At 70.7% G+C, this 113,005-nt stretch carries 101 protein-coding genes (1 of these 101 cut by a window edge); 51 read left to right on the forward strand and 50 right to left on the reverse strand.

Translation table 11 applies throughout. From position 1 onward, the window contains the following. From LPC04_RS00005 to hemC, 3 genes are all read right to left on the reverse strand, one after another. A partial coding sequence (locus LPC04_RS00005) for a uroporphyrinogen-III C-methyltransferase (RefSeq protein ID WP_275680118.1) occupies window positions 1–759 on the reverse strand: 759 nt, incomplete at its 3' end. A gap of 92 nt (window positions 760–851) precedes the next feature. Continuing rightward, window positions 852–1,658 carry a uroporphyrinogen-III synthase gene (locus LPC04_RS00010; RefSeq protein WP_275680119.1) on the reverse strand — a complete coding sequence of 269 codons (807 nt, stop codon included), beginning with the start codon at window positions 1,656–1,658 and terminating at the stop codon, window positions 852–854. Further along, window positions 1,659–2,639, reverse strand: coding sequence for a hydroxymethylbilane synthase (gene hemC, locus LPC04_RS00015; RefSeq protein WP_275680120.1), 981 nt, complete (start codon window positions 2,637–2,639; stop codon window positions 1,659–1,661). It abuts the gene before it with no gap. A 117-nt stretch (window positions 2,640–2,756) separates the two neighbouring features. Between hemC and ppc the strand changes: the two genes are divergently transcribed. Both ppc and LPC04_RS00025 read left to right on the forward strand, forming a co-directional pair. After that, window positions 2,757–5,588 (forward strand): phosphoenolpyruvate carboxylase, encoded by a 2,832-nt coding sequence (gene ppc, locus LPC04_RS00020; RefSeq protein ID WP_275680121.1) that lies wholly within the window; start codon window positions 2,757–2,759, stop codon window positions 5,586–5,588. 90 nt (window positions 5,589–5,678) lie between these two features. Continuing rightward, entirely contained in the window at window positions 5,679–8,519 is a 2,841-nt protein-coding gene (locus LPC04_RS00025; RefSeq protein WP_275680122.1) for a bifunctional diguanylate cyclase/phosphodiesterase, read from the forward strand. 7 nt (window positions 8,520–8,526) lie between these two features. Here LPC04_RS00025 and LPC04_RS00030 read toward each other — a convergent pair whose 3' ends face one another. Together LPC04_RS00030 and LPC04_RS00035 are read right to left on the reverse strand one after the other, a co-directional pair. Beyond that, window positions 8,527–9,168 (reverse strand): glutathione S-transferase family protein, encoded by a 642-nt coding sequence (locus LPC04_RS00030; RefSeq protein WP_275680123.1) that lies wholly within the window; start codon window positions 9,166–9,168, stop codon window positions 8,527–8,529. Window positions 9,169–9,227: 59 nt separating this feature from the next. Next, window positions 9,228–10,088 (reverse strand): NmrA family NAD(P)-binding protein, encoded by an 861-nt coding sequence (locus LPC04_RS00035; RefSeq protein WP_275680124.1) that lies wholly within the window; start codon window positions 10,086–10,088, stop codon window positions 9,228–9,230. 96 nt (window positions 10,089–10,184) lie between these two features. Between LPC04_RS00035 and LPC04_RS00040 the strand changes: the two genes are divergently transcribed. Further along, a complete protein-coding gene (locus LPC04_RS00040) occupies window positions 10,185–11,096 on the forward strand; it encodes a LysR family transcriptional regulator (protein ID WP_275680125.1) in 912 nt (303 codons plus the stop codon). Here LPC04_RS00040 and LPC04_RS00045 read toward each other — a convergent pair. The 5 genes from LPC04_RS00045 to LPC04_RS00065 form a co-directional block, all read right to left on the reverse strand. Beyond that, window positions 11,088–11,549 carry a RidA family protein gene (locus LPC04_RS00045; RefSeq protein ID WP_275680126.1) on the reverse strand — a complete coding sequence of 154 codons (462 nt, stop codon included), beginning with the start codon at window positions 11,547–11,549 and terminating at the stop codon, window positions 11,088–11,090. The two genes, LPC04_RS00040 and LPC04_RS00045, sit on opposite strands and share 9 nt — an antisense overlap. 218 nt (window positions 11,550–11,767) lie before the next feature. Next, a complete protein-coding gene (locus LPC04_RS00050; protein WP_275680127.1) occupies window positions 11,768–12,292 on the reverse strand; it encodes a hypothetical protein in 525 nt (174 codons plus the stop codon). 355 nt (window positions 12,293–12,647) lie between these two features. After that, the gene (locus LPC04_RS00055) at window positions 12,648–13,133 is read right to left on the reverse strand and encodes a hypothetical protein (protein ID WP_275680128.1); all 486 of its coding nucleotides are present in this window, start codon (window positions 13,131–13,133) and stop codon (window positions 12,648–12,650) included. A 69-nt stretch (window positions 13,134–13,202) separates the two neighbouring features. Further along, on the reverse strand, window positions 13,203–13,979 hold the full coding sequence (locus LPC04_RS00060) for a LytR/AlgR family response regulator transcription factor (protein ID WP_275680129.1): 777 nt from the start codon (window positions 13,977–13,979) through the stop codon (window positions 13,203–13,205). Between the two features lie 22 nt (window positions 13,980–14,001). Then, window positions 14,002–15,036 (reverse strand): sensor histidine kinase, encoded by a 1,035-nt coding sequence (locus LPC04_RS00065; RefSeq protein WP_275680130.1) that lies wholly within the window; start codon window positions 15,034–15,036, stop codon window positions 14,002–14,004. Window positions 15,037–15,427: 391 nt separating this feature from the next. On the opposite strand from LPC04_RS00065, the gene argH reads away from it, so the two are divergent. After that, window positions 15,428–16,861: an argininosuccinate lyase gene (argH, locus tag LPC04_RS00070; RefSeq protein ID WP_275680131.1), complete on the forward strand. Its 1,434-nt coding sequence runs from the start codon at window positions 15,428–15,430 to the stop codon at window positions 16,859–16,861. Between the two features lie 34 nt (window positions 16,862–16,895). Here argH and LPC04_RS00075 read toward each other — a convergent pair whose 3' ends face one another. The 10 genes from LPC04_RS00075 to LPC04_RS00120 all read right to left on the reverse strand — a co-directional run bounded on the left by LPC04_RS00075 (window position 16,896) and on the right by LPC04_RS00120 (window position 27,188). Then, window positions 16,896–18,251, reverse strand: coding sequence for a sensor histidine kinase (locus LPC04_RS00075; protein ID WP_275680132.1), 1,356 nt, complete (start codon window positions 18,249–18,251; stop codon window positions 16,896–16,898). After that, window positions 18,251–19,597: a sigma-54-dependent transcriptional regulator gene (locus tag LPC04_RS00080; RefSeq protein ID WP_275680133.1), complete on the reverse strand. Its 1,347-nt coding sequence runs from the start codon at window positions 19,595–19,597 to the stop codon at window positions 18,251–18,253. The genes LPC04_RS00075 and LPC04_RS00080 overlap by 1 nt, the downstream gene beginning before the upstream one ends. A gap of 25 nt (window positions 19,598–19,622) precedes the next feature. Continuing rightward, window positions 19,623–20,036, reverse strand: a complete 414-nt coding sequence (locus tag LPC04_RS00085) for a hypothetical protein (RefSeq protein WP_275680134.1) — start codon at window positions 20,034–20,036, stop codon at window positions 19,623–19,625. Between the two features lie 72 nt (window positions 20,037–20,108). Further along, window positions 20,109–21,332 (reverse strand): ABC transporter permease, encoded by a 1,224-nt coding sequence (locus tag LPC04_RS00090; RefSeq protein ID WP_275680135.1) that lies wholly within the window; start codon window positions 21,330–21,332, stop codon window positions 20,109–20,111. A gap of 13 nt (window positions 21,333–21,345) precedes the next feature. Continuing rightward, window positions 21,346–22,659, reverse strand: a complete 1,314-nt coding sequence (locus LPC04_RS00095) for an ABC transporter permease (RefSeq protein WP_275680136.1) — start codon at window positions 22,657–22,659, stop codon at window positions 21,346–21,348. 16 nt (window positions 22,660–22,675) lie between these two features. Then, complete coding sequence (locus LPC04_RS00100) at window positions 22,676–23,983, reverse strand: TolC family outer membrane protein (RefSeq protein WP_275680137.1); 1,308 nt, start codon at window positions 23,981–23,983, stop codon at window positions 22,676–22,678. Beyond that, complete coding sequence (locus LPC04_RS00105) at window positions 23,976–24,701, reverse strand: ABC transporter ATP-binding protein (protein WP_275680138.1); 726 nt, start codon at window positions 24,699–24,701, stop codon at window positions 23,976–23,978. Before LPC04_RS00105 ends, LPC04_RS00100 begins: the two co-directional genes overlap by 8 nt. Window positions 24,702–24,724: 23 nt before the next feature. Next, the gene (locus LPC04_RS00110; protein WP_275680139.1) at window positions 24,725–25,993 is read right to left on the reverse strand and encodes an efflux RND transporter periplasmic adaptor subunit; all 1,269 of its coding nucleotides are present in this window, start codon (window positions 25,991–25,993) and stop codon (window positions 24,725–24,727) included. 190 nt (window positions 25,994–26,183) lie between these two features. Further along, window positions 26,184–26,396 carry a hypothetical protein gene (locus LPC04_RS00115; RefSeq protein ID WP_275680140.1) on the reverse strand — a complete coding sequence of 71 codons (213 nt, stop codon included), beginning with the start codon at window positions 26,394–26,396 and terminating at the stop codon, window positions 26,184–26,186. Window positions 26,397–26,516: 120 nt separating this feature from the next. Further along, a complete protein-coding gene (locus tag LPC04_RS00120) occupies window positions 26,517–27,188 on the reverse strand; it encodes a DUF1345 domain-containing protein (protein ID WP_275680141.1) in 672 nt (223 codons plus the stop codon). A 144-nt stretch (window positions 27,189–27,332) separates the two neighbouring features. Between LPC04_RS00120 and LPC04_RS00125 the strand changes: the two genes are divergently transcribed. The 3 genes from LPC04_RS00125 to LPC04_RS00135 all read left to right on the forward strand — a co-directional run bounded on the left by LPC04_RS00125 (window position 27,333) and on the right by LPC04_RS00135 (window position 30,072). After that, complete coding sequence (locus LPC04_RS00125) at window positions 27,333–27,728, forward strand: DUF2177 family protein (RefSeq protein ID WP_275680142.1); 396 nt, start codon at window positions 27,333–27,335, stop codon at window positions 27,726–27,728. A 55-nt stretch (window positions 27,729–27,783) separates the two neighbouring features. Further along, window positions 27,784–29,028: a DNA polymerase Y family protein gene (locus tag LPC04_RS00130; RefSeq protein ID WP_275680143.1), complete on the forward strand. Its 1,245-nt coding sequence runs from the start codon at window positions 27,784–27,786 to the stop codon at window positions 29,026–29,028. Between the two features lie 165 nt (window positions 29,029–29,193). After that, window positions 29,194–30,072: a hypothetical protein gene (locus tag LPC04_RS00135; protein ID WP_275680144.1), complete on the forward strand. Its 879-nt coding sequence runs from the start codon at window positions 29,194–29,196 to the stop codon at window positions 30,070–30,072. A 122-nt stretch (window positions 30,073–30,194) separates the two neighbouring features. On the opposite strand, the gene LPC04_RS00140 is transcribed toward LPC04_RS00135, so the two are convergent. After that, complete coding sequence (locus LPC04_RS00140) at window positions 30,195–30,752, reverse strand: cysteine hydrolase family protein (protein ID WP_275680145.1); 558 nt, start codon at window positions 30,750–30,752, stop codon at window positions 30,195–30,197. Window positions 30,753–30,784: 32 nt separating this feature from the next. Beyond that, window positions 30,785–31,087 carry a helix-turn-helix domain-containing protein gene (locus LPC04_RS00145; RefSeq protein WP_275680146.1) on the reverse strand — a complete coding sequence of 101 codons (303 nt, stop codon included), beginning with the start codon at window positions 31,085–31,087 and terminating at the stop codon, window positions 30,785–30,787. Between the two features lie 68 nt (window positions 31,088–31,155). On the opposite strand from LPC04_RS00145, the gene LPC04_RS00150 reads away from it, so the two are divergent. The 3 genes from LPC04_RS00150 (at window position 31,156) to LPC04_RS00160 (ending at window position 34,073) form a co-directional block, all read left to right on the forward strand. Next, window positions 31,156–31,521, forward strand: a complete 366-nt coding sequence (locus tag LPC04_RS00150) for a VOC family protein (RefSeq protein ID WP_275680147.1) — start codon at window positions 31,156–31,158, stop codon at window positions 31,519–31,521. Window positions 31,522–31,636: 115 nt separating this feature from the next. Further along, complete coding sequence (locus LPC04_RS00155) at window positions 31,637–32,788, forward strand: alpha-hydroxy acid oxidase (protein ID WP_275680148.1); 1,152 nt, start codon at window positions 31,637–31,639, stop codon at window positions 32,786–32,788. A 364-nt stretch (window positions 32,789–33,152) separates the two neighbouring features. Beyond that, window positions 33,153–34,073: a YihY/virulence factor BrkB family protein gene (locus LPC04_RS00160; protein ID WP_275680149.1), complete on the forward strand. Its 921-nt coding sequence runs from the start codon at window positions 33,153–33,155 to the stop codon at window positions 34,071–34,073. On the opposite strand, the gene LPC04_RS00165 is transcribed toward LPC04_RS00160, so the two are convergent. Next, window positions 34,028–35,029 carry a LysR family transcriptional regulator gene (locus LPC04_RS00165; RefSeq protein WP_275680150.1) on the reverse strand — a complete coding sequence of 334 codons (1,002 nt, stop codon included), beginning with the start codon at window positions 35,027–35,029 and terminating at the stop codon, window positions 34,028–34,030. The genes LPC04_RS00160 and LPC04_RS00165 overlap by 46 nt on opposite strands. Window positions 35,030–35,135: 106 nt before the next feature. Between LPC04_RS00165 and LPC04_RS00170 the strand changes: the two genes are divergently transcribed. Then, window positions 35,136–35,792 carry an NAD(P)-dependent oxidoreductase gene (locus LPC04_RS00170; RefSeq protein WP_275680151.1) on the forward strand — a complete coding sequence of 219 codons (657 nt, stop codon included), beginning with the start codon at window positions 35,136–35,138 and terminating at the stop codon, window positions 35,790–35,792. A gap of 60 nt (window positions 35,793–35,852) precedes the next feature. Here the strand turns inward: LPC04_RS00170 and LPC04_RS00175 are convergent, their stop codons facing one another. The 3 genes from LPC04_RS00175 to LPC04_RS00185 form a co-directional block, all read right to left on the reverse strand. Next, on the reverse strand, window positions 35,853–36,242 hold the full coding sequence (locus LPC04_RS00175) for a DUF1801 domain-containing protein (RefSeq protein ID WP_275680152.1): 390 nt from the start codon (window positions 36,240–36,242) through the stop codon (window positions 35,853–35,855). A 9-nt stretch (window positions 36,243–36,251) separates the two neighbouring features. Continuing rightward, window positions 36,252–36,605 carry a hypothetical protein gene (locus LPC04_RS00180; protein WP_275680153.1) on the reverse strand — a complete coding sequence of 118 codons (354 nt, stop codon included), beginning with the start codon at window positions 36,603–36,605 and terminating at the stop codon, window positions 36,252–36,254. 128 nt (window positions 36,606–36,733) lie between these two features. Beyond that, complete coding sequence (locus LPC04_RS00185; RefSeq protein WP_275680154.1) at window positions 36,734–37,288, reverse strand: deoxycytidylate deaminase; 555 nt, start codon at window positions 37,286–37,288, stop codon at window positions 36,734–36,736. A 220-nt stretch (window positions 37,289–37,508) separates the two neighbouring features. Here LPC04_RS00185 and LPC04_RS00190 point away from each other — a divergent pair, with 220 nt between their 5' ends. Beyond that, window positions 37,509–38,051 (forward strand): Mpo1 family 2-hydroxy fatty acid dioxygenase, encoded by a 543-nt coding sequence (locus LPC04_RS00190; RefSeq protein WP_275680155.1) that lies wholly within the window; start codon window positions 37,509–37,511, stop codon window positions 38,049–38,051. A 44-nt stretch (window positions 38,052–38,095) separates the two neighbouring features. Continuing rightward, on the forward strand, window positions 38,096–39,160 hold the full coding sequence (locus LPC04_RS00195) for a 2-dehydropantoate 2-reductase (RefSeq protein ID WP_275680156.1): 1,065 nt from the start codon (window positions 38,096–38,098) through the stop codon (window positions 39,158–39,160). Here LPC04_RS00195 and apbC read toward each other — a convergent pair. Then, window positions 39,157–40,251 (reverse strand): iron-sulfur cluster carrier protein ApbC, encoded by a 1,095-nt coding sequence (gene apbC, locus LPC04_RS00200; protein ID WP_275680157.1) that lies wholly within the window; start codon window positions 40,249–40,251, stop codon window positions 39,157–39,159. The two genes, LPC04_RS00195 and apbC, sit on opposite strands and share 4 nt — an antisense overlap. A 156-nt stretch (window positions 40,252–40,407) precedes the next feature. Between apbC and LPC04_RS00205 the strand changes: the two genes are divergently transcribed. Next, a complete protein-coding gene (locus LPC04_RS00205) occupies window positions 40,408–41,520 on the forward strand; it encodes an HD-GYP domain-containing protein (protein WP_275680158.1) in 1,113 nt (370 codons plus the stop codon). Between the two features lies 1 nt (window position 41,521). On the opposite strand, the gene LPC04_RS00210 is transcribed toward LPC04_RS00205, so the two are convergent. Further along, complete coding sequence (locus LPC04_RS00210) at window positions 41,522–42,934, reverse strand: MFS transporter (protein WP_275680159.1); 1,413 nt, start codon at window positions 42,932–42,934, stop codon at window positions 41,522–41,524. A gap of 248 nt (window positions 42,935–43,182) precedes the next feature. Between LPC04_RS00210 and LPC04_RS00215 the strand changes: the two genes are divergently transcribed. Next, entirely contained in the window at window positions 43,183–44,034 is an 852-nt protein-coding gene (locus LPC04_RS00215) for a PEP-CTERM sorting domain-containing protein (RefSeq protein WP_275680160.1), read from the forward strand. Window positions 44,035–44,047: 13 nt separating this feature from the next. On the opposite strand, the gene LPC04_RS00220 is transcribed toward LPC04_RS00215, so the two are convergent. Next, window positions 44,048–45,160 (reverse strand): hypothetical protein, encoded by a 1,113-nt coding sequence (locus LPC04_RS00220; protein ID WP_275680161.1) that lies wholly within the window; start codon window positions 45,158–45,160, stop codon window positions 44,048–44,050. A 222-nt stretch (window positions 45,161–45,382) separates the two neighbouring features. Here LPC04_RS00220 and metG point away from each other — a divergent pair, with 222 nt between their 5' ends. The 5 genes from metG (at window position 45,383) to LPC04_RS00245 (ending at window position 49,788) form a co-directional block, all read left to right on the forward strand. Beyond that, window positions 45,383–47,434 carry a methionine--tRNA ligase gene (gene metG, locus LPC04_RS00225; RefSeq protein WP_275680162.1) on the forward strand — a complete coding sequence of 684 codons (2,052 nt, stop codon included), beginning with the start codon at window positions 45,383–45,385 and terminating at the stop codon, window positions 47,432–47,434. A 131-nt stretch (window positions 47,435–47,565) separates the two neighbouring features. Further along, window positions 47,566–47,769 (forward strand): DUF3460 family protein, encoded by a 204-nt coding sequence (locus LPC04_RS00230; RefSeq protein ID WP_275680163.1) that lies wholly within the window; start codon window positions 47,566–47,568, stop codon window positions 47,767–47,769. Window positions 47,770–47,783: 14 nt separating this feature from the next. Next, on the forward strand, window positions 47,784–48,719 hold the full coding sequence (locus LPC04_RS00235) for a segregation and condensation protein A (protein ID WP_275680164.1): 936 nt from the start codon (window positions 47,784–47,786) through the stop codon (window positions 48,717–48,719). Continuing rightward, entirely contained in the window at window positions 48,716–49,243 is a 528-nt protein-coding gene (locus tag LPC04_RS00240) for a hypothetical protein (RefSeq protein ID WP_275680165.1), read from the forward strand. The genes LPC04_RS00235 and LPC04_RS00240 overlap by 4 nt, the downstream gene beginning before the upstream one ends. Before the next feature lie 29 nt (window positions 49,244–49,272). Next, window positions 49,273–49,788 (forward strand): hypothetical protein, encoded by a 516-nt coding sequence (locus LPC04_RS00245; RefSeq protein ID WP_275680166.1) that lies wholly within the window; start codon window positions 49,273–49,275, stop codon window positions 49,786–49,788. Here LPC04_RS00245 and bla read toward each other — a convergent pair. Beyond that, window positions 49,774–50,682, reverse strand: coding sequence for a class A beta-lactamase (gene bla, locus LPC04_RS00250; protein WP_275680167.1), 909 nt, complete (start codon window positions 50,680–50,682; stop codon window positions 49,774–49,776). The two genes, LPC04_RS00245 and bla, sit on opposite strands and share 15 nt — an antisense overlap. A gap of 103 nt (window positions 50,683–50,785) precedes the next feature. On the opposite strand from bla, the gene LPC04_RS00255 reads away from it, so the two are divergent. Beyond that, on the forward strand, window positions 50,786–51,682 hold the full coding sequence (locus tag LPC04_RS00255) for a LysR family transcriptional regulator (protein WP_275680168.1): 897 nt from the start codon (window positions 50,786–50,788) through the stop codon (window positions 51,680–51,682). Here the strand turns inward: LPC04_RS00255 and LPC04_RS00260 are convergent. The 7 genes from LPC04_RS00260 to LPC04_RS00290 form a co-directional block, all read right to left on the reverse strand. Continuing rightward, the gene (locus LPC04_RS00260) at window positions 51,657–52,121 is read right to left on the reverse strand and encodes a hypothetical protein (RefSeq protein WP_275680169.1); all 465 of its coding nucleotides are present in this window, start codon (window positions 52,119–52,121) and stop codon (window positions 51,657–51,659) included. The two genes, LPC04_RS00255 and LPC04_RS00260, sit on opposite strands and share 26 nt — an antisense overlap. Further along, complete coding sequence (locus LPC04_RS00265; protein ID WP_275680170.1) at window positions 52,118–54,139, reverse strand: hypothetical protein; 2,022 nt, start codon at window positions 54,137–54,139, stop codon at window positions 52,118–52,120. The genes LPC04_RS00260 and LPC04_RS00265 overlap by 4 nt, the downstream gene beginning before the upstream one ends. Before the next feature lie 9 nt (window positions 54,140–54,148). Then, complete coding sequence (locus LPC04_RS00270) at window positions 54,149–56,044, reverse strand: ATP-binding protein (RefSeq protein WP_275680171.1); 1,896 nt, start codon at window positions 56,042–56,044, stop codon at window positions 54,149–54,151. After that, the gene (locus LPC04_RS00275) at window positions 56,041–57,618 is read right to left on the reverse strand and encodes a B12-binding domain-containing radical SAM protein (RefSeq protein WP_275680172.1); all 1,578 of its coding nucleotides are present in this window, start codon (window positions 57,616–57,618) and stop codon (window positions 56,041–56,043) included. The genes LPC04_RS00270 and LPC04_RS00275 overlap by 4 nt, the downstream gene beginning before the upstream one ends. A 240-nt stretch (window positions 57,619–57,858) precedes the next feature. After that, the gene (locus LPC04_RS00280) at window positions 57,859–58,560 is read right to left on the reverse strand and encodes a response regulator (protein ID WP_275680173.1); all 702 of its coding nucleotides are present in this window, start codon (window positions 58,558–58,560) and stop codon (window positions 57,859–57,861) included. Between the two features lie 159 nt (window positions 58,561–58,719). Beyond that, window positions 58,720–59,169, reverse strand: a complete 450-nt coding sequence (locus tag LPC04_RS00285) for a MaoC family dehydratase (RefSeq protein WP_275680174.1) — start codon at window positions 59,167–59,169, stop codon at window positions 58,720–58,722. After that, a complete protein-coding gene (locus tag LPC04_RS00290) occupies window positions 59,166–59,807 on the reverse strand; it encodes a ParA family protein (protein WP_275680175.1) in 642 nt (213 codons plus the stop codon). Before LPC04_RS00290 ends, LPC04_RS00285 begins: the two co-directional genes overlap by 4 nt. 74 nt (window positions 59,808–59,881) lie before the next feature. Between LPC04_RS00290 and kefF the strand changes: the two genes are divergently transcribed. The 8 genes from kefF to LPC04_RS00330 all read left to right on the forward strand — a co-directional run bounded on the left by kefF (window position 59,882) and on the right by LPC04_RS00330 (window position 71,405). Further along, window positions 59,882–60,490, forward strand: coding sequence for a glutathione-regulated potassium-efflux system oxidoreductase KefF (gene kefF, locus LPC04_RS00295; RefSeq protein ID WP_275680176.1), 609 nt, complete (start codon window positions 59,882–59,884; stop codon window positions 60,488–60,490). Next, on the forward strand, window positions 60,491–62,380 hold the full coding sequence (gene kefC, locus LPC04_RS00300) for a glutathione-regulated potassium-efflux system protein KefC (RefSeq protein WP_275680177.1): 1,890 nt from the start codon (window positions 60,491–60,493) through the stop codon (window positions 62,378–62,380). 115 nt (window positions 62,381–62,495) lie between these two features. Beyond that, window positions 62,496–63,161, forward strand: coding sequence for a response regulator (locus tag LPC04_RS00305; RefSeq protein WP_275680178.1), 666 nt, complete (start codon window positions 62,496–62,498; stop codon window positions 63,159–63,161). Window positions 63,162–63,225: 64 nt separating this feature from the next. Beyond that, window positions 63,226–64,701 (forward strand): sensor histidine kinase, encoded by a 1,476-nt coding sequence (locus tag LPC04_RS00310; RefSeq protein ID WP_275680179.1) that lies wholly within the window; start codon window positions 63,226–63,228, stop codon window positions 64,699–64,701. A 45-nt stretch (window positions 64,702–64,746) separates the two neighbouring features. Beyond that, window positions 64,747–65,181: a DUF1841 family protein gene (locus LPC04_RS00315; protein WP_275680180.1), complete on the forward strand. Its 435-nt coding sequence runs from the start codon at window positions 64,747–64,749 to the stop codon at window positions 65,179–65,181. A 351-nt stretch (window positions 65,182–65,532) separates the two neighbouring features. Then, window positions 65,533–67,065 carry an efflux transporter outer membrane subunit gene (locus LPC04_RS00320; protein ID WP_275680181.1) on the forward strand — a complete coding sequence of 511 codons (1,533 nt, stop codon included), beginning with the start codon at window positions 65,533–65,535 and terminating at the stop codon, window positions 67,063–67,065. A 73-nt stretch (window positions 67,066–67,138) separates the two neighbouring features. Beyond that, window positions 67,139–68,296 carry an efflux RND transporter periplasmic adaptor subunit gene (locus LPC04_RS00325; RefSeq protein WP_275680182.1) on the forward strand — a complete coding sequence of 386 codons (1,158 nt, stop codon included), beginning with the start codon at window positions 67,139–67,141 and terminating at the stop codon, window positions 68,294–68,296. A gap of 10 nt (window positions 68,297–68,306) precedes the next feature. After that, window positions 68,307–71,405, forward strand: a complete 3,099-nt coding sequence (locus LPC04_RS00330; protein ID WP_275680183.1) for an efflux RND transporter permease subunit — start codon at window positions 68,307–68,309, stop codon at window positions 71,403–71,405. 75 nt (window positions 71,406–71,480) lie between these two features. On the opposite strand, the gene LPC04_RS00335 is transcribed toward LPC04_RS00330, so the two are convergent. Together LPC04_RS00335 and LPC04_RS00340 are read right to left on the reverse strand one after the other, a co-directional pair. Further along, window positions 71,481–72,773, reverse strand: a complete 1,293-nt coding sequence (locus LPC04_RS00335; RefSeq protein WP_275680184.1) for an HD-GYP domain-containing protein — start codon at window positions 72,771–72,773, stop codon at window positions 71,481–71,483. Window positions 72,774–72,939: 166 nt separating this feature from the next. Next, entirely contained in the window at window positions 72,940–73,584 is a 645-nt protein-coding gene (locus LPC04_RS00340) for a c-type cytochrome (RefSeq protein WP_275680185.1), read from the reverse strand. A gap of 135 nt (window positions 73,585–73,719) precedes the next feature. Here LPC04_RS00340 and LPC04_RS00345 point away from each other — a divergent pair, with 135 nt between their 5' ends. After that, window positions 73,720–74,562: an AAA family ATPase gene (locus LPC04_RS00345; RefSeq protein WP_275680186.1), complete on the forward strand. Its 843-nt coding sequence runs from the start codon at window positions 73,720–73,722 to the stop codon at window positions 74,560–74,562. Between the two features lie 2 nt (window positions 74,563–74,564). Then, window positions 74,565–75,164, forward strand: a complete 600-nt coding sequence (locus LPC04_RS00350; RefSeq protein WP_275680187.1) for a GNAT family N-acetyltransferase — start codon at window positions 74,565–74,567, stop codon at window positions 75,162–75,164. Between the two features lie 163 nt (window positions 75,165–75,327). Here LPC04_RS00350 and LPC04_RS00355 read toward each other — a convergent pair whose 3' ends face one another. The 4 genes from LPC04_RS00355 to LPC04_RS00370 form a co-directional block, all read right to left on the reverse strand. Next, window positions 75,328–76,017 (reverse strand): PEP-CTERM sorting domain-containing protein, encoded by a 690-nt coding sequence (locus LPC04_RS00355; RefSeq protein ID WP_275680188.1) that lies wholly within the window; start codon window positions 76,015–76,017, stop codon window positions 75,328–75,330. Between the two features lie 169 nt (window positions 76,018–76,186). Beyond that, window positions 76,187–77,650: a glycoside hydrolase family 28 protein gene (locus LPC04_RS00360; protein ID WP_275680189.1), complete on the reverse strand. Its 1,464-nt coding sequence runs from the start codon at window positions 77,648–77,650 to the stop codon at window positions 76,187–76,189. Between the two features lie 67 nt (window positions 77,651–77,717). Beyond that, window positions 77,718–78,071, reverse strand: a complete 354-nt coding sequence (locus tag LPC04_RS00365) for a hypothetical protein (RefSeq protein ID WP_275680190.1) — start codon at window positions 78,069–78,071, stop codon at window positions 77,718–77,720. A gap of 198 nt (window positions 78,072–78,269) precedes the next feature. Further along, window positions 78,270–79,826, reverse strand: coding sequence for a methyl-accepting chemotaxis protein (locus LPC04_RS00370; protein WP_275680191.1), 1,557 nt, complete (start codon window positions 79,824–79,826; stop codon window positions 78,270–78,272). A 246-nt stretch (window positions 79,827–80,072) separates the two neighbouring features. Between LPC04_RS00370 and LPC04_RS00375 the strand changes: the two genes are divergently transcribed. From LPC04_RS00375 to rpsT, 9 genes are all read left to right on the forward strand, one after another. Continuing rightward, window positions 80,073–81,239 carry a vWA domain-containing protein gene (locus tag LPC04_RS00375; RefSeq protein WP_275680192.1) on the forward strand — a complete coding sequence of 389 codons (1,167 nt, stop codon included), beginning with the start codon at window positions 80,073–80,075 and terminating at the stop codon, window positions 81,237–81,239. Continuing rightward, window positions 81,236–83,134 (forward strand): autotransporter assembly complex protein TamA, encoded by a 1,899-nt coding sequence (locus tag LPC04_RS00380; RefSeq protein ID WP_275680193.1) that lies wholly within the window; start codon window positions 81,236–81,238, stop codon window positions 83,132–83,134. Before LPC04_RS00375 ends, LPC04_RS00380 begins: the two co-directional genes overlap by 4 nt. A 7-nt stretch (window positions 83,135–83,141) precedes the next feature. Continuing rightward, a complete protein-coding gene (locus LPC04_RS00385; protein WP_275680194.1) occupies window positions 83,142–87,737 on the forward strand; it encodes a translocation/assembly module TamB domain-containing protein in 4,596 nt (1,531 codons plus the stop codon). Window positions 87,738–87,843: 106 nt separating this feature from the next. Continuing rightward, window positions 87,844–88,461, forward strand: a complete 618-nt coding sequence (locus LPC04_RS00390; protein ID WP_275680195.1) for an RNA polymerase sigma factor — start codon at window positions 87,844–87,846, stop codon at window positions 88,459–88,461. Window positions 88,462–88,588: 127 nt separating this feature from the next. Next, complete coding sequence (locus LPC04_RS00395; protein WP_275680196.1) at window positions 88,589–89,254, forward strand: zf-HC2 domain-containing protein; 666 nt, start codon at window positions 88,589–88,591, stop codon at window positions 89,252–89,254. Further along, entirely contained in the window at window positions 89,251–90,567 is a 1,317-nt protein-coding gene (locus LPC04_RS00400) for a S8 family peptidase (RefSeq protein ID WP_275680197.1), read from the forward strand. Before LPC04_RS00395 ends, LPC04_RS00400 begins: the two co-directional genes overlap by 4 nt. Window positions 90,568–90,591: 24 nt before the next feature. Then, window positions 90,592–91,356 carry a hypothetical protein gene (locus LPC04_RS00405; protein WP_275680198.1) on the forward strand — a complete coding sequence of 255 codons (765 nt, stop codon included), beginning with the start codon at window positions 90,592–90,594 and terminating at the stop codon, window positions 91,354–91,356. A 106-nt stretch (window positions 91,357–91,462) separates the two neighbouring features. After that, window positions 91,463–92,650 (forward strand): TIGR03118 family protein, encoded by a 1,188-nt coding sequence (locus LPC04_RS00410; RefSeq protein ID WP_275680199.1) that lies wholly within the window; start codon window positions 91,463–91,465, stop codon window positions 92,648–92,650. A gap of 217 nt (window positions 92,651–92,867) precedes the next feature. Beyond that, window positions 92,868–93,179 carry a 30S ribosomal protein S20 gene (gene rpsT, locus LPC04_RS00415; protein ID WP_275680200.1) on the forward strand — a complete coding sequence of 104 codons (312 nt, stop codon included), beginning with the start codon at window positions 92,868–92,870 and terminating at the stop codon, window positions 93,177–93,179. A gap of 102 nt (window positions 93,180–93,281) precedes the next feature. Here the strand turns inward: rpsT and LPC04_RS00420 are convergent, their stop codons facing one another. Continuing rightward, window positions 93,282–93,626, reverse strand: a complete 345-nt coding sequence (locus tag LPC04_RS00420) for a DUF3579 domain-containing protein (RefSeq protein WP_275680201.1) — start codon at window positions 93,624–93,626, stop codon at window positions 93,282–93,284. A 202-nt stretch (window positions 93,627–93,828) separates the two neighbouring features. Here LPC04_RS00420 and LPC04_RS00425 point away from each other — a divergent pair, with 202 nt between their 5' ends. Continuing rightward, window positions 93,829–95,025 (forward strand): aspartate aminotransferase family protein, encoded by a 1,197-nt coding sequence (locus LPC04_RS00425; protein WP_275680202.1) that lies wholly within the window; start codon window positions 93,829–93,831, stop codon window positions 95,023–95,025. Then, on the forward strand, window positions 95,022–95,954 hold the full coding sequence (gene argF / locus LPC04_RS00430) for an ornithine carbamoyltransferase (protein ID WP_275680203.1): 933 nt from the start codon (window positions 95,022–95,024) through the stop codon (window positions 95,952–95,954). The genes LPC04_RS00425 and argF overlap by 4 nt, the downstream gene beginning before the upstream one ends. 136 nt (window positions 95,955–96,090) lie before the next feature. On the opposite strand, the gene LPC04_RS00435 is transcribed toward argF, so the two are convergent. Beyond that, complete coding sequence (locus LPC04_RS00435; RefSeq protein WP_275680204.1) at window positions 96,091–96,348, reverse strand: hypothetical protein; 258 nt, start codon at window positions 96,346–96,348, stop codon at window positions 96,091–96,093. 101 nt (window positions 96,349–96,449) lie between these two features. Between LPC04_RS00435 and LPC04_RS00440 the strand changes: the two genes are divergently transcribed. Next, window positions 96,450–97,244: an AraC family transcriptional regulator gene (locus tag LPC04_RS00440; protein WP_275680205.1), complete on the forward strand. Its 795-nt coding sequence runs from the start codon at window positions 96,450–96,452 to the stop codon at window positions 97,242–97,244. Here the strand turns inward: LPC04_RS00440 and LPC04_RS00445 are convergent. After that, a complete protein-coding gene (locus LPC04_RS00445; RefSeq protein WP_275680206.1) occupies window positions 97,230–97,790 on the reverse strand; it encodes a 3'-5' exonuclease family protein in 561 nt (186 codons plus the stop codon). The genes LPC04_RS00440 and LPC04_RS00445 overlap by 15 nt on opposite strands. Before the next feature lie 120 nt (window positions 97,791–97,910). On the opposite strand from LPC04_RS00445, the gene LPC04_RS00450 reads away from it, so the two are divergent. Next, entirely contained in the window at window positions 97,911–99,239 is a 1,329-nt protein-coding gene (locus LPC04_RS00450; RefSeq protein ID WP_275680207.1) for a hypothetical protein, read from the forward strand. A gap of 12 nt (window positions 99,240–99,251) precedes the next feature. On the opposite strand, the gene LPC04_RS00455 is transcribed toward LPC04_RS00450, so the two are convergent. Together LPC04_RS00455 and acpA are read right to left on the reverse strand one after the other, a co-directional pair. Beyond that, window positions 99,252–100,538 (reverse strand): cytochrome-c peroxidase, encoded by a 1,287-nt coding sequence (locus LPC04_RS00455; RefSeq protein WP_275680208.1) that lies wholly within the window; start codon window positions 100,536–100,538, stop codon window positions 99,252–99,254. Between the two features lie 2 nt (window positions 100,539–100,540). After that, window positions 100,541–102,709: an acid phosphatase gene (gene acpA, locus LPC04_RS00460; protein WP_275680209.1), complete on the reverse strand. Its 2,169-nt coding sequence runs from the start codon at window positions 102,707–102,709 to the stop codon at window positions 100,541–100,543. Window positions 102,710–102,890: 181 nt separating this feature from the next. Here acpA and LPC04_RS00465 point away from each other — a divergent pair, with 181 nt between their 5' ends. From LPC04_RS00465 to LPC04_RS00495, 7 genes are all read left to right on the forward strand, one after another. Further along, window positions 102,891–103,637: a metallophosphoesterase family protein gene (locus tag LPC04_RS00465; RefSeq protein ID WP_275680210.1), complete on the forward strand. Its 747-nt coding sequence runs from the start codon at window positions 102,891–102,893 to the stop codon at window positions 103,635–103,637. 2 nt (window positions 103,638–103,639) lie between these two features. Further along, window positions 103,640–105,277, forward strand: coding sequence for a bifunctional serine/threonine-protein kinase/universal stress protein (locus LPC04_RS00470; RefSeq protein ID WP_338055421.1), 1,638 nt, complete (start codon window positions 103,640–103,642; stop codon window positions 105,275–105,277). A 98-nt stretch (window positions 105,278–105,375) separates the two neighbouring features. Beyond that, window positions 105,376–105,801: a lipocalin-like domain-containing protein gene (locus LPC04_RS00475; RefSeq protein ID WP_275680211.1), complete on the forward strand. Its 426-nt coding sequence runs from the start codon at window positions 105,376–105,378 to the stop codon at window positions 105,799–105,801. 33 nt (window positions 105,802–105,834) lie between these two features. Continuing rightward, entirely contained in the window at window positions 105,835–106,476 is a 642-nt protein-coding gene (gene kynB / locus LPC04_RS00480) for an arylformamidase (RefSeq protein WP_275680212.1), read from the forward strand. A gap of 160 nt (window positions 106,477–106,636) precedes the next feature. Further along, window positions 106,637–107,278 carry a hypothetical protein gene (locus tag LPC04_RS00485; protein WP_275680213.1) on the forward strand — a complete coding sequence of 214 codons (642 nt, stop codon included), beginning with the start codon at window positions 106,637–106,639 and terminating at the stop codon, window positions 107,276–107,278. A 131-nt stretch (window positions 107,279–107,409) separates the two neighbouring features. Beyond that, window positions 107,410–109,227, forward strand: a complete 1,818-nt coding sequence (locus LPC04_RS00490; protein WP_275680214.1) for an aminopeptidase P family protein — start codon at window positions 107,410–107,412, stop codon at window positions 109,225–109,227. Window positions 109,228–109,360: 133 nt separating this feature from the next. Continuing rightward, complete coding sequence (locus LPC04_RS00495; RefSeq protein ID WP_275680215.1) at window positions 109,361–110,071, forward strand: YebC/PmpR family DNA-binding transcriptional regulator; 711 nt, start codon at window positions 109,361–109,363, stop codon at window positions 110,069–110,071. Between the two features lie 86 nt (window positions 110,072–110,157). Here LPC04_RS00495 and LPC04_RS00500 read toward each other — a convergent pair whose 3' ends face one another. Beyond that, entirely contained in the window at window positions 110,158–112,224 is a 2,067-nt protein-coding gene (locus LPC04_RS00500; protein ID WP_275680216.1) for an alkaline phosphatase D family protein, read from the reverse strand. 173 nt (window positions 112,225–112,397) lie between these two features. Next, on the reverse strand, window positions 112,398–113,005 hold the 3' portion of the coding sequence (locus tag LPC04_RS00505) for a slipin family protein (protein WP_275680217.1). It continues 172 nt past the right edge of the window; 608 of the gene's 780 nt are visible here — the last part of the coding sequence; its start codon lies beyond the right edge, outside the window; its stop codon occupies window positions 112,398–112,400.

The raw sequence follows: 113,005 nt of genomic DNA on the forward strand, positions 1-113,005 counted from the left end.
CCACGCGGCGCCGCGCGCGCTGGCCGACGCGCCGTTGGCCGACGCCGCGGCCGCGCGGCCGGCGGCCGTCGCGCGCTCGGGCACCGAAACGAGCGGCAGCTCGTCGACCATGCGCACCGCCTCGTCGAGGCGGATCGTCAGCGAGGGCACGTCGACGGCGGACGCGGTGCGCACGCGGTCGAGGTCGCGCGCGACCGCACGGCGGATGCGGTCGAGCCGCGGATTGTTGTACCGCGCGAGCCGCTCGTCCGCCTGCTTCAGCGTGGCGACGATGGGATCGGTGCTGCCGGTGAGCGCGGCCTGCTGCATCGCGACGCGCAGCGCGGCCTCGACGTCGGCCAGCACGTTCTCGTCCCGCGATCGCGACAGCGACTGGATCAGGTCCTCGACCTGCGAGCGCTGCAGCTGCGATTCGGCCACGCGCTCGTCGAGCACGCCCAGCTTGCCATTGAGGTCGCGCACGCTGTCGAGCGCCTGCTGCGACGCGACCCGCGCGGCCGTGGCGTCGGTCTGGCTGGTCTGCTGGCGCCGCACGAGTTCCTGCTCGAGCGACTTGACGCGCTGCTGCGTGTGCCAGGCCGAGACGAAGGCGGCCACCGACATCACGCCGAAGGCCACCGCGGCGATCCAGGCCAGCAACTGCCAGTGGCGCGGCGCGTGCGGCGGCGCGTGCACGACGGCGGGAACGGCGGGAGTCGCGGGCGGCACGACCGCCATCGGCGGCGGCGTGTTCATCGGAGCGTTGGGGTCGTCAGTCACGCGATTCATTGTAGCGACGACACCACACCGGCGATGTCAGCGGACGCCGCGCAACAGGGGTGCCGATGCGCGCCCGCCACACCGGGCGGAGATCAGCCGACGCGCTGCTGCGAGAGCGCGTCCGCCACCGACAGCGCGGTCGGCGAGACCAGCGTCACCGCGCCGAAACCGAGCGCGCGCGCCCGCTCGGCGATGCGCGGATGCGAGGCCAGCGCGCGGCCGGCCTGCCACGACGCCTCCGGCGCGAGCGCCTGCAGATGGTCGATCGCCTCCGAGCTGCTGAACATCCAGATCCAGCGGACGGGCCGCGCCAGCGCGTCGGCGAGCAGCGCGCGCTCGACTTCCGACAACGTCGGCGCCGCGCGGCCGTACGACTGCACGACATGGACCTGGGCACCGGCGCCGCGCAACTGCTGGCCGAGCCAGTCGCGCCCGCCGTTGCCGCGCACGATCCAGACCGGACGCGCAACCCACGGCCAGCCGGCGATGGCCGACCACAAGGCCTCGGAATCGAACTGCGGCGCGTCGGCGGGGGGCGCGACGATGCGCTCGGGCGGCACGCCGCACTGGCGCAGCTCCGCGACCGTGCCGGGGCCGGTGGCGGCCGCCCAGGCGTGCGCGGGCCAGGCGAGCGCGTGCGCGCGCGTCCCGCGTGCGCGGGCGACAGCCTCGAAGAATCCGAGCACCGCGTTCGGGCTGACGAAGACCAGCACCGGCTCCGCGGCCGAGGCCTCGACGCGCGCGAACTGGGCCTCGACGCCCGTGGCATCGGGCACGGGCACGATCTCGATCAGCGGCAGCGCGCGCGCCGCGATGCCCAGCGCCGCGAGCTCGCCGACCCAGGCGTCGGCCTGCGCCCGCGGACGCACGACCAGCACGGTGGCAGCATCGTCGCTCATTCAGTTTGCCGTCGTCGGCAGGTAGGACTGGCCGCCCGCCGCCAGCAGCGCCGCGGCCACGCGCCGGCCCATGGCCTCGGCGGCCGCGACGTCGGCCAGCGCCCCCGTCTCGCTCGCCTTCAGCAACGGCCTCGCCGCGACGCGCGGACCCTCGTGCCCGATCGCCACTTCGAGGGCCGCGCCGACCGCGGCGTCGCCGAGCGCCGCCTGCAGCGTGAAGCGGCCGTCGCCGCCGCGCGTGGCGAACGCCGCCAGCGGCATGCTGCAGCTGCCGCCCAGCGCGCGCGCGACCGCGCGTTCCGCGTGCACGGCGAGCCAGGTGTCGGCGTCGATCAGCGAAGCGAGGCCGTCATGCAGCGCCGCATTCCCGCTGCGGATCTCCAGGCCCAGCGCGCCCTGCCCCGCCGCCGGGATCATCTCGTCGACCGCGAAGCGCGCGCGGATGCGCTCGCCCAGGCCCAGGCGCATCAGGCCGGCCGCGGCCAGCACGATGGCGTCGTAGCCGCCCTCGTCGAGCTTGCGCAGGCGGGTGTCGAGGTTGCCGCGCAGCGGCGCCACGCGCAGGTCGGGTCGCAGCGCGAGCAGCTGCGCGACGCGGCGCAGGCTGGACGTGCCCACCAGCGCGCCTTCGGGCAGCTCGGCGAGCGACGCGAACCTGTTGGACACGAAGGCGTCGCGCGCGTCCTCGCGATCGAGCACGGCCACCAGCTCGAAGCCGTCGGGCAGCTCCATCGGCACGTCCTTGAGCGAGTGCACGGCCAGGTGCGCGGCGCCGGACTCCAGCGCCGTCTCGAGCTCCTTGACGAACAGGCCCTTGCCGCCGACCTTGGACAGCGTGCGGTCGACGATCTGGTCGCCCCGGGTCGTCATGCCCAGCAGCGACGCGGCGACGCCGAGCCGCCGTCCCAGCAGCGCCTGCACATGCTCCGCCTGCCACAGCGCGAGGCGGCTTTCGCGGGTGGCGATCACGATGTTGTTCATTCGCGGATTATCCGGCAGCCAGTTCGTCGCGCGTCAAGAAGCCAGCCCTTCACTATTGAGGGCGGCACTGCTACATTTAGTCATTGGTAATTCGGTTACATGAAACGGACCACCTCGATGCCCCGCACCGCCGCCACCCGCCAGATCGTGAAGACGCCCAGGAAGAGTGCATCGGCGAAGCCGGCGCCCTCGGCAGCCGACAAGGATCGGCCGCTGGTCGAGGACATCCGGCTGCTCGGCCGGCTGCTCGGCGAGGTCATCCGGGAACAGGAAGGACTGGCCGCCTTCGAGCTGATAGAGCGCGTGCGGCAGCTCTCGGTGGCCTACCGCATCCACAAGGACGCGAGCGCCGGGCGGGTGCTGGATCGGCTGCTGAAGAACCTGTCGGCCGACCAGACGGTGAGCGTGATCCGCGCGTTCAGCTACTTCTCGCACCTGGCCAACATCGCCGAGGATCGCCAGCACGTGCGCCGGCGCGCGCACCACGAGCGCGAGGGCAACCTGCAGGACGGCTCGCTCGCGATGGCGTTCGAGCGCCTGCACAACGCCGACCACCGCGCCACCGACATCGCCGCGGCGCTGAATCGCGCCTTCATCTCGCCCGTGCTGACGGCCCACCCGACCGAGGTGCAACGCAAGAGCATCCTCGACGCCGAGCGCGCCATCGCGGAGCTGCTGGCCGAGCGCGCCGAGCTCTATTCGGAGCGCGCGCTCAACGACAACACCGAGCTGATGCGCGCCCGCATCACGCAGCTGTGGCAGACGCGCATGCTGCGCTACACCAAGCTGACGGTGGCCGACGAGATCGAGAACGCGATTTCGTACTACCACTCGACCTTCCTGCGCCAGATCCCGAAGATGTACCGCGCGATCGAGGAGGCGCTGCCGGGCCAGGACGTCGCGCCGTTCTTCCGCATGGGCAACTGGATCGGCGGCGATCGCGACGGCAACCCGAACGTCACCGCCGAGACGCTGCGCATCGCGCTGTCGCGCCAGAGCGAGACCGCGCTGCGCCACTACCTGTACGAGGTGCACGCGCTCGGCGCGGAGCTGTCGATCTCGCAGATGCTGGCGCCCGTCACGCCCGAGATGCAGGCGCTGGCGGATCGTTCGCCCGACCACAACGCGCACCGCGAGGACGAGCCGTATCGCCGCGCGCTGGTGGGCGTGTATGCGCGCCTGGCCGCGACGCTGGAGAAGCTGACCGGCACCGAGGCGCTGCGGCATGCCGTCGTGCCGCAGGATCCCTACGACGCCGCGGCCGAATTCGGCGCCGACCTGGCCGTCATCGAGCGCTCGCTGCGCTCGCACCACGCCGGCGCGCTGGTGGCGCCGCGGCTCGCGCCGCTGCAGCGCGCGGTGCAGGTGTTCGGCTTCCACCTGGCCACCGTCGACCTGCGCCAGAGCTCCGACCAGCACGAGGCCGTCATCGTCGAACTGCTGCGCGCGGCGCGGCTCGAGAACGACTACGGCGCGCTCGACGAGACGGCGCGCCGCGAGCTGCTGCTCGGGCTGCTGAACGACGCCCGCCCGCTGCGCGTGCACGGTGCCGAGTACTCGCCGCTGGCGCAGGGCGAACTGGCGATCTTCGAGGCCGCGCTGAAGATGCGCGCGCTGTTCGGGCCCGAGGCGATCCGCCACTACATCATCTCGCACACGGAGGACGTGAGCGACCTGCTCGAAGTGCTGCTGCTGCAGAAGGAATGCGGCCTGATGCGCGGCACGCTGGACGGCGCGGCCAAGGCCGACCTCATCGTCTCGCCGCTGTTCGAGACCATCGCCGACCTGCGCAACGGCGCACCGATCATGGCGCAGTTCTATGCCCTGCCGGGTATCACCGAGCTGATCAAGCGCAGCGGCGGCGAGCAGGACATCATGCTGGGCTACAGCGACAGCAACAAGGACGGCGGCTTCTTCACCAGCAACTGGGAGCTGTACCGCACCGAGGTCGCGCTGGTCACGCTGTTCTCGCAGCTCGAGCAGGAGCACGGCATCCGCCTGCGCCTGTTCCACGGCCGCGGCGGCACCGTGGGCCGCGGCGGCGGCCCGAGCTACCAGGCCATCGTCGCCCAGCCGCCGGGCACCGTGAACGGCCAGATCCGGCTGACCGAACAGGGCGAGGTGATCGCGTCCAAGTACGCCAACCCCGAGATCGGCCTGCGCAACCTCGAGACGCTCGTGGCCGCCACGCTGGAGGCCACGCTGCTGCACACCACCAAGGCGCCGCCCAAGGCCTTCCTCGAGGCGGCCGAGGCCTTGTCCGAGGCGAGCTTCAAGGCCTTCCGCGGGCTGGTCTACGAGACGCCGGGCTTCACCGACTACTTCTTCTCGGCCACGCCCATCCGCGAGATCGCCGAGCTGAACATCGGCTCGCGGCCGGCGTCGCGCAAGTCGACGCGCCGCATCGAGGACCTGCGCGCGATCCCCTGGGGCTTCTCGTGGGGCCAGTGCCGCGTGGCGCTGCCGGGCTGGGCCGGCTTCGGGTCGGCGGTGCAGTCGTTCCTGGGCGCGCCCGGCGACGAGCACGACCGGCGCCTGGAGCTGCTGCGCAAGATGTACAAGCAGTGGCCGTTCTTCCGCACGCTGCTGTCCAACCTCGACATGGTGCTGGCCAAGAGCGACCTGCGCATCGCCGCGCGCTACGTCGATCTCGTCGACGACAAGAAGCTGGGCAAGCGCATCTTCGGGGCCATCAAGGCCGAGTGGGAGCGCACGCAGGCGATGCTCGGCGAGATCACCGGCGAGACGGCGCGGCTGCAGTCCAACCCGTCGCTGGCGCGCTCGATCGAGCACCGCTTCCCCTACCTCGACCCGCTGAACCACCTGCAGGTCGAGCTGATGCGGCGCTACCGCATGCGCCGCGCGGACGACCCCGCCACCGAGCGCGTGCAGCGCGGCATCCACCTGTCGATCAATGGGATCGCCGCGGGCCTGCGCAACACGGGCTGACGACTCGTTCAGGCGCGAGCCGGACTTTTGTCACGGATGCGAGGGCACGGCCGAGCTTCAATCAGCCCGGCTTCGGGTCGATAAGACGATGTGGCCTCCTCGACAACCCCTCCGCCCGACTCGCCGCGCCGCCGCCGCGCCACGGTCGCGCGCCCGGCCGCCCGCGGCCGCTTGCATCTCGCCGCGTCGGCCTTCGTGCTGCTCGCGGCGCTGGCGTGGTGCCAGGGGGCGCATGCCGAGTCGATCATGCAGCAGGTGTTCGACATCGAGGCCCGCTACGGCAACGAACCGAACGACGTCATCGCCCATCTGCGCGCCCTCGAGGTGCCGGCGCGCGCCAGCGGCGGCGACGACCTGCGCGCCTTCCTGGCCGCCTGGGGCTACGCCCATGCCGCCACCGACAAGCCCGCCGTGGCCGACGCCGCGGTCGAGGAGCTCACCGACATCGGTCAGCGCACGCACGACCCGGCGGCGATCGCGTCCGCCTACACGCTGAAGTCCTCGCAGCTGGCGTTCGCCGGCCAGGAGCGCGCCGCGTTCGGCTGGATCGAGGAGGCGCTGCCCTACGCGCGCAAGACCGCCAGCCCCGACCTGCACTACTGGGTCGAGATGAGCGCCGCCGACCTGGCGATGAACAACGGCCAGATCGACGAGGGCATCCGCCTGTTCGAGGACGCGGCGAAATCGGGCCGCGCGCTGAACAACCCGCGCCGCGAGGCCCAGGCCTGGCAGTCGTTGGCGCCGATGCACATCGTCAAGGGCCAGTTCGCACAGGCGCTGCACGAGGCGCGGCTGGTGCGCGAGCTCGGCGCCCGGTCGACCGACGACGGGCTCGTGGTGGTCGGCTGGATGTGGGAGTCGCTGGCCGCGGCCGCCGACGGCCAGGCCCAGCGCGCGGCCATGGCCCGCGAACAGGCGGTCAAGGTCCAGCGCGAGATCGCGACGAAGCTCGGCACCACCGTGCCCGCGCCGGCCGACATCGTCGAGACGATGAATTCGCAGGCCGGCCAGGTCGCGTGGCTCAGCAGCGAACAGGACGGCCTGATGACCCTGTCCGGCGACTACCTGGCCGTGCGCAACTACGCCAAGGCGGCCGATGCCGCGGCGCGCGCGAAGCAGCAGTCCGAATCGCAGAAGGACGCCGACACCGCGGCGCATGCACTGATCGACCTCGGCATGGCCGACATCGGTCTCGGCAAGGTCGCGCTCGGCAAGGACGAGGCCGACGCGGGCCTGCGCGCGCTCGAGCGCGTCAAGCGCGATCCCGAGCTGCTGATCCAGCTGAACCGCTACATCGACATGCTGGAACGCAGCGGCGAGACGCGCGAGGCGCTGGTGCGGCTGCGCCAGTCGCTGGTGCTGGAGAACGAGCTGGCGCGCCGCGATCGCAGCAGCACCGTCGTCGCGCTGCAGCGGCAGTCGAGCCTCACCGAACACCAGCGCCAGGTCGAGCAGCTGGAGCACGAGAATGCGCTGCAGTCGATGGAGCTGTCGCGGCGCTCGAACGAACGCACGCTGATGCTGCTGCTGGCCGCGGTGCTCGCGATCGGCGTGGGCGTCGCCGCGCGCCTGTACCTGCGCGCGCGCCAGTCCAATCGCCAGCTGGCGGTCACCAACGAGAAGCTGGCGCATGCGAGCCTGCACGACAAGGTCACCGGGCTGCTGAACCGGCGCGCGATGGAGGCCGACACCCACGCCATCGAGCTGGCCGGCACCGAGAGCTATTGCTACGTCACGATCTCGGTCAAGCAGTTCGGCCTGATCGTGGGCAGCGTCGGCCACCAGCTGGGCGATGCGCTGCTGTGCCAGATCGCCGCGCGCCTCGACCAGGCGGTGCGCCGCTTCGAAGGCCGGCTGTACCGCGTCGACGGCGTCACCTTCGGCGCGCTGTTCCACTTCGGCCACGATCCGCGGCGGCTCGACGCGATCCTCGCGGCGTTGACCGCGACGATGGACGCGCCGTTCGAGATCGGCAACCAGGACCTGATCGTGTCGATCGGCGTGGGCGCGTCCGAATATCCGAAGGACGCCGGCTCGGCCGACGAGGTCGCGCGTCTCGCGGAGCTCGCCAAGCTGCAGCTGCATGCCGATCCGGGCAACAGCTTCCTGGTCTACGACACGCGCATCGGCGAGCACCAGCGCGACAAGCTCCGCATGGAAAGCCGCATGCTCAAGGCGCTGGAGCACGGCGACTTCGAGCTGTTCTACCAGGGCCAGCGCGGGCTGCCCGACGGCCGCATCTGCGGCTTCGAGGCGCTGCTGCGCTGGCGCGACGGCGACAAGATGATCTCGCCGGCGGAGTTCATCCCGCTGGCCGAGGAGACGGGCCTGATCGTCAGGATCGGCGCCTGGGTGTTGGAGCAGGCCTGCCGCCAGGCGAAGGCCTGGGCCGACTCCGGCGCCGGCAAGCCGCTGGTGGCCGTCAACATCGCGCCGCGCCAGTTCAACCACCCGGACTTCCTCGCCACCGTCCGCGATACCCTGGCCCGTACCGGCGTCGACCCGCGCCAGATCGAGCTCGAGATCACCGAGGGCTCGGTGATGAACGACGCCGAGACCTCGATCGCCCAGCTGCACGCGTTGCGCGAACTCGGCCTGCACCTGGCCATCGACGACTTCGGCACCGGCTATGCGAGCCTGTCCTACCTGCGCCGCTTCCCGCTGGACCGCCTGAAGATCGACCGCTCGTTCATCAAGCAGCTCACGACCAGCGAGCAGGACGACACCATCGTGCGCACCGTCATCGAACTGGCGCACACGCTGGGACTGTCGGTCACCGCCGAGGGCGTCGAGACCATCGAGCAGGAAACGGTGCTGCAGGGCTGGGGCTGCGACGTCATCCAGGGCTTCCTGCGCTTCCGCCCCGCGCCGGCGGCCGCGGCCACGGCGTCGCTGGAAAAGGACAAGCTGGAAGCGCTGCAGCCGGCCTGAGCGCGGCTCAGGGCGCGCGGTAGCCGGGCGTCGACACGGTGACGCGGTCGTCGGCCGGCGTCGCCAGGAACGACGGCAGCGCCTCGACGCGCGCCGCGAACGCCGACAGCGCCGGGCACGCCGCGTCGGCCACCGGCGTCGCCAGCTTGATCTGCATGAAGCGCCACGCGATCGCGGCGCACAGGCCGTCCTGCGTCAGCGATTTCTCGTCGGCCGACGGCGGATGCCGCGCGATCTCGGCATCGAGTCCCGCCAGCGCCGCGCGCAGCTGCTGGTGCACGCGCTCCAGCCATGGCGCGTGCGCGGCGGGACGCAGGTTGTGCTCGTAGTAGATCTGCATCACCTTCTCGCATGCCGCCAGCGCCAGCCCCGTCGCGCGCAGCGCGCGCGTGCGTGACGCGAGATCGGCCGGCCACAGGCTGCGGCCGGCCAGCGCCTCGGCGTAGTCGATGATCAGGCCCGAGTCCATCAGCACCGTGCCGTCGTCGCATACCAGCGTCGGCGCCTTGACCACCGGGTTGACGCGGCTGAACTGGTCGAAGGTGCTGAACACCGACAGCGGGTCGTGTTCGAACGGGATGTCCAGCAGCCGCAGCGCGATCGCCACGCGGCGGACGTACGGGGAGTCGAGCATGCCGATGAGCCGCATCTTGCTTCCTTGTCGTGAACCCGGCCCGGCGCCGGATCGCAACGATAACCCGCCGCGGGTCAAGGCGTGCCGCGTCGCACGAGTCCGTCGACCACGGCCTGCAGCGGGGTCGTGCCCTTGCGCGCGCCGGCGCCGAAGTCGATCCAGCCTTCGTTGAAGCCGTCGATCATGCGCATGCGCGGCACCGGGTTGCGCATGCCCTGTGCGCGCAACAGCGCCTCCCAGTCGGCGCGCGGCACGGTCTGCGCAACGACCTCGCGCCCGAGTGCCTGGCCCAGCGCGCTCGCGAGCGCGGCGGGCGAGACGCGCGCCGGCCCCTCGAGCTCGACGACGCGGTGACCCTCGGACGACTCCAGCAGCAGCGCGGCGGCCGCGCGGGCGACATCCGCCGTCGCGACCATCGCGATCGGACGATCGACCGGCTGCAGGAAGCTGGGCATCGTGCCGCTCTTTCGCGCGCCTTCGATGTCCCATGCGACGTTCTCGACGAACCAGGCCGCGCGCAGGAAGGTGACGGCCGCCGGCAGGTCGGCCAGCGCCTGTTCGAGCAGCTGCAGCTGCGTCAGCAGGTTCTCGGGCGCCGCCTCCGCGCCGATCGTCGACAGCACGACCACGCGCGGCACGCCCGACGCGCGCAGGGCGGCCGAGATCGCGCCGATGTTGCGCCGGCTCTCGGCGAAGCCCGACGCCGGGTCGAACACCGGCGGCAGCAGCACGAACGCTGCCTCGGCGCCGGTGAAGGCGGCCGTCAGCGCGGCGGCGTCGTCCATCGCCGCGATGGCGGCCTCGCAGCCGCGCTCGATCCAGCGCCAGGCCTTGGCCTTGTCGCGCAGCACCGCGCGTACCGGCCGCTTCGCTGCCAGCAGCGCCTCGGCGATCTGCCCGCCGACCTGGCCCGTGATTCCCGTGATTGCAAACATTCGATGACTCCTTGATGCGATGGAAGTCATTCTTCCGTCGGCGCGCGCGCATTGCGATAGCATCAAGCTCATTTGACTGATGCTTCGGAGTCATCAATGGCAGAGACCGGAACGCAACTGCTCGAGGGCGTCGCCGTGATGGCGGCGGTGGTCGATGCGCGCAGCTTCAACGGTGCCGGCGAGGCGCTGGACATGTCGCAATCGGGCGTCAGCCGCGCCGTCGCCCGGCTCGAGGCGCGGCTGGGCATCCGCCTGTTCGAGCGCACCACGCGCTCGGTGCGGCTCACCGACGAGGGGCGCCGCTTCCACGAGCAGGTGATGCCGCTGATCGCCGCGCTGCAGGAAGCGACCGCCGACGCGCAGGGTGGCGCGACGGCGATCCGCGGCCGGCTGCGCGTCAACGTCGACCCGTTCTTCTCGCGCCTGATCCTCGGCCCGGCGCTCGGCGACTTCCTCGAACGCCATCCCGCGCTCGAAGTGGAGCTGCGCACGCGCGACGACCTCGGCGACCTCGTCGGCGACGGCTTCGACCTCGCGCTGCGCTTCGGCCACCCGCAGCCGTCGTCGCTGGTCGCGCGCAAGCTGCTCGACGCCCGCGTGCTGACCGTCGCGTCGCCGCGCTACCTGAAGCGCTTCGGCAAGCCCGCGCATCCGCAGGAGCTCGAGGACGGCCGCCATCGCTGCATCCAGTTCCGCGACCCGGCCACCGGCCGCGCGTTCCCGTGGGAGTTCCACCAGAAGCGCAGGAAGCTCGTGATCCGGACGCCCGGCGCGCTGACCGTCAACGATGCCGGCACGCTGCAAAGCGTCTGCGAGGCCGGCTACGGCATCGCGCAGATGTTCGCGCTGCCGCAGGATCCGCTGCTGTCCGACAAGCGCCTCGTCAACCTGTTCCCCGACTGGTCCGACGAACGCTTCCCGCTCTACGCCTACCACCCGTCGCGCCACCACGTGCCGGCCAAGACGCGCGCGATGCTGGACTTCGTCGTCGCGCTGGTCTCAGGCTAGCGCGACGACGAGGTCGAGCTCGACGCAGCCGTCGCGCGGCAGCTGCGCGACGCCGACGCTGGTGCGCGCGTGCTTGCCGAACTCGGGACCGAGCAGCTCGTAGATCAGCGCGGAGGCGCCGTCGGCGACCGCGCTGTGCCCGGTGAAGTCCTCGGTGCTGTTGACGTAGACGGCGAGCTTGAGGATCTGCCTCACGCGCGTGAGATCGCCCAGTTCGTCGCGCAGCGCGGCGAGGCCGCGCAGCAGCGCGATGCGGGCGCCGTGCTGCGCGGCGGGAATGTCGATGTCGCGGCCGAGCTTGCCCATGGCGATGACGCGGTCGCCGTCGCGGGGAAGCTGGCCGCTGACCCATGCGAGGCCGTCGTGCACGACGACGGCGGCGTAGCGCGCGCCGGGGGCGGCGGTCTCGGGCAGGACGAGGCCGAGATCGAGAAGACGTTGAGCGAGCGTCATGGCAGGCAGCGAGCGGTTGCAGATCGGCCACAGCTTAGGCGACTGGCTCCGGGCAGGACAGGCACAGATCGCGGCGAGCCTGGCGATGCTGTTGCAGTCGAGGGACCGGGTCACTGTCCGGACGGCGGCGACCGGCTCGGCGCGGTCTTCAAGCTCGTCGAACCGCGCAATAGCCGTCGCTCAGCGATCAAGTCCAGGGCTCCCGTGGGGAATCGAGCCTACACGCGGTTGAGCGTGACGTGCCATGCAAAACAACGAGCGAGCTTGCGTGGGATGCCGTGCGCATTCTCCATGGCCCACATTTCAACGTCGGTTGTCTCGAAGATCGTTGCCGCCCCGCTCCAGGAGGCTACAGGCCTCGACGAGGAGGGATCGGCAGGATAAAAGAGATAGGGCTCATCAGAAACGTTGTTTTCTATCTCGATGATGTGCCAACCTCCAAACACAAACGAATTCAACACCTTGACCTGACCCAGGCTCTCGTGCCTTGCGATGTAGGGCGCCAGCGATTTCCTGATGTTTGCAGGGAGTGAGCGGTCGACGCCGCTGCACGGGCTTGAATTCAGCCATTCGATCGTCTGCTCGAATTGGCCTTCGGAGATGTCCTTCGAATCTCGTGCCTCAGCAGCGACCTGGGCGATGCGCGCCTTTTCATGAGTGGGGATTGGCGGCTCAGGTTCACCAAGAGAGGCAGCTGAGCACGAACTCAAGGTGAACATCCAGATGAACAGCAACTGCTTCATGTATTTCCAAATGCGGTCGCGTCTATCGCGAGAAGGCGCGAACTGGATGGCGATGGGTCGCCGAAAGTGGGATGAGGCCCGGGAGCGTCACGATGCCATCCTTTCACGATGCCCAAGCGCATGAAGGCCGAAACCGCACCCTCGCGACATGCCGGGAGCCACCTGAATTCGTTCTGGCGGAGTCACGAAAGAACGGGCAGTCTCCATGATGCCTGCGCCACGGTCTCGAACCTGTACTTGCGTGTTCCGTTACCGTCCCATGCTTGCTCTCCGCACCGCCCGACGATCGACCTCGGCGGCAGCCTGCCCGAAATCCGACATTCGCCGACGTCCGCATCCGGCCGCCAACGGGCGCTCAGGGGGCGACGACAACGAGCTTGAACGATGCGTGGCAACCGACGCATGTTGCCATCGCCGTGCTGAGATCGTGCAAGGTACGAGGCATCTCGGCTCTGCTGGCGATGTCCTGGGCAACCTGGTCGAAGCCTCGCATGCGCGCCTGCAACATCCCTTTCCAGGCCGCTGGCAGCTTTGGGCCGAGCGTGGTCGGGCGGTTCGGGTCGGCGTCGAGCGAGCGCGTGCCCGCGCTGCGCGCAGCACGCAAGGCGCCCTCGATGTCGTTGTTCGCAAGGCCGGCCAGCAGCGCCTGGATGTCGACCACGTGATCGCGCATGCCGGCACGAACGTAGTCGGCCTCGGTCGCCGTCAACGCCAGCTCCTGGCGTCCGTCGGGCTGCGCATTCGCCAACGCCATCGGGAACAGCATCACCAGCCAGCAGCGTCGAATGCCCTGCCTGCGAACGTGCTTGCTGTCATCGGAATGCGCTGCGAACAACGGCATGTCGGGCTCCTACTCGGCAGTGACGTTGCCAATCTATCAGACAGCGCTCGTGGCGTCGCGTCCTTCAGGTCACACACCATCCTCGGCCAGCAGCTCGCGCACCTGTGTCAGCTGCCTGCGCGACACCTGCAGCCACTCCTGCGTCGCCCCGACCTGCACCGCCCACCCTTCCCCGTCGCCGTCGCCGTCGGTCGGCGCGCGGCGCTCCAGCTTGGTGACCGCCGTGCGCGCCACGAGCGCGTTGCGGTGGATGCGCAGCATCACGTCGCCGAGGCGTTGTTCGAGGTCGGACAGCGAGTCGTCCAGCACGTACGCGTGCGCGGGCGTGCGCAGCGTCACGTACTTGAGCTCCGCCTTCAGGTACAGGATGTCGGCCACCGGCACGCGCTGCACCCGGCCGCGGTCGCTCACGACCAGCACCGGCTGCTCGGTGGGTGGCGCCTTCTTCGCGGGCACCGCCGGGGCCGCGCGATCGAGGCGCTGCTCGACGCGCACCAGCGCCTCCTGCAGGCGCGCGCGGCGCACGGGCTTGGTGAGGTAGTCGACGGCGTCGATCTCGAAGGCCTTCAGCGCGTGCGTGGCGTGGGCGGTGACGAAGACGATCCTCGGCGGACGCGGCGAGGCGCGCAGGCGTTCGGCCAGTTGCAGGCCGTCGAGGCCGGGCATGTTGATGTCCAGCAGCACCAGGTCGGCGTAGTTGCCGGCGAGCCAGTGCAGGGCCTCGGCGGCGCTGCCGGCCTCTCCGGCGACCTCCGCGGCCGGCGACGCGCAGTCCGCCAGCAGGCTGCGCAGGCGCAGGCGGGCCAGGTCCTCGTCGTCGACGATCAGCACCTTCAGGCGCGTCATGGTTGGAATCTCCGCGTCATCTTCAAATCGGCACGGCCAGGCGCACGCGGAAGCGTCCGCCGTCGATCGGGCCGGCCTGGAACTCGGATCGCAGGTCGTGCATCAGGCGCAGCCGCTCGCGCGAGCTCACCAGGCCGATGCCGTGGCCAGGCGTCGCGGGCGCGCCGACCGTGTTGACCACCTGCACCCACGCGCGCCCGTTGCGCGCCCGCGCGCGGATCTGCACGCGGCCGCCGTCGTCGTTGGGCTCGACGCCGTGGCGCACGGCGTTCTCCACCAGCGGCTGCAGCAGCAGCGACGGCACGCGGACGTCGGCGATCGTGTCGTCGATGTCCCACTCGACCGACAGGCGCTTGCCGAAGCGCATGCCCTCGATGTCGAGATAGAGGCGCGCGAGGCGGATCTCCTCGCCCAGCGTCGAGTCGCCCTCCAGCGCGCCGAGCGCCGCGCGGAACAGCTCGGACAGGTCCTCCAGCACTTCCTCGGCGCGCGCCGGATCGACGCGCACGAGCGCGATGGCGGTGTTGAGCGTGTTGAACAGGAAGTGCGGCTGCACGCGCGACTGCAGCTCGAGCAGCCCGGCCTCCGTGGCGGCCGGCACCGTGGCGCGCATGCGCAGCTCCAGCCAGTGGTAGACGACCGCGCCCAGCAGCGCACCGGTGCCGATGATCGCGGCCAGGTTGGCGCCGTCGCCCGAATCCAGCCCGAACATGCGCAGCGGCAGGCAGGATGCCCACGTCGTGGCGGCGCTGACCGCGGCGGCGAGCGCGAGCCGGCCCGCGACGGGCAGCCGCTCCAGCAGCCGCGTCGACCAGCAGCACAGCACGACCCAGGCCAGCGTCGCCGGCACCGACACCGTCGCCCCGACCACCCCGCGCGACAGCCAGGTCGACAGCGACGGGCTGTCGAACGCCGCGCCGGCCGTCACGATCGCCTGCACGCCCAGCAGCGCGCGCAGGATGGTGCCGGGTTCGCACAGCGCCGGCACCGCGTGGCGGCGCTGTCCCGCGACGGGCGCTTCGCCGAGCAGCGTGGTGGAGGCGGTGACGGTATCCATGAACCCGCATTGTGGGCGAGCGCGGGGAGATCGGACAAGGCACCGCCCCGCGCAAGCCGACGTGCGGTCTTGCGAAGGCTGCGAGCGGTGCGCCGCCTACAATCGGGCAACGCGGGGTCAGGTCTTGCCTTTTGCCTGCGGTGTGAGGTCAGGTCTTGCCTTTTGCCCGTGGCCGTACGAGTGCGGACCTCGCCGTGAGCGCGTCAAGGATTGGCAAGCGCACCCGGCTCGCTGCGGGGCACGGCGACCTTTGGGAACGCGTCGCGCGCCAGGTCTGACAGAGGCAGGACCGGCGTCCCGCAGCGGGCAAAAGGCAAGACCTGACCCCAGTGGCGAGGCAAAAGGCAAGACCTGACCCCGCATTTCCAGCCCCCCCAAGTGTGAGCGCGCGATGAGCGAAAACCAGTTCGACAAGAAGTCCCAGGCCTGGTCGGCCCTGTTCTCGGAGCCGATGAGCGAGCTCGTCAAGCGCTACACCGCGAGCGTCGATTTCGACAAGCGCCTGTGGCAGGCCGACATCGCCGGCAGCCTCGCGCACGCGGAGATGCTGGCGGCGCAGAAGGTGATCGCCGACCAGGACTACGCGGACATCCAGCGCGGCATGGCGCAGATCCGCGCCGACATCGAGTCGGGCAAGTTCGAGTGGAAGCTCGAGCTGGAGGACGTGCACCTCAACATCGAGGCGCGCCTGACGCAGCTCGTGGGCGACGCGGGCAAGCGCCTGCACACCGGCCGCTCGCGCAACGACCAGGTCGCCACCGACGTGCGACTGTGGCTGCGCGGCGAGATCGACGAGATCGCGGTGCTGCTGGTCGAGATGCAGAACGCCCTCCTCTCCGTCGCCGAGAGGCATACCGAGACGGTGATGCCCGGCTACACGCACCTGCAGGTCGCGCAGCCGATCAGCTTCGCGCACCACCTGCTCGCCTACGTCGAGATGTTCGCGCGCGATGCCGAGCGCCTCGCCGACGTGCGCAAGCGCGTCAACCGCCTGCCGCTTGGCGCCGCGGCGCTGGCGGGCACGAGCTATCCGCTGGATCGCGAGCGCGTCGCGAGGACGCTGGGCTTCGACGGCGTCTGCCAGAACTCGCTGGACGCGGTGAGCGACCGCGACTTCGCGATCGAGTTCTCGTCGTTCGCGTCCATCGTGATGATCCACGTCTCGCGCATGGCCGAGGAGATCGTGCTCTGGATGAACCAGAACTTCGGCTACGTCGACCTGTCCGACCGCTACTGCTCCGGCTCGTCGATCATGCCGCAGAAGCGCAACCCGGACGTCGCCGAGCTGGCGCGCGGCAAGAGCGGCCGCGTGGTGGGCCACCTGATGGCGCTGATCACGCTGATGAAGGGCCAGCCGCTCACGTACAACAAGGACAACCAGGAAGACAAGGAGCCGCTGTTCGACACGGTCGACACCGTCAAGGACACGCTGCGCATCATGGCGGAGATGGTCGGCGGCGAGGTCGACGCGGCCACCGGCGCGCGCTCGGGCGGCCTCACCGCCAAGCCCGACGCGATGGAGCGCGCCGCGAAGCGCGGCTATGCGACTGCCACCGACCTCGCCGACTACCTCGTTCGCAAGGGCGTGCCGTTCCGCGATGCGCACGAGGTCGTGGCGCACGCAGTCAAGGTCGGCATCGACTCGGGCAAGGACCTGTCCGAGCTGCCGCTGGACGTGCTGCAGGGCTTCCACGCGAGCATCGGGCAGGATGTCTACGACGTGCTGACGCTGCAGGGCTCGCTCAATGCGCGGCAGGTGATCGGGGGGACGGCGCCGGTGGAGGCGAGGCGGCAGATCGCGCGGCATCGCGGGCGCCTGGAATAAGCGTCGGGCGGCCGAAGGGCGCATTCGCCGACCGCTAGGGAGGCAACGTCAGCGTGACCCGCAACCCACCCCCGCTGCGATTGACCAGCGCGATGCGCCCGCCATGCGCCTCGACGATCTCGCGCGCGAGCGCCAGACCCAGGCCCGTGCCGGCGCGCTTGGTCGAATAGAACGGCAGCAGGGCCTGTCCGAGCACGGCCTCGCTCATGCCCGGCCCGCGGTCGGAGACGACCAGCAGCAGCTCGTTGCGCGAGGCCGCGCACGACAGCGTCACGTCCTCGGCGCGGCTGCCCGACTCGTGCGCGTTCTTCAGCAGGTTGATCAGCGCCTGCTCCATCTGCACCGGGTCGAAGCGCGCCTGGCCTTCGGGCGCGCCGCCTTCGAGCACGAAGGTGCAATGCGCGCGCAGGCCGGCGAGGAAGCCGGTCCAGTCGACGGCCTGCGGGCGCGGCGCGGGCAGCTTGGCGAACTGGGCATAGCCATCGAGGAAGCCGTGCAGGTGGCGCGTGCGTTCGCCGATCGATTCGAGGACGCCGATGGCGCGCACGTCGTCGCCACGCCGCACCAGCTCCGCACCGCTGTGCGCCAGCGACGAGATCGGCGCCAGCGAGTTGTTCAGCTCGTGGCTGATGACGCGGATCAGCCGCTTCCAGCTCGCCACCTCCTGGCGCGACAGCTCGCGCGTCATGCGCCGCAGCAGGTGCAGCCGGTGCGGCCGGCCCTGCAGGCGGAAGCCGCGCTGCGAGACGTGGAAGGTCTCGTCGGCGCCGTCGAGGTCGACGCTGAACAGCGTGTCCTCGCCCGCGGAAAGCGCGTCGCGCAGCGCCGCGGGCGCGGCGGCCAGCAGCGCGCCGAACTCCAGGCCCTGCAGGCTGCGGCCCTCGCCCAGCAACTGGCGCGCGGCGATGTTGGCGTAGGCGACGTGGCCGCCGGCATCGGTCAGCACGAGGGCGACGGGTGTGTTCTGGACGACGGTGTCGAGCAGCAGCTCGCGCTGCACGAGATGCTGGCGCTGCTCGCGCAAGGCCGCGCCCAGCGCGTTGTGCAGGCGCACGAGCTCGCCCAGCTCGCCATGGCCCGTGGGCGTCAGCGACAGACTGAAGTCGCCGTCGCGATAGCTCAGCACGCCGCCCTCGAGCGCGCGCAGCAGGCGCGCGAGCGGCGCCAGCACGGCGCGCGCGCTCCAGGCGCAGAACGGCAATACGACGGCGGCCGTCAGCGCGATGGCCCACGCGCCGCCCGGCGCCGACCACGCCGGCCCGAGCCCCAGCGACACGCGCAGCCACGCGAGCGCCTGCGGCAGCGGCCACTGCGTCAGCGCCGCATGCGCCACGACGCCGGACAACGCCGCCAGCGTCATCATCAGCACGAGGCGCAGGCGTAGCGTCATCAGGAATCGGGCGGAATGGCGTAGCGCTCCATGCGCCGATACAGCGCCTGGCGCGACATGCCGAGTGCCTGCGCCGCGCGGCTGACGACGCCGTGCGCGGCGGCCAGCGCGGCCTCGATCGCGGCGCGGCTGGGCTCGTCCAGGCTGCGCTGCGCCTGGGCGGACGGCGCGGCGTCGGGCAGGCCCAGCAGGTCGACGGAGATCGGCTGGCCACCTGACAACAACGCGGCGCGCTCGATCACGTTCTTGAGCTCGCGCACGTTGCCCGGCCACGCGTGCGCGCGCAGCGCGTCGCGCGCGGGGTCGGACAGCAGCGCGCGGCCGGCCAGGAAGTGCTCGGCCAGCGGGAGGATGTCGTCGACACGCTCGGCCAGCGGCGGCAGCCGCACCTCGATGACGTTGAGCCGGTAGTACAGATCCTCGCGGAACGTGCCGTCGCGCACCATCGCCTTCAGGTCGGCGTTGGTGGCGCTCAGCACGCGCACCTTGACCTGGCGCGTGTGGTTGGAGCCCAGGCGCTGGAACGTGCCGGTGTCGAGCACGCGCAGCAGCTTCATCTGGCCGCCGGGCGGCAGGTTGCCGATCTCGTCGAGGAACAGCGTGCCGCCGTCGGCGGCGTCGAAGCGGCCCTCGCGCGCCTTGTTGGCGCCGGTGTAGGCGCCGCTCTCCGCGCCGAACAGCTCGGCCTCGACGAGGTCGGCCGGCAGCGCGCCGCAGTTGAGCGCGACGAAGGGCCCGCGCGCGACCGACGAGTTCGCATGCACGATGGCCGCGATGCGCTCCTTGCCGCTGCCGTTGGGCCCGGTGATGAGCACGGGCACGTCGGAGCGCGCGACCTGGCAGGCGAGCTCCAGCGGGCGCAGCGTGGCGTCGGACTCGACGACGAGGTCGCCCAGCCTGTAGCGCGCGGCCAGCGCTTCCTTGCGCGCGCGGCGCTCGGTGCGGGCGCGCCGCACCTCGGCGCCGGCCTCGGCCAGCTCCAGCAGGTTCTCCACCGTGGCCAGCAACCGGGCATCGTCCCAGGGTTTGGCGAGATAGTCGGCGGCGCCGGCCTTGACCAGCTCGACGGCGTTCTCGAGACGCGTCCACGCGGTCAGCAGCACGACGGGCACGTCGACGTGGCGCGCGCGGATCGCGCGGAACAGCGCGACGCCCTCCTCGCCGGACGTGGTGTCGGCGCTGAAGTTCATGTCCTGGATCACGAGATCCACGCGCTCGCGATCGAGCAGCGCCAGGCCCTGTTCGGGGCCGGGCGCGAACAGCGGGCGGATGTCGCGCAAGGACAGCGCGAGCGCCAGCGCCTCGCCGACGCCGGGGTTGTCGTCGATGATCAGGACCGTTCGCACGGCAGCTCCTGATCGACCGTCGCGTTCAATTGGCGGCAGGCGGCGCCAGCGACTCCAGCATCAGCTGGCAATGGCGCGCGAGCAGCTCCGTGGAGGTCTTGCGCAGCCGCTCCACGTCCGCGTCGGCCAGCTTGGCCATGCCGGCATCGGCATCGACGCCGCCCTTCTTCGCCTGGTCGTGGATGAACCTGTCGCCCACCGCGATCTGCGCGGCGTTCTCCGTGCGCCAGGCATCGTAGAACTTCTGGAAGCGCGGCATGTAGTCGGCGATGCGCTCGGAGCAGGCCGCGGCCTGGCGCGGCAGCGACACCGACTGGCCGTACAGCGTGGCCGCGGTCTCGGGGCTGTCCGACACGGCAGCCGGCTCTTCGGCCGCCAGCGCCGCGCCGCCGCAAGTGGCGAACACGGCGAGCACGAGGAAATGGATTCGGGACGTCATGCCGCCATTGTGCCGGCCCCGCGGCGGCAAACTGTGACCGAATCTTTCGGGACTTTCCCACGGTCGGGCTCGTCAGATGCCGCGCATCGCATGGGCGGGCGGCAGCGCGGCCGCGCGTCGAGCGGGCGCCAGCACGGCGATCTGCCCCAGCGCCCACAACGCGAGCGCGCCCAGCGGCAGGTACATCGCGGGCAGGCGCGGCAGCTCGTACTGCGTCATCAGCCACTGGTTGATCGCGAACGCGCCCAGCATGCCCAGCGCGATGCCGGCGCTGGTCAGCAGCAGGTTCTCGGTCTGGAAGTAGCGCAGGATCTGGCCGCGCGTCGCGCCGAGCGCGCGCCGCGTGCCGATCATCTTCGTGCGCTGCTGCACCCAGAAGCTGGCCAGGCCGACGATGCCGAACGCCGTCACGACGAGTAGCGCGACGCAGACGCCGGCGAGCAGCCACACCATGGCCAGGTCGGTCTTGTAGTAGTCGCCGCGCAGATCCTCGAACGTGCCGTGCTCCTGCGCGACGCGATGCGGGTTGACCTTGTCCAGCGCTGCGACGGCCGCCTTCAGCACGGTGTCGCGCTGTGCGGGATCGGTGCGCAGCACGTAGGTGCCGCCGTCGAAGGTCGGGCGGATCGGCAGGATGACCGAGTAGAGGTCGCGCACGCCGCCGCTGTCCGGGTGCGGGCTGGTCAGGCGATCGGCCACGCCCACGATGCGCATCGGCGACGTGCCGAAGATGTAGATCGCCTGGCCGATGGCGTCCTTGCCCGGGAACAGGCGCTCTGCGACGGCGCGCGTGACGATCACGGCGGGCAGCGGGAAGTCGTCGACCTTGTCGAACTCGTCCTCGTCGACGACCTCGTCGGGCCTGAAGTCGCGCCCGGCCACCATCTTCACGCCCAGCGTGGACACGAGGCCGACGTCGCCGTTGTACATCGAGACCTGGATCGTCGGCGTCGGCTGGTTGGGCACGAGCCCGACGCCGGAGTTGCGCGACTGGTGGCCGAACGGGATCGTCGACAGGATGGCGGCGCTCTTGACGCCGGGCACGGCGCGCAGCGCGGCGAGGTCCTCGCGCGTGCCGGCGACCGCGTTGCCGTCGTTGCCGATGCTGCGCGTGCCCAGGTGCACGAGTTCGGCGTCGGCCAGTCCGCTGCCGAACTGCAGGCGCTCGATGCGGTTGGCGATCAGGAAGACCGAGTTGCAGACGATCGCGCAGGTCAGCGCGATCTCGATCACGATCAGCAGAGCGGCCGTGCGATGGCGGCGCAGCGTGGACAGGATGGGACGCAGTTGAAGCATGGCGAGGCTCCGTTCAGGACGACTTGAGTTGGGACGCGGGAGAGACCTCGCACGCCTTCCAGGCCGGCAACAGGCCGGCCAGCACGCTGGCGCCGATCGCCAGCGCGAACGTGATGGCCAGGGTGCCCGCGTCGAGCGTGACGAACTGCGCGCCGCGCGTCGTGCCGTGGCGCACGAACCAGACGCCGATCGCCGCGAACGCGAGCCCCAGCACGCCGCCCGCGAGGCCGATGGTGCCGGCCTCGACCAGGAACTGCGCGAAGATCTGGCGCCGCGGCGCGCCGAGCGCGCGGCGCACGCCGATCTCGGGCGAGCGGCGCAGGCACTTGGCAAGCAGCAGGCCCACGGTGTTGACCAGGCACACGGCCAGGAAGCCGAACGCGAGCCACAGCTGCAGGCGCACGTCGGACGGCACCACCTGCTGCGAAGACAGCCAGTCCATCACGTTGCGCAGGCGCGGGTTCGGATCTCGCTGGAAACGGCCCGCCGCGTGCTGGCGCGCCGAATACTGGGCGAGGTAGTCGGCGTAGCGCGCGCGATCGGCCGGGGTGTCGAGCTCGACCCAGTACTGGATCCAGCTGCACGGCGCATTGACCTCGTGCGGATGCGGCGTCGCGTTGTCGCCCCAGCAGCTCATGCTGCCGTTGGTGCCCAGCTTGCGCTCCATCGCGGTGCCGAACGGCACGAACAGGCCCTCGGTCTTGCGATAGCGGCCGACGTTCAGGTCGAAGAAGTACGGCACGGGCTGCCAGTCGGCCAGCACGCCCACCACGCGGTAGTCCTGGCCGTCGGCGCGAACCGTGCGGCCGACGCTGTTGCTGCCGCCGAACAGCTTGTCGTTGAACTCCTTGCCGAGCACGACCAGGGGGGCGTTCGCCGCGTCGTCGGCCGCGCTCCAGCCCTGGCCATAGAGGAACGGCACCTGGAACATCGGGAAGAAGTCGGCGGTCGTGACGCGCACGTCGGCCTCGAACGGCTTCAGCGCGCCCGGCGCGTCGGCGGCGGGTTCCACGTTGACGCCGCCGCCGGTCATCATGGCCTGGCGCGTGGCGTGCTTCTCGCGCAGCAGCGCCTCGGCATCGAAGCGGGTCAGCTGCGTGTCGGGCTCCTTGCCGGCCACGAACGTCGCTCTCGGCTGGGCATCGAGCTGCACGCGCAACACGCTGTCGCTGCGGCCCGGCAAGGGATCGCCCGACAGCGCGCGGAACGTCGTCAGCGTCGTCATGCTCGCGCCGATGCCCATCGCGATGGTCAGCACCATCAGCGCGGTGAGGCCGCGCGCGGAGCGGAAGCTGCGCAGCGCGAGGTCGAAGTAGTAGAGGAACATGACGTCTCCCTTGAGGTCACTGCAGCAGCGCGTTGACGTTGGCCAGGTCGGCCTCCGTCAGCGCGCCGGCCGCCTGCTGCAGCTGCAGCCGGCCGAGGATGAATTGATGGCGCGCCTGCGCGTGCGCGGCCTGCGCCTGCGCGAGCGTCTGGATCGCGTTGAGGACGTCGGTCTGCGTGCGGTTGCCCACCTCGCGGCCGACGCGCGTCGCGGCCAGCGAGGCCTGCGCCGCGGCGACGGCCTCGCGCGTGGACTGCACCTCGCCCATGCCGGTGACGACGCTGCCGTAGGCCGCCCTGGTCGCGCGTTCGATGGCGCGGCGCAGCGTCTCGAGGCTGTCGCGCGCGCCGTCGCGCTGGTGCACGGCCTGGCTCACGCGCGCCTGCGTCGCGCCGCCGGCGAACAACGGCACGCTGAGCGTGAGGACAGCGGTGTTGGCGAGACGCCCGCTGCTGTCGCCGTACGGCGCGCCCGTCGGACGGCCGAGGTTGAGGCCCGCGCTCAGCGACGGCAGGTGGCCCGCACGCGCCGCGGCGATCGAGCTCTCGGCCGACGCGACGCCCTTCTGCGCCGCCCACAGCGCCGGATTGCCCTGCAGCGCGCTGGCCACCCAGGCCTGCGGATCGGCCGGCGACGGCGGCGCCAGCGGCAGGTCGTCGCGCAGCGTCTTCAGCGTCGCCGGCGTGCTGCCGGTGATCTCGGCGACCGCGGCCAGCGCGTCGACCAGCGCCTGCCGCGCCGCGATCGTGTTTCCGTGCGCCAGCGCCTGGTACGAGCGCGACTGGTCGACGTCGACCTGCGCGTCGAGGCCGGCCTTGTAGCGCTGCTGCGACTGCTCGACCTGCTGTGCGAACGCGTCCTCGTTGGCCTGCACGCTGGCGAGGATGTCGGCGGCCAGCAGCGCGTCGAAGTACGCGGTGGCCACGCGCAGGCACAGCTGCTGGCGCGCGGCCTCGACGGTCGCGTCCTGCGCGTCGGCGTTCAGGCGCGCGGCCTTCAGCTGCAACCATAGCCCCGCGTCGAACACGACCTGGCTGAGGCCCAGCGTGACGTCGGTGGTGTGCGCGCTGGCGGTCGGCTGCGCGGCGCCCGAGTCGCGCTCGCGGCCGATCGCCGCCGTGGCCGACGCCTGCGGCAGCAGCGCGGCGCGCGCCTGGTCGGCGAGGTCGTGCGTGCCCAGGCGCGCCGCGTCGGCGGCGGCCAGCACGGGGTCGTTGGCGCGCGCGAGGCGGAAGACGTCCAGCAGGTCGTCCGCCTGCGCGGGCCTGCACGCGGCGAGCGCGCACGCGAGCACGACGACCGACCGGCGCATCAGATCACGCATGGACCGCTGCCTCGCCCTGCGTGCCGCGGCGTCCGGCCAGCCGCACCTCGTCCGACGTGTCGACGACATGGCCGTCGATCACGTGCACGTTGCGCTGCGCGCGCGCGGCCAGCTGCGGGTCGTGCGTGACCATCACGATGGTGGCGCCGTCGCGGTTCAGCTCCTCGAGCAGGTCCATCACGCTGCGCGCCATCTGGCTGTCGAGGTTGCCGGTCGGCTCGTCGGCCAGCAGCAGGCGCGGTTCGCCCGCCAGCGCGCGCGCGATGGCCACGCGCTGCTGCTGGCCACCCGAGAGTTCCGCCGGATAGTGCTTCTCGCGCGCGGCCAGTCCCACGCGCTCGAGCGCCGCGCGCACGCGGCGGCGGCGCTCGTCGGCCTTCATGCCGCGATAGCGCAGCGGCACGTCGACGTTGTCGAACACGTTGAGGTCGGCGATCAGGTTGAAGCCCTGGAAGATGAAGCCGATCTTCTGGTTGCGGATGCGCGAGCGCGCGTCGTCGCCAAGCGAGCTGACGTCGACGCCATCGAGCTCGTAGCGGCCGCCGGTGGGCGCCTCCAGCAAGCCGGCGATCGTCAGGAAGGTCGTCTTGCCCGAGCCCGACGGGCCGGTGACGGCGACGAACTCGCCCTGCCTGACTTCGAGGTCGAACTCGCGCAACGCGTAGGTCTCGACCACCTCGGTGCGGTAGGCCTTGGACAGGCCGGTCATCTTCAGCATGGCATTCCTTGTTGGAGGAGAAATCAATGGGCCAGCGCCACGGTGGGCTCGGCGTGGAAGTTGTCGGCGCCGGAGACGACGACGCGGTCGCCGGCCTTCAGCCCGGAGACGATCTCGACGCGGTCGACGCTGCGCGCGCCGAGGCGCACCGGCGTCTTGACGGCGACGCCGTCGCGCACGACGTAGGCGTACTGGCCGCCGGACTCGTCGATGAAGCTGCCCGCGCGCACGCTCAGCACGTCGGGGCGCTGGTCGAGCAGCACGCGCACGGACAGGCGCTGGTTCTGCCGCAATTGCTCGGGCATCGCGCCGTCGAAGCGAAGGCGCGCGGCGACCTGGTTCTGCACGACCTCGGGCGAGATGCCGCTGACGCGCGCCTTCCACGTCTGGCCGTTGCCCGAGATCTCGCCGGGCATGCCCACCGCGAGGTCGCGCGCGAAGCTCTCGGCCACCTGCATCTGCACCTCGAGCTGGGTCAGGTCGATGACGGTGAGCAGTTGCGCGTCCTTGGCGACGCTGGCGCGCTCGGCGACGAACAGCTGGCCCACCTGGCCATCCACCGGCGACTTCACCGCCAGCTCGCCGACCTGGCGCTGCAGGTCCTGCACCAGCAGCACCTGGCGCGCGTGCGCCTGCTCCTTGGACTGCAGCTCGAACCTCAGGCTGTCGTCCTTGGAATGCAGGCCGGCCTCGGCGTGGGCGAGCGCGATGCGCGCCTTCTCGAGCGCGTCGCGCGCGTGGTCCACCTGCATGCCGGCCGCGGCGCCCGCGTCGTAGGCCTTCTGCTGGCGCGCGAGGTCGGTCTCGGCGGCCTTGACGTCGATCGCCGCGTTCTCGCGCGCGCCCTGCAGCGCGGCGCGCTCCTCGCCGGCCTCGACCTTGGCGCGCAGCGTGTCGGTCTGCAGCGTGTCCGCGGTGGCGAGCTCCTGCGCCAGCTTCGCGGTCAGGTCGGGGCTCGCGATCGTCGCCAGCACCTGGCCTTTCCGGACCGAGTCGCCGGCGTGCACCTGCAGCGTGACGGCACCGGCCTGCGGCGCGAACAGCGTCGGGCTGAACGCGGCGACGACGCGGCCCTCGGCCTGGATGTCGCGCACGAACGGGCCGCGCGCGACGTCGTCCAGGCCCAGCCGCTCGATGCTGACGGAGCTGCCGGCGCCCCACAGCCGGCGCGCCTGCGGCATGCTCCACGCGGCCAGCGCGACGGCGGCGACGAGCGCCGTCACGATGGCGAGGCGCCGGCGGCCCTTCGGGCGAACGATGGCGGTGTCTTGCGAGGAGGTGTCACGAATCATGAAGGGTGTCCGGGCGGTGCACGGCGTGCGTGCTGTCCGGCTTCATGTTTGCAACGACCGTGCCACGGCCGAGCGGCCGTTCGATTCCTTGCGGATCAATGACTTGCGCGCGTCTCCCGACGCACGGCGAGTGTCCGCGGACACTCGCGGACACTGCCTTCGGACACGGGGCGAACGCCCCGTGGACGACTTACATCGACGCCGCGGACGCCTTCTTGGACGCCTTCGCGGCCTTCTTGGCGGCACGCTTGTCCGCCTTGGCCTTCGCCGCGGCGCTGGCAGAGGCCTCGCCCTTGGGCGATTCCGTCTGGCCGGCGGCGGCAGGCGCACCGCTGCCGCCCTGGGCATAGGCGATGGAGACCGCTGCGACGAGCAACAGGGAGACGAGAGCCGACTTCTTCATGGGGAACCTTCCTGGAAACGTTGAGGAGACCGGCGCAAGTTGTAGCCCCAATCGCCGCGCAGCGCATGTACGCTCTTGCACGCGCGCGGGCGTCACGCGCGCCCGCGCCGCTCGTCGATATCAGAACAGGCTGGCGCCGATGTTGATCAGCAGCGCGAGCACGGTGGTGTTGAACAGGTAGGCCAGGATGCAGTGCAGCGAGCCGATGCGGCGCATGGGCTTGGTGACGAAGGAGACGTCCGCCGTCTGGCCCGAGGTGCCGATCACCGCCGAGAAATAGAAGAAGTCGCCGTAGTCGGGATCGGGGTCGTCAGGAAACGCCAGGCCCGGCTTGTGGCCGTGGCAGGCGGCCATGTAGTAGTCGTGCGCGTAGTGCAGCGTGAACATGATCTGGATGAAGCTCCACGACGACAGCACCGTCAGGCCGGCCAGCGCCACGTGCGCGCCGCGCTGCCAGCCGTGCAGGTCCTTGACGATGGCCAGCTCGAACGCGATCGCGACCAGGCTCGCGACGGCGGCGATCACCGTCAGACCGAGGATCGCGTACTTGCCGTCGTCCTGCAGCTGCGCCCGATGGCGCATGTGTCCCTTCGACGAGCGGATCATCATCACCGCGGCGAGCGCGACGTAGAGCCACGCACCGGTGTTCCACGCGACCAGCCAGCGCGAGATCGGCTGCGACGCGATGCCCGTCGGCAGGAGCAGGCCGGTCAGCACGCCGATGGCGATGACGATGAACAGCCGCGGCCGCACCTTGAACACGTGCACGAATCGCTTCATCGGAGGGGTCATGGATCGGCCTTGGCAAATCGCGCGCCGGGGGCACGCACCGCGGCATTGTCCGGCCCGCCACGCCGGCCGCCGCGGCAAGCTGAAGCCCTGCTTGCGGCGGCATGCGAGGATGCGGCTTGCCGACCCGCCTGCCCGAGACCGCCGATGAAACTGCTGCTGCCCACCCTCGCGATCGTCCTCACGATGATGCTGCTCGACGTCCTGTGGATCGGCGTCCTCGCGCGCCCGATGTACACGCGCGGCATCGGCCACCTGATGGCCGAGCACCCGAACTTCGTCGCGGCGGTGGCGTTCTACCTGCTGTTCGCGATCGGCGTGATGGCCTTCGTCGTGCTGCCGCGCGCGCCCGGCGACTGGCGCATGGCCGCGGCCTGGGGCGCCGCGTTCGGCTTCATGACCTACATGACCTACGACCTGACCAACATGGCCACGCTGCGCGACTGGCCGCTGGGCCTGTCGTTCATCGACACGGCCTGGGGCTGCGTCGCGACCGGCCTGGCGGCGACGATCGGCAAGCTGGTGGCGGACAAGGTCGGCTGACGACTTGCCGACGCGGGGCGTGTGAAATCACTGTGATTTCATACAGAATACGGGAATGAGCCACCCGCTGCCCCGCGTGATCGCGCACCTCGACATGGACGCGTTCTATGCGTCGGTCGAACTGCTGCGCTATCCGATGATCCGCGGGCTGGCGGCCGTCGTCGGCGGCGGCCGTCGCCACACGCCGGTGATGCAGGAGGACGGCACGCTGAAGTTCGCCAGGCTGGAGGACTACGTCGGCCGCGGGGTCGTCACCACGTCCACCTACGAGGCGCGCGCCTTCGGCGTGTTCTCCGGCATGGGCATGATGAAGGCGGCCGCGCTCGCGCCGCACGCGATCCTGCTGCCGATGGACTTCGACAGCTACCGCCTCTACTCGCGCAAGTTCAAGGCCGCGGTCGCGGAGCTGGCGCCGGTGATCGAGGATCGCGGCATCGACGAGATCTACATCGACCTGACCGACGTCCCCGGCATCCGCGACACCATCGGCCATGACCCGCTGGGCGGCGTGCGCGCCTTCGCGCACGAGCTGAAGAACAACGTCAAGCGCGCAACCGGCCTCACGTGCTCGGTGGGCGTGACGCCCAACAAGCTGCTGTCCAAGATCGCGTCGGAACTCGACAAGCCCAACGGCCTGACCGTGCTGACGATGGAGGACATCCCCACGCGCATCTGGCCGCTGCCGGTGCGCCGCATCAACGGCATCGGCCCCAAGGCCGGCGCGCGCCTCGATTCGCTCGACATCCACACCATCGGCGAGCTGGCCGCGCGCGACATGGCCTGGCTCACGCAGCACTTCACCGTCAACACCGCGCAGTGGCTGCACGACGTCTCGCACGGCATCGACGACCGCCCGGTGGTGACCAGCAGCGAGCCGGTGTCGATGAGCCGCGAGACCACGTTCGACCGCGACCTGCACGCCAAGCGCGACCGCGCCGAGCTCGGCGACGTCTTCACGCAGCTGTGCACGCAGGTGGCCGCCGACCTGTCGCGCAAGGGCTACGTCGGCCGGACGATCGGCATCAAGCTGCGCTTCGACGACTTCAAGACGGTGACGCGCGACCAGTCGATCACGATTCCCACCTGCGACCCGGCCGAGATCCGCCAGGTCGCCGGCCAGTGCCTGAAGCGCGTCGACCTGACGCGGCGGCTGCGTCTGCTGGGCGTGCGCGTGGGCAGCCTGTCGCGCCCGGGTGCGGCCCCGGCTGCGCGCGGCGCGAAGAAGTCGGGCGGCCAGGCCAGCACGGCCGCGCCGAGGAGGGCCGAGGACGAGCGGCCGGACGAGCCCACGCTGTTCTGAACCGCTTCGATCCAGGCACAGCCTCGCCACCCGTGCTGCCCCGACTTGCGCGGGACCCGGGCCGAGGCGACGATCCCCCGCATGCGGGCCCTGCGCTGCGCCGACGGTGCCCGCGGGTCGCTGCATCAAGCCAGCACGGGTTTCAACCACTCGGGAGTCGGATGAATGTCATACAAGGCGAAGTACACATCGCTGGCCTGGAGCGACGCCCTCACGGCTGCCATCTATTTCGATCGCGTCATCCCCACGAATATTCCAGACGTGACGATGCGAGGCCCCGACGATCCGGTCTACTACGAGGTGCTCAAGGAGATTCTTCCTGAAACGCTTGTCGACCCGTCCACCAAGACGGGCCTTTCGCAATCGATCATTACCTACGTCGCGTACTTCTACTTGACGTTCCCCGCGGCCGGAGGGGTGTATTCGCTCGCGGGAGGCGAGACGCTCGAACAGCGAAGGGATTCGCGCATGCCGGAATTTCTCAAGGCGTTCGGCGCGCTCGTGGAAAGCTCTCGCATGAACGATTTCTCGGTCTACGGCGCTCCCCTTTCCGTACCGCAGGAAACGGACTCCGCGGACCCCTGTCTCATCTTGAGCAACCTCGACCTGATCGACACCACCAAGCTTTCCTGGCGCCAGGTGCTCGAACTTCGCCGGGATGTCGATGCCGTGGAACGCCTGAGGAACCTGCGGCGCATGGTCTACAAGGACTACTCGGGCAAGTCCGAAGCCTACATCAGGGAGGACCTGGAGTTCAGGATCTCGGAGTACGAATCGGCGACCAGACTCTGGGGCCTTCCCCTTCAAAAAGGCGTGCTCGAGATCGCGATGACTGGCGACGCCCTGATGGCCATGGGGGCCGCCACCGCACTCACGCTCTTTGGTGCGCCGATTGCAGCGGCCGCCGCCGCCGGTGGTGCCATCGCGATCGGCAAGGCGGCACTGGCGATCGCGCAGCGCAAACGCGACATCGATCTCGAGCGCAGGCGCAATCCGGTGGCCTACCTTGTCAAACTGCAGCAGATGGCCGGCGACGTCGCCTGAGGAGACGTGCAGGCGCGAGGCACATGCCCATCCGCAGCGAGCGTCATGGGAATGCGTTCGCATCGCGTCGCAACCGTGCTGCGCTCACGCCTGCCAGCCACGCCCTGAGCACCTTCCGCCGGCTAGTCGAACGCGAGCTCGCCGACCGCGACGGCCCGAGCCTTGCGGCCCGGATATTCGACGTACGTCATCGCGATGTTGAGGTCGTCGACGATGGCCCGCGCCTCGATCACGCTGCCGTCGCCGCGCTCGATGGCGTCCGTCGTGTGGGCGTCCGCGACCAGCGTCAGGTCGTAGCCGCGATCGAGCGCGCCGTACGCGGTCGCGCGAATGCACCAGTTGCTCTGCGCGCCGGCCAGCACGATGTGGCTCGCATCCAGGCGGCCGAGTTCCAGCTCGAGCGGCGTCTCCTCGAAGCTGGACGTGTATTTCTTGAACAGCCGCACCTCGCCGGCGGCCGGCACCAGCTCGGGCACCCATTGCCAGCCGGGGCTGTCGTAGCGCATGTCCTCGCTCTCGTGCTGCACCCACAGCACCGGAACGCCCTGCGCGCGCGCCCGCTCGACCGCCTGGGCCACGTTCGCGATGACGCGCGGCGCCTCCCAGCCGTCCTTCATGACGGCGACCTGCACGTCGACGACGAGCAGGACGCGCCTGCTGCCCGGGCGAACGATGGCCATGGCGGAACTCCGTTGCGAGAAAAGCCGCCAGCCTACCTGATCCACGGCCGCAGCACGACGCGCGTCGGGTCGCTGGACGACGCCGGCTCGTCCTTCAGCAGGCCGCGCCGCCGCAGGTGCCGGATCGCCGACTGCACCGACGACTTCGACAGCCCCGTCTTCACCGCGATCGTCTCCAGGCTCGCGGCGACGCGGTCGCGGCCGGTGCGCTTCGCGACGCCGGCCAGGTAGAGGTAGACCACGAAGGCCGACGGCTTGCGGTCGTGGCCGACGAGGTCGGGCATCAGGGTGTCGACGACATACGCGTCGAACGCGACTGTAGTAGCGATTGCCATGGCAGCGAATGCTACCCCTCCCTGCCCGGCAGACCCAGAATGGTTGATCTTCACTTCGGAGGTCTGCCTTGATCACTCAAATCAAGTTCGTCGGCGTGCCGGTCAGCGACCAGGATCGCGCGCTCGCGTTCTACACGGAGAAGCTCGGCTTCGAGGTCGCTACCGACCAGCCCATGGGCCCCGGCCAGCGCTGGATCGAGCTGCGCATCGGCAACGCGCCGACGCGCCTCACCCTGTTCACGCCGCCCGGCCACGAGGATCGCATCGGCACGTTCTTCAACGGCTCGCTGCAATGCGACGACGTCGAGGCGACGCACCGGCAGCTGTCGCAGCGCGGCGTCGAGTTCGTCGAAGGGCCGGCGAAGCAGCCCTGGGGCACGTTCGCGAAGTTCAGGGATCCGGACGGCAACACCTTCGTGCTGTCCTCGGGCTGATCGCGCGGTTCACATGCTGCTCCGGCATGACGCGCCGCCGCGCCGCGCGGCCGGCGCGCATGTCCGTCCCGCGCTACCATCACGGCACGCCGGAGGGCGCGGAGACAAGCCAAGAATGACCACGATCACCTGCATCGAAGACCTGCGCGTGCTGGCGCAAAGGCGCGTGCCGCGCATGTTCTACGACTACGCCGATTCGGGCTCGTGGACCGAGGGCACCTACCGCGCCAACGAGAGCGACTTCCACAAGATCAGGCTGCGCCAGCGCGTGGCGGTCAACATGGAGAACCGCAGCCTCGCGACGGCGATGATCGGCGTGCCGGTGTCCATGCCCGTCGCGATCGCGCCGACCGGCCTGACCGGCATGCAGCACGCCGACGGCGAGATCCTGGCCGCGCGCGCGGCCGAGAAGTTCGGCGTCCCGTTCACGCTGTCGACGATGAGCATCTGCTCGATCGAGGACATCGCCGCCCACACCAAGGCGCCGTTCTGGTTCCAGCTCTACATGATGCGCGACCGCGGCTTCATCGAGCGCCTGATCGAACGCGCCCGCGCCGCCAAGTGCGGCGCGCTGGTGCTGACGCTGGACCTGCAGATCCTCGGCCAGCGCCACAAGGACGTGCGCAACGGGCTGTCCGCGCCGCCCAAGCCCACGCTCGCCAACCTGATCAACCTCGCGACCAAGCCGCGCTGGTGCCTGGGCATGCTGGGCACGAAGCGGCGCAGCTTCGGCAACATCGTCGGGCATGTCGAGGGCGTCGGCGACGTCAGCCGGCTGTCCGAGTGGACGGCCAAGCAGTTCGACCCGGCGCTGAGCTGGGCCGACGTCGAGTGGGTCAAGAAGAAGTGGGGCGGCAAGGTGATCCTCAAGGGCATCATGGACGTCGAGGACGCGCGCCTGGCCGCCAACTCCGGCTGCGACGCGCTGATCGTCTCCAACCACGGCGGCCGCCAGCTCGATGGCGCACCCAGCTCGATCGAGGCGCTGCCCGCCATCGTCGACGCGGTCGGCAAGGACATCGAGGTCTGGCTGGACTCGGGCATCCGCTCGGGCCAGGACATCCTCAAGGCCGTGGCCCTCGGCGCCCGCGGCACGATGATCGGCCGCGCGTTCCTCTACGGCCTGGGGGCGATGGGCGAGCAAGGGGTCACGAAGTGCCTGGAGATCCTGCGCAACGAGCTGGACATCACGATGGCGTTCTGTGGGCATCGGGACATCCGCAACGTGGGGAAGGACATCCTGTTGCCTGGCACCTTCCCAAGGTGAGGACGATTCGCGGCCAGGAGCGGTCCTCCATGGGAGTCGGCTTTCGACTCACCGGTCGGGCGGATCGGCCGAAGGCGTGACCCGCCATGGCCACCCGATCGCGAACGCCCGCGAACGGCGGGTGACGCCTGCGGCCAACCCGCCCTGCCAATTCTGCTTTTCGGCAGGCATTCCGTTCATGACGACGTCCACGACGGGTCGTTCGTCGCCTCGCACCGCCCAAGCCCCCGCCATTCGCTTCGTCCCCAGCCACGGAACTCCGCGCCGCGCAGCCGCTCCAACCGCCTTGTTCTCTACAGGCAGATCCAGCCGCACCCGGCGAGCCGCCCCAGGCGCCTCGCTCGCTGCCGCTCGCCCCTCGTCGATGGAATTCTGGAAGCTGCTGCTGCATTGGTCCGCGCCCGAGCCGGCGCGCAACGGCTGGAACTGGCGCCGCCCCGTGCATCGCGGCATCCTCGCCGCCCAGGTCGTCTGGGATGCGCTGTTCGCCTTCGTCACCGAGGAGGCGCTGATCCGCGCCAGCTCGCTGGCGTTCACGTCGGTGCTGAGCCTCGTGCCGCTGATGACGGTGGCGCTGCGCGTGATGAACTTCTACGGCGTGTCCGAGGCCACGCGCGAGCAGTTCGAGGCGGTGCTCGCGCAATACCTGCTGCCCGCGCAGAGCCGCGACATCGTCAACCTGATGCTGAGCGCGGCGTCGCATGTCACGCAGAACATCGGTGCGCTGGGGCTCGCGAGCTTCTGCATCACGCTGGTGCTGATGGCGCGCGAACTCGAGGGCCACATCCAGAAGATCTGCGGCGCGAAGGGCTCTCTGGCGACCAGCCTGCTGCACTACGCCGCCTTCCTCGTGCTGGCGCCCACCGGCGCGCTGATCGCGTTCGCGGTGCTGCATCCGCTGGCGGCGCTGCTGGCCCTGCTGCCGGGCGACTTCTCCGCCGTCAACTATCCGTTCGTGCTCACGATCGTCGTGCTGTTCGTGACGCTGCGCGCCTTCTCGGGCTACGTTCTGAGCTGGCGCGCGAGCGCGTTCGGCTCGCTGGCCGCCGGCATCGCGGCCTGGGGCTCGTGGCGCGGCTGCGCGATGTACTTCAGCCACTCGGTGTCGCTGTCGGCCTACGGCGCGCTGGCCAGCATCCCGGCCTTCCTGCTGTGGGTGTTCGTCGCCTGGTGCTGCGTGCTGTTCGGCGTGCAGGTGGCGGCCAAGGCGCAGCCGCTGTGCGCGCAGCGCCGGGCGGCTCAGGCCGCGGCAGCGCTGGCCGCGACGGGCAAGGCCGCGAAGTAGCGCTTGAGGACGTCGACCGCCCCGCGCACCTTGGCCGCCTCGGCCTCGTCGCGCCGGGGCGTGACGGCCCAGACGGGCATCGTGCCAAAGCGCCACTGCGGCAGCAGGTGCACCAGCGCCCCGCGCGCGAGCGCGGGCGCGGCGTCGGCATAGGCGAGGTGCGCGATGCCCAGCCCGTGCTCGCACATCTGCTGCAGCGAGATCTGGTTGTTGCTGGCGATGCGCGCCTGCACGTGGAGGCGATGGTGCTCGCCGTCGGCCGAGCGCGCATCCAGCAGGCGCGTCACGGGCTGCGACGTGGCCAGGCCGACCTTGCCCAGGTTCGTCGCCGACGCGGCGAGCAACGTGCCGTCGTGCGGCTCGGCGGGAGACAACTCGCGTCCGAAGGCCAGCCACTGGTGCGCCGGCAACTGCAGCGGCGCCGCGGGCACGCCGGCGCGCGCGAGGTAGTCGGGCGAGGCGCACAGGATGGTCTCGAAGTCGCACAGCTTGCGCGCGATCCAGCTCGAATCGGCCAGGCGGCCGATGCGGATCGCGACGTCGATGCGGGCGTCGATCAGGTCGATCATCGCGTCGTCCACCAGCAGCCGCAGGCGCAGCTGCGGCGCCTCGGCAAGGAACGGCGCCAGCGCGGGCGCGAGGTGGTTGGCGAAGCCGACCGGCGCGGACACGCGCAGCTCGCCGGTCGGCGCCTCGCGCGCCTGCTGCAGCGACTGCGCGGCCGCGCGCGCGGCCTCCAGCATGCGCTGGCAGTGCGGGTAGTAGCGCTCGCCGGCCTCGGTCAGCGCGAGCTTGCGCGTCGAGCGGTGCAGCAGCGTCACGCCGCCGTGCTGCTCCAGCGCGCGGATCGTCTGGCTGACGGCCGACGGGCTCATGCCCAGCCGGCGCGCGGCACCGCTCATCGAGCCGGCGTCGACCACCTCGGCGAACACGGCCAGCGGCTTCAGGTCATCCATCGATTGTTAAGTTCAGCTTCAAGGTGATGGCGACTTTAGCCGACTACCGGCTTGATCGTGAAGCCCATATCGTTGAGCCATTCCTCGCCAACCTCTGGAGAACTTCATGAAGATCGCCCTCATCGGCGCCACCGGCTTCGTCGGCACCGCGCTCGTCGCCGAACTGCTGCAACGCGGACACCCGGTCACCGCGCTCGTGCGCAACCCCGCCAAGCTGCCGCCGCAGCAGAACCTGAGCGCCAAGGCGCTGGACGCATCCGATGCGGACGCCGTCGCCGCGGCCGTGAAGGGCCACGACGCCGTCATCTCGGCGTTCAACCCGGGCTGGGACGCGCCCGAGCTCTACGCGCAGTTCATGAAGGGTCACGACGCGATCGTCGCGGGGGTCGAGCAGTCCGGCGTGACGCGCCTGCTGGTGGTCGGCGGCGCGGGCAGCCTGTTCGTCGCGCCGGGCGTGCAGATGGTGGACACGCCCGAGTTCGCCGCGCACGTCCCGCCCAACATCATCCCCGGCGCCAAGGCCGCGCGCGACGCACTCACCTCGCTGCGCGGCAACACCGCGCTGGCCTGGACCTTCCTCAGCCCGCCCGCGCTGCTGGCCCCGGGCGAGCGCACCGGCCGCTACCGCCTCGGCGGCGAGCAGTTGCTGATGGCCGGCGACGCGCCCGCCGGCATCTCGGTGGCGGACCTGGCGGTGGCCATCGTCGACGAGATCGAGACGCCGCGGCACGTCCGCGCGCGCTTCACGGTCGCGACGGCCTGAAAGGACGAAGGGCGGCGACGCGTGCGCGTCCCGCCCTGGCGTCGCGAAGCCGGTGCGGCTTCAGTGGTGGTCGACGTGCGCCTGTTGCCGGCGCGCGACTTCGGCGCTGGTGCGCGCCACGATCTCGACGCGCGCGATGTCCACCGGGTTCGCGCTCGGGAACGCCACCTGGCGCTGGCGCCGGCCGACGCCTTCGAGCGGGCCCAGCGTGGCCTCGACGTCGGCGCCGTTGAAGATCAGCAGGTTGACCCGGTCGCGCGCCGGCGCGATGGCCAGCAGCGGCTCGCCGTTCATCGACAGCAGCAGGTTGCCCTGACGGATGGTCTCGGTGAGCTCGGCCACCGTCGCACGGATCGTCTTGTGGATCGCCTGTGCCACGGGCATCTCGGCCGGCGGCAGGAAGTCGAACCAGGCCGCGACCAGCGAGCGGGTCTGCTGGGCTTTACGCATGGGGAGGAATCACTGCGCGGGACGGCCGGCGGACTGGCGCCGGTGGTAGATCTGGAACAGCTCCAGCGCGAGGCGCCGCAGGTTCTCGTCGCCGCTCGTGTGGGCGGCGGCGATGCGTTCGTAGGCGTAGAGCTTGTCGTAGCACAGGCGGGCGAGGTGCACCGTCTGGCCTTCGTGCGCCATCATCGACTTGAAGCGCAGCAACGCACCCACGCCCAGTTCGTCCGCACCCATGTGGGTGGTGCTGAAGCCGGCGACCTGCGAGCGGCTGGCGCGCGGCGGGCGCGCCGCCAACGCCGCGTCGAACGGCAGGAAGTCGTTGGGGGTCTGCTGCAGATCGTTGATCTGGGGAACTGGGGTCATGGCGTGCACCTCCGGGTGGCGGACGTCCAGCGACTCTGGTTATCCACAACTCGATGGTGCGGGACCCTCACCCGCGCCGATCCACGAAAAAGCCGCACGGATGCGGCCTATTCAACGATCCGTCGGACTCAGATGTCGCCGGGCGGCGACTCGGCCGCGCCCGGCTCGCGGCTCTCGCGGATGAACTGTTCCAGCCGCGACGACCAGGTCGGCGACTCCGCCTCCAGCTCGGCCAGCGCATGCACCCGGATGCCGGCGTCCTTGAGCATCTTGCTGGCCGCCGCGATGGCCGCCACCTGGTGCGGCTTCTGCTCGAGGTAGACCACCTGCTTGATGCCCACCTGGATGATGGACTGCACGCAGCGCGGGCACGGGAACTGGGTGGCGTAGATCGTCGAGCCCGTCAGCGGCAGCACCACGCAGTTCAGGATCGCGTTGACCTCGGCGTGCACGATGTAGCTGTGGCGCGAGTGCAGCGGATCGTCGTCGTCGTCGGCCCAGTACGCCGGATCGTCGTCGTCGCAGCCGCGCGGCAGGCCGTTGTAGCCGACGCCCAGGATCTTGTAGTCCGAACTGGCGATGCAGGCGCCATTGCGCTTGCGCGCATCCTTCGAGCGCGCCGCCGCCAGCAGCGCCACGCCCATGAACATCGAGTGCCAATCCAGCAGGGACTTGTTTTCCATCGCCTTGATTCTTCGTATCGCGTGCCGATGACCGCAGTTTAGGGCGAACCCGGCCATGGCAGCCCCTCGCGCATCGGCGAGAATCGGGTGTGGTCGAGCAGCGCCGTCCGGTTTTGACAGGCGGCATGGCGCGTGCTCCACTACGACAAGCTTCTGGCAGTCCGGCCAGCGCGGCCACGAGTCGCCGCTCGCCGAACGCCCTTTCCAGCAGGAGAACGACATGCCCAGTCCCTTCAGGCCGGCCACCGAACTGATGGTGCAGTACGCGACCTACCACCGCGATCGCCGCAATATCGCCACCCATTTCCTGGGCATCCCGCTGATCGTCTTCGCGATCGGCATCTTCCTGGCGCGTGCCCAGTTCGACGTCGCGCAGGCGCACCTCACCGCCGCCTGGGTCGTGTGGGCGCTCGCCGCAGCCTGGTACCTGACGCGCGGCAACCTCGTGCTGGGCCTGGCCACCACCATCGTCAACGGCCTGCTGATCTGGGCCGCGCATCCGTTCGCCGTCGGCAGCACGGGCGCCTGGCTTGCCTGCGGCTTGCTCACCTTCGTCACCGGCTGGGTGCTGCAGTTCATCGGCCACTACTACGAAGGCCGCAAGCCGGCGTTCGTCGACGACCTGGTCGGCCTGCTGGTCGGCCCGATGTTCGTCGTCGGCGAGGCGCTCTTCGCCGCGGGCCTGTGCCGGCCGCTGGCGCAGGAGATCGAACGACGTACCGGCCCCACTCTGCTTCGTGACCTTGCGCATCCCGTTGCCTGAAATCGTCACCTCACTTCCGGGGCTGACTGCCACGCCCGAGCGACGTGGCTGACCTCATCCTGACCGACGTCTCGCCGATCGGTCCCGTGCTCATCATGGGCGCGGGCTCGATCGGCTGCTACCTGGGCGGGCGCCTGGCGCTGGCCGGCCACGACGTGCACTTCGTCGGACGCCCGCGCGTCCTCGACCAGCTGCGCACGAACGGCCTGACCATCACCGAGCCCGACGGCAAGACCGCCACGGTGCCGGCCGACATGCTGAGCCTGCACGAGGACGTGCCGTCCGGACTCGGCATCTCGCTGGTGCTGATGTGCGTCAAGAGCAGCGCCACGCCGAAGGCGGCCACCTCGCTCGCGCGCGCGCTGCCCATCGGCACGCTGGTGATGTGCATGCAGAACGGGCTGCACAACGCCGAGGTCGCGCGCTCCGTCGCGGCCCGGCTGCGCTTCCTGTCGGCCATGGTGCCGTACAACGTCGCCGAGATCGGCCCCGGCAACTTCCTGCGCGGCAGCGGCGGCAACCTCGCGCTCGAGGAGGACGAGGTCACCAACGCCTGGCTGCCGACGCTCGCCGCGGCCGGCCTGCCCGCGTCCACGCACAAGGACATCCGCGCCGTGCAGTGGGGCAAGCTGCTGCTGAACCTGAACAACCCGGTCAACGCGCTGTCGGGCCTGCCGCTGCGCGACGAGCTGCTCGACCCCGACCTGCGCGCAACCACGGCGGCGCTGATCGAGGAAGGGCTGTCGGTGCTGGCCGCGGCGCGCCAGCGCACCGCCAAGGTCACGCCGGTGCCCACGAGCTGGCTGCCGCGCCTGATGCGGCTGCCCACGCCGGTCTTCAAGATCCTGGCCGCGAAGATGCTCAAGATCGACCCGCGCGCCCGCTCCAGCATGGCCGACGATCTCGCGCTGGGCCGGCGCACCGAGATCGGCGAGCTGTGCGGCGAGGTCGTCAAGCTCGCCAAGTCGGTGGGCAAGCGCGCGCCGCGCAACGAGAAGATGCTGGGGATGATCCGCTACGTCGAGCTGACGGCACTGGCCGTGGGCTCGCCCGAGCGCGGCCCGACCGACGCGGCGGAGCTGCGCAAGAACATCGAGACGGCGATCTAGGTCGTCTTCGAGATGTTGATGGTCGGGAACTTCGCGCTGAAGTCCTTGGCCTTGCCCGCCACCACCACCGCCACCTGGCGCGCGACGGCCTTGTAGAGACCGGCGACCTCGCCGTCCGGCTCCGCGACGACGGTGGGCGTGCCCGAGTCGGTCTGCTCGCGGATGGCCATCGTCAGCGGCAGTGCGCCAAGATACGCCACGCCGTATTGCGCCGCCATGCGCTTGCCGCCGTCGGCGCCGAAGATGTGCTCGACGTGGCCGCAGTTCGTGCAGACGTGCACCGCCATGTTCTCGACGATGCCCAGGATCGGCACGCCGACCTTCTCGAACATGTTGAGGCCCTTCTTCGCATCGAGCAGCGCGATGTCCTGCGGCGTGGTCACGATCACCGCGCCGGTGAGCGGAACGCGCTGGCTCAGCGTCAGCTGGATGTCGCCGGTGCCGGGCGGCATGTCGATCACGAGGTAGTCGAGTTCGCCCCAGGTGGTCTGGCGCAGCAGCTGGTCGAGCGCCTGCGTGGCCATCGGGCCGCGCCAGACCACGGCCTGCTCGGCGTCGACGAGGAAGCCGATCGACATCACCTTGACGCCGTGGTTGTGCAGCGGCTGCATCGTCTTGCCGTCCTCGGACTCGGGGCGGCCCTCGATGCCCATCATCAGCGGCAGGCTGGGGCCGTAGATGTCCGCATCGAGCAGGCCCACGCGCGCGCCCTCGGCCGAGAGCGCCAGCGCGAGGTTGACGGCGGTCGTGCTCTTGCCGACGCCGCCCTTGCCCGACGACACCGCGATCACGTTGGCCACGCCGGGCAGCAGCGCCACGCCGCGCTGCACCTGGTGCGCGACCACCTTGCTGGTGACCTCGATCGCGACGTCGCCGACGCCGGCAACCGACTTCGCCGCCGCCGCCAGCGCCTCGCGCACGACGGGGAACTGGCTGCGCGCCGGATAGCCCAGCTCGATGTCGAAGGCCACCGCGCCGTCCGCGCCCACGCGCAGGTTCTTCAACTGGCGTCCTGCCGTATACGGCTGGCCGGTATGCGGATCGAGGACGGTGGCGAGCGCTGCGGTCAGCGCGGCTTCGGAGACGGACATGGAGGGGGCGGCTGGGCGCGAATGAGCTGGGAAAGCGCGCGGCCTGCAGCAAACGGCAGGCGGGCGCAGAATCGGGGTGCGGGCAGTCTACCGCGCCCGACTTGGCACCACGGGGCACGGGGACTGGCCGGCCTTCGTGCGCAAACAGGAAAATCGATGGAACTCTGTCCGCTCACGCGGGTGCAGCACCGCATTCGCATCGGCAGCCCGCTGCCCTTCAGCATTCGCGACGCGTCCAGCCAGCTGCTGCTGGCGAAGGACGCGGTCGTCAGCGACGCGCACGAGCTCGAGGCGCTGGTCGAACGCGGGGCTTGCGTCGATGTCGACGAACTGCGCGACGCGATCGCCACGACGCCGCCGGAGCAGTTGCCCGCGTCGTGGCGCCGCCTCGCCGAGACGCTCGCCGGCGTGCTCGCGCGCATGCCCGCGCCCGACGCGCCCGACGCGCTGGCCGACGCCGCCGCCGAGCTCGCGGCGCTGGCCGAACGCGAGCCCGACCTGGCCATCTTCCTGCTGGTGCGGCCCGACGACGCCGACCACGCGCCCTACGGCGTCGTGCGCAGCCTGCATGCCGCGGCCGCGGCCTACCTGATCGCGCTGCGCCTCGAGTGGCCGCGCGAGCGCCGCCTGACGTTGGTCAAGGCGGCGTTCACCATGAACCTGGGCATGCTCGAACTGCAGGAGCGCATGGCCAACCTGGCGCGCCTGCCCAATCCGCAGCAGCGCCAGGCCGTGCAGACGCACCCGACCACCAGCCTCGCCACGCTCAAGGCCAGTGGCGTCACCGACCCGGAGTGGCTGCAGGCCGTCGAACACCACCACGAGCGGCCGGGCGGCGGCGGCTATCCGGCCGGGGTCACGGAGGTCGGCGAGATGGCCAACGCGCTGCGCACCGTGGACGTCTACACCGCCAAGCTCGCCGGCCGCAGCGGCCGCGACAGCCTGCCGCCGCCGCGCGCGGCGCGCGACCTGCTGGTCGTCGAGCGCGGCAACCCGTTCGCGCTGGCGCTGATCACCGAGTTCGGCGTGCATCCGCCAGGCAGCCTGGTGCGGCTGTTCAGCGGCGAGGTGGCGGTCGTCGTGAGGCGCACGGCCGATTCCAGCGCGCCGCAGGTGGCCGTGTTGTCCGGCCGACGCGGCGAGCCACTGGACGAGCCGCTGATGATCGAGGCCAGCGGCCGCGACCGCGGCATCGCCGGCCCCGCCGAGACCAAGGGGCTGCGCACGCGCATCAGCCCGGAGCGCCTCTACAGGCAGTCGACGAGCTGAGTCACAACCGGCTGGGCATCGGTGCGGCCTCGCGCGCGCCCGGCGCCAGGCGCAGCACGCTCGCGACGCTGCCGGCCAGCGCGAACGCGCATCCCAGCCACAGCGCGGCGCGCGGGGCGTGCATCTGGCCGGACAAGTGGAAGCACAGGGCCACCAGCCCCGCGCCCGTGGCCTGACCCAGCAGCCGCGACACCGCAACCACACCGCTCGCACCGCCGCTGCGCCGGGGCGGCACGCTGCTCATCAACGCCTTCAGGTTGGGCGCCTGGAAGAAGCCGAAGCCGGCGCCGCACAGCGCGGTGCGCCAGCAGATGTCCCACGCCGCCGCGTGCGGGGCCAGCAGCGCCAGCGAGGCCATGCCGATGCCCAGCGCCACGAGGCCGACGCCGCCCAGCAGGCCGGGCGGATAGCGATCGGCCATCCGTCCCGCGATCAGCGCCATGACCGCCACGACCGCCGGCCACGGCGTCATCAGCAGGCCCGTCGTCACGGCGCTGTAGCCCAGCGTCGACTGCAGCAGGAACGGCAGCGCGACGAAGCCCAGCCCCTGGGTCGAGAACGAGCAGATCGACGTCAGCGCCGACAGCTTGAAGCTGCGCGCCTTGAACAGGTCGACGGCCAGCATCGGTGCCGGATGGCCGGCCTGGCGGCGCAACAGCAGCACGCCGCAGATCGCGGCGACCAGCGCCTCCATCGCGACCGGCGCCCAGTCGCCGCCATGGGCCAGCGACTCGAAGGCGAGCAGGCCGATGCCGAGCAGGCCCGCGCACAACACCGCGGCGAACGGGTCGAAGCCGTGGCTCTGTCGTTCGGTGTGCGGCAACGCCTTCCACGCGAACAACACGGCGACCACGCCGACCGGCACGTTGATCAGGAACAGCCAGTGCCACGACGCCACCGACAGCACCGCCGACGCCACCGTCGGCCCGACCGTGAAGGCCAGCGCCACGACCAGCGCGTTCATGCCCACGCCGCGCCCGAGCTGGCGCGCCGGGAACACGAAGCGGATCAGCGCGATGTTGATGCTCATGATGGCCGCGCCGCTCACGCCCTGCAGGATGCGCGCGGCCACCAGCGTGGTGAGCGAATCCGCCAGGCCGCAGACCAGCGAGGCGAAGGTGAAGACCAGCGTGCCGGCCGCGAAGACCCTGCCGTGTCCCAGGATCTCGCCCGACGCCGCGAACGGCAGGGCCGCGGCGATCGTCGCCAGCTGGTACGCGTTGACCACCCAGATCACCTGCGCCGCGCTCACGTGCAGGCTCTCGGAGATGGTGGGCAGCGCCGTGTTGGCGATCGCCGTGTCGAGCGTGGCCATCGCGACCGACAACAGGATCGCGGTCAGCGCCAGCACGTGCTGCCGTCCGACCAGGCCGTCGGCGACGGGCCGGGCGGGAGCGGCTGATTCGGAGGACATCGGCGGGATCGTCTTCGAAGATGAGGGAGTCCTCGCATTGCACCACCGTCGCGATGCCGCAGCGTCGGTGCGGGCTATTCCGTCGCCATCAACGGTTCACATCGTGGACGTGGCCGAGGCAGCACGATCTCGAACGACGATCGGCGGCTGACGTGTCGTTGGCTACCGTGGTCGGGGGATGGTCATCCGACGGGGATTCGCGACCATCTCGAGCTGACGCCGACAACCAGCTTCCGGGACCGCACACCATGAATCGTCTCTCCGCCCGCACCGCCTTCGCCCTGCTCCTGGCTGCGCCGCTCGCGTCGCACGCCACCGAGATCGCCGCGGGCACCGCCGAATACGTCACCGCCCGCGACTGCATCGCCGGGCCGACGTCGGCGTGCGACGACGTGTCGCCCATCGTCATGAGCCAGTATGGCGGCAACGGCGGCGCGTTCTCGTCGGCGGCGACCGAGACCTTCGCCGGCTACGGCAGCGCCTCGGGCAGCGTCAGCCTCTCGGGCACCATCGGCGCACCGGTGCTGCACGCGAGCGCCTCCAGCCTGGCCGGCAAGCGCGTCAACACCAACTCGGTCGCGCTCCAGAGCTACACCTACACCGGCGCCGCGGCCACCACGCGCACGTTCGGCGGCACGCTCACCTACAACCAGCTGGAGACGGGCTTCTATCCCGACAACACCGGCGTGTACGCGGTCATCGACGCCTTCACGCTGACGGCCGCGGCGATCGACGTCGGCACCACGCCCGAGGACAACTTCAACGCCCTGTTCAACGCTGACTTCAGCGCCGAAGGCTATGTCGATGTCGCCTCGATGACCTTCGCCGACACCAGCTCGAACCCCGCGGGCAGCGGCACGTTCAGCGTCGATGTGCCGCTGACGCCCGGCGAGACGATCTGGCTGCGCGTGCTGTTGCAGACGCCGGCGGCCAACGGCAGCGTCACCGACGCTTCGCACACGCTGATCACACGCTGGAACGACGGCACCGACCTGACGCCCGCCGTCACGAGCACGCCGGTGCCCGAGCCGTCGTCGCTGGCGATGCTGGCGCTGGGCCTGGCCGCGACCGCGTTCGCGGCGCGCCGGCAGCGCGGCTGATCGCCGCGGTCGCTCAGCGCTTGGCGGGCCTGGAGGCCTTGTCCGCCGGCGCCTTGGCCGTGGCGGACGTGTCGGGCCCGCGCGACGCGCGATGCTCCAGCACGATGTTGGTGGCCACGCCGGAGTCGACGACCTGGCGATGCGCGCCTTCGTAGAGTTCGTTGATCTCCGACGGCGACATCACCGCCAGCCGCGACGGCGCGATCGTGGCCGTGACGCCCTTCAACTCCTGGTCGCGGCAATTGAAGTAGAGCGCGGCGCCCACCTCGTTGGCGGGCGTGCGGCGGTCGTCCAGCCGCACCGCCTCCTTGCGCAGGCAGGCCATCCAGACCTCGCGCGCGGCGGCCACCTCGGCCTGCACCTGCGCGCCGCCGTGCACCATGCCGGTGGCGGCGTCGTTGGCCTGGATGGACGCCGACAGCACCGGCAGCGCGGGCAACGTCGCGGAGAACGCCTTGCTGGCGAACTCGCGCTTGACCGAGTCCTCGAGCGCCGCGGCCCACTTGGTCATCGCCTCGTCGCTGTCGAAGTACGGCGCCGTGAAGAAGACGTGCATGCGGCCGAAGGTGGCGTCCTGCTTGCTCGTGTAGACGATCTCGATGGCGCTGCCGAGGCCGACGACGTGCTGGTCGTGCATCCAGCGCGCGGCGTACGGGCTCGTGCGCTGCAGCGCGCGCTGCAGGTCCGGATGGCCGAAGACGGCCAGGCACTGCTGGCCGCCGAACTTCGTCATCGGCGTGGCGTGCAGCGCGCCATTGTTGGGGGCGCAGCTGTCGTCGCCCCAGGACACCAGGCCCGGCGCGTCCTGCACCGGCAGCGACAGGTCGATCGCGACGCGGAACTGGCCGTGGTCGACGAGCACCACCACGCCGCGAAAGACCTCGGCGTCGCGGTTGCCCGCGGTGCCGGTGGTGAAGGTCTGGCCCTGCACCAGCGTCCACTGGCCCGGCGGCAGGTGGAAGATGTGCGAGCCGATGCGCAGGTCGTTGTCCGGGATGGGGGACGGCACGCTGGCATGGGCGATGTCCGTCGCGCGGCTGGACGCGGGCGCGAAGGCCAGCAGCGCCAACCCGGCCGCCAGGCCGGCCCGGAGGTGACGCGCGGCGCGATTCTTGAACGGGTTCAAAGCGATCCTTGCGAGCATGAGGGCGACGAACAACGTCCGCACTTTACGTCATCGACCGCCGAGCACGCCCCCGGAACGACCCGTCCGCGTGACATTTGCCGGGCGAGCGCGCCGACGCCGCGCCGGCGCGGCCATTCGCCCCGTCCCGCCAGGATCGCGGCGCAGCCTTAGAATCGACGGTTCCGCTGCGCGGCGGCCCGCCGGCGCGACCACTGCCTCACCATGACCCGCAAACTCTTCGTCACCACCGCCCTGCCCTACGCCAATGCGCCCTTCCACATCGGGCACATGATGGAGTACATCCAGGCCGACATCTGGGTGCGGTTCCAGCGCATGAACGGCGCCACGGTGCACTTCGTCGGCGCCGACGACGCCCACGGCGCGCCGATCATGATCGCGGCCGAGAAGCAGGGCAAGACGCCGCAGGCCTTCGTCGCCGAGATCGCCGCCGGCCGCGCCAAATATCTCGACGGCTTCCACATCGCGTTCGACAACTGGAGCTCCACCGACTCGGCGGAGAACCACGCGCTCGCCAAGGAGATCTACCTCGGGCTGCGCAAGAACGAGCTGATCGACGTGAAGACGATCGACCAGTTCTTCGACCCGGTGAAGTCAATGTTCCTGCCGGACCGCTTCATCAAGGGCGAGTGCCCGAAGTGCGGCACCAAGGACCAGTACGGCGACTCGTGCGAGAACTGCGGCGCCGTCTACAACCCGACCGAGCTGAAGAACCCGTACTCGGCGCTCAGCGGCGCGACGCCGGTGATGCGCTCGTCCGAGCACTATTTCTTCCGCCTGTCCGACCCGCGCTGCCTCGACTTCCTGCAGAAGTGGACGACCGACACCGGCCGCCTGCAGCCCGAGGTGCTGAACAAGATCAAGGAGTGGTTCCAGAAGGATCCCGAGACCGGTGCCGGCGGCCTGGGCGACTGGGACATCTCGCGCGACGCGCCCTATTTCGGCATCGAGATCCCCGACGCCCCGGGCAAGTACTTCTACGTCTGGCTGGACGCGCCGATCGGCTACCTGGCCTCGCTGAAGAACTACTTCTCGAAGGCCAACATCGACTACGACAAGTTCTTCGCCGACCCCGACGTGCAGCAGGTGCACTTCATCGGCAAGGACATCACGTACTTCCACACGCTGTTCTGGCCGGCGATGCTGCACTTCTCCGGCCGCAAGACGCCGGACCACGTGTTCGTGCACGGCTTCATCACGCTGGGCGGCGACAAGATGAGCAAGAGCCGCGGCACCGGCATCTCGCCGCTGAAGTACCTCGACCTCGGCCTGCATCCCGAGTGGCTGCGCTACTACATCGCCGCCAAGCTCAACTCGCACGTCGAGGACATCGAGTTCAATCCGGAGGACTTCGTCGCCCGCGTGAACTCCGACCTGGTCGGCAAGTACGTCAACATCGCCAGCCGCGCGGCCGGGTTCCTGGCCAAGCGCTTCGGCGGCACGCTGTCGGGCGACCTCGGCGTCGAGGGCTCGTCGCTGCTGGAGACGCTGCGCGCGCAGAAGGACGCGATCGTCGAGCTGTACGAGGAGCGCGAGTTCGGCAAGGCGCTGCGCGACATCATGGCGCTGGCCGACAAGGTCAACGAGTACGTCGACCAGCACAAGCCCTGGGATCTCGCCAAGAAGGAAGGCGCCGACGCCGCGCTGCAGGACGTCTGCAGCACGTGCATCGAGGCGTTTCGCCTGCTCACGATCTACCTCAAGCCGGTGCTGCCGGCGCTGGCGAAGCACGTCGAGGACTTCCTGCAGGTCCCGGCGCTGACCTTCGGCGACGTCTCGTCCGCGCTCGGCGCGCACAGGATCGGCACCTACACGCACCTGATGCAGCGCGTCGACACCAAGCTGCTGGACGCACTGTTCGAGGCGCCGCCCGTGGTCGTCGAGAAGCTCGTGCCGGGTGGCGAGGAGCTCGCCCCCGAGATCAAGATCGACGACTTCGCCAAGGTCGACCTGCGCATCGCCAGGATCGTCAACGCGGAGAAGGTCGAAGGCTCCGACAAGCTGCTGCGGCTGACGCTGGACGCCGGCGAGGGCCGGCATCGCAACGTGTTCTCCGGCATCTCGGCGCACTTCGACCCGGCCACGCTGGTGGGCAAGCTGACCGTGCTCGTCGCCAACCTGGCGCCGCGCAAGATGAAGTTCGGGCTGTCCGAGGGCATGGTGCTGGCGGCCAGCCACGGCGACGAGAAGGTCGACGGCGGGCTTTATCTGCTGGAGCCGGGCGCCGGCGCGCTGCCGGGCATGCGCTTGCACTAAAATGTGCAGAGCGCCGTAGGGCGGGTCGTTTCGACCCGCAATTCGCCGTCCGCGCGCACGGCGGGTCAAGCGACCCGCCCTACATGACCAGCGCCCGCCAGAGCGGGCGCAATTCACCTCTCGAAGCCACCATGCCGTTGTTCTGGAAGCCCTACAAGTCGGAAGTCAGCTCGTTCATCGACGACCTGAAGGCGAAGAAGCCGACGCTGGAGGCCGAGCAGCGCGCCGGCCGCGCGTTGCTGTGGGACAAGCAGGTCGACCGCGAGCTGCAGTCCGAGTACCAGGAAGCCAAGGTCGCGCAGCAACCGTACGTCTACCAGACTCACGTCAAGTGAACCCTGAGGCGCCGATGAGCGGCGATGGCGCCGCTCAGGGCGCCGCGCCGGAGGCCGTTCCCGCCGCCGTGACGGCGCAGGACGCGGCCGCGATCGCGCACACCGCGGGCGTCGACGAGCGCCACGCCGCCTTCCGCAACGCCCCCGACGGCGCGCCGCCGATCGACGGCGTCGCGCTTGCCCGCCTGTACGGCGAGCCGCTGTTCCGGATGCCGACGGATCTCTACATCCCGCCGGACGCGCTGGAGGTCTTCCTCGAGACCTTCGAAGGCCCGCTGGACTTGCTGCTGTACCTGATCCGGCGCCAGAACTTCAACATCTTCGACATCCCGCTGGCGCAGGTCACGCGCCAGTACCTCGACTACGTCGACCAGATCCGCCAGCACAACCTCGAGCTCGCCAGCGAGTACCTGCTGATGGCGGCGATGCTGATCGAGATCAAGTCGCGCATGCTGCTGCCGCCCAAGCCGACGGCCGACGGCGCCGAGCCGGAAGATCCGCGGGCCGAGCTGGTGCGACGGCTGCTGGAGTACGAGCAGATGAAGCTGGCCGCCGCGCAGCTCGACGCGCTGCCGGTCATCGGCCGCGACTTCCTGCGCGCGCAGGTGACGATGGAGCAGTCCAACGTCACCGTGTTCCCGGACGTCAGCCTGGCCGACCTGCGCGAGGCCTGGGCCGACATCCTCAAGCGCGCCAAGCTGAACCAGCACCACCACATCTCGCGCGAGCAGCTGTCGGTGCGCGAGTACATGACCAAGATGCTGCGCCGCCTGCAGGGCGTGCGCTACGTCGAGTTCCAGGAGCTGTTCGAGACCGCGACCAGCCCCACCGTGATGGTGGTGACCTTCATCGCGATGCTGGAGCTGTCGCGCGAGCGCCTGCTCGAGGTGACGCAGGCCGAGGCCTTCGCGCCGATCTACGTCCGGTTGGCGTACACGCCGCTGCAATGACCTCGCCGCGCCCGCCGCTTCGACTCGTCGGCCGCGATGGCGAGGACGACGCCGACTTCGAGCCCGTCGAGCGCGAGCCGCACGACCTGCATCCGCCCTACCTCGAGCCCGGCGCCGTCGACGACGGGGAACCCGCCTCCGAGGAGGACGCGCCGCGCACCGCGCTGTCGCCGCGCTTCGTCGTCGCCGCGCTGGTCGTGTTCCAGCTGCTCGCGGCGTCCAGCTATCTCGGCAAGTACATCGCGCTGACGCAGGGCGACGACCAGTTCCGGTTCGCCGCGGCGATGTCGCTGCCGGCCAGCCTGTGCCTCTACCTCGGCGCGATCCTGCTGGCGCTGCGGCCCGGCCGGGGCCGCGTGCTGTTCATCGTCGCCGCCGCGGGCTTCGGGCTGTCGCTGCCGGCCTGGGGCGTCGGCTACGGCTGGAGCTGGCCGATCGCCTTCGGCGCCATCCTCGCGCTCGCCGGCGCGTGGTTCGCGCGCGCCGAGGTGCGGCCGGACGACGCGTCCGCCGCGCAACCCTGATTTCCTCTTCGCCCACAAGGACCCGTTCCATGCGTCTCGCCGCCCTGACGATCCCCCCGCTGATCCTGGCGCTCGCCGCTTGCCAGAGCACGCCCGACCTCGCGACGCTGCCGCACGCGACGCTGGCCGGCACGCACGTCGACGTCGACAGCGACCGCGTCGACACGTTCCAGGTCGTCTCCATCGATGGCCGCAACGTGCTGCCGATCACCGACCAGCCGGTCAAGCTGATCGGCCACGACACCACGCAGCTGCTGCCGGCGGGCCTGCCGGTCCACGTCGAGATCGAGGGCTACGCGGCCTACTACAGCACGCTGCACCGCCTGGCCTGGGATCCGATGCGCGCCAAGGGCATCGTCGAGTTCGTGCCGGCGGCCGGCGCGACGTATTCGCTGCATGGCGTGGTCAACGCCGAGGCCTCGTCGGTCTGGATCGAGGACAACGCCACGCACGAGGCCGTCGGCCGCAAGCTCGTCGTCCCCGGACGGGGCGCGGCGGGCGCGGCCAGCGGCGTCGAGCCGACGCTGCGCTCAGGAGGCGCGTAAGGCCGCGGTGCCGCCCGTCACGCTGCGCGCCACGCCGGCGAGGGCCGCCTCGCGATCGTCGGCCGGCGCCTTGCAGTCGGTGAGGTAGCTCACGACCACCAGCGGGGCGCGCCGCGGTGGCCACAGCACGCCGATGTCGTTGGTGCTGCCGAGATCGCCGGTGCCGGTCTTGTCTGCCACGCGCCAGTCGGACGGCACGCCCGCCCGCAGGCGGCGCCCGCCGGTGGTGTTGGCCGTCATCCAGCGCACGAGCTGCGCGCGGCCGGCCTCCGACAGCGCATCGCCCAGCAGCACCTTGCGCAGCGTCTGCGCCGTCGCGCGCGGCGTCGAGGTGTCGCGCGGATCGCCCGGGATCGCGGTGTTGAGCGACGGCTCGTTGCGGTCCAGGCGCGTCGTGGCGTCGCCGATGCGGCGCGCAAAGGCGGTCACGCCCGCCGGGCCGCCCGCGCTGGCCAGCAGCAGGTTGGCGGCGGTGTTGTCGCTCACGGTGATCGCCGCGTCGCACAGCTCGGCCACCGTCATGCCGGCGCCGCCGACGTGCCTGCTCGCGACGGGCGCGTACTTCAGCAGGTCGGCGCGCGTGACGACGATGCGGCGATCCAGCCGCTCCTGGCCGGCGTCGACGCGCGAGAGAACCAGCGCAGCGGCGAGGAACTTGAAGGTGCTGCACATCGGGAAGCGCTCGTCGAGGCGGTGTCCGGCGAGCTCGCCGGTGGCGGTGTCCAGCACGGCGACACCCAGCCGTCCGCCCACCGAGGCCTCGATCTCGTCCCAGCGCCGCGTCGCCTCCGGCCCCAGTTTTTCATGGGCTGGCTTGTCGTAGCCCAGCGCCCGCGCCACGGGCCATGCGCCGGCCAACGCCAGCGCCGCCCGTCCGAAATGCCTTCTGTCCATCTGCTTTTCCTCGCGTGATTGATTCGACAGGCCGCACGATAGCCAGCCGTGCGATGTCGATCAAACGATGATTTTCGGGACGAGACCCCAGATAATCTGGGCCATGCAACTCCCATTGAACGCGATGCGCGCCTTCGAGGCGGCGGCCCGGCACCTGAGCTTCACGCGCGCCGCGCTGGAGCTGCACGTCACGCAGAACGCCGTCAGCGCGCAGGTCAAGAACCTGGAAGCGCGCCTGGGCACGCCGCTGTTCCGGCGCCTGCCGCGCGGGCTGGCGCTCACCGACGAAGGCCAGGCACTGCTGCCGCTGCTGAGCGACAGCTTCGAACGCATGCACGCGGTGCTGGAGCAGTTCGAGGGCGGGCTGCACCGGCAGGTCGTCACCGTGGCCGTGGTGGGCACGTTCGCGGTCGGCTGGCTGCTGCCCCGGCTCCCGGCGTTCCAGCGCGCGCATCCGGCCATCGCGCTGCGCCTGCTGACCAACAACAACCGCGTCGACCTGGCGGCCGAAGGCCTGGACTGGGCGATCCGCTTCGGCGACGGCGCCTGGCACGGCACCGAGGCCCAGGCGCTGATCGCGCCGCCGCTGTCGCCGGTCTGCGCGCCCGCGATCGCGCGCCGCCTGCGCGCGCCCGCCGACCTCGCGCGCGAGACGCTGCTTCGCTCGTACCGCGCCGACGAATGGACGCGCTGGTTCGCCGCGGCCCGCGTGGCGCCGCCGCTGCTGCACGGCACGATCTTCGACTCGTCGATCACGATGGCCGAGGCCGCGGCGCAGGGCGCGGGCGTGGCGCTGCTGCCGCCCGCGCTGTTCGGCGAGGCGCTGCGCAGCGAGCGCCTGGTGCAGCCGTTCGACATCGGCGTGACGCTGGGCAGCTACTGGCTCACGCGCCTGAAGTCACGGCCCGAGACCGACGCGATGCGCACGTTCGCGGACTGGCTGCAGGCCTGCATCCGCGTCGACGCGAATACGCCTAGCGCGAGTGCGCGCGACGCGTGACCAGCGAGATCGACAGGCCCACGAGCATGTGCGCCAGCAGCCCGGTGGCCGTCGTGAGCAACGGGAAGCGCATCGGATACGGATAGGCCGACAGCGGCAGCACGATGAAGTTCATCACGCCGTAGATCGCCACGCCGTAGGCCAGCCCCGCGGTGACCGGCTCGTCGCGCAGCCACGCCCAGCGGCGCGCGACGCCGAAGAACAGCGCCGCGGCGACGATCACGATGCCGTAGTGCAGCGCAAGGCCCAGCGCGGCCGCCGGCCAGCCGCCGTCGTAGGCGGACTTGCCCAGCAGCCCGCTGGCCACCGTCTGCAGGATGCGTTCGGCGGAGACGCCCTTCCAGCCGTAGTACAGGATCGCGTAGACGATGTCGCAGGTCGCGCCCACGGCGCCTGCCAGGACGACCAGGCGCGCCGCGCGCGCGGGCGCGGGCGTCACGCGGCCTCCCTGGCGGCGACTTCCGGTGCCTTGCCGTGGCGCAGCGCGCTCGCCAGCATCCGCGCGACCTGCGTGCGCGTCTCCTCGTGCACGAGGTAGTGCGTGTGGAACACCGGCGAGGCGTCGAACTGCGCCGGGCAGCGCTCGGGCGTCGCGCGCAACGCGTCGTTCTCGGCGGCGCGGCCGCCGAGCGCCGACAGCCGCTGCACCAGGCCGTCGCCCTGCTCCTCGGCGCCCATCACGTCCTCGAACAGCCAGTCCCAGGCCTTCTCGTCGACGCCCGAACCCGGGCCCCAGTGCGAGCCGACCAGCCACATGCCCTCGGGCAGCTCGGTGGCCGGGCGGCCGCGCATCATGCGCAGCACGCCGGCAGGCTCGACGTCGTGGAAGCCGGGCGGCACGTCGTAGGCCAGGCCGCGCTCGAGGTTGACGAGTTCGGCCAGCGTGTCGCGGTTCATCCACGGCGCGCCGAGATGGCGCAGGCCGCCCACGGCCGCCGCCAGGCCGTGCCAGCGATGGCCGACGCGCTCGAAGACCTGCGTGCCCAGGTGCGGGCTGCCGAGCGTGACGGCCGCGAAGGTCCAGCCCTGGCCGCCGAAGGCCCTGCGCAGCGCCGGCAGGCCGAAGCGCGCGACGTTGCCGCCGCGCGAGTGGGCGACCAGGACGATGTGCCTGCTCGCGCCGCGCGGGCTCCCGGCGATGCACTGCTTGCGCACCGCCGCGACGAGATGGGCCACGTTCTGTGCGATACCCAGGAAGGTATCGTGCTCGAAGCGCCAGGTGGCGCGCTCGTCGAGCGTGGGCAGGCCGGGCCAGACACCCTTCGCGCTCGGCGCGGGCGGCGGCGCGCTGGACAGCGCCGCCGTGTCGTACGCCGCCGCGGTGGCCGCCAGCGACAGCTCGCGCGCCATCGGGCTCGCGGCGGCGGCCTTGCTGCCGGGCTCGGCGCGGAGGTCGATCGGCCCGGATGTCACCGGCTGCCCGGCCTCGATGGCCTTGGCGACCGCGCGTGCCTTGGTGTTGAGCGCCGCCTCGTAGCAGCTGCGCGCCGAGCTCAGGCCGCCGTGGATCACGACCACCTGTGCCTGCGTGCGTCCTTCCGCGGGCTGCGTGGCCAGGCGGCTGGCCGGCCGCAGCGAGGCGCCCCGCTTCGCGTCGCGCGCCAGCGTGCGCGTGTCGGCCGGCACGCCCAGTTGCTCGGTCCACCACGCCTCGTCGCCCTTCAGTCGCGCGGCGAAGGTGGGGTCGCGATCGCGTTGCGACGGCGTGCCGATGCGGCCCAGCAGCTTGTGCCACCACAGCGTCGCCGAGGTCTGCCAGCGCTCGGCGCGCGTCAGCTCGCGCTCGAAGCGCAGCACCGGCACGGCCACCAGCCAGCCGACGCCCGGGTGCACCTTCAGCACGACGTCGGGGTCGGCCTGGCGATCGGGCATGGGCGTGTCGACGGCGCGCCCGTCCTTGAGCGTCATCAGCCGCAGCGAAGGGCTGCCCGCGTCGCCGCGCTGTGCGCAGGCGTGACGCGCGGCCGCCTGCGGGTGCACCGCGCCACGCACGCCCCAGTAGGCGCGGGTCTCGATGTCCAGCGTCACGTGCACGGTGTGATGCAGCCAGGCGCCGGGCAGGTTGCGCGCGACCAGGCCGGCCAGGGCCTCGCGGGTGGCTGCCAGCGGCAGCGTGATGCGGTACGGCCTGCGATCGCGCACGGCGAGCGGCCAGGCCCACCACAGCGGCAGGTGGACGTCGAGGCGCCGATGCTCGGAGCGCCGGTCGCTCATCGCCGCCTCGTCGCCGACGGCCGGCTGCCAGTGGCGCGGATGATCCGTGCCTGGCAGGCCGCCCCAGGCCGCGCTGAGGTCGGCCTCGTGCGCCAGCAGCTGCGCGATGCGCACGGCCGCGTCCTCCTGGCCGGTGCCCAGCAGGCCGCGGCCCTTCTCGTTGAAGTGGTCGAGCACCGCGCGCGCGGACAGCGGCCCGTCGATGCGCATCGCGCGCGGGGTCGAGTCGGGAGCGGTGGTCATTCTTCTTCCTCAGCGTTGGCCGAGCTTGAACGCGATCATCGCGCGCAGCTTGGTGGGGACGACCGGCTTGAGCAGCAGGTGGAAGTCGTGCGCCTGGGCCTCGCCTTCCTGGTTGGACATCAGGCTGCCGGTGACGATCACCGCCGGCAGCGACTTGCCGAACGCGCCGCGCATCGCATCGATCACCTCGAGGCCCGTGTGGCCGCTCTCGAGGCGGAAGTCGACGATCAGCAGGTCGGGCCGGATCATCTTCTGCGCCGCGGCGGCGCCGGCCCACTCGGCGGCGGCCGCGTAGCCGTCGAACGCAACGACGTCCGCGCCCCAGCTCTTGAGCAGCACCTGCAGGCCGCCCAGCACCGACGGGTCGTCCTCGACGATCACGATCAGCTTGCGATCCAGCGTCAGCCCCAGCGCCGCGCTGCGCGGCAGCGACGGCTCGGTCGGCTTGGGCCGGTGGCCCAGCGGGATCTCGATCGAGAACATCGTGCCGCGGCCGGCCACCGAGCGCAGGCGCAGCGGCGCGTCGAGCACGCGCGCGAGGCGTCGCACGATCGCCAGGCCCAGGCCCAGGCCCTTGCGCTGCGTCGGGTCGAGCGGCGGCGCGTCGTTGGAGACCTGGTAGAACTCCTCGAAGATGCGTTCCTGCTCGTGCGGCCGGATACCCAAACCCGTATCCCAGACCTCGAAGCGCAGCTTGTCCCCGCGCTGGCGCGCCGCCACCACGACGCCGCCGTCGTTGGTGTAGCGGATCGCGTTGGACAGCAGGTTGCGCACGACGCGATCGAGCAGCAGCGGGTCGGCGTAGCCGAAGTGCTTGCCGCCGTGGAAGCGCAGCGCGAGGCCCTTCTCGAACGCGGTCGGCTCGTAGTGCAGCTTCAGGCGCGCGAACATCGCCTCGCAGCTGAAATTCTCCGGATGCGCCTCGACGCCGCCGGTGTCGATCTTGGTGATGTCCAGCAGCTCGGAGAACAGCCCCTCGAGCGCGTCGACCGAACTGTTGATGCTGTTGACCAGGTGTGCCACCTCCGCGTCGGCGCCCACGCGATGGCGCAGCGCCTCCGCGAACAGGCCCAGCGCGTGCAGCGGCTGGCGCAGGTCGTGGCTGGCGGCGGCGAAGAACTGCGTCTTGGCGCGGTTGGCCGTCTCGGCCTCCCGGCGCGCCTGGTCGGCGGCGACCTTCTCGACCTGCAGCTGCGCCAGCAGTTGCAGCCCGCGCTGCTTCAGCGCGACGACGCGCGCGAACGAGCGCTGGTAGCCGCGCCCGAGCATCACGGTGATGCCGAAGATCAGGAACAGGATGGCGGCGAGCGTCCAGCCGTCGTGGTCGGGCAGCAGCGCGATGCGCAGGATCATCGGCACGAACGTCAGCGCGACGAAGGCGATGAAGGCGCCGAACTGCGTGGCCAGCGCCGGCACCGCGGAGATGCAGAAGCTGTAGACGGTCAGCAGCAGCGCGGTGCGCTCCAGGTTGCCGCCGAACGGATAGAACAGCCACACCGACAGCCCCCACATCGCGCCGGTGGCCAGCACGCCGGTGAGGTAGCGGTTGCGCCAGCTGCGCAGCAGCGCCGACGATCCGCGCCAGCGCCGCAGGTAGGTGACGGTGAGCACGGCGCGCAGCACCAGCGCGGCGGCGAACAGGATCGCCCACACGGTCATCGTGAGCAGCGGCACCGCCTGGTGGTAGAGCGCGACGATCACGCCCGCGCCCACGGTGTTGCCGACCAGGCCGGTGCGCGCAAACGCATGCAGGTTGTCGACCTGGTCGATCAGCGGGTCGATCTGGCCGACGACCAGCTCGGCGTCGTCGCCGGCGGCCGTCGCGGAGGGCATCGGCGCGCGCGGCTCGAACAGCGCGTCGTTGGGCAGCGTCAGGATGGACGAGGGCGAATCTTCGCGCTTCATGAGACCACGACCGTTTTCTTCTTGCGAGGAGGAGCGACGGGTCGCAGCGACTCGTCCGGAGGCGCCCATTGTGGCAACAGGCGGCCCGACGCATCCGTCACGGCGGTGGGCGCCAGCATCGCGGCGGCCTCGGCCTCATCCGCGAAGTCGGCCTCGGTGAGCGGCACGCGCTCCGGCGGCGCGAGGTCGGTGCCGGCGAGGTAGGTGCGGCCCTTCGCGCGCGGCAGGCCGCCGGTGATCGTGTCGCCGAGGTCCAGCATGGCGCTGGTCCAGGCGCGGCGGCGCGCGAACGACGGCAGGTCGTGCATCAGCTTGGCGAGCTTGCGGCGCGGCGCGTAGATCTCGTCGACGGTGGCCTTGTAGGCCTCGATGTAGTCCTGCGCCGGCGCATGCGTGGGCTCGACGACCAGCGTGTACGACGTGAAGTCGCGCAGCAGCGCGTTCGGCAGGAACAGCGCGCGCTCGCCGCGCTCCAGGCGCCCGTTGTTCTGCGCGGCCAGCCGGTGGAAGTACGGCGTGCCGGGGAACGGCGTCTCGAACGCGAGGAAGGTCGGGATGTGCAGCCCGCTCTCGCGCAGCCGCGCGGGCAGCGAGCGGATGTAGGCGATGTCGTCGTGCTGCGGGCTGAGGATCATGCCCGCGGTGACGAGGATGCCGATCTCGCGCGCATCGTCGAGCGCGCGCTTGATCAGCGGCAGGCGGTTCTGCGGCTTGTTGAAGTCGTCGAGCGCGGCCGGGTTGAACGTCTCCAGGCCGACGTAGAGCGCGCGGCAGCCGCTGTCGAACATGCGCTGCATCAGCGCCTTGTTGGTCAGCACGTTGAACGTGACCGAGCTCGCCCACTCGAGGCCCAGCCGCTCGGTGACCTCGCACAGCTGGCGCAGGTAGCCGAGGTTGCCGGCGATGTTGTTGTCGTAGAACATCGCCATGCGCCGGCGCTTGTTCTTCAGCGGGCCGGTGACACGGCCCTTGAGCGCCTCGCGCAGCGTCACCAGGTCGTGCTCGACGCGCGAGGTCGGGCGCGTGTCGAAGCGCGTGCCCATGCCGGTGAGCACGCAGAAGTCGCAGGTGTAGGGACAGCCCCGCGTCACTTCGAGTGCGAGCGGAAAGATCTGCTGGTCGGCCACGCGATGCACCAGCGGCGTGGGCGCGCGCGCGGACGCGTCGCCGCCCGAGCGGTACAGGCGCTGCAGCTGGCGGCGCGAGGCGTCCTCGTAGACGTGCGGCACGGTGTCCTCGGGATCGCCCACGACGACCGCGTCGAACCACGGCGCGCACAGGTGCGGATACATCGACGCCATCGAGCCGCCGATCACCACCTGCGCGCCGCGCCGGCGCCAGTAGTGCGCGATCTGGCGCGCGCGGTCGAACTCGGCGTGCATGCACGACAGGAACACGAGGTCGTAGGACTTGCTCCAGTCCGGGTCGATCCAGGTGTCGTTGACGATGTCGATGTCGGCCGAATCGGGCAGCAGCGCGGCGATCAGCGGCCCTACCTGCGGCTGCAGCACGCCACGATGGTGCTGGCCGCGCCGGTGGTAGTCGACGAAGACGGAGATGATCGCGACGCGCATGCAGTCAGTGGACCTTCCACCACCGAGACCCTCGGGAAGCGAGGATCACATCCGAGCCGAACCGAGCTCCCCCTCGGGGGGCAGCGACGGGAGGAGCGAGGGGGCCCGCATTTCTCGAGCCGAACCGAGCTCCCCCTCGGGGGGCAGCGACGGGAGGAGCGAGGGGGCCCGCATTTCTCGAGCCGAACCGAGCTCCCCCTCGGGGGGCAGCGACGGAAGGAGCGAGGGGGCCGACATCCTCTAGCGGGGAACGGCGCGGCGCTCGAGGCGCTGCTGCGTCATCTGGCTGACCGCCAGCACGGCCTGCGTGCGCGAGCTGACCCCCAGCGCGCGCAGCACCGCCTGCACGTGATCCTTGACCGTCTCGACCGACAGGCCCAGGCGGCGCGCGATTTCCTTGTTGGGCTTGCCCTGCAGCAGCTGCGTGAGCACGTCGGCCTGGCGCGGCGTCAGGCCCAGTTCCTCGAACGACGGCGTGACCTGGTAGGTCGCCGTCTCGGCGGCCGGGATCGCGGGCGACGCCGCGCGGCTGGCCGGCCCTTGCGAACTGCCCAGGTGCATCGCCGGCACGTAGATGCCGCCGGCCATCACGAGGCGCAGCGCCTCGACCAGCGTGTCGTTGGAGGCCCGCTTGGGCACGAAGCCCATCGCGCCGAGGTCGATCGCCTGGATGACGTCGCTGGCGCGGTCGGACGCCGAGATCACCACCACCGGCAACGCCGGGTGGGCCTTGCGCATCTCGACGAGCACGTCGAAGCCGCTGGCGTCGCCCAGTTGCAGGTCCAGCAGCACGAGGTCGAAGTTGGCGTCGGCGGCGAGCGCGGAACGCGCCGCGCCGGCACTGCCCACGGCCGTGACCCTCACGTCCGGATCCAGCTCCTGGATCATCGCCTGCAGCGCCGACAGGATCAACGGGTGGTCATCGACCAGCAACACCTTCATGAATATCCGCTCCGACTCTCGTTATCGCTATCCCTGGTTCGTCCCGACGCGCGGGACGACGCACTCCTCGGCGCGATCCTATCGACTACACCCGGCTTTGCCGACCCCCCGATGGGGGGGGCAGGGAAAACGACTGCCGAGTCGACGCCTCGCCGCGGCTCAGGTGAAGTGCCGCGTCACCCACTCGGCCACGCAGGCCGGCTTCGCGCTGCCCTCGCGCTCGAGGGTGATCGTCACTGTCAATTGCGCACCGCCGGCGATGGCCTCGAACGCATCGAGCACGCACAGCGCGCGCAGCCGGCTGCCCACCGGCACCGGCGACGGGAAGCGCACGCGGTTGAGGCCGTAGTTGATGCTCAGGCGCACGTCCTCGAACGCCACGGCGTCGGAGAACAGGTGCGACACCAGCGACAGCGTCAGGAAGCCGTGCGCCACCGTCGTGCCGAACGGGCCGGCCGCGGCGCGCGCCGGGTCGACGTGGATCCACTGCTCGTCACGCGTGGCCTGCGCGAACTGGTCGATGTTCGATTGCTCGACGACGACCCAGTCGCTGCGGCCGATCTCCCGGCCTTCGAGGGCCGCCAGGTCGGCCAGGAGGTAGGCGTTCATTCGAGCGGCACGGCCTTGGCCGGCTGCGTCAGCCAGCGCCCCAGCGGCTCGAACTGCGCCAGGTCGCGCTCGACCTTGCCCGGCGCGACGTCGAACAGCGTCAGGCCGTGCGCGGCCAGGTGCACGTAGTTCTGGGTGTCGCGCAACGTGGTGATGAGCGGGATGCCCAGCGTGCCGACGAATTCCTGGAAGCGTTCCAGCGCGATCGTGTGCTCCTTGACGCGCATGCCCACCAGGCCCATGCGCACCTTGCCGGCGCGCTTGTGCTCGCGCAACTCCTGCAGGAAGGCGTACGTGGCCTGCATGTCGAACAGGCTCGGCTGCAGCGGCACGACGACCACGTCGGCCACCTTCAGCGCGGCGTCGAGCCGGTTGCCGTGCAGGCCGGCGGGGGTGTCGACGACGGCGTCGGTGGCGCCCTTGGCCGGCTTGGCGATCTCGTCGCGCGAGATCTCCCAAGGCAGGATGCGCCGCAGGTGCGCGGGCCGGATGTCCAGCCACTGGCGCGAGGACTGCTGGCGGTCGAGGTCGCCCAGCGTGACCACCCTGCCCTGCGACGCGAGGTAGCCCGATATCTGCGTGGCAAGCGTGCTCTTGCCCACTCCACCCTTGGGATTTGCAACGACGATGACCGACATGCGCGTTCTCTCCGGTGTGTTGTTCTAGCTCGACGGGACGCCCCGATGTTACCGAACCCGCCACAATGCGCCCCATGGCAGACGTTCTGGTGCTGGTCGCCCACCCCGACATCGCGCGTTCGCGCGTCAACCGCACGCTGGCCGCGCAGGCCCGGCTGCTGCCGTCCGACGCCGTCGAAGTGCGCGATCTCTACGCGCTCTATCCCGACTACGTCATCGACGTCGAGGCCGAGCAGGCCGCGCTGGCGCACGCGCGCACGGTCGTCTGGCTGCATCCCGTGCAGTGGTACTCGATGCCGGCGCTGATGAAGCTGTGGGTCGACGAGGTGCTGGCCTTCCGCTGGGCCTACGGGCCGGGCGGGCGCGCGCTGGCGGGCAAGTGCCTGTGGCTCGTGGTGTCGGCCGGCGGCAGCGAGACCTCGTACCGCGAGGCCGGCAGCAACCGCCACGCGTTCGAGAGCTTCCTGCCGGCCTACCAGCAGACGGCCGAACTCGTCGGCATGCGCTTCCTCGAGCCGCAGGTGTTCTACGGCGCGCACAAGGCCGAGCCCCACGAGGTGCACGCCCACGCGCACGCCTTCGCGGAGCGCCTGCTCGCGCTCGCCGGCGAGGCGCGCGCCGACGGGGTCGCCGCGCTGCCCGACGTCGGCGCCGACGAACGCCGCATCACGACGGACGACTAGATGCACAGCCACTGGACCACGCTCGCTCTCACCTACCTCGCCGCGGCGGTCATCTTCGTGCCGCTGGCGCGCCGCCTGGGGCTGGGCGCGATCATCGGCTACCTCGGCGCCGGCTTCGCGATCGGGCCGTGGGGCCTGCGGCTGGTGACCGATCCGTCGCAGATCGTCGACCTGGCCGAATTCGGCGTCGTGCTGATGCTGTTCCTGATCGGCCTGGAGCTGGAGCCCAAGCGCCTGTGGGCGATGCGCCGCCCGATCTTCGGCTGGGGCACGGTGCAGCTGATCGGCAGCCTCGCGCTGATCGCCGCGATCGGCTGGGCCTGCATGGGGTTCTGGCCGGACGGCTGGCAGCTGGCGGTCGTCGCCGGGGCGGCGCTGGCGATGTCGTCGACGGCGATCGGCCTGGCCACGCTCAACGAGCGCAACATCCTGCAGACGACGGTGGGCCAGTCGGTCCTGAGCGTGTCGCTGTTCCAGGACATCGCCGCGATCCCGCTGCTCGCGCTGATTCCGCTGATGGCGCCCGACCGCGTCGCAGGCGCCGACGCGGGCCATCCGATGATGGCCGCCGCGCGCGCGTTCGGCATGATCGCCGTCATCGTGCTGGGCGGCCGGCTGCTGCTGCGGCCCGCGCTGCGCTTCATCGCGCGCAGCCAGACGCCCGAGATCTTCACCGCCGCGGCGCTGGGCCTGGTCGTGGGCACCGCGTCGCTGATGCAGGCCGTCGGGCTGTCGATGGCGCTCGGCGCCTTCCTCGCCGGCGTGCTGCTCGCCGAGAGCGAGTATCGGCGCGAGCTGGAGACCGACATCGAGCCGTTCAAGGGCCTGCTGCTCGGGCTGTTCTTCATCGCGGTGGGCATGGGCATCGACGTGGGCGTCGTGATCCACCATCCGTGGCAGGTGGCGGCCATCGTCGCCGGCTTCCTCGTCGTCAAGACGCTGGTGCTGTGGGGCATGGAGATCGGCATCCCGATCCCGCGGCTGGAGCGGCCGATCTTCACGCTGCTGCTCGCGCAGGGCGGCGAGTTCGGCTTCGTCGTGCTGCAGGCGGCGCAGGGCCAGCAGGTGATCGCGGCCGACGAGGCCGGCGTGCTGACCGCCGCCATCACGCTGTCGATGCTGCTGACGCCGTTGCTGATCCTCGTCGCGGACCGCTGGTGGATCCCGTTCCTGACGAAGTTCAGCCCGCGCGTGAAGCTGTCCGAGATCGCCGAGCCGCAGGACGCGCCGGTGATCATCGCGGGCTTCGGCCGCTACGGCCAGATCATCGGCCGCCTGCTGTACGCCAACGGCATCAAGTCGACGGTGCTGGAGCACGACGCCGAGCAGGTCGAGTCGCTGCGCAAGTTCGGCTTCCGCGTGCACTACGGCGACGCGACGCGGCTCGACTTGCTGCGCATCGCCGGCGCCGCGAGCGCGCACGTGCTGGTGGTGGCCGTCGACGGGATCGAGCCCAGCCTCGAGCTGGTGGACATCGCGCGCGAGAACTTCCCGAACCTGACGATCGTCGCACGCGCCCGCAACGTGCAGCACTGGTACCAGCTCAACGAGCGCGGCGTGAAGTTCATCGAGCGCGAGACGCTGGACGCCGCGCTGATGAGCGGACGCAGCGCGCTCGAGGCGATGGGCTACGAGCCGCACCGCGCGCGCACGCTGGCGATGCGCTTCCGCCGCCACTCGGTGCAGCAGCTGCACGAACTCGCGCCGCACTTCCGCGACGAATCGAAGCTCGTCTCGCTGGCGCGCGCCGGCCGCCAGCAGCTGGAGCAGCTGTTCGCGAAGGAGCGGCTCGATCATCCGCCGGTCGCGCCGAACTGGGACACGTCGCATTCGACCGAAGAGGATTTCGACGAGGTGGCGCCCGCGACCAAGAGTCCATCGGAACGCTGAGATCGCCTCGCCTGGCTCGCAAGGTTGGTCTCAGGTATCGTTAAGCGAAGCCTGAGCCTGCCCTTCGATGATCAACCGATCCCCACCTCCCATCGCTCCCATCGGAGTGCCGCCCGTGCGCATCCTTCTTGTCGAAGACGACCCCCTTCTTTCCGATTCCACCGCGCGCGCCCTGCGTTCCCAGGGCTGGGTCGTCGACTGCACGGAGCGCGGCGAGCCCGTGGCCGTGTCGGTGCGGCAGGATCCGTACGACCTGCTGATCCTCGACGTCGGCCTGGCCGGCATCGACGGCTTCGAGACGCTGCGCCGCGTGCGCGCGCAAGGCTCCGACCTGCCGGTGCTGATGCTGACCGCGCGAGACGCCATCGAGGACCGCGTGCGCGGCCTCGAGAGCGGCGCCGACGACTACCTCGTCAAGCCCTTCGCGCTCAGCGAGCTGGTGGCCCGCTCGCGCGCGCTGGTGCGCCGCAACCAGGCGCGCGGCGGCAGCGTGCTGAGCCTGGGCAACCTGCGCATGGATCTCGAGGCGCGGCGTGCCTACATCGGCGAGCAGGAGCTCGCGCTGGCCGGCCGCGAGTGGTCGATCCTGCAGTTCATGCTGAGCCGCACCGGCAAGATCGTCGCCAAGGAGCAGATCATCGCGGCGATCTCCAACTGGGACGGCACGACCTCCGACAATGCGATCGAGGTGCACGTCTCGCGCCTGCGCTCCAAGCTGGAGCCGGCCGGCCTGAAGATCCGCACGATCCGGGGCTTCGGCTACCTGCTCGAAGAGGCCTGAAAGGCGTCTGCAGGGGCTGGGCGATACTCGCGCATGACTTTCGCGTCGTGAACGCGACCCGCCCGTGACCGCCCCTTCCGCTTCCACCGCCCGCGGCCCGCGCGCCCTGTTGCGCATCGACGCGCGCCCCAGCATTCGCCGCTCGCTCGTGATGTGGCTGGTGCTTCCGCTGGCGCTGCTGGTGCCGGCCACGGCCTTCCTGTTCTACCGGCTGGCGCTCGCCCCGGCGCTCGATTCGCTCGACCACGCGCTCGATGGCACGGCCCTGGCGCTGGAGAGACTGGTCAGGCTCAACGCCGGCACGCTCACGCTGGCCATGTCGCCCGAGCTCGACAGCGCACTCAGCGCCGATCGCTACGACGAAGTGCACTGGGTCGCACTCGGTCCGGACGGCCGCGTGCTGGGCGGCGATCGCCGGCTGGCCACGCTGGGCGGGCCGCCGTCGGCGGTCGACTGGCGCTTCTTCGACTCCAGCTACAACGGCCAGCCGGTGCGCGTCGCGCTGCACAGCTGGGCCTGCGTGCCGGCCGGCGCGGATCGCATCGCGGGGCTGTGCGAGGCGCGCGTGTCGGAGACGCTCAACAAGCGCCGCGGCGTCGCGCAGCAGGTGCTGGCGGCGGCGTCGTCGGCGATGCTCGTCGAGGCGCTCGTGCTCGCGGCCCTGGGCTGGCTCGCGATCGTGCGCAGCCTGAAGCCGGTCGAGCGCCTCAGCAAGGACATCGAGCAGCGCTCGCCGGAGCACCTCGGGCCGGTCGTCCGGCCGGATATCCCGCGCGAGGTCGCGCCGCTGGTCACGGCGTTGAACGACCTGTTCGCGCGCGTGGTCACCGCATCGGCCGCGGAGAAGGCCTTCATCGCCGACGCGGCGCACCAGCTGCGCACGCCGCTGACGGTGCTGCGCACGGAGACCGAGCTGGCGCTGCTGGAGTCGCATCCGCCGCAGCTCGAGGGCCTGCTGCGCCGTCTGCACATCGCCACCACGCGCGCGGCGCGGCTGGCCAACCAGTTGCTGTCGCAGGCGCGCGCCGAGCACGAGCGCCACAACTCCGCGATGGAACGCTTCGACCTCAAGCAGATCGCCACCGAGGCCGCCGAGGAATGGGTCGCGCGCTCGATGGACGCAGGGGTCGACCTCGGCTTCGAGCTCGAGAGCGCGCGCGTCGACGGCCACGGCTTCCTGCTGCGCGAGATGCTCGCCAACCTGCTGGACAACGCGATCAACTACGCCGGCCCCGGCGCGCGCGTCACGATCCGCACCGGCACCTCGGCGCGCGCGCCGGCACGCGCGGTCCTCGAGGTCGAGGACAACGGCCCCGGCATCCCCGTGCAGGATCGCGAGCGCGCGTTCGAGCGCTTCCAGCGCGGCAACGCGGGCGGCACCGGCAGCGGGCTGGGCCTGTCCATCGTGCGCGACATCGCGGGCCACCACGGCGCGCTCGCCGAGCTGCTCGACGGCCCGGGCGGCATCGGGCTGAAGGTGCGCGTGACCTTCGCGCCGCTGGACGCGTCCGCGCGCGTCCCGCGCGGGGCGCGCGCGTAGACCCTGCACCGACGCGCGGTCGCCGCTTCTTGCGACAATCGCGGCATGTTCCAGCCGTCCCAGCACGACGTCCGTCGTTTCTTCTGCGAGACCCACGCGCTCGCCGCCAGCGGCGCGCCGCTGTCGCCGATCCAGATCCTCGCCTCGCAATGGATCGCGGAGCATCCCGAGTACCACGCCGACCTGGCCGACGTCGACGCCGCGCTGGCCGCCGTGTTCGACGTCGAGGATGGCCGCACCAACCCGTTCCTGCACCTGGCGATGCACCTGACGATCAGCGAGCAGTGCAGCATCGACCAGCCCAGCGGCATCCGCCAGGCGGTGGAGCTGCTGGCGGCGCGCAAGCAGTCGCTGCACGACGCGCACCACGCGGCGATGGATTGCCTCGGCGAGATGATCTGGCAGTCGCAGCGCAGCGGCCTGCCGCCGGACGGGCACCAGTACCTGGACTGCGTGCGTCGCAAGGCCACGCGCGACTGAACCGCCTGCGGGCGATCGTCAGCCCGTGAAAGAGTCCTGTAAGTCGGCACGGGCGATGCTTGCGCCCGCCGGAGACGTCGACAAGGCGCGACCAGCGGCTGTTCGACGCCCGATTTCGGGCGTTGGACCCCTTGGCACTTCTCTCCGAATTAAGCCCATGTTAACGTCATCGGCTGATGACATGCATTCGTGCGGCCCTTTTTGTTCACAGAACCAAAAGGCGCGTTGGCAATGATTGCATAGGCAGTAATTTCTTGGGGGAATAGTTTTCGAGCGGGAAAACCCGACTACCATGCCCCGCTGATCGTTCGCGCCGTGAGGCTGGACGGCCACGAATAACGAGGAGCAGGAATGATCAACGACATCCTCCGACGTCCGCCCTGGCGCAGCAGCGCCTTGAGCATCGCCGTCGGCCTGGCCTTGTCGGCATGTGCCGTCGGGCCCGACTTCCACGCGCCGGAGGCGCCCAAGGTGGCCGACGCGAGCCATCCGTACACGCCGGCGCCGCTGCCAGCGATGGCGGCCAGCAATCCGAGCCCGGCCTACGTGCCGCAGCACTTCGTCGACGGGCAGGACATCTCCGCCACGTGGTGGGAGGCCTTCCAGTCGCCGGCGCTCAACGCGCTCGTGCAGTCGGCGCTGGCGCACAGCCCCACGGTGACCGCGGCGCAGGCCACGCTGCGCCAGGCCGAGGAGAACTACCGCGCCGACTACGGCTCGAAGGTGTTCCCGTCGGTCAGCGGCCAGCTGCAGGGCGCGCGCCAGCGCTATCCCGTCGCCCAGGGCGAGGGCATCCCGGCGGGCTACACGGCCAACCTGTTCACGGCGGCGCTCGACGTCTCGTACACGCTGGACGTGTTCGGCGGCAACAAGCGCGAGCTCGAAGGCGTGCGCGCGGCCATCGACTACCAGCGCTTCCAGGTCGAGGCCACCTGGCTGAGCCTGACGTCCAGCGTGGTCGCCACCGCGATCCAGGAAGCCTCGCTGCGCGCGCAGCTGCAGGTCACGCGCGACGTCGTCGACAACGCCAACCGGTCGCTCAAGGTGATCGACGCGCAGGTGCGCCTCGGCGCCCTCGCCCGCGGCGCGTTGCTGCAGCAGCAGACGCTGATCGCGCAGCAGCAGGCGCAGATCCCGCCGCTCGAGAAGGCGCTGGCGCAGACGCGCCACCAGCTCGCCGTGCTGGCCGGACGCCTGCCCGGCGACGACGGCCTGCCCACCTTCGACATCGACTCGCTGACGCTGCCGCGCGACCTGCCGGTCAGCGTGCCCTCCGCGCTGGTGCGCCAGCGCCCGGACATCCGCGCCAGCGAGGCGCAGCTGCACGAGGCGAGCGCGCAGATCGGCGTGGCCACCGCGGCGCTCTATCCGAACATCACGCTGAGCGGCAGTGTCGACCGCGAGAGCTTCAAGCTCGGCCGCCTGTTCGACACCGGCACCACCGGCTGGAGCCTGGTGGGCGGCCTGGTGCAGCCGATCTTCAACGGCGGCGCGCTGCAGGCCAGGAAGCGGGCCTCCGTTGCCGCGTACGACGCCGCGCAGGCGCAGTACCAGAGCACGGTGCTCAATGCCTTCCTCAACGTGGCCAACACGCTGCGCGCGGTCGACACCGACGCCGACGAGGTCACCGCCACCGCCGACGCCGAGCGCCTGGCCAACGAGGCGCTGAGGCTCGTCGAGCGGCAGTATCAGCTCGGCGCGGTGAGCTACCTCGCCTCGCTCGACGCGCAGCGCACTTACCTGAGCACGCGCGTGGCGCTGGTGCAGGCGCGCGCGGCGCGCTTCACCGACACCGCGGCGCTGTTCCAGGCGCTGGGCGGCGGCTGGTGGAACGCGCCGGACGCGGTGGCCTCGGCGGCGAGTGCGTCCTCGGCGTCGCACTGACCACGACAACATCCTGCGTCCGCCGGTTGCGGCGGCCGCGACGAACATCGAACACGAAATCTGGAGTGAGAACATGACGAAGCGGATGCTCATCATGATTGGCGGGATTGTGGTGCTGTTGCTGGTCCTGATCGGGGGATTCATCATGCACATCAGGACGCTGATCGCATCGGCACCGAAGCCGTTCCCGCAGACGGTGACGGCCATCAAGGTCACGTCGCAGGAATGGCAGCCCACGCTGGCGGCCGTCGGCAGCGTCACGCCGGTGCGCGGCGTCGACGTCACAACCGAGATCGCGGGCCTCGTGCGCGAGATCCATTTCAAGTCGGGCCAGGACGTGAAGAAGGGCGACATCCTCGTCGAACTCAACGCCGATTCCGACAAGGCGCAGCTCGCCGCGCTGGAAGCGGCCGCCGAGCTGTCGGGCACCGTCCTGAAGCGCGACAAGGCGCAATTCGACGCGCAGGCGATCGCGCAGGCCCAGGTCGATGCCGATGCCGCCGACCTCAAGAGCAAGCGTGCACTGGCCGATCAGCAGAAGGCCATCATCGACAAGAAGACGATCCGCGCGCCGTTCTCCGGCAAGCTGGGCATCACCACGGTCAACCCCGGCCAGTACGTCAACCCGGGCGACAAGATCGTGACGCTGCAGACGATCGACCCGATCTACGTGGACTTCAACCTGCCGCAGAAGGAAGTCGGCAATTTGGCGGTGGGCCAGGTCGTCAACGTCACCACCGACGGCTTCCCCGGCGTGCAGTTCCCCGGCAAGATCACCGCGATCAGCCCGAAGGTCGACACGACGACGCGCAACGTCGTCGTCGAGGCGACGTTCCCGAACCCGAAGCGCCAGATGCTGCCCGGCATGTTCGCCAACGCCGCCGTGGACGTCGGCGACAAGAAGCACTACCTGACGCTGCCGCAGACCGCGATCACGTACAACCCGTACGGCTCGACGGTGTTCGTCGTGCAGACCGCCGCCGAGGCGGCCGCTGCCGCCAAGGCGGCGTCGGCGCCTGCACCGGCTGCCTCGTCGGGCTACTTCGTGCAGCAGGCCTTCGTCACCACGGGCGAGACGCGCGGCGACCAGGTCGCGATCCTCAGCGGCCTGAAGGAAGGCCAGACGGTCGTCAGCAGCGGTCAGGTCAAGCTGAAGAACGGCACGTGGATCACGATCGACAACAAGATCGTCCCCGCCAACAGTCCGAATCCCACCCCGCAGGAACATTGAGGCGCACGCCATGAAGTTCACCGACATCTTCATCAAGCGGCCGGTGCTGGCCGGCGTGATCAGCCTGCTGATCGTCGTGCTGGGCCTGCGCTCGCTGTTCGGCCTGCCGGTCAACCAGTACCCGAAGACGCAGAACTCGGTCGTCACGATCTCGACCACCTACTACGGCGCCGACGCCGCGACGGTGGCCGGCTTCATCACGCAGCCGCTCGAAAGCGCGATCGCGCAGGCGCAGGGCATCGACTACCTGTCCTCGTCGAGCGCCAGCGGCGTCTCGACGATCACCGCGACGCTGCGCCTGAACTACGACGCCAACCGCGCGCTGACCGAGATCAACACGCAGGTGAACTCGGTCAAGAACCAGCTGCCCGCCGCGGCGCAGCAGCCGGTGCTGACGGTCGCGACCGGCCAGACCACCGACGCGATGTACATGGGCTTCTACAGCGACACGCTGCCCACGAACAACGTCACCGACTTCCTGCAGCGCGCCGTCAAGCCCAAGCTCGACTCGGTGCCCGGCGTGCAGACGGCCGAGCTGCTGGGCGCGCGCCTGTTCGCGCTGCGTGCCTGGCTCGACGCCGACAAGATGGCCGCGCACGGCCTGTCCGCGACCGACATCAGCACCGCGCTCGCGACCAACAACTACCTCGCGGCGCTCGGCTCGTCCAAGGGCCAGATGGTCACCGTGCCGCTGACGGCCGGCACCGACCTGCACTCGCTCGACGAGTTCAAGAAGCTGATCGTCAAGCAGAACGGCGACTCCATCGTGCGGCTGGAGGACGTCGCCACCGTCACGCTCGGTTCCGAGAACTACGACTTCAACGTCGCGTTCAGCGGCGTGCGCTCGGTGTTCATCGGCATCAAGGTGGCGCCGGAGGCCAACATCCTCGACGTCGCAAAGCGCGTGCGCGAGGCCTTCCCCGACCTCAAGGCGCAGTTGCCCAACGGCGTGACGGGCGAGATCGTCTACGACTCCACCGACTTCATCAACACCTCGATCAGCGAGGTCGTGAAGACGCTGGTGGAGGCGCTGCTGATCGTCACCGTCGTGATCTACCTGTTCCTCGGCACGTTCCGCGCCGTGGTCGTGCCGGTGATCGCGATGCCGTTGTCGCTGATCGGCACGTTCTTCATCATGCTGATGCTCGGCTACTCGATCAACCTGCTCACGCTGCTCTCGCTCGTGCTGGCGATCGGGCTGGTCGTCGACGACGCCATCATCGTGGTGGAGAACGTCGACCGCCACATGAAGGAGGAGCACAAGACGCCGATGGAGGCCGCGCTGATCGCCGCGCGCGAGCTGGGCAGCCCGATTCTCGCGATGACGGCCGTGCTGATCGCCGTGTACGTGCCGATCGGCTTCCAGGGCGGCCTCACCGGCGCGCTCTTCACCGAATTCGCGTTCACGCTCGCGGCCGCCGTGTTCGTCTCGGGCGTCGTCGCGCTGACGCTGTCGCCGATGATGTGCTCGCGCATCTTCACGCAGGAGCAGGACAACGGGAAGTTCGTCAAGGCGATCGACCACGTGTTCGAGAAGGTGCGCCATGGCTACACGCGCTTGCTGCGCAGCCTGCTGGGCACCTATCCCGTGCTGATCGTGATGTCGCTGCTGATATTCGCGATGCTGGTGGCGATGTTCATGTTCTCCAAGTCGGAACTCGCGCCCGAGGAGGACCAGGGCATCGTGCTGTCGCAGGTCGTGGGCTCGCCCACGGCCACGTCCGACCAGATGCAGACCTACGCCAAGCAGGTGTTCGACATCGGCCACTCGATCCCCGAGTACAAGCAGATGTTCCAGATCACCGGCGTGCCGACGACCAACCAGGGCATCGGCGGCGTCCTCCTGAAGAACTGGGGCGATCGCACGCGCAGCGCGCACCAGATCCAGCTCGACCTGCAGGACAAGTGGAACAAGATCGCCGGCGCGCGCGTCGCCGCGTTCCAGTTCCCGCCGCTGCCCGGCTCGTCCGGCCTGCCGGTGCAGTTCGTCATCACGACGACCGAGCCGTTCGAGAACCTCAACACGGTGGCGCAGCAGGTGCTGGACAAGGCGCGCGCGTCCGGCAAGTTCTACTACGTCGACCTGGACCTGAAGCTCGACGCGCCGCAGGCGACCGTCGTCGTCGACCGCGAGAAGATCGCGGCCCTCGGCATGACGCAGCAGGACGTCGGCAACGCGCTCGGCTCGGCGCTCGGTGGCGGCTACGTCAACTACTTCTCCATCGCGGGCCGCTCGTACAAGGTGATCCCGCAGGTGCAGCAGGTCGACCGCCTGAACCCGTCCAACGTGCTCGACTTCTACATCAAGACGCCCACCGCCGGCCTGATCCCGGCGAGCACCGTCGCGAGCATCAAGTACACGGTGCAGCCAGAGTCGATCTCGCGCTTCCAGCAGCTCAACTCGGTGACGATCATCGCGGTGCCGGCCGGCTCGCAGGGCGAGTCGCTGCAGTTCCTGCGCGACACGCTGAAGGCCGCGGCGCCCAGTGGCTACAACGCCGACTATGCGGGCCAGTCGCGTGTCTTCAGCTCGGAGTCGGGCGGCTTCCTCATCACGCTCGGGTTCGCGGTCGTCATCGTGTTCCTGACCCTGGCCGCGCAGTTCGAGAGCTTCCGCGACCCCGTCGTCATCCTGTTCTCGGTGCCGCTGGCGCTGTTCGGCGCGGTGATCTTCATCTTCCTCGGCTTCGCGTCGATGAACATCTACACGCAGGTCGGGCTGGTGACGCTGATGGGATTGATCTCGAAACACGGGATCCTGATCGTCGAGGTGGCCAACAACGAGCAGAAGAAGGGCCTGAGCAAGCTGGACGCCGTCCTCGAGGCCACCGGCATCCGGCTGCGCCCGATCCTGATGACCACCGCCGCGATGGTCTTCGGCGTGGTGCCGCTGGTCATCGCCTCCGGCGCCGGCGCGGCGGGCCGCCAGGCGATGGGCCTCGTGATCTTCACCGGCATGTCGATCGGCACGCTGTTCACGCTGTTCGTCGTCCCGGCCTGGTACATGCTGCTCGGCGCGAAGCACGAGAAGAGCGTCGACAAGGACGCGGCGCTCGATGACGAGACGCGCGAGGCCGACGAGGAGATGGCGCCGAAGCCAGCGCACTGAGCACGTCGCGCTTGCAGACGCGAAGGGCCCGGCGGTGACGTCGGGCCCTTTTTCATGGCGGTCGCCGCGCGTGGCTCAGCGCTTGGCCGCGTCCCCCGCCCAGAGCTCGTCGAGGAACGTGAAATTCCACTTCTCCGGCGACTCGCGCCCGACGATGCGGTCGCTCGTGCCGGACGACAGGTCGAGCCGCTGCAGCGACACCGGCATCTGCGACTTCAGCGAATAGAACACGCGCACGATCGGCGCCGTCAACGCCGCGGCGTTCTGCTCGATCACCACGGCCAGGCGGTCGGAGTGCAGGCGCACCAGCGAGCCGGTCGGGTAGATGCCCACGCTTTTGACGAACGTCGCGAAGATCACGGGATCGAACTGGCCTTTCCAGCTGGCCATCTTGCCGATCGAGTCGGCCGGATCCCAGCCCATCTTGTACGGGCGGTTGGACGTGATCGCGTCGTAGACGTCGCAGATCGAGCCCATGCGCACCAGCTGGTTCAGCTGGTCGTTGGGCAGCTTGTGCGGATAGCCGCCGCCGTCGAAGCGCTCGTGGTGGTGCAGGCAGACGTCCATCGCCTCGGGCACGGTGCCGCGCGCCTCCTGCAGCAGCTCGTGGCCGCGCACCGGGTGGCTGCGCATCACGTCGAATTCGGCGTCGGTGAGCTTGCCGGGCTTGTTGAGGATGTCCAGCGGCATCAGCGCCTTGCCCACGTCGTGCAGCAGGCCGGCGGTGCCCGCCATGCGGCACTGTTCCTCGTCGAAGCCCAGCTCGCGGCCCAGCGCCACCATCAGCGCGCACACGGCCACCGAGTGCATGTAGGAGTAGTCGTCCTGCGTCTTCAGGCGCGCCAGGCTGACGATCGCGCCGGGGTTGCGGATGACGGAGTCGGAGATCTCCTCGACCAGCGGCCGGAACGACTCGGCGTCGATCGCGCGGCCCAGGCGGGCCTCGTTGAACATCTTGTGGACTTGCGCCTTGCCCTTCTGGCACACGGCGGTGGCAGTGCGCATTTCCTCGGCGAAGCTCCTGGACGGCGCGGGGACGGGCGTCGACCTGGCACGGGCCGGCAGGGATGCCGGGCCGGCGCCGGCCGAGGCCGGTGCGGGCTGCGCGGCCGGCACCGCCGCGACAGCCATCGCGGGCGCGGGCACGCGCGCCGGCACGGCCAGCGCGACGGCCTCGTCGGCCACGTCCAGGCCTTTCTCCGGGTCGATCCAGACTTCCTTGATCACGCTGTCCGTCAGCTTCCTGAGCTGGTCGGCGTCGCGGATGATGAAACGTGTCTTCCAGAACGGATGATCCATCCAGGCCCCTTCCAGGGCATGGAGGTGCATGCCCAGGCGGACCTGGTCGACGCGGATCTTCTTGAGCATGGGACGGGCGGACGGGCGGCAGTTGCCGGCGGAAAGCCGGCGCTCTCCTGTTTTCGGCCAGGCGCGCCGCGACTGTAGCGTTGCCGCGCAGGATCCGAAAAAACAAAACCGCCCGGAGGCGGTTTCGTCGTGATCGATTGCCGCGCCGGCCGTCCGGCCGCGCGCGCTACTTGAACTTGGCCTGCGGCACGGTGCGCAGCTCGCCCGGCAGCGACGCCAGGTAGTCGGCGATCTCGGCGATGGTGTCGTCCTTCAGCGGCTTGGCCATCGCGCCCATCACCGCGTTGGAGCGGCCGTAGTGCGGATTGCCCTCGACCTTGTACGACCTCAGCGCGATCGCCAGGTAGTCCGGGTACTGGCCCGCGATGCGGGGGATGGTGCCGTCGGTCGGCGTCGAGAAGTTGACGCCGTGGCACGCCACGCAGGTGGTGACCGCGCTGCGGATCTTGTCGGGCACCGCCGACTCGAGCGCCGCGGGCACCGGGCCGTCGGGATGGCCGAGCTTCGAGTAGTAGGCCGCGATGTCGGCGATGTCCTGGTCGGTCAGCGACGTCGCGATGCTGCGCATCGTCGGATGCTTGCGGTCGCCGCTGCGATAGGCCGTCAGCGCCGCACTGATGTACTTGGCGTCCTGGCCCGCGATCCTGGGCACGTGGTAGACCTGCGGGAAGTCGCCCTGGTAGCCGACGATGCCGTGGCAGCCGATGCACATCTGAACCTTGGTCGACCCGCGTTGCGCATCGCCGGTCTGCGCATGGGCGGTGGAGAAGACGCCCGCGAGGGCCAGAAGCAAGGTCAGGGTTCTTGTCATCGTCTCGTCTTTGTTGATCCGCAGGAGCAGTACTTCCAGTGCAGGGGTCCGTGCCGGCCTGCTCCAAAGATTATAGGAACGTCCCTTTATACTGGAACGACCCGCCCCGTCAGGCAAAACCCACCCCCAGCCGCCATGAAGTTCGAAGGTTCAGCCAACTACGTCGCCACGCCCGACCTGATGCTCGCGGTCAACGCGTCGATGACGCTGCGCCGTCCGCTGCTGGTCAAGGGCGAGCCCGGCACCGGCAAGACGATGCTCGCCGAGGAAGCCGCGAGCGCGCTGGGCCTGCCGCTGCTCGAATGGCATATCAAGAGCACGACGAAGGCGCAGCAGGGCCTGTACGAATACGACGCGGTGAGCCGGCTGCGCGACAGCCAGCTGGGCGACCCGCGCGTCAAGGACATCCACAACTACATCGTCAAGGGCGTGCTGTGGCAGGCCTTCACCAGCGAGACGCCGGTGGCGCTGCTGATCGACGAGATCGACAAGGCCGACATCGAGTTCCCGAACGACCTGCTGCGCGAACTCGATCGCATGGAGTTCCATGTCTACGAGACCAAGGAGACGATCCGCGCGATCCAGCGCCCGGTCGTCTTCATCACCAGCAACAACGAGAAGGAGCTGCCCGACGCCTTCCTGCGCCGCTGCTTCTTCCACTACATCAAGTTCCCCGAGGCCTCGACGATGCAGCAGATCGTCGACGTGCACTTCCCCGGCATCAAGCAGGAGCTGGTGGCCGCCGCGCTCAAGAGCTTCTACGACGTGCGCAACCTGCCGGGCCTGAAGAAGAAGCCCTCGACCTCCGAGCTGCTCGACTGGCTCAAGCTGCTGCTGGCCGAGGACATCCCGGTCGCCGCGCTGCAGTCCAGGGACGACAAGGTCTCGATCCCGCCGCTGATCGGCGCGCTCCTCAAGAACGAGCAGGACGTGACGCTGTTCGAGAAGCTCATCTTCATGCAGAAGAACAACCGCTAGAGATGCTGAATGTCCAGCCGGTCACGCTCACCGACGGGCGCATCCGCCTCGAGCCGATGGCGCTCGCGCACGTCGACGCACTGAAGGCCGCGGCCGCCGACGGCCAGTTGTGGAACATCCGCGTCACCTCGGTGCCCGACCCGGACGACACGCGCGGCTACGTGGAGCGCGCGCTCGCGATGCGCGCGCAGGGCAACCGCCTGCCCTTCGTCGTCGTCGATCTCGAGAACCACGACCGCATCATCGGCTCGACCAGCTACCACGACATCGTGCCGGCCATCGACCGCCTGGAGATCGGCTGGACCTGGTACGCGAAGAGCACGCAGCGCTCGCACGTCAACACCTGCGCCAAGCTGCTGCTGCTGGTGCACGCGTTCGAGACCTTGAACGCGAAGCTGGTGGGCTGGCGCACCGACAACTACAACTTCGCCAGCCAGAAGGCGATCGAGCGGCTGGGCGCGAGGAAGGACGGCGTGCTGCGGCATCACGCGGTGCGGCGCGACGGCACGGTGCGCGACACGGTGATGTATAGCCTGACCGCCGGCGAGTGGCCGGAGGTCAAGGCGCACTTGCTCCATCAGCAGAACAAGCCGCGCTCATGACGGCGTCGACGCTGCGACGCGTCGCGTCAAGCGCCTGCCCCGACTCCCGCGCGAGACTGGCTGACCGACATGCCCCGGCCATTTCCGTCCGCATTCGAGGCCGCAGGACGTGAAAAAGCCGCCGGCGTCTCGCGACGCGGGCGGCTTCAGCGCCAGCGCAGGCTCAGGCCGCGCGGCTCTTGCGGCGACGCGCCAGCGCGCCGACGACGCCCAGGCCCAGCGCCATCATGCCCAGTTCGGCCGGTTCGGGGACGGACGTCGCGAAGGCGCCGACCGTCAGGCCGTGCCAGTACTCGCCCGTCGTGTCGGTGAACGAGATCGACGAGTAGGTGCCGATCAGCTCGATGACGCCGTGCAGTTCGCCGCTGCCGACGAAGGAGTTGCTGGTCGGCGTCGCGTAGGTGCCGCAGCCCCAGTAGCCGCAGCCCGAGCTGAGGTAGTCGATGTTGTAGGTCTGGGTGTCGGTGCCGCCGCCGAAGGTCACGTTGGCGCCGTTCCAGCTCACCAGGGCGATCACCGGGTTGACGACCGGCGCGGAGAACGTGATGACGCTGGTGCCGGCGTCGCTCAGGCCGACGATGTCCGCCGCGCCCGGGGCGTTCGAGACCGTCGAGCTCAGGTACGGACCGTTCGGCACCCAATAGTTCGTGCCGGAACCGTTCAGCTGGGCGAACGCGTATTGCGCGCCGCTGTACGTGACGCTGACGGGCGAGCCGTCGACCGTCACGGTGCCGGAGACCGTGGAAGCGGTGTCGCTGGACCAGTTGGCCCACGACACGGTCGCGGCCGACGCGCCCTGCGCGGCCAGGGCCAGGAGTGCGGCCAGCGCGGCGGCAGTCATCTTCGTCTTCATGTTGGATTCCCTCTGGATGGATGTCGGATCTTGACGAACCCGAAGCCGGCGGCGCCGGCACACAGGACGTCGATTCTCGGCCGAATATAGCGGCAGGCGCCGTGGGCGGTCAGCCCCAAAAAGGGTGAGTCGCGTCCCCGGGGCCCGGCCGTCGCCATGCGAAGTCCCTTCAGCGCGGCGCCACCTCGCGCCGGCAGTCGCCCGCCATCTCCGCATCGCGGCCCACGATCGCCGCGCGGGTCTCGGCGCCGTCGACGGCGATGCGGCAGTCGTCGAAGGTCACGCCGCGGGCGTCGCGCACGAAGAACGCGTAGCCGGGCAGCGCGTAGTCGATGACCTCGGCCTTCGCGGTCGGCGTCGCGAAGACGAACTTGGCGTCCGGGTAGCCGCCGGCGTAGGCCGGGAAGCGGTCGACATCCGCGACGCCGCTGCCGAAGACGTGCGGACCGGCCGCGTCGCCGACGCCGCGCCAGGTGATCGCGATGTCCTTGAACGCGATCGCCTGCAGGTCGTGCCGCCCGGCCGCATCGGCCGGCGCGCCGGTCAGCAGCGCGCCCCACGGATAGCGCAGGCGCTCGCCGCGGATCGTCTCGAAGCGGATGTCGTGGATCGCGCCGACGCCCGCGGGGCCGCGCGCGCCCAGCAGCACGAAGACCGGCGTGCCGACGTCCGACAGCGTGATGCGCCGGAACGTCACGTCCGCCACCTCGCCGCCGTCGACCGATTCGACCGCCATCGCCGCGGCCTGCGCGTTCTCGATCGCGATGTCCTCGAACACGATCCGGCGCATCGGCCCGACGGTGGCCGTGCCCAGCTTCAGGCCGTTGGCCACGCCCGCGCCGCGCACGTGGTTGCGCCGCACGACGACGTCGCTCAGGCCCTTCGCGCCGCCGCTCTTGAGGCAGATGCCGTCGTCGCCGGCGTTGACCGTGTTGTCCTCGATCAGCACGTCGTGCCCGTCCACGACGTCGATGCCGTCGTGCGTCGGCCCGTGCGGCGAGTCGACGTCGATGCCGCGGATGACCAGGTGCTCGACCTCCATGTTGACCACCGCCCACGTCGCGGCGTTGCGCACCCGCACGCCCTCGATCGCGACGTTGGTGGACAGCGCCGTGAAGATCGCCATCGGCCGCTCGCCCTCGCGCCGCGCCATGCCGCGCCACTTGTCGATGTCGGCGTTGCCGTCGATGGTGCCGCCGCCCTCGATGCGCACGGCCGTGGCGCCGACCGCGTAGACCAGCGCGTGGCGGCAGTCGTCCAGCTGCGTGTTGACGACGAGCGGCTTGAGCGTCGGGTAGTCGGCGTCGTCGCGGCTGCCCAGCAACGTCGCGCCGCGTTCGATGCGCAGCGTGACGTGGCTGTGCAGCACGATCGTGCCCGAGAGGAAGGTGCCGTGCGCCAGCACCACGGTGCCGCCCGCGTCCTCGGAGCAGGCCTCGATGGCGCGCTGCAGGGCGGCGGTGTCCTTGGCCTGGCCGTCGCCGACGGCGCCGAAGGCGTAGGCGTCGCAGGTGCGCGCGCTCGCGGGCGTGACGCGCGTGGGCGCGGCGGGCGCAGGCTCCTGCACCGCGCAGCCAACCATGACGAGCGGGCCTGTCGAAGCAAGCACCAACAGGCGGAGAAATGAACGCATGCGCAACTCCGGTTCGATGTCCGCACGCATTCTGCCGCCGATGCGGCCGCCTGGCCCCGCGTCCGCGTCAGGGCAGCGGCCGGGCGAGCCACGATCCGGCCGCCGACTCGTCGCTGAAGATCGCGATGTCCCAGCCGGCGCGGCTGGCCAGGGCGATGCCCAGGCTCAGAATGCCTCGCGCATGCGGTTCGCGCACGACCATCGCGTAGCGGATCTCGCGATCGAAGCCGAACTTGTCGAGGTTGGTGTGGAAGTCGCGCACGTAGGTGCTCGAGATCTCGCCCGCCAGTTCGTTGAGCACCAGGACCCGGCGGATGCCCAGGCTCCTGCAGCGCAGCGTGGCCGCGGGCCAGAACTCCCACTGCTCCTCGATCTTCTCGAAGTCGTGGATGCGCCGGTCTCCGCTGAAGACGACCGTCATGGTGTCCGCGGTTTCGGAAGCAATGGTGATCGAGCCCATCCGGGGCGACTCCGTCAAGCGACCGCCGCACGGCGACGGCCATGCCGGATTGTGCGTCACGGCCCCGCGCGGCGCCGGCTCGCTGCGGGCGGAACTCGCATCGACGAAAAGGGCGCGCGACCTCGCGGCCGCGCGCCCTCGCCGGATGACAGCGTCTTCTTATTGGGTGCGGAACTGTTCGACGGTGCGGGCCAGCTTGCCCGCCTGGTCGCGCATCGATTCGGCGGCGGCGGCGGACTGCTCCACCAGCGCGGCGTTCTGCTGCGTCATCTGGTCGACGTTGTTGACGGCGTCGTTGACCAGCTGGATGCCGCCGGCCTGCTCGCTGGTGGCGGTGGTGATCTCGCCCAGCACCTCGCTGACGCGGCGCACCGCGCTGACGATCTCGTGCATCGTCGAGCCCGCGTCCTGCACCAGGCGCGCGCCGCTTTCCACCTTGTCGACCGAGGCGCCGATCAGCGTCTTGATCTCCTTGGCGGCTTCGGCGGAGCGCTGCGCCAGCGAGCGCACCTCGCCGGCGACGACCGCGAAGCCGCGGCCCTGTTCGCCGGCACGGGCCGCCTCGACCGCGGCATTGAGCGCGAGGATGTTGGTCTGGAAGGCGATGCCGTCGATCACGCCGATGATGTCGGCGATCTTCTTGGACGAGGCATTGATCTCGTTCATCGTCGAGACGACCTGCGACACGACCTCGCCGCCGCGCGTGGCGATCTGCGAGGCCGAGTTGGCCAGCCCGTGCGCCTGCGTGGCGGCGTCGGCGCTGTGGCGGATCGTGCTGGTGAGCTCGTCCATCGAACTCGCGGCCTGCTGCAGGCTGCCGGCGGTCTGCTCGGTGCGCGCGCTGAGATCCTGGTTGCCGCTGGCCACCTCGGTGCTGGCGACCTGGATCTGCTCGGTGGAGCTGCGGATCTCGCGCACGATGCGCGTCAGCGAGTCCTGCATCTTGCCCAGCGACGCGGTCAGCTGGGCGGACTCGTCGCTGCCCACCACGCGGCAGTTGCCGGTGAGGTCGCCCGCGGCGATGCGGTCGGCGGCCTTCTGCGCGGCCTGCACCGGGCCGACGATGCTGCGCGTCAGCGCGAAGCCGATGGCGATCGAGAACAGCGCGCTGACGACGCCGCACACGACGTTGACGACGCTCATGGCCATGACTGCGGAGGAGATCGCGGCGCCGTCGGCATCGGTGCGCCTGGATTCGTAGGCGACCAGGGCGTCCGACGCGGCGAGATACTCGTCGGTGAGGACGTTGAACGCCTGCGAGGCCTGGCCCTTGGCGATCGTGGCGGCGATCGAGGAACCGCCCTCGCCGGCCTTGTTCATCGCTTCGCGCGCCGCCAGGTAGCGCTGGCGCACCTCGGCCAGCTTCTGCTGGAGCGCGACACCCTCGGGCGTCGTCTCGATGGCCTGGAAGCGCTTCTGCAGCACGGTCGTCTCGGCCGACGTCGCCTTGATCTTGGCGAGCAGCGGTTCGGCAAGCGTCGCGTCGGTCATCAGCGCCGCCGTGGCCGAACGGCTGGAATTCACCGCGATGTACTGGCGCCAGCGATACGACAGCGCCGTGCGTTCGGCCTGCTCGGCCGTCAGCTCATGCGACCGCGACTGGATCTCCATCAGGCGGATCTGGCTGAAGCCTGCCGAGACGACGGTCAGCGCGACCACGACGGCAAACGCCAGGCTCAAGCGGCGCCCGATGCGCCATTGGCTGAGAAAACTCATGGTGTCTCCAAACGAAAATGCGCTCGTCGACCTCTGCGGGTCGATGCAGCATTTGAGGGCATCCGCGCGTCTCCCGAACGGTCGAGAAGCCGCCCCGAAGCGGTGCATTACCGCAACTTCGGCAAGCCCGGGCCGGTCTTGAGGTCGGCGCCGGAGCGCGCCGGCCATCGGTGATACCCTTCACGAATCAGGCGTCCCCGTGCGCGAATCCCCGTCGTGCCCGGCCGCAACAGCCCGTCCTCCGCCATGCTGATCCCGTTCTTCTACACGCTGCGCGAAGCCAAGCTGCCCGTCTCGGTCAAGGAATACCTCACGCTGCTGGAGGCCCTGAAGGCCGGCGTGATCGGCCCGTCGATCGACGACTTCTACTTCCTCGCGCGCACCACGCTGGTCAAGGACGAGGCGCACTTCGACCGTTTCGACAAGGCCTTCGGCGCGTTCTTCAACGGCGTGGCCAAGCTCACCGAGTCCAAGGACATCCCGGAGGACTGGCTGCGCCAGCTCATCGAGCGCGAACTCACGCCCGAGCAGAAGGCCGCGATCGCGGCGATGGGCTGGGACGAGCTGATGGACACGCTGCGCCAGCGCCTCGAGGAACAGAAGGGCCGCCACGAGGGCGGCAGCAAGTGGATCGGCACCGGCGGCACCTCGCCGTTCGGCCACGGCGGCTACAACCCACAGGGCATCCGCATCGGCGGCGCCGGCAAGAACCGCAGCGCCGTCAAGGTGTGGGAGCAGCGCGCCTATCGCGACTACGACGACTCGCTGGAGCTGGGCACGCGCAACATCAAGGTCGCGCTGCGCCGCCTGCGCCGCTTCGCGCGCGAGGGCGCGGCCGAGGAACTCGCGCTGGACGACACGATCCACGCGACGGCCGCCGCCGCCGGCATGCTCGACATCAGGATGCAGCCCGAGCGCCACAACAAGGTCAAGGTGCTGCTGCTGATGGACGTGGGCGGCACGATGGACGACCACATCCACCGCGTCGAGGAGCTGTTCTCGGCCGCCAAGGGCGAGTTCAAGCACCTCGAGTTCTACTACTTCCACAACTGCGTCTACGACTTCGTGTGGAAGAACAACCGCCGCCGCTTCTCCGAGAAGCACGCCACCTGGGACGTGATCCGCAAGTACAACAAGGACTACCGGCTGATCTTCATCGGCGACGCGACGATGAGCCCCTACGAGATCCTGCAGCCCGGCGGCAGCGTCGAGTACAACAACGCCGAGCCTGGCGCCGAGTGGATCCAGCGTCTCACGCACGCGTTCCCCAAGCACTGCTGGATCAACCCGGAGCCACAGGGCGTGTGGCAGTACCGGCAAAGCATCTCGCTGATCGAGCAACTCGTCAGCCACCGCATGTTCCCGCTGACCCTGCAAGGGCTGGAGGGTGCGATGCGTCTCTTGACGAAATGACGGCCGCGGGCGGCTCGCGCTTCCAATCGCAACGACAGTCCGGCCCGCGCGCCCTCGTGCTGGCGCTGGCCTGCGGCTGCGCGCTCTCGGGCGTCACGGACGCGCGCGCGGCCACCCGCGAGCTGGTGGTCGACGCGCCCTCGCCCTTCAAGGCCTTGCTCGAGAAGAACCTCGACCTCGAGCGCGCCGCGCGCCTGGCCGAGGCCGACAGCCTCGACGACACCGAGTGGGCGCGCCTGGTCGCGGCCGCGCCGGCCCAGGGCCGCGCGCTGGCGCAGACCGAGGGCTACTTCCGCGCCGAGGTCACCGTCGCCGCCGACCCGGCCGACGCGCATCGCATCCTGATCAAGCTGGTGCCGGGCGAGCCCGCGACCGTCGGCCGCTTCACGCTGGAATTCGACGGCGAGCTCGCGCGCCAGGCCGAGGCGGGCGACGCCCGGGCCCTCGCCTTCGAAGACCGGCTTCGCACCGAATGGGCGCTGCAGAAGGGCCAGGTGTTTCGCAACGGCAACTGGGACAGCGCCAAGGCCGAGACGCTGTCCGCATTGCGCAACGAGGGCTACGCCGCGGCGATCTGGACCGCGACGGCCGCGCAGGTCGACCCGGCCACCAACCAGGCGCGCCTGTTCCTCGTCGCCGACACCGGCCCGCGCTTCCTGGCCGGCGATCTCGCCGTGGAGGGCCTCGAGCGCCAGCCCGAGCGCAACGTGCGCCTGCTGGCCGGCTTCGGCCCGGGCACGCCGCTGACGCAGCAGCGCCTGATCGACTACCAGGACCGGCTCATCAAGACCGGCCTGTTCACGCAGGTCGCCGTCATCTACGACCCCGATCCGGCGCAGGCGACGCACGCGACGGTGACCGTGCGCCTGCACGAGCAGTCGCTGCAGCAGGCCACCGTGGGCCTGGGCTACAACTCGCTCACCGGCCCGCGCATCACGCTGGAGCACACCGACCGCAAGATCTTCGGGCTGCCCGCCACCCTGAACAACAAGATCCAGTGGGGCCGCGACATCCAGCAGTGGGACGTCTCGCTGGCCACGCATCCGGCCGAGAGCTTCCACAGCTGGATCGTCGGCGGCAGCGTCGGCAGCATCAAGACCACCAACGACCTGGTGCGCGCCGCGTCCGTGCGCTTCGGCCGCACCCAGGACAGCAACCCGCTGACCCGCACGACCTTCGTGCAGCTCGAGCGCTCGATCCAGTGCACGCCGAAGGATCCGGTGCTCGGCCCGCTGCCGATCGACGACCTGGGTTCGGGCGACTCCTACGACTGCGCGGACGCCCGCGCGCTGTCGCTGAACCAGGCCAACGTCTGGCGCAACGTCGACAACGTGGTGCTGCCCACCAAGGGCTGGACGCTGTCGGGCCAGGTCGGCGTGGGCGTCGCGGGCGGCCCGCCGTCGCTCTACAACCCCGACGCGAAGTACGGCCCCTACACGCGGCTGTATGGCCGCCTCACCGACTACTGGCCGCTGCCCAATTCCTTCTACCTGCAGGGCCGCGTCGAGCTGGGGCAGATCCTCGTCGGCGACAAGGTCGCGATGCCCGACGCCGAGCAGTGGCGCGCCGGCGGCGAGGACTCGGTGCGCGGCTACGGCTGGCGCTCGCTCGGGCCGCTGGACCGCAACGGCAACGTGATCGGCGGCAACTCGCTGATCACCTCCAGCATCGAGGTCGCGCACCCGTTCACCGAGCGGCTGCCGTCCGTCTGGTGGGCCGCCTTCTACGACGCGGGCAGTGCCGCGTCGCGCTTCAGCGACCTCAAGATCGACCGCGGCTACGGCGTGGGCCTGCGCTGGCGCAGCCCGGTCGGGCCGCTGAAGATCGACCTGTCGCACGGGCAGGGCGAGCATCACCTGGTGCGGCTCGACCTCAGCGTCGGCGTCGTCTTCTGAGGCCGCGATGACCGAGCCCGACGCCGCCCCGCCCTCGCCCGCCGCGCCGCCGCGCGCCGGCTGGCAGCGCGCCGCCCGCATCGCCTCGATGGCCGCGGCGGCCGCCGCGCTGACCGCGGCCGCGTGCGTGGCCATCGCCGGCGCGCTGTGGCGCAGCGAGGCCGGCACGCGCTGGCTGCTGCAGCACGTGCCGGGGCTGACGGTGGTCGACGTGCAGGGCTCGTTCGGCGGCGGCGACCTGCGCATCGGCTCGCTGCGCGCGACCGAGACCGCGGTGCAGGTGGACGTCGCCAACCTGCGCGTGACCGGCCTCGACCTCCACTGGCACCCGCAGCCCGGCGCCTGGATCGGTGCCTCGTTCACGGCGTGGATGGCCGACGCCGTGCACGTCGTGCCGCTGCCCTCGAAGACGCCGACGAAGCCCACGCCGCCGACGTCGCTGCGCAGCCCGGTCGCGATCGACGTCGCGAGCCTGCGCATCGCCTCGCTGACGATCGGCGACAACGCGCCGCTGCGCGACGTGCAGGCCGCGCTGTCCATCGGCGCCGACGGCGGCAGGCTGCATCGCGTCGACCACCTGCGCCTGGTCTGGGAGCGCGTGCAGGCCGAGGCCAGCTTGATCGCGCAGACCGACGCGCCGCTGCAGCTGGAAGTCAGCCTGACCGCGCACGACGCGCCGCAGGCCGCGGCGCCCGCGGCCTCGGCGGCATCGGCCGCGCCGCTGCCGCACTGGGCCGCCAGCGCGACGCTGCGCGGGCCGCTGGCCGGCTTCGATGTCGCCGCCGACCTGCAGGGCGACGCGCGCGCGGGACGCGCGGCGCCGCGCGCGACCGCCCGCGCGCACGTGACGCCGTTCGCGGCCTTGCCGGTCAGCGAGGTGCTGCTGAACACGACCGAGCTGGACCTGCGCGCGCTGTCCGCCCGCGCGCCGGCCACGCGGCTGCAGGGCAGCCTGCGCGTCGCCACGACCCGGCCCGCGGCGCTCGACGCCGACCTGCGCAACCTCGCGTCGGCGGCGTGGTCGGACGGCGGCCTGCCGTTCTCGTCGCTGACGGCGCACCTCGAGGCGCCCTGGACCGGCGCGTACCTGGCGATCCCGTCGCTGCGCCTGGTGCTGGGCGACGGCAAGGGTGCGGGCGGCGAGCTGCGCGCGCAGGGCCGCTGGCAAGGCGACAAGGCGCAGCTGCAGCTCGATCTCGACCAGGTGCAGCCGGCGCGGCTGGACACCCACATCGGCGCCTGGCGCATCAACGGCCCGCTGCGCGCCGAACTCGAGCACCTGCCGGCGCCCGCGTCGCTGTGGGGCGGCGGCGCGGCGTCGGCGCCGGCGGCGGCATCTTCCGCGTCGTTCGACGGCGTGACCGCGCACGTGACCGGCCGCCTCGCCGGCACCGCGCCGCCGTTGTCGACCGGCAGGAACGCGGTCGCGCCGCCGCCGATGGCGCTGCAGCTCGACGCGCTGCTGCGCGCCGACGCGCTGCAGCTGAAGCAGTTCGACCTCAAGGCCGGCGCCGCGACCCTCACGGCGACGGGCGCGCTCAATCGAGGCAGTACCGGCACGTGGCAGGGCAACGCCCGCGCGCAGTGGGCCCAGCTCGATCCGGGCGCGTGGTGGCGCCTCGCGGACTCGGGTCCGTTGCGCGACGGACCGAACTCGCTCAACGGCTCGCTCGCGCTCCATCTCGCGAACGCGTCCAGCGACTGGGAGGGCTTGGCAGGCATCCACGCCAAGGCCGACCTGGTGCTGGCCGACAGCCTGCTGGCCGGCCTCGCGCTCGATGGCAAGGCGAGCATCGACGCGCTCGGCGCGCCGTGGGCCGTCTCGGCCGAGGTGCGCAGCGGCGGCAACCAGGCGCACGTCGACGGCGCGATCAGCCCGGGCCACGCGGGCGGCGACGCGCTGGCGGTGATCGACCAGCTGCACCTGAGCGTCGACGCGCCGTCGCTGCAACTGCTCGCCCCGCCCGGCGCGCACCCGCGCACCGCGTCGCCGGCGGTGGCCGCGGCCTCGGGCGTCGCGACGCTGGCCGAGTCGAAGACGATTCCCGGCGAGCTGATCGCCAAGGCCGCGACCAAGGTCGCCACCGGGGGCAAGACCGACGACGCGCGGGCGCTGGTGCCGGCCGTCGCGGCGTCGGCGGCGTCCGCGGCCTCGGCGGCGCACGCCGCGGAAGTCCCGGCCGGTCGCGGCAACTGGCTGGCGCACGGCTCGGCGAAGCTGGACGTGCAGGTCACCGGCGGCCGCCTCGCGATCGCCGACGGCGCGCGCGGCCATCGCGGCGCGGCGCCGCTGCGCATCGTCACGCAGGGCGAGCTGAGCGACTGGGCCGGGCCGCAGTTCAAGCTCGCGAAGCTGCAGTGGAACGCGCACGCCAGCACGGATCCGCAGGCGCCGCTGGACGCGTCGGTCACGCTGGTGGACGCGCAGTCGGGCGTCGCGCGCATCGCGCATGCGCAGGCGACGATCTCGGGCACGCTGGCGCAGCACCAGCTGCAGCTGCAGGGCGAGGCGCCGGTGAGTCCGCCGACCTGGCTCGCCAACCTGGCCAACATCGGCAAGGCCAACGCGACGCGGCTCGACGTCCAGCTGCAGGGGCGCTGGCAGCCCGAGGCGGTCGGCACGCCGGCGTGGCAGGGCCATCTCGCGCAGTTCGACCTGCGCGCCGCCACCGAGGCCGGCGCCGCGACGCCGCCCGGGCCGGCGGCGCCCGCTTCCGGCGCGGCGACGACGGTCGTCAATCCGAACTGGGTGCACGTCAAGCCGGTCGACCTGAGCCTGTCGCGCGACGCCGCGGGCAACTGGCAGACGCTGCGCGTGGGCGCCGGCGGCGCCGAGTTCGCGGGACTCGCGCTGGCCTGGCAGCCGTCGTTCTGGACGGCGCCCGCGACGCCCGGCGCGAGCGGCCACTGGTCGGTGGACGCGGCGCTGGCCCCGTTCTCGGTGGCGCAGCTGATGGCGCGCGCGCAGCCCGACCTCGGCTGGCACGGCGACCTGCAGATGACCGCGCAGGTGCACGCCGCCTTCGACGGCCAGTGGCATGTCGCCGCCCAGCTCGCGCGCAACAGCGGCGACCTCGGCGTGTCCGACCTGGTGCAGGATCCGACCAGCACCAAGCAGGCGCTGGGGCTGACCAGGGCCTTGCTGCAGGTCAAGGCCGAGGGCATGAACTGGACGGCCGACGCCGACATCGCGGGCAGCCGCCTGGGCGAGCTGGCCGGCCACTGGACGGCCGAGGCGCCGTCGCCCGCGTCGCTGCCGACCGCCGGCTCGCCGCTGCACGGCAACGTCAAGGCGCACGTCGAGGACATGAACGTCTGGGGCGCCTGGCTGCCGCCGGGCTGGCGCCTGGGCGGCGAGCTGCGCACCGACCTTGCGCTGTCGGGACGCTGGGGCGACCCGAAGCTGACGGGCGAGATCACGGCGACCAGGCTGGCGATCCGCAACGCGCTGGAGGGCGTCTACGGCCACGACGGCGAGGCGGCGATCCGGCTGACCGGCGACCAGGCGCAGATCGAGCGCTTCCACCTCGTCGGCGGCAACGGCACGTTGGACCTGAGCGGCAGCGCGAGCCTGGGCGCGGTGCCGGTGGCGAAGCTGCAGCTGCAGGCGACGCAGTTCCAGCTGCTGGGCCGCATCGACCGCAAGATCGTCACCACCGGCAACCTCGCGCTGCAGCTCGGCGCGGATGCGGTCAAGGTCAACGGCAAGCTGGGCATCGACGAGGGCCTATTCGACCTGAGCAAGAGCGACGCGCCCACGCTGGACTCGGACGTCGAGGTGCTGGACGCCAAGGCCGCGCCGGCCGACGACCCCGGCGCCGACGCGGCCGCGGCCGTGCCCAGGCCCAGCCGCGCGACCCAGCTGGACCTGGCCGTCGACCTCGGCAACAACCTGAAGCTGCGCGGCCGCGGCATCGACACCACGCTCAAGGGCGCGCTGCAGATCACCTCGCCCGGCGGGCTGCTGACCGTGCGCGGCGCGATCCGCACCGACGGCGGCCAGTACATCGCCTACGGCCAGAAGCTGGACGTCACCCGCGGCGAGATCACGTTCACCGGGCCGGTCAACGACCCCCGGCTGGACATCCTCGCCACGCGCCCGAACCTCGACATCACGGTCGGCGTGGCCATCACCGGCACCGCGCTGGCGCCGCACGTCAAGCTCATGAGCGACCCCGACATGAGCGACAGCGACAAGCTCTCCTGGCTGATGCTGGGCCGCGCGCCCGAGACCGTCGGCGGCGCCGACACCGCGCTGCTGCAGCAGGCCGCGATGGCGCTGCTGGCCGGCGAGGGCGAGGCGCCGAGCGACCAGGTGCTCAAGCGCCTGGGCCTGACCGACTTCGCCGTCGGCCAGAAGACCGACGCCGACAACACCAAGCAGACCGTCGTCACGCTGGGCCGCCAGATCTCCAAGCGCGTCTACCTCGGCTACGAGCGCAGCGTGACCACCGCCAGCGGCAACTGGCAGCTGATCTACCGCATCGCCCAGCGCCTGACGCTGCGCGCCCAGGCGGGCGTGGACGCGTCGACCATCACGGCCAACACGACGCCCGCGCAGTCGTGGGCGCTGGACATGATCTACACCTGGCGCTGGAACTGAGTTCGTGCGGAAAATCACGCTCGCGACGGCCCCACGGGCCGTTCCTGCGCGACCATTGAACCGTTGACGACCTCAGCGGCATGCACGGTGGACGAAGCCCCACGCCATGAACACCGCCCCGACACCCCAGCCATCGATCCGATCCGCCTCGGCGCCCGGCGGCCTGCACGACGACGCCGAGGACCGGCGCCTCGTCGCGTGCGTCTGCGCGCACGAGCTGGCCGCCTTCGAGGCGCTCTACCGGCGCTACCACCCGCGGCTGTGCCGCTTCCTGCACCGGATGCTGCGGCCCGAGCACCTCGTCGAGGAGGTGCTCAACGACACGCTCTACGTCGTCTGGAACCAGGCCGAGCGCTTCAACGGCACCAGCAAGGTGTCGACCTGGATCTTCGCGATCGCCTACCGCAAGGCGCTGAAGGCGCTGTCGCGGCACGACGATCCGCTGCCGGACGCCGACGAGGACGACCAGCCGGCGGCCGACCCGTCCGAGCGGCCCGAGGCGCGCATGAGCCTGTCGCAGGCGCGCGCCGCGATCGACGCGGCGCTGCGCGCGCTGTCGGTCGACCAGCGCGCCGCCGTCGAGCTGACCTACTTCCACGGCTTCAGCTACCCCGAGATCGCGGCGATCGTCGATTGCCCCACCGACACCGTCAAGACCCGCATGTTCCACGCGCGCAAGCGGCTGCGGACGGCGTTCGGCGGCCAGCTGGACGACTGGCTATGAAGCGCGCCCGTCCGAAATCGTCGATGATCCCGTCCGGGCCGCGGCCCATCCTTGCGCGGAGGCTGCCTGGCGACGCACGGCCGCCCGAAGGCGCCGGCACCGCAGCCGAAAGGCGGAGGTATTTCAAATGAGTGGCCAGATCCTTCACCTCGAACCCGACCCGCACGTGGCGACGCAACGGCTGCTGCCGTGGTATCTCACGGGCCGCCTCGAGACCGCCGAGCACGACGCCGTCGAAGCCCATCTCGCGCAATGTCCCGAATGCCGCGCCGAGCTCGAGACCGAGCGCCAATGGCAGCTGCTGCAGCCGGGCCACGGCGCGCAGGTGGACGTCGAGGACGGCTGGGCGCGCATGCGGGCCCGCCTGGGCGGCGACGCCGCGCCACGGGCCGCCCCGCGTCCGGCGCCGGCGTCGCGCCGCCGCAACTGGCTGCCGCCGACGTGGCAGCGCCTGCCCGCGCGCGCCTGGGCGGCGCCCGCGATGTTGTCGGTCGCGCTGGTCGTGGCCATCGGCGTCACCGTGCGTCCGGCGCCGGTGGCCGGCGAGTATCACGCGCTGTCGGCGCCCGTCGACGCCGGCGCCACCGCGGTGGTCCGCTTCCGTCCCGACGCCACCGAGGCGCAGATCCGCCACGGCCTCAACGACAGCGGTGCGCGCCTGGTCGATGGCCCGACGGTCAGTGACTCCTACGTCGTGCGGCTGCCGCGCGAGCGCTACGTCGCCGCGCTGGCGAAGCTGCGCAAGGAGCCGGGTGTCGCGTTGGTCGAGGCGCTGGAGAGCGCATCGCCATGACGGGTTCGCGCACCTTCCGCCGTCTCGCGCTGGGCCTGGCGCTGGGCCTGGCGGCGCTGAGCGCAACCGCGGCCGACGCCGACGCGCCGCAGGCCGTGGCGGCGCCCGCCTCCGCCGCATCGGCGCCGCGCGAGGTGCTGGTGATGCTGCGCTCGCCGCCGCCGCACGCGCGGGTCGACGGCAGCTACGGCGCGGCCGGCTACGGCGACGCCGCGCGGGCGCAGTCGCAGGCGCGCGTGGGCGCGCGTCTCGCGGCCGCGCACGGGCTCACCGTCGTCACGCTGTGGGCGATGCCGGCGCTGGGCATGGACTGCGTCGTGCTCGCGCTGCCGCCCGGCGCCGACGTCGGCGCCAGCATCGCCGCGCTGCAGGCGCATTCGGAAGTGGCCTGGGCGCAGCCGATGAACGAGTTCCACGCGCAGGGGCACGCCGACCCGCTCTACCCGCTGCAACCGGTCGCCGCGCAGTGGCATCTCGACGACCTGCACGCCATCGCCACCGGCCGCCACGTGCGCGTGGCCATCATCGACAGCGGCGTCGACGACACCCACCCCGACCTCGCGCAGGCCGTGCAGGCGCGCGCCAATTTCGTCGACGACCGCGCCTGGGTCGCCGAGCTGCACGGCACCGCGGTGGCGGGCCTGGTGGCCGCGCGCGCCGACAACGGCATCGGCATCGTGGGCATCGCGCCCGAGGCGCAGCTGTACGCGCTGCGCGCCTGCTGGGAGGTCAGCGCCAGCCAGACACTGTGCAACTCGCTGAGCCTGGCCAAGGCGCTCAGCTTCGCGATCGACCGCAAGGCCGACGTCATCAACATGAGCCTGTCCGGGCCGGTCGACCTGCTGCTGGGGCGGCTGATCGACGTCGCGCTGGCGCATCGGCAGCAGGTCGTCGCGGCGGTCGACGCGCACGCCGCCGGCGGCGGCTTTCCGGCGGCGCACCCCGGCGTGATCGCGGTGGTCGATGCGCAATCCGACACGCGGCCGGCCGGCCTCGCCAATGCCTGGGCAGCGCCCGCGCGCGACCTGCCGACGACCGTGCCCGGCGGCGGCTGGCGCATGGTCTCGGGCACCTCGTTCGGGGCGGGCGAGGTGTCGGGCCTGCTGGCCGTGATGGACCAGGCGCTCGCCGAATCCGACAACCCCGGCGCCGCGCCGGCGCTGCGACTCGTGCGCCTGCCCGGCGGCGGCATCGACGCCTGCGCCTCGCTGCTGCACGCGGCGCAGTCCTCGTCTTCCCGCGCGACCCTGGCGCCCGGCTGCAGCGCCGTGCTCGCCGCGGCCGGCGGCGGCGCCACGGGCCGTTCTCCATGACGTCTTGCTGAAGGACGCGCGCGATTGAAGACCCCGGATCGCAGCGCGGCTCACACCACGGCGGTCGCCTTTGCCTGCCGCCGGGCGGCGGCGCGCGCGCTCACGTGCGCCGCGCTGGCGCTGCCGTGCGCGTCGCATGCGCAGTTCGCCGCCACGCTGGGCATCGACAGCGTCAACCGCTATCGCGGCACGGGCACGCCCGACGTCGGCCCGGTGCTGCGCGCGAGCGCGATGGCGGACTCGAGCTGGGGCGCGTACGGCGGGTTGTCCGGCCTCTGGCGCACGCGCGACGGCGGCCTCGCGAGCGCCGATGCGCTGGCGGGCTGGAGCGGGCGCCTGGACGCGCTGCCGGGCCTGGCCGCGCTGTCGCCCGACTGGGGCTGGGACGCCGCCGTGCACCGCACCCACTACGGCCAGGGCGACGGCCACGACTTCTCCGAAGTCATGCTGGGCCTGCTCGGCCCGGACTGGTCGCTGCGCACCTGGTACTCGCCGCACTACTTCGGCGGCGACATGCACACGTTCTACACGGAGCTCAACGCGAGCCACGCGCTCGACGAGCACTGGCACGCATTCGGCCACCTCGGCTGGCTGCGCTACGGCGGCGGGCCGTATTACGAGACGCAGGTCCCGGACCGCACGGATACGCTGGTGGGTATCGGCGCGACGCTGTCCAACTGGGAACTGCGGCTCGCGCGCGACGGCATCGTCGACGGCCACGCGCGCAGCGACGTGGACGCGCGCCGTCGCCGCGCCGCCTGGATCCTCGGTGCCAGCGTCGCCTTCTGAACCCGGGTTGAAACGAGCGGTTCGCGCTTGAACCGCCGTCCCGGTCTCCGGCATCCACGTGCAGGCGCTGCAACCGCGTCGCATTCCAACTCCAGGAGCCGAGACCATGTCCACTTCAACGATCAACCGTCCCCTGCCGCTCGCCTTCGTGATCGCCGCCAGCGCGCTGCTCGCCGCCTGCGGCGGCAGCGACAGCGGCGGAATGACGGCCGCGCCGACGCCGCCGGCCGGCAGCGGCCAGACCTGCACCACCGACATCTACGGCACCCGGACGTGCACGCCTACCACCGGCACCGGATTCGGCGGCGCCGGCGGCGGCAACTACGTGGCCAACGCGCTGGTCAGCGACACCGCCGCCACCAACGCGCTGCACCACGACGCCAACCTCGTCAACGCCTGGGGCCTCGTGTTCAACCCGCAGGGCTTCTCGTGGATCGCCAACGCCGGCACCGGCACGTCGACGCTGTATGACGGCAACGGCGTCGCGCAGTCGCTCGTCGTGACGCTGCCCACGGGCACCGACGCGTCGGGCATCGTGTTCAACGGCACCACGGACTTCTCGATCACCGAGGCCGGCGTCAGCGGCGCCGCGCCCTTCATCTTCGCGACGCTGCAGGGCCAGATCGCGGCCTGGGCACCCAACGTCGACGGCACGCACGCGTTCACGATCGTCGACAACAGCACGTCGGGCGCGGTCTACACGGGCCTGGCGATCGACACCGGCACCGGCGGCGACATGATCTACGCGGCCGACTTCGTCAAGGGCACCGTGGACGTGTTCAGCGGCGCTTTCGCGCCGGTCACGACGGCCGGTGGATTCGTCGACTCGACACTGCCCACGGGCTACGCGCCGTTCGGCATCCAGCAGATCGGCGACAAGATCTACGTCACGTACGCGCAGCCCGACCCGGTCACGCACGAGAAGACCGGCGCCGGCCTGGGCCTGGTCGACGTGTTCGACAAGCAGGGCAACCTGCTGTCGCACCTGATCCCGGCCGGCGGCGCGCTCAACGCGCCCTGGGGCCTGGCGATGGCGCCCGCCAACTTCGGCAAGTTCTCCAGCATGCTGCTGGTGGGCAACTTCGGCGACGGCAAGATCAACGTCTACGACCCGACGACCGGCGCCTTTGTCGCCACCGTCAGCAACAACGACGGCTCGGCCATCGTCGTCCCCGGCTTGTGGGCGCTGCAGTTCGGCAATGATCTCAACAGCCAGCCGAGCAACACCCTGTTCTACACCGCCGGCCCGGGCGCCGAAGCGCACGGCCTGTATGGCCGCATCGACATGAATTGATGGCCAATGTCGCCATTCCGCGGTTGGAAGACGGGTTTTTCTGGCCGGATGACTCGGGATGGAAGCGGAATGGCGGCGCCCTTTTCCTGGGCTGGCTGGACGGGCGACGGGAGACTGTCTGCCCGTCCAGTTCTTTTCTTGATTGCCGCGTGCTTTTTGCGGCAGTGCATGGTATGATCGAAGACTTTTCTCCCCTCGCCCGGAGCACCAATACCAAATGGCAACCTCTTCCAAAGCCAAGAAGCGCACCGTCCGTCTCGCGTCGGGCCGCAAGCGCGCCCGCCAAGACGTGAAGCTGAACGCGCACAATTCGTCGCTGCGCTCCAAGTTCCGCACCGTCATCAAGAACGTCCAGAAGGCTGTCGCCGCCGGTGACGGCGCGAAGGCCGCTGACCTGTTCAAGACCGCCCAGCAGACGATCGACTCGATCGCCGACAAGGGTCTGTTCCACAAGAACAAGGCTGCTCGCCACAAGAGCCGCCTGGCTGCCAAGGTCAAGGCCCTGGCCGCTCCGGCCGCCGCTGCCTAAGAAGCGGCTTCCCGGGCGGGAACGTAGAGAGGGCTCGCACTGCGAGCCCTTTTTACTTGGGAGAGCAAAGAACGAGGCCTCGCGACGCGAGGCCTTCGTCATTCAGGGCGCCGGCTTGGGCGTCGGCTGGAACGTGCCGTCGGGCAGCAGCGTGCCCTCGACGACCTGCAGCTTGTTGTCGCGCGCGAAGTTCATGACGAAGTCCCAGGCCATCGGCTCCAGCGCCTTCAGCCGCTCGTCGACGATCACGTTCTTGACGCCGTCGATCAGCCGCGGCACGCAATACGGCGAGTAGCCGATGAACGAGCCGATGCCGCCCTTGGCGCCGCCGGGGCGGAAGCACGACATCGCGCCCGCGAGCCGCTCGGCCCAGTCGCTCGGCCTGAACGCGCGCCCATCCTGGGTCTTGCCCTGGATGAAGAATTGGCGGGGTTCGGTCTGCGGCATCGAGATGGGTGGGACGGGGAACCACGTATTGTGCCTTGCGCTGTTGCATCGCACCAATCAAGTGGGTTACGACCCGGGTTCATGCGTGTGCAATCTGCTGGCCTTTAGAATGTTTCTCCCTCTGGCCGACCCCGTTGGGAGCGTTATCGCAACCCGACCGTCGGCCTTTTGTTTCCCCGACCCCCGACAGGAGCGACCCGCGATGACCCAACCCGCCGCCATGCCCCATGTGATGAACACCTACGGCCGCCTGCCGTTCGCGTTGTCGCACGGCCGAGGCAGCCGAGTCTGGGACACCGACGGCCGCGAGTACCTCGACGCGCTGGGCGGCATCGCCGTCAACACGCTGGGCCACGCGCACCCGGCGCTGGTCGCGGCCATCGCCGACCAGGCCGGCAAGCTGATCCACTCGTCCAACTACTACCAGGTGCCGCTGCAGGAGACGCTGGCCGCGATGCTGTGCGAGCGCTCCGGCCTGGCCGCCGCGTTCTTCTGCTCGACCGGCCTCGAGGCCAACGAGGCGGCGATCAAGATCGCGCGCAAGTACGGGCACGACAAGGGCATCGAGCGTCCCGAGATCATCGTCTGCGAGCGCGCCTTCCACGGCCGCTCGCTGGCCACGCTGTCGGCCACCGGCAACCCGAAGATCCAGGCCGGATTCGGGCCGCTGGTCGAGGGTTTCGTGCGCGTGCCGTTCAATGACGGCGCCGCGGTGCGCGAGATCGCGAAGACGCACAGGAATGTCGTCGCCGTGATGCTGGAGCCGGTGCAGGGGGAAGGCGGCATCAATCCGGCGCGCAACGACTACCTGCGCGAGCTGCGCGCCGTCTGCGACGAACAGGGCTGGCTGCTGATGCTCGACGAGGTGCAGTGCGGCATCGCGCGCACCGGCAAGTGGTTCGCGTACCAGTGGGCCGGCATCCAGCCCGACGTGATGAGCCTGGCCAAGGGCCTGGGCTCGGGCGTGCCGGTGGGCGCGCTGGTGGTGGGCGAGCGCGCCAAGGACGTGTTCGGCCCGGGCAACCACGGCACCACCTTCGGCGGCAACCCGCTCGCGATGCGCGCCGCGGTCACGACGCTGGAGTTGATCGAGTCCGAAGGCCTGATGAAGAACGCGGACGTCGTCGGCGAGCACCTGCGCGGCGCGCTGCGGCGCGAGCTCGAGGGCGTGGACGGCGTCGTCGACATCCGCGGCGAGGGCCTGATGATCGGCGTCGAGCTCGCGAAGCCGTGCGGCGTGATCCTGACGCGCGCGGCCGAGGCCGGGCTGCTGCTGAGCGTCACCGCGGACACCGTCATCCGGCTCGTGCCGCCGCTGATCTTCACGGCCGCCGAGGCCGACGAGGTGGTCGCCAAGCTGGTGCCGCTGATCAAGGCCTTCGTGGCGGAGTCCGCATGAAGCCCGGCGACACGCTGATGAAGCACTACCTGCAGTTCAAGGACCTGCGCGCCCAGGAGTACGCCTACCTGTTCGAGCGCACCCGGGAGATCAAGAAGCGCTTCAAGAACTACGAGAAGTACCAGCCGCTGGTCGATCGCACGCTGGCGATGATCTTCGAGAAGGCGTCCACGCGCACGCGCGTGAGCTTCGAGGCCGGCATGTACCAGATGGGCGGCATGGTGGTGAACCTGACCACCGGCGACAGCCAGCTGGGCCGGGCCGAGCCGATCGAGGACTCGGCGCGCGTGATCAGCCGCATGGTCGACCTCGTGATGATCCGCACCTTCGAGCAGACCAAGATCGAGCGCTTCGCGGCGCACTCGCGCGTGCCGGTCATCAACGGCCTGACCAACGAGTTCCACCCGTGCCAGATCCTCGCCGACCTGTTCACCTACATCGAGCACCGCGGCGCGATCGCCGGCAAGACGGTGGCGTGGGTGGGCGACGGCAACAACATGGCCAACACCTGGCTGCAGGCGGCCGACATCCTCGGCTTCACGCTGCACGTCAGTACCCCCAGCGGGTATGAGCTCGACCAGGCCGTGGCCGGCGTCAGGAACACGGCCTGCGTCAAGCTGTTCGACAACCCGCTGGACGCCTGCCGCGGCGCCGACCTCGTCACCACCGACGTGTGGACCAGCATGGGCTACGAAGCCGAGAACGAGCGCCGCATGGCCGACTTCGCCAAGTGGTGCGTCGACTCGAGGATGATGGCCGTCGCCAAGCCCGATGCCCTGTTCATGCACTGCCTGCCCGCGCACCGCGGCGAGGAGGTGGCCGCGGAGGTCATCGACGGCCCGCAGTCGGTGGTGTGGGACGAGGCGGAGAACCGCATGCACGTGCAGAAGGCGTTGATGGAGTACCTGCTGCTGGGGAGAATTGGTTAGCCCCACGGTCGCTGGCGCTCCCTGCCCCCGAGGGGCCGGCCGCGAGCGGCCCGGCAAAGCCGGTTCCGCCGCTCCCTTGAATCTCTGTTGCGACTGCTGAGCGGCAGCGCCGGCGAGGTCTCGCGTCACCATTCGCTCAGTGGCCGATCGCGTCGACCAGCCCGCGCAGCCGCTCGTCGCGGATCTCCAGCACCTCGAACAACCCCAGCGCCCGCAGCGCCGGCACATCCGCGGCGATCCGCGCCCGCGCCTGCGCGCGCTCGTCCGCGCCCGCGTCCGCGCGCGTCCACGTGCGCGCGTTCGCGAGGAAGGCCGCGACGGTGCCCTTGCGGATCGTGAGGCCGTTGAACTGGCCGTGGTTGACGTCGTCGGGAAGAACCTGGTCGGCGCGCATGGGAAGTCCTTTCGGGGAAGCGGTGTGTCGAAGGCTTCACTGTAGGCAGGCCGTCGTGGCCCGTCTGCGGCAGAATTGCCAATCGATACCGTAATCCGGCCATGACCGCTTCCACGCTCGCCGACACGCTCGCCCGCCTGCGCCGCGGCGCCGGGCCCTGGCTCGTCGCGCACGCCAGCGTCGAGCGCACGACGCGCGTGACGCCGCCGCATCGCCATGCCGAGGGCCAGCTGTTCGGCGCGGCGCGCGGCGTGCTCACGGTGGGCACCGACGCCGGCCTGTGGGTGGTGCCGGCGAGCCATGCCGTCTGGGTGCCGCCGCAGCATCGCCACTCGCTGCGCTCGCACGGCGCGTTCGACGGCAGCAGCGTCTACGTGGCCGAGCGCGCCTGCGCCGCGCTGCCGGCCGCGGCCTGCGCGATCCGCTGCAGCGGCCTGCTGCGCGCGGCGATCGCGCGCGCGGCGACCTGGGACGGCCAGGCGCTGGACGCCGCCCGGCAACGCGTCGCCGACGTCCTCGTCGACGAGATCCGCGCCGCGCCGCCCGAGCCGCTGGGCCTGCCTCTGCCCGCCGACCCACGCCTGATGCGCATCGCGCGCGCCCTGCTCGACGACCTGGCCGACTCGCGCGGGCTGGCCGAGTGGGCCGGCTTCGGCGCGCTGTCGGCGCGCACGCTGTCGCGCCGCTTCGCCGCCGAGACCGGCTTCACCTTCGCCGACTGGCGCCAGCGCGCCCGCCTGATGCGCGCGGTGGAGATGCTGGCCGCCGGCACGCCGGTGACCACGATCGCGCTGGGCCTGGGCTACGACAACGTCAGCGCGTTCATCGCGATGTTCCGCCGCGCGCACGGCGTCACGCCGGCGCGCTACATCGCATCGCGATCAGCGCACGATTGAACGGTTGTCCTTGAGCATGTTGCAGAACAGCGCGCCCTGCTCGATCGCGTCGTCGAGGGCGACGTGCGAGTGCGGCAGGTCGTCGAACCAGTGCTGGGGCATGTTCTGCTTGGAGCTGGCGCGGTAGTCCTTGCGCAGGACGGCCATCGCGAATGTCTTCATGTCCAGCGCGGAATGGCTGAACGGGCTGCGGCCCGCGAAGCGCATCAGGTACCAGTAGACGAACAGGAAATCGAAGCCCGCAGGATAGGCGACGAACACCGGCTTGCCGGGCAGCGTGTCGATCCAGGCGACGTAGCGCTTCATCACGGCCTCCGGCGCCTCGAGGTCGCTGCGGCACGCGGCCCAGGCCTCGGGCTGCGTCGTCCACCATGCGGCCGTCTCCGGATGCGCCGCGGCGCCGGGCAAGGTCTCGAAGTTGGCGGAGAACGTCCCGAGCAGGCGCTTGTCCGCGGTGTACGCCGCCGAGCCCAGGCTCAGCATCGAGTGCGGGCCAGGGATCGGACCGTCGGTCTCGACGTCGGTGCTGATGTAGATCTCGCTCATGGCGCCGATCTTAGGCCGCGCATCCGTCCGGACAAACCCTGAACTCGACGGGCACAGCGAATGCCAGCTGCCGCACGCGGATGAGCTCGTTGGCGGGCCCCGAATCAAAGGATCTTTCCCATGTCCAGGAACACCGGCTCCGTTGCGAGCTCCGACAAGTCGTGGCTGAAACTCTATGCCGCGGTCGCCGTGCTGCCGCTCGCACTGGCCGCCTGCGGCGGCGGTGGCGGCGGCTCGCCCAGCCCGGCTCCGACGCCTCCGGCGCCCGCCCCGCAACCGCCCGCACCGGCTCCCTCGTCGAGCTTCTCCGTGGCGGCTTCGGCGTTGTCGACGACGCCCGGCGGCGCGACCATCACGCTGACCGCGACCGTCACCGGCCTCACCGGCACGCCCGCCTGGACGCTGACCGGCCCCGGCTCGCTCAACACCAGCACCGGCACGACGGTCATCTACACGCCGCCGGCCTCCGGCGCGATCACTGCAAACGCGACGGCAATAGTTTCCGCCGCGCTCGCGGGCGCGACGACGCAGACGGTGAACCTGGCGGTCGTCGTCTCGGCGGCCACCGTCGGCCAGACCTGGAACACCGTCGCCGTGCAGTCGTCGGCCAACCTCGTCGGTGTCGACTATGACGCCGGCAACTACGTGGCCATCTCCGACGCCGGCGCGGCACTCGAGAGCAGCGACGCAGCCACCTGGTCCGCGGTCACGCCGCTGAGTTCCAGCGTCTCGACCGACCACCTCAAGGGCTACGCGATCGGCCACAGCGGCAGCAACTTCGTCGCCGCCGGCTCCACGTCGTCCTCGCCGTACACGACGACCACCGGCGCCGTCGCCACCAGCGCCGACGCCATCACCTGGACGATGCGTTCGCTGCCCGCCAACGCCACGCCGATCCACGGGCTGATCAACGGCACGATCCTGATCGCCCTCGGCGAGACCGGAAAGCTGTACGACAGCACGGACCACGGCCAGTCATGGGCCGCGCTGCCCCCGCTCGCCGCCTCGGGCATCGGCACGATGAACGCCGGCGCCTTCAGCGGCACCAAGTACGTGGCGGTGGGCGACTCGGGCTATGTCGGGGCCAGCAGCAACGGCACCCTGTGGACGTCCGGCAAGTTGCCCAGCGTCGGCAACCTGCACGGCGTCACCTGGACCGGCACGCGCTTCGTCGCCGTGGGCGACACCGGCACCATCATCACCAGCACCGACGGCTCGGCGTGGGCGCCGCAGACCTCGGCGCTCGCCGGCTCGCTGCGCTCGGTCGCCGTCTCGGGCGCCGGCACGGTCGTGGCCGTCGGCGACGCGGGCATCGAGACCAGCCCCGACGGCATCACCTGGACTGCGCGCAACGCGTCCGGCGTGGCTCCGCTGGCGGGCGTGGCCTTCGGCAACAACGAGTTCGTGGCCGTGGGCGCTTCGGGCCTCATCAAGTCGTCCAACAACTGACGCCGCGCAGGATCACCGGGCCGCGTGTCCGGTGATCTCGCCGACGGCCGCCTCGGCGTCGGCGTCCGTCAGCGTGCGCAGGAACGCGACGAGGTCGTCGATGTCGTGCTCGTCCAGCCTCGGCTTGCCGTCCGGCCGCGGCTGGAACGGCACCTCGCGGTTGACGAACGGCACCACGTCCGCCGGCAGGTCGTCGTAGACGCGCACGCTGCCGTCGGCGTTCCTCGAATACCAGCGCGCGGGATCGGTGTCGCGCGTGGCGTAGAACGCGACCGCGTCGCGCAGCGACTTCACCGACCCGTTGTGGAAGAAGCTCGTGCGCAGCGCGACGTTGCGCAGCGTGGGCGTGCGAAAGCGTCCGCAGAAGCTCGGGTCGTCGGAGAGCCCCGGGCGGCCGGAACGGCACAGGCCCAGGTCGACCTCGGCGCCGCGCGCACGCGAGGCGAGCACCGGGATCGTCGCCGAGGCCGCCGCCGGCGGCAGGTCCGCGCGGCGCGGCGCGGCCACGGCGATGAAGCCGGCGTCGGTGAACAGCGGCGCGCGGCCGCTGCTGGCGCGCTGGCTCGGATGGCACGTGTCGCAATTGCCCTTGGCGGGGTCGCGGAACAGCGCGAGCCCGCGCAGCTCCGCGGGCGCGAGCGTCGCGCGTCCGGCCAGCCAGCGGTCGTAGCGGCTGTCGAACGGCGCGAACTCGCGGCCCTGCTCGAAGACCTCGAACGCGAGCGCCATCCAGGCGACGGTCTGCTTCGGATCGGCCAGGACATCGCGCCCCGGCGCACTGAAAGCCCGCCGGAACCGGGCGGCGTACGGCGCCGCGGCGAGGCGGCGCGCGAGCGAGGCGGCGTCGCGGTTGCCCATCTCGCGCTCGTCGAACAGCGGCAGCAAGGCCTGCTCGCGCGCGGTGTCGGCGCGGCCGTCCCAGGTGAAGCCGCCGGTGGGGCCGCCGTCGACGCCGTGGGTCTCCTCGTCGTCGGTGGTGTGCTCGGTGAAGCGGATCGTGAACTGCGCGTAACGCAGCGACGGGATCGCGCGCGTGCCGTCGTGGGCCGGGTCGTCGTCCATGAACGGGCTGCGCGTGTGCGCGTTCGGGCCGAACGCCCGCGCCGGATCGTGGCAGCTGGCGCAGGCCAGCGTGCCGCTGGCAGAGAGCCGCGGATCGTTGAACATCGCGCGCCCCAGTTCGGCGAGCTCGTCGACGCTCGGACGCTCGCCGTACGCGCGCGGTGCCGGCTCGACGGCCAGCGCCACCGCGGCACCGGCCAGCAGCGCCGCGACGATCGACGCGCGCGCCGCAGGCATCGTCAGCGCGCGTGCAGCTCGAGCGCCGCGCTGAGGTCGCCCATCGGCGGCAGGCCGTGCGCCTCGAGCGAGCTGTCGCGCAGCTGCAGCCCGGGCAGCACCGGCAGCGACCAGCGATGCGTGATGAAGCGGTCGATGGAGCCGGTGTCGTACGGCGTGTGGTCGACGAAGCCGCGCCGGGCGAACGGCGAGATGACCACCGCCGGGATGCGCGTGCCCGGCCCGACGAGGTCGCCCTTGGGCGGTGCGACCTCGTCCCACTGGCCGCCGTTCTCGTCGTAGGTCACCACCACCAGCATGTGGCTCCATTGCGGGCCGGCCTGCAGCTTGGCGATCAGGTCGGCGATGTGCGCGTCGCCCTCGGCGAGGCTGGCGTAGCCGGGGTGCTCGTTGTCCTTGCCGATCGGCTTGTAGAACGCGACCGGCGGCAGCTTGCCCGCGGCGGCGTCGGCGACCAGGTCGTCGTAGTCCTTCAGGTGCGCGGCGCGGTCGGCGGCGTGCGTCTTCGGGTCGAGCGTGGCGTAGTAGTTGAACGGCTGGTGGTGCGACTGGAAGTTGCCCGACGCGGCCTCGTAGACCTTGGTGCGATCGGCCGTCACGGCGTTCCAGCCGCCGGCGTACCACGTCCAGGCCACGCCCTTGCCGCTGAGCAGGTCGCCGATGGTGATGCCGATCTGAGCGGGCAGCGTCGTGGGCTCGAGCGGGTTCGCGTAGAGGCCCGCGGTGTCGTCGGGCGTCGGCGGGTTGTAGCTGGGCTGGTACGGCGGCTGCATCGTGTTGACGCTGTGGAAGGTGCCGTCGCCGAGATAGTCCTTGGGCGTGAGGTTGCCGCTCTTCTTGAACACGGGCGGGCCGGTCAGCGCCGAGGCGGGCGAGTTGTCGGCCAGCGCCAGGTCGGGCGTGAACTTGCCGTCCGCGTCGGTGCGCAGGATCGCGATGGTCGGATGCGCGGGGCTCTTGTCCGCGTCCGGGTAGACCGGCATGCAGGCGCAGACCAGGTACTGGTGGTTCAGGTACGAGCCGCCGAACGCGCCCTGGAAGAAGCGGTCGGCCAGCGTGTAGTCGCGCGCGATCTTCCACATCGCCGTGCGGCTGCCGTCGAAGTAGCCCATCACGGTGCCGCCGGAGTCGCCCCAGGCGGCGAACTTGTCGTTCAGGCCGCCGTCGATCTGCATCTGGTTCTCGTAGAACCGGTGGTACAGGTCGCGCGTGACGATGGTGTTGGGCAGCGCGGGCGTGCCCCACGCGGGCGTGGGCGAGTCGATCTGGAACGGCGCGTTGGGCAGCACGTTGGTGGTCTGCGCCTGCGTCACCGTCACCGGCTGGCCGGCCGCGGTGAGGCCGCCCCAGGCCGGCGGCAGCTTGGCGAGCACGCTGTCGTCGCGATCCTTCTGCGGCGCGAACGCGGGCGCGCCCTTCTTCTTCGCATCTTTCGCCACGGCCACGCCCGTGGCGCCGGGGAAGTTGGCGAACAGGTTGTAGAAGCTGCGGTTCTCGGCGTAGATCACGACGACGTTGGCGATGCGGTCGAGGTCGAGCCGGCTCGCGAGCGCGGCGGCGAGGTCGTCCTTGCGGCCGCTGTCGGCGACGGCGCTGGCGATGCGATCCATCACCGCGTTCTGTTCGGCCACGAGCAGCGCGCGCCTGGCGGGATCGGCGATGGCCAGCGAATCGATCGTGGCGGCGGCCGTGGCGGCCGAGTCGCCGTCGCCCAGCCCCAGGCGCGCGCGCAGCTGCCTCTCGGCGTCGGCCGGCGAGCCGCCCTTGCCCGTCGCGTCGACGATCGCCTGCAGCTCGGTGGACAGCGGCCCGACCGCCCGCGATCCCGCAGCGTCGCCGGCGGGCGCGCGCAGCACGAGCGGCCGCGCCACCGCGCCCTCGGTGTGCGCGGCCGGGTCGACCCAGGTCGCGCCCTTGCCGACCTCGGCCAGGATCGGCCCCTTGCCGAACAGCTTGAAGCGGCCCTGCTTGTCCGTGAACTCCGCGTGCTCGTTGGCATCGCAGCGCGCATTGCCGTTGTGGTCGATGCAGACCTTGGCGTGCACCACGAGCTTGCCGTCGACGCCCATCACGACGCCGGAGACCTCGGGCGACGCCGCCGCGGCGCCGGTCGACAGGAAGGCGGCGAACAGCGCGCCGGCCAGGGGAGTAAGGTGCAGCGGTCGGGCCATGGAAGCTCTCTCGTTCGTGCCGATGTGTTGGCGGCATTCTCGCCGTGAATCCTTTCGGCTTCGGGACAAGGCGTAACCGAATGCGGGGTTTCCCACCCCCTGGACGCGGGGGCTTGCGTAATCCCGTACGAGGCCTGTCAAGGACTGCTGGCAACATGCAGTCGCGCACCATGAAGAAACGATGACCAAGATCGCGGTCGTGACCGACCTGCACGCCAACCGGGAGGCCGTCGAGGCCGTCTTCGCCCATGCCCGCGCGCAAGGGGCCACGGAGTGGGCGTTCCTGGGAGACTTCGTCGGCTACGGCGCCGACCCGGCCTGGGTCGTCGACCAGGTGCGCGAGATGGTGGACGCCGGCGCCGCCGCCGTCTGCGGCAACCACGACGAGGCCGCCGTCATCGGCGGCACGCCGCAGATGCGCACCGAGGCCCGCATGGTCATCGACTGGACCCGCGCCCAGCTCGACCCCGGCCAGCTCGACTTCCTCGCCGCCCTGCCCTTCCAGGTGCAGCGCGAGGATCGCCTGTATGTGCACGCCAACGCGTACGCGCCGAGCCAGTGGGAATACGTGCAGGGCCGCGCCGACGCCGTGCGCTCGATCCACGCCACCACCTGCCACTACACCTTCTGCGGCCACGTGCACGAGCCCGCGCTGTACCACCTGGGCGCCACCGGCAAGGCCGGCGACTTCAAGCCCACGCCCGAAGTGCCGATCCCGCTGCCCGGCTATCGGCAGTGGCTCGTCATCCCCGGCTCGGCCGGCCAGCCGCGCGACGGCAACCCCGCCGCCTGCTACGCGATGTTCGAGCCCGCGGCCCAGCGGATCACGTATCACCGTGTACCCTACGACCACGAGAGCGCCGCCGCCAAGATCCGCGCGGCGGGCCTGCCCGAGCGGCTGGCGGCGCGACTCGCCGAAGGGATCTGACCGTGGTCAACGTTCCGCCGAAGAAGAAGTCGCCCGCGCAACGATCGGGCACGGTGCAATCGAGCGGCGCGTTCAATTCGGGCGCGGGCGGCGGCTCGCGCGGCGGGCGCGACTGGTACGACATCGGCGGCCTCGCCCCGCCGCTCGAGAAGGGCGCGGTCGTCGAGGGCTTCCTGCTCGAGAAGCGGATGCACCAGGGCGGCATGGCCAGCATGTGGCGCGTCAGCCGCGTCGACGCCGAGGGCAACCCGGCGCCCGTCGCCGACGAGCCGCCGCTGATCATGAAGGTGCCGCGCATCAAGGGCGGCGAGGATCCGGCGACGATCGTCGGCTACGAAGTCGAGCAGATGATCATGCCGGCGCTGACCGGCCAGCACGTGCCGCGCTACGTCGCGCGCGGCGACTTCACGCGCCAGCCCTTCATCGTGATGGAGCACATCGCGGGCGACACGCTGCGCCCGCGGCTCGAACACGCGCCGCTGGCGCTCGACGAGGTCGCCGAGATCGGCATCCGCGTGGCCACCGCGCTGCACGACCTGCACCGCCAGCACGTCGTGCACCTGGACATCAAGCCCAGCAACATCATGTTCCGCCCCGACGGCGCGGCCGTGCTGGTCGACTACGGACTGTCGCGCCACGAACACCTGCCCGACCTGCTGGAAGAGGAGTTCTCGCTGCCGATGGGCACCGGGCCCTACATGTCGCCCGAGCAGGTGCAGTTCATCCGCAACGACCCGCGCAGCGACCTGTTCGCGCTGGGCGTGATGCTGTACCACTTCACCACCGGCGAGCGCCCGTTCGGCGCGCCGACGTCGGTGCGCGGCCTGCGCAAGCGCCTGTGGATCGATCCGGTGCCGCCGCGCGCGCTGCGTCCCGACTGCCCGCCCTGGCTGCAGGAGGTCATCCTCAAGTGCCTCGAGGTGCAGCCGGACAAGCGCTACCAGACCGCCGCGCAACTCGCGCTGGACCTGCAGCAGCCCGACCAGATCGTGCTGACGCGGCGCGCCGAGCGCATCGCGCGCTCGAGCCAGTGGACACGCCTGAAGCGCTGGTTCTTCGCACTCGGCGCCGAGCCGGCCGAGGCCGTCGCGCCGACGGCCACCGAGGTGCTCAATCGCAGCAGCATCATCATGGCGGCGGTCGACGTCGACAACGCCTCGCCCGAGCTGCTCGACCAGCTGCGCGAGACGGTGCGCCGCATCGTGCTGACCGAGCCCGGCGCGCGGCTCGCGTGCGTCAGCGTGATGCGCATCGCCCGCATCGGCACCGACGCGCTGACCGACCACACCGGCAAGAGCCTGCACGTCAAGCAACTGGTCGGACTCAAGCACTGGGCGCGGCCGATCAGCAAGTCGCTCAACCTCGAGGACGGCCGCCTCACCTTCCACGTGCTCGAGGCGCCCGACCCCGCCGACGCGCTGGTCGACTTCGCGCGCCGCAACCAGGTCGACCACATCGTGATGGGCGCGCGCGGCAACTCGCTGCTGCGGCGCTACCTGGGCAGCGTGTCGTCGACGGTCGTCGCGGAGTCCCTGTGCACGGTCACGGTGGTGCGGGCGACGGCGCCGACCGAGACGGAAGCGAGCGAGGCGGCGCGCAAGCCGGCGCCGGACACGCCGAGCGACTTCGCGCCGTCGTGAGCGGCCCGCAGGCTGACCGCGACAGGCGGCGGACAGGGTGGCCGGCGTCCCGGCCGGACGCGGCGCTGCACGATTCTCGAGCCGATGAAGGAAAGAACGTGGCCCCGACCGATACCCCGCTCCACGGTTCCTGGCGGCTGGTCTCCTTCGAGACCGAACGGCAGGACTCGAGGCAGCGCACCCAGCCGTGGGGCGCCGAGCCCAACGGCGTCCTGAGCTTCGGCGCCGACGGGCGGATGATGGTGCTGGTCACCGCGAGGGCGCGGGAGCCCGGCAACACCGACGAGAAGCAGTTGGCGCTGTTCCGCACGCTGATGGCCTACACGGGCCGCTATCGGATCGACGGCGACCGGTTCATCGCGAAGATCGACGCCTCCTGGAACGAGGCCTGGAACGGCAGCGAGCAGGAACGTTTCTTCAAGCTGGATGGAGACACCCTCGAGGTCAGCACGGCCTGGATGCCGAATCCGCTGGTGCCGGGCAGCCCGATCGGACGCGGCGTGCTGCGATTCACGCGCGAGTGATCGGCGTCTCCAGGAACCGCTAAGCTGCGCCCCATGACCAAGCTCTGGGACATCTCCCCCCCCGTCAACGCCCGCTCGCCCGTCTTCCCCGGCGACACCGAATACCGCCAGGTCTGGGGCGCGACCATCGGCCCGGACTGCCCGGTCAACGTCAGCGCCATCACGCTGTCGCCGCACACCGGCGCGCACGCCGACGCGCCGCTGCACTACGAGGCCGGCGCAGCCACCATCGGCGAGGTCTCGCTGGAACCCTTCCTCGGCCCATGCCGCGTGATCCACGCGATCGGCGCCGGGCCGCTGGTGACGATGGACCACCTCGCGCACGCGCTGCCGCCCGCGGCGGCGCCGCTGCCCGCGCGCGTGCTGGTGCGCACGTACGCGAAGGCGCCGATCGACGCGTTCGACAACGACTGCGCCGCGTTCGCGCCGGCGACGGTCGGGGCGCTGGCCGACCTCGGCGTGACGCTGGTGGGCATCGACACCGCGAGCGTCGACCCGGCCAGCAGCAAGACGCTGGACAGCCACCAGGTGCTGCGCCGGCGCGGCCTGCGCGTGCTGGAGAACCTCGTCCTCGACGACGTGCCCGAGGGCGACTACGAGCTGATCGCGCTGCCGCTCAAGCTGACGTCGGCCGACGCGAGCCCGGTCCGGGCCGTGCTGCGCGCGCTGGCCTGAACGGCGCCGCCCACCCCTAGGACGGGGTCGCCCGCGAGGCCAGCGGGGCGGATAGTGCGGGGTTCGTCGACGGCGCGTTCCGGGAGGCCATGTGCAGACGTTCCTGCGGGTGCTCAATCTGATTGCGGGTCCGATCCTGACGCTCTGTTTCGCCGCGAGATTGAGCAGCCTGAGGATCTCGGGCAGCGACGCCGGCAAGGAAATCGGCGGCGCGCTCGCGGGCCTGGTGATGCTGGCCGTCGAACTCGCGCTGTCGCAGGGCCCCAAGCACAGCGCCTGGCTGTGCCGCTGGCTGGATCCTCGCGCGGCCTTCGAGGGCGTCTGGCTGCAGGAGAACCTCGGCGGCACGGACAGCGCGCTCAGCATCTTCTCCATGGACTACGACGGCGAGAGCGATTCCTACCGCCTGGACGGCAATGCCTACTCGCTCGACGGCACGCGCTGGGCGCTCTGGAGGTCGACCCACGTGTTCATCGACGCGTCGCGGCTTCGCACCACCTATCGCTGGACCGGCGACCTGATCGGGCCGGCAGCGGGCTCGGAGTCCGACAAGTCCGGCCTGGCGGAGATGACCTTGCGCAAGCCGCCGGCGTTCTCCCTGCCGATGATGGGCGACGGCGAGGTCGTCCATGTCGGCGAGGCGAACAAGAAGAACTTCCGGCTGCGCCGCGTGACGCCGCAGTTGCTCGCGGAGCTCGGCCTGCCCTTCACGCTGCGCGCGCTGCGGCTGGATGCGCACGACGAGGACTCGCGGCTGGCCGCGGCGGACCTGCGCGCGCGCCAGGCGCCGAAGGCGGCCTGACGGCCAGTCCGCGCCGCCGGCCGCGAAAACCTCGGTTTCCGCGCGGGAGAACGCCCGGCATCCCCGCTGGCGAACGCCTAAAATCGGGCATTCGAACGGCCTTGCGCCACTGCCACCTGCGAAAGACATCCATGGACACCCGCACCTCCCCCGCCCGCGCCCGCATCGCCCGACTGCGCGAGGTGATGCACAGCCGCGGCGTCGACGCCGTGCTGGTGCCGTCGAGCGACCCGCACCTGTCCGAATACCTGCCCGGCCGCTGGCAGGGCCGGCAGCACTTCTCGGGCTTCACCGGCTCGATGGCCACGCTGGTGGTCACCACCGACAAGGCCGCGCTGTTCGCCGACAGCCGCTACTGGACGCAGGCCGAGGCCGAGCTGCAGGGCAGCGGCATCGCGCTGGTCAAGATCCCCACCGGCACGGCCGCGCACCACATCGACTGGCTGGCCAGCGAGGTGCGCCGGGGCGGCGTCGTGGCCGTCGACGGCGACGTGCTGGGCCTGGCCGCCTCGCAGGCGCTGCGCGGCCGGCTCAGCGCCGCCGGCATCGCGCTGAAGACCGACCTGGACATCCTCGCCGACGCCTGGGACGAACGCGCCGCGCTGCCGCAGGCGCGCGTCTACGAGCACGCCGCGCCGCAGGCGCCGCAGCCGCGCGCCGCCAAGCTCGCGCAGGTGCGCGCGTCGATGGCCGCCCTCGGCGCCACGCACCACTTCGTCTCCACCGTCGACGACATCGCCTGGATCACCAACCTGCGCGGCGCCGACGTCGACTACAACCCCGTCTTCCTGGCGCACCTGCTGATCGCCGCCGACTCGGCCACGCTGTTCGTCGGCGCCGGCAAGGTCGACGCCGCGCTGCAGGCCGCGCTCGCGGCCGACGGCATCGCGCTGGCCGACTACGCCGCCGCCGGCGCCGCGCTGGCCGCGCTGCCGCAGGGCGCCGTGCTGCTGGTCGATCCGCGCCGCATCACGCTGGGCTTTCGCGAGCAGGTGGCCGATGGCGTGCGCGTCGTCGAGTCCATCAACCCGAGCACGCTCGCCAAGAGCCGCAAGTCGGACGCCGAGCTCGCGTTCGTGCGCGAAGCGATGGCGCAGGACGGCGCCGCGATGTGCGCGTTCTACGCCTGGTTCGACAAGGCGACCTCGCCCGGGCGCCCGTTCGGCCCCATCACCGAAGTCACCATCGACGAGAAGCTGTCCGGCGAGCGGCGCAAGCGCCAGGGCTTCGTCGGCCTGAGCTTCCCGGTCATCGCCGGCTGGAACGCCAACGGCGCGATGCCGCACTACCGCGCCAGCGCCGAGTCGCACGCCGTCATCGAGGGCGACGGCCTGCTGCTGATCGACTCGGGCGGCCAGTACGTGGGCGGCACGACGGACATCACGCGCGTCTGGCCGGTCGGCAACATCACGCAGCAGCATCGCCAGGACTACACGCGCGTGCTGCAGGGCACGCTGGCGCTGAGCCGGGCGCGCTTCCCGCGCGGCACGCTGTCGCCGATGCTGGACGCGCTGGCCCGCGCGCCGCTGTGGGCGGCCAAGCTGGACTACGGCCACGGCACGGGCCACGGCGTCGGCTACTTCCTCAACGTGCACGAAGGCCCGCAAAGCATCAGCAAGGCGATGACCGAGCCGGCGCACGCGATGGAGCCCGGCATGATCACGTCGATCGAACCGGGCCTCTATCGCCCGGGCCAGTGGGGCATCCGCATCGAGAACCTCGTCGCCAACGTCGCCATCGGCGCCAACGAGTTCGGCGACTTTCTCGAGTTCGAGACGCTCACGCTGTGCCCGATCGACACCCGCTGCGTCGAGCCCGGCATGCTGAGCGCCGAGGACGTCGCCTGGCTCAACGCCTACCACGTCACCGTGCGCGAGCGCCTGCTGCCGCTGGTCGAGGGCGAGGCGCGCGACTGGCTGATCAAGCGCACCGAGACTTTCGCCGGCTGACGCGCACGCGTCCGCGCCCTCACGCGCGCCCGCGCGGCCGCCTGCGGCGCGGGCGGTGCGACACTAGTCAACGGCGCACGCGCCGCATCGACAACACGCCCGCGGGCGACCAATCACACTCACGGAGATCGCCATGGGCGCGCAGTGGAAGGAAAAGGGCAAGGCGCTGGCCGCCGACGCCAAGGGCAAGCTGTTCGGCAAGCTCGTCAAGGACATCATGATCGCCGCGCGCGCCGGCGCCGACCCGAAGGACAACGCGAAGCTGCGCATGGTCATCGAGCAGGCGCGCAAGGTCTCGATGCCGAAGGAGACGCTGGAGCGCGCCATCAAGAAGGGCGCGGGCCTGACGGGCGAGACGATCAACTACAGCAGCGTCGTCTACGAAGGCTTCGCGCCGCACCGCGTGCCGGTGGTGGTCGAGTGCCTGACCGACAACGTCAACCGCACCGCCTCCGAAGTCCGCGGCCTGTTCCGCAAGGGCCAGCTGGGCACGCCGGGCTCGGTCACCTGGGACTACGACCACGTCGGCATGGTCGAGGCCGAGCCCAAGGACGGCGCCGATCCCGAGCTGGCCGCCATCGAAGCCGGCGCGCAGGACTTCGAACCCGGCGACGAGGAAGGCACGACGCTGTTCTTCACGGACGCCGGCGACGTCGACGTCGTCGCGAAGGCCCTGCCCGACCACGGCTTCACGGTGCTGTCCGCCAAGCTGGGTTGGAAGGCCAAGAACCCGGTCGACCCGTCCACGCTGAGCGCCGAGGCACTGGAAGAAGTCGAGGCCTTCCTGCAGGCGATCGACGGCAACGACGACGTGCAGAACGTCTACGCGGGACTCGCCGGCTGAGCGGCTCCGTCAGGGCGGCGTGAACGGCGCCACAGGCATCGCGACGTCCTGGCATCGGCCTTCGAATCGGTCGACCCGCGCGTCCGTCAGATCGACAATCCGACGTCGCCTTCGAGCACCGAGACCTTCAGTTGCGGCCGCTGTCCGCTCTTCCACAGCGCCGCCGTGTGCACCACCCGGTATCGCAGCGGGCCGCCGTCCGGCCTGTCGCTGCGCGCGACGGGACGCGGGATGCAGACGAATTCCGTGCGCATCTCGTCGGCCGACAACCTGACCTTCGCATAGCCATGGCCGCCGAGGTCGACGAACTCGAGGTGCGGCGCGAGATCTGGATTGGATAGCGCCCGTGCGCGCTCGAGGTCGAAGCTCTTCGCATATTCCAGGCACGACCGGACGCCGTGCTTCAGCAGCATGTTGTACGTCCAGTCCGGCGCCTTCCCCGCTCCCCGGTCCGCGAGAAACAGCGAGCGCAGCGGCGCGTCCTTCGGGAGCTTGTGCTCGTAGGCCTCCATGACGCCGGGGCTGGTGAGCGACCCGCCGACGAAGCTCAGGCCGACCGGCTCGAACTTTCCGGGCGGCAGGTCCGCGGCCGCATAGCCGGCCCAGAAGCTGTGGCGGTCGCCCGAGACGATCGCAAAGCCCGTGATCTTCGCGTCGCGCACCAGGTCGTAGATCTCGGCGCGCTCCACGTAGGCCGTGCCGTAGTCGCCGCCGCCCAGGGACGCGAACGAGGCGTTCTTCGGCCACGGCTCCTTGGTGAGGCCGGCCGGCAGGTTCTGCGGGTCGGCGCGCGAATCCAGCGCGCCCTCCGAGTTGCCCCAGATCTTCCAGACGGCGGTCGAGTGCCTCAGCCTGTCCTTGAACCAGGCCTTCTGCGTCGCGCCGAGGATTGTCTGCGGCGGCGCGTCGCGTTGCGGGTTCGGGATGCGCGCATCGTTGAACCGGATTTCCGCCGGGGGCTTGCCGCCGTCGAAGGCGCGCCCGCCGTCCAGGACCCGCATCCCGGACTCGGGAAACATGTCGATGAACTCCTGGCCGCCGAGCTTCTCGAGGGACGGATCGCTGAACGGATCGGCGTTCCGGTAGCTGTGCTGGTCGGTGATGATCAGGTCCAGGCAACGGCCCCAGCGCAGCGTGCGGTAGCCCTGGAGGCTGTTGATCGCCGCCAGGTTGTTCGGCTCGATGCCCAGCCCGTCGCTGTCGTATTCCTTGATCGGCACGTCCTTGACGGCCGGCGGATCGAAGCGCTCGAGCGACCCGCCCGGCGGCGCGATGCGCGCGGGAAGATATTCGAACCAGGCCTGGTTCGCCGCCACCTTGATGCTCTGGCCAGGCACCTCGAACGAGCCCGCCTTGACGATGCTCTGCCAGCCTTGCCACGAGAACTCATGGTTGTCCCACATGGCGACGAACGGCCAGCGGGCGCGCGCGTCCTGGAGGTCGGGATCGGCGAGGTACCCCTTGTAGATGGCCCGGTAGCCCTCGAGGGTCAGCGGGATGTGGAAGTTGCCGACCTTGTGGCCGTCCGGAATGCGCGCGACCTCGTAGATGGTGCGGTCGTAGCGGGTCTTCACCTCGTCCGGATACTCGATCACCTCGTAGATGAAGTCGCCCAGGTGCAGCACGAAGCCGAGTTGCTCGGCGGCGGGCGCGCGCTCATCCTCGTGGATCATCTTGCGATAGGCGTTGAGCTTGCCTTCGTTGACGTCCTGGCAGCTCACGAACGCGAAGCTCACGGCGCGCGGATCGTCCGGCAACGGCGCCGTGATCGTGCGGCCGACCCGGCTGCCGTGGCCGTCGGGGTCGGTGAACCGATACCAGTAGACGCGCGCGGGCTCGAGTCCCCCGATCAGCACGCGCGCGGTCCAGTCGGCGACGCTCGAGACCGGCGCCGGCGCCTGCGCGACGACGCGGCGGAACGCCTCGTCCTCGGCGACCTCGACGGTCAGCAGCTGGCGCGTGCCCTGGTCGAACGGACGCCTCGTCCACAGGATGACGCTGTGCGGATCGGGATCGCCCGAGGCGACCCCCTGGGGATACAGATCGCGCCGCTCGTGCCATTCGACCTGCGACCCTCGCGCCGGTCCGACCCACGCGAGCGAAGCACCGAGCGCGGCAGCGGTCTCGAGGAAGGATCGGCGGCTGATCGTCATCGACATTCTCCTTGGCGGGTCCGTCGACATCTCACTCCCAGCCGGCCAGAGGGTCAAACCCTTTGCGACGAACCGCTCTGCGCGCGCCTGGCGCACGGCATCGCGGGGCCCAAGTGCGTCGGGGCACCCGCGGTCGATCCGTCCTTGCGTCTCTGGACAGTCGCTCTCGACGACTACGTCGCCGGCGGCAGCCTGTTCAGCCCCTTGGCGGCCTCGAGCAGCGGCCCGACGATGTCCAGGGGCAGCGGAAACACGATGGTCGAGTTCTTGTCGGCCGCGATGACCGTCAGCGTCTCGAGGTAGCGCAGCTGCAGCGCCTGCGGGTGGCGGGCGAGGATCTCGGCCGCCTCGCTGAGCTTGGTGGAGGCCTGAAGTTCGCCTTCGGCGTGGATCACCTTCGCACGGCGCTCGCGTTCGGCCTCGGCCTGGCGGGCGATGGCGCGCACCATCGTCAGGTCGATGTCCACGTCCTTGATCTCGACATTGCTGACCTTGATGCCCCAGGCGTCCGTCTGCGAGTCGAGGATCTTCTGCACGTCGAGGTTGAGCCGGTCGCGCTCGGACAGCAATGCATCGAGATCATGCTTGCCGAGCACGGCGCGCAGCGTCGTCTGCGCCAGCTGGCTGGTGGCCATCAGGAAGTTCTCGACCCGGATCACGGCGCGCTCCGGGTCGACGACCTTGAAGTACAGCACGGCATTGACTTTCACCGAGACGTTGTCGCGCGTGATGACGTCCTGCTTGGGAATGTCCATCACCACCAGGCGCAGGCTCACGCGCA

The sequence above is a fragment of the Scleromatobacter humisilvae genome (assembly GCF_023231945.1).
Classification (GTDB): Bacteria; Pseudomonadota; Gammaproteobacteria; order Burkholderiales; family Burkholderiaceae_C; genus Scleromatobacter; species Scleromatobacter humisilvae.

Excerpts from the sequence above, each read along its gene's own strand:
- LPC04_RS00010 (WP_275680119.1), bottom strand. The coding sequence starts at position 1,658 with ATGAGCGACGATGCTGCCACCGTGCTGGTCGTGCGTCCGCGGGCGCAG.
- hemC (WP_275680120.1), bottom strand. The coding sequence starts at position 2,639 with ATGAACAACATCGTGATCGCCACCCGCGAAAGCCGCCTCGCGCTGTGG.
- ppc (WP_275680121.1), top strand. The coding sequence starts at position 2,757 with ATGCCCCGCACCGCCGCCACCCGCCAGATCGTGAAGACGCCCAGGAAG.
- LPC04_RS00030 (WP_275680123.1), bottom strand. The coding sequence starts at position 9,168 with ATGCGGCTCATCGGCATGCTCGACTCCCCGTACGTCCGCCGCGTGGCG.
- LPC04_RS00035 (WP_275680124.1), bottom strand. The coding sequence starts at position 10,088 with ATGTTTGCAATCACGGGAATCACGGGCCAGGTCGGCGGGCAGATCGCC.
- LPC04_RS00040 (WP_275680125.1), top strand. The coding sequence starts at position 10,185 with ATGGCAGAGACCGGAACGCAACTGCTCGAGGGCGTCGCCGTGATGGCG.
- LPC04_RS00045 (WP_275680126.1), bottom strand. The coding sequence starts at position 11,549 with ATGACGCTCGCTCAACGTCTTCTCGATCTCGGCCTCGTCCTGCCCGAG.
- LPC04_RS00050 (WP_275680127.1), bottom strand. The coding sequence starts at position 12,292 with ATGAAGCAGTTGCTGTTCATCTGGATGTTCACCTTGAGTTCGTGCTCA.
- LPC04_RS00055 (WP_275680128.1), bottom strand. The coding sequence starts at position 13,133 with ATGCCGTTGTTCGCAGCGCATTCCGATGACAGCAAGCACGTTCGCAGG.
- LPC04_RS00060 (WP_275680129.1), bottom strand. The coding sequence starts at position 13,979 with ATGACGCGCCTGAAGGTGCTGATCGTCGACGACGAGGACCTGGCCCGC.
- LPC04_RS00065 (WP_275680130.1), bottom strand. The coding sequence starts at position 15,036 with ATGGATACCGTCACCGCCTCCACCACGCTGCTCGGCGAAGCGCCCGTC.
- argH (WP_275680131.1), top strand. The coding sequence starts at position 15,428 with ATGAGCGAAAACCAGTTCGACAAGAAGTCCCAGGCCTGGTCGGCCCTG.
- LPC04_RS00075 (WP_275680132.1), bottom strand. The coding sequence starts at position 18,251 with ATGACGCTACGCCTGCGCCTCGTGCTGATGATGACGCTGGCGGCGTTG.
- LPC04_RS00085 (WP_275680134.1), bottom strand. The coding sequence starts at position 20,036 with ATGACGTCCCGAATCCATTTCCTCGTGCTCGCCGTGTTCGCCACTTGC.
- LPC04_RS00090 (WP_275680135.1), bottom strand. The coding sequence starts at position 21,332 with ATGCTTCAACTGCGTCCCATCCTGTCCACGCTGCGCCGCCATCGCACG.
- LPC04_RS00095 (WP_275680136.1), bottom strand. The coding sequence starts at position 22,659 with ATGTTCCTCTACTACTTCGACCTCGCGCTGCGCAGCTTCCGCTCCGCG.
- LPC04_RS00100 (WP_275680137.1), bottom strand. The coding sequence starts at position 23,983 with ATGCGTGATCTGATGCGCCGGTCGGTCGTCGTGCTCGCGTGCGCGCTC.
- LPC04_RS00105 (WP_275680138.1), bottom strand. The coding sequence starts at position 24,701 with ATGCTGAAGATGACCGGCCTGTCCAAGGCCTACCGCACCGAGGTGGTC.
- LPC04_RS00110 (WP_275680139.1), bottom strand. The coding sequence starts at position 25,993 with ATGATTCGTGACACCTCCTCGCAAGACACCGCCATCGTTCGCCCGAAG.
- LPC04_RS00115 (WP_275680140.1), bottom strand. The coding sequence starts at position 26,396 with ATGAAGAAGTCGGCTCTCGTCTCCCTGTTGCTCGTCGCAGCGGTCTCC.
- LPC04_RS00120 (WP_275680141.1), bottom strand. The coding sequence starts at position 27,188 with ATGACCCCTCCGATGAAGCGATTCGTGCACGTGTTCAAGGTGCGGCCG.
- LPC04_RS00125 (WP_275680142.1), top strand. The coding sequence starts at position 27,333 with ATGAAACTGCTGCTGCCCACCCTCGCGATCGTCCTCACGATGATGCTG.
- LPC04_RS00130 (WP_275680143.1), top strand. The coding sequence starts at position 27,784 with ATGAGCCACCCGCTGCCCCGCGTGATCGCGCACCTCGACATGGACGCG.
- LPC04_RS00135 (WP_275680144.1), top strand. The coding sequence starts at position 29,194 with ATGTCATACAAGGCGAAGTACACATCGCTGGCCTGGAGCGACGCCCTC.
- LPC04_RS00140 (WP_275680145.1), bottom strand. The coding sequence starts at position 30,752 with ATGGCCATCGTTCGCCCGGGCAGCAGGCGCGTCCTGCTCGTCGTCGAC.
- LPC04_RS00145 (WP_275680146.1), bottom strand. The coding sequence starts at position 31,087 with ATGGCAATCGCTACTACAGTCGCGTTCGACGCGTATGTCGTCGACACC.
- LPC04_RS00155 (WP_275680148.1), top strand. The coding sequence starts at position 31,637 with ATGACCACGATCACCTGCATCGAAGACCTGCGCGTGCTGGCGCAAAGG.
- LPC04_RS00160 (WP_275680149.1), top strand. The coding sequence starts at position 33,153 with ATGGAATTCTGGAAGCTGCTGCTGCATTGGTCCGCGCCCGAGCCGGCG.
- LPC04_RS00165 (WP_275680150.1), bottom strand. The coding sequence starts at position 35,029 with ATGGATGACCTGAAGCCGCTGGCCGTGTTCGCCGAGGTGGTCGACGCC.
- LPC04_RS00170 (WP_275680151.1), top strand. The coding sequence starts at position 35,136 with ATGAAGATCGCCCTCATCGGCGCCACCGGCTTCGTCGGCACCGCGCTC.
- LPC04_RS00175 (WP_275680152.1), bottom strand. The coding sequence starts at position 36,242 with ATGCGTAAAGCCCAGCAGACCCGCTCGCTGGTCGCGGCCTGGTTCGAC.
- LPC04_RS00180 (WP_275680153.1), bottom strand. The coding sequence starts at position 36,605 with ATGACCCCAGTTCCCCAGATCAACGATCTGCAGCAGACCCCCAACGAC.
- LPC04_RS00185 (WP_275680154.1), bottom strand. The coding sequence starts at position 37,288 with ATGGAAAACAAGTCCCTGCTGGATTGGCACTCGATGTTCATGGGCGTG.
- LPC04_RS00190 (WP_275680155.1), top strand. The coding sequence starts at position 37,509 with ATGCCCAGTCCCTTCAGGCCGGCCACCGAACTGATGGTGCAGTACGCG.
- apbC (WP_275680157.1), bottom strand. The coding sequence starts at position 40,251 with ATGTCCGTCTCCGAAGCCGCGCTGACCGCAGCGCTCGCCACCGTCCTC.
- LPC04_RS00205 (WP_275680158.1), top strand. The coding sequence starts at position 40,408 with ATGGAACTCTGTCCGCTCACGCGGGTGCAGCACCGCATTCGCATCGGC.
- LPC04_RS00210 (WP_275680159.1), bottom strand. The coding sequence starts at position 42,934 with ATGTCCTCCGAATCAGCCGCTCCCGCCCGGCCCGTCGCCGACGGCCTG.
- LPC04_RS00215 (WP_275680160.1), top strand. The coding sequence starts at position 43,183 with ATGAATCGTCTCTCCGCCCGCACCGCCTTCGCCCTGCTCCTGGCTGCG.
- metG (WP_275680162.1), top strand. The coding sequence starts at position 45,383 with ATGACCCGCAAACTCTTCGTCACCACCGCCCTGCCCTACGCCAATGCG.
- LPC04_RS00230 (WP_275680163.1), top strand. The coding sequence starts at position 47,566 with ATGCCGTTGTTCTGGAAGCCCTACAAGTCGGAAGTCAGCTCGTTCATC.
- LPC04_RS00235 (WP_275680164.1), top strand. The coding sequence starts at position 47,784 with ATGAGCGGCGATGGCGCCGCTCAGGGCGCCGCGCCGGAGGCCGTTCCC.
- LPC04_RS00240 (WP_275680165.1), top strand. The coding sequence starts at position 48,716 with ATGACCTCGCCGCGCCCGCCGCTTCGACTCGTCGGCCGCGATGGCGAG.
- LPC04_RS00245 (WP_275680166.1), top strand. The coding sequence starts at position 49,273 with ATGCGTCTCGCCGCCCTGACGATCCCCCCGCTGATCCTGGCGCTCGCC.
- bla (WP_275680167.1), bottom strand. The coding sequence starts at position 50,682 with ATGGACAGAAGGCATTTCGGACGGGCGGCGCTGGCGTTGGCCGGCGCA.
- LPC04_RS00255 (WP_275680168.1), top strand. The coding sequence starts at position 50,786 with ATGCAACTCCCATTGAACGCGATGCGCGCCTTCGAGGCGGCGGCCCGG.
- LPC04_RS00265 (WP_275680170.1), bottom strand. The coding sequence starts at position 54,139 with ATGACCACCGCTCCCGACTCGACCCCGCGCGCGATGCGCATCGACGGG.
- LPC04_RS00270 (WP_275680171.1), bottom strand. The coding sequence starts at position 56,044 with ATGAAGCGCGAAGATTCGCCCTCGTCCATCCTGACGCTGCCCAACGAC.
- LPC04_RS00275 (WP_275680172.1), bottom strand. The coding sequence starts at position 57,618 with ATGCGCGTCGCGATCATCTCCGTCTTCGTCGACTACCACCGGCGCGGC.
- LPC04_RS00280 (WP_275680173.1), bottom strand. The coding sequence starts at position 58,560 with ATGAAGGTGTTGCTGGTCGATGACCACCCGTTGATCCTGTCGGCGCTG.
- LPC04_RS00285 (WP_275680174.1), bottom strand. The coding sequence starts at position 59,169 with ATGAACGCCTACCTCCTGGCCGACCTGGCGGCCCTCGAAGGCCGGGAG.
- LPC04_RS00290 (WP_275680175.1), bottom strand. The coding sequence starts at position 59,807 with ATGTCGGTCATCGTCGTTGCAAATCCCAAGGGTGGAGTGGGCAAGAGC.
- kefF (WP_275680176.1), top strand. The coding sequence starts at position 59,882 with ATGGCAGACGTTCTGGTGCTGGTCGCCCACCCCGACATCGCGCGTTCG.
- kefC (WP_275680177.1), top strand. The coding sequence starts at position 60,491 with ATGCACAGCCACTGGACCACGCTCGCTCTCACCTACCTCGCCGCGGCG.
- LPC04_RS00315 (WP_275680180.1), top strand. The coding sequence starts at position 64,747 with ATGTTCCAGCCGTCCCAGCACGACGTCCGTCGTTTCTTCTGCGAGACC.
- LPC04_RS00320 (WP_275680181.1), top strand. The coding sequence starts at position 65,533 with ATGATCAACGACATCCTCCGACGTCCGCCCTGGCGCAGCAGCGCCTTG.
- LPC04_RS00325 (WP_275680182.1), top strand. The coding sequence starts at position 67,139 with ATGACGAAGCGGATGCTCATCATGATTGGCGGGATTGTGGTGCTGTTG.
- LPC04_RS00330 (WP_275680183.1), top strand. The coding sequence starts at position 68,307 with ATGAAGTTCACCGACATCTTCATCAAGCGGCCGGTGCTGGCCGGCGTG.
- LPC04_RS00335 (WP_275680184.1), bottom strand. The coding sequence starts at position 72,773 with ATGCTCAAGAAGATCCGCGTCGACCAGGTCCGCCTGGGCATGCACCTC.
- LPC04_RS00340 (WP_275680185.1), bottom strand. The coding sequence starts at position 73,584 with ATGACAAGAACCCTGACCTTGCTTCTGGCCCTCGCGGGCGTCTTCTCC.
- LPC04_RS00345 (WP_275680186.1), top strand. The coding sequence starts at position 73,720 with ATGAAGTTCGAAGGTTCAGCCAACTACGTCGCCACGCCCGACCTGATG.
- LPC04_RS00350 (WP_275680187.1), top strand. The coding sequence starts at position 74,565 with ATGCTGAATGTCCAGCCGGTCACGCTCACCGACGGGCGCATCCGCCTC.
- LPC04_RS00355 (WP_275680188.1), bottom strand. The coding sequence starts at position 76,017 with ATGAAGACGAAGATGACTGCCGCCGCGCTGGCCGCACTCCTGGCCCTG.
- LPC04_RS00360 (WP_275680189.1), bottom strand. The coding sequence starts at position 77,650 with ATGCGTTCATTTCTCCGCCTGTTGGTGCTTGCTTCGACAGGCCCGCTC.
- LPC04_RS00365 (WP_275680190.1), bottom strand. The coding sequence starts at position 78,071 with ATGACGGTCGTCTTCAGCGGAGACCGGCGCATCCACGACTTCGAGAAG.
- LPC04_RS00370 (WP_275680191.1), bottom strand. The coding sequence starts at position 79,826 with ATGAGTTTTCTCAGCCAATGGCGCATCGGGCGCCGCTTGAGCCTGGCG.
- LPC04_RS00375 (WP_275680192.1), top strand. The coding sequence starts at position 80,073 with ATGCTGATCCCGTTCTTCTACACGCTGCGCGAAGCCAAGCTGCCCGTC.
- LPC04_RS00380 (WP_275680193.1), top strand. The coding sequence starts at position 81,236 with ATGACGGCCGCGGGCGGCTCGCGCTTCCAATCGCAACGACAGTCCGGC.
- LPC04_RS00385 (WP_275680194.1), top strand. The coding sequence starts at position 83,142 with ATGACCGAGCCCGACGCCGCCCCGCCCTCGCCCGCCGCGCCGCCGCGC.
- LPC04_RS00390 (WP_275680195.1), top strand. The coding sequence starts at position 87,844 with ATGAACACCGCCCCGACACCCCAGCCATCGATCCGATCCGCCTCGGCG.
- LPC04_RS00395 (WP_275680196.1), top strand. The coding sequence starts at position 88,589 with ATGAGTGGCCAGATCCTTCACCTCGAACCCGACCCGCACGTGGCGACG.
- LPC04_RS00400 (WP_275680197.1), top strand. The coding sequence starts at position 89,251 with ATGACGGGTTCGCGCACCTTCCGCCGTCTCGCGCTGGGCCTGGCGCTG.
- LPC04_RS00410 (WP_275680199.1), top strand. The coding sequence starts at position 91,463 with ATGTCCACTTCAACGATCAACCGTCCCCTGCCGCTCGCCTTCGTGATC.
- rpsT (WP_275680200.1), top strand. The coding sequence starts at position 92,868 with ATGGCAACCTCTTCCAAAGCCAAGAAGCGCACCGTCCGTCTCGCGTCG.
- LPC04_RS00420 (WP_275680201.1), bottom strand. The coding sequence starts at position 93,626 with ATGCCGCAGACCGAACCCCGCCAATTCTTCATCCAGGGCAAGACCCAG.
- LPC04_RS00425 (WP_275680202.1), top strand. The coding sequence starts at position 93,829 with ATGACCCAACCCGCCGCCATGCCCCATGTGATGAACACCTACGGCCGC.
- argF (WP_275680203.1), top strand. The coding sequence starts at position 95,022 with ATGAAGCCCGGCGACACGCTGATGAAGCACTACCTGCAGTTCAAGGAC.
- LPC04_RS00435 (WP_275680204.1), bottom strand. The coding sequence starts at position 96,348 with ATGCGCGCCGACCAGGTTCTTCCCGACGACGTCAACCACGGCCAGTTC.
- LPC04_RS00440 (WP_275680205.1), top strand. The coding sequence starts at position 96,450 with ATGACCGCTTCCACGCTCGCCGACACGCTCGCCCGCCTGCGCCGCGGC.
- LPC04_RS00445 (WP_275680206.1), bottom strand. The coding sequence starts at position 97,790 with ATGAGCGAGATCTACATCAGCACCGACGTCGAGACCGACGGTCCGATC.
- LPC04_RS00450 (WP_275680207.1), top strand. The coding sequence starts at position 97,911 with ATGTCCAGGAACACCGGCTCCGTTGCGAGCTCCGACAAGTCGTGGCTG.
- LPC04_RS00455 (WP_275680208.1), bottom strand. The coding sequence starts at position 100,538 with ATGCCTGCGGCGCGCGCGTCGATCGTCGCGGCGCTGCTGGCCGGTGCC.
- acpA (WP_275680209.1), bottom strand. The coding sequence starts at position 102,709 with ATGGCCCGACCGCTGCACCTTACTCCCCTGGCCGGCGCGCTGTTCGCC.
- LPC04_RS00465 (WP_275680210.1), top strand. The coding sequence starts at position 102,891 with ATGACCAAGATCGCGGTCGTGACCGACCTGCACGCCAACCGGGAGGCC.
- kynB (WP_275680212.1), top strand. The coding sequence starts at position 105,835 with ATGACCAAGCTCTGGGACATCTCCCCCCCCGTCAACGCCCGCTCGCCC.
- LPC04_RS00490 (WP_275680214.1), top strand. The coding sequence starts at position 107,410 with ATGGACACCCGCACCTCCCCCGCCCGCGCCCGCATCGCCCGACTGCGC.
- LPC04_RS00495 (WP_275680215.1), top strand. The coding sequence starts at position 109,361 with ATGGGCGCGCAGTGGAAGGAAAAGGGCAAGGCGCTGGCCGCCGACGCC.
- LPC04_RS00500 (WP_275680216.1), bottom strand. The coding sequence starts at position 112,224 with ATGACGATCAGCCGCCGATCCTTCCTCGAGACCGCTGCCGCGCTCGGT.